This window comes from Helicobacter pylori, assembly GCF_016755635.1.
Taxonomy (GTDB): domain Bacteria; phylum Campylobacterota; class Campylobacteria; order Campylobacterales; family Helicobacteraceae; genus Helicobacter; species Helicobacter pylori_CQ.
In genome coordinates, this window is record NZ_CP051500.1 from 1,095,758 (window position 1) to 1,211,100 (window position 115,343).

Genomic DNA, 115,343 nt, shown 5'->3' on the forward strand with positions numbered 1-115,343 from the left:
AACGCTCTAAAATCGCGCTTTTAGAATCTTCTTTATTAGCGGGATTTTCTACATTTTGTCGTTCTATTTGAGCGCTTTTGCCCCCATGCATGTCAATTGGAGTCTCAGTGGCGAACGAAGAAGTAAAAGGGCTGATTAAAATTAAAGCGAGCAAGAAACTAGCAATTTGTTGGGATTTTAAAAAGCGTGAAAGCTTTAAAAAGCGCCCGTTCTTATCCAAAAGCAACCACAAAGCCCCCAAAATAAGCATCGCATACCCTAAATAAGTGGGGATTTTACCCGGGTCTTTATTGACAGAAAGGATCGTTCCTTTTTCATCCGTGTCATAGGAAGATTGGAAAAAGCGATAGCCTTCATAATCCAAAACATGGTTCATAAAAATCCTATAAGGTTTGATCAAGGTGTTATCCAATTTCAAAACTTCCACTTCTGAAGCGTAAGATGAAGGGCTCATAGAGCCAGCGTAGCGTTCTAATTCAAAACGATTCAGTTTGATTTGAAAGGGCAATTCAATGTAAGCGGATCCAAAACTTAAAGAGAGCTTGTCGTCTTTAAACATTTCGCTTTCTTCTATGCCTTCATTCCTGTTGGTTTTGATGAGGTTGAATTTGCGGCTCACGCCGTTATAAGTCGCTTTTAGCACTAAAATAGCAGCGTCATCTTTTTTAATGGCGTTTTGCTTGTAAATCTCTAAGGGTTCTAAAAATAAAGGCTTGTGATCTAAAGTGGCATGAATGGGATTTAATCGTTTGGAATAATAAAAGCTAAAAGGCGTTTTTAAAGAAAGTTTAGTGGTGTCATTAAGAGTGATGTTAAGGTAAGTGTCCGCGCTTTCAAAAGAGCTTTGTGCGCTATTTTCTCGCACATGCATAAGCCCTTCTGTGCCAAAAAAACGCGTGATAGCTGCCCCTAAAATGATTAAAATCAAGGAGCTATGGAAAAAAAGGCTTGCGTATCTTTTGCGCTCTAAGGCTTTGGAATTGATGAATGTGCCTATTAAAACCACCAATAAATACGCATGCAAGAAATTAAACCAAGGGGTGTTATACACAATCGCCTTACTCGCGCTCGTGCCGTAATCGTTTTCTATAAAAGTGGCTATCGCGCACGCTAAGGCATAGAACGCCATTAAAGGGATAGCGACCCAAAAAGAAGCCAGCAAAAAAGAAAGCAGGCTTTTGAGATTCTTCATTAGACTTTCCTAGTTAGACTTGCTTTTAGAAAGGTTGGTTTTATACTTGATGTAAGCCTTTAATTTTTTGATGAAATCCTCATCGTTTTTTGTGTCTTGATACTTCCCATCGCCGATAAATTCCAACACCGCTAAAAATTGCGTAGAGGGCATATAGCCGGGCAATTCATAGATGGTTTTGCCGGTTTTATCGGATAAAATAATCGTAGGGGTGGTTTGGACGGCATAAATTTGTGCTAATTCTTCTGTGGACATTTTGATTTCTTTTTCATCATTTTTATCCTTATCGCCGACTTTAAAATTATGCTCTTTAGAGTAGCTGATATTGACATAGTAAGCGCTAAAATGATCTTTAACATAGTCGTGCAACTCTTTGACATTTTTGAGATCTTTTTTAAGCCTTTCACAATAGTGGCAACCATTACGGCCAAACACTAAAAGCATGTATTTATCGTTAGGGCTAATGGACTTATTGTCTGAAAAAATATCTTCTAAACCGGCATAACTCTTTTTGTCTATGTTGTCTCGCTCATCATTTAATTCTTTGGAGCTTTGAGAGCCGGAGCTTAAAAGATTTTCATCTAATTTGTCCTTATTGCTAGACTTGCAAGCGCTTAAAAACAGCGAAATCAACAGCAAAACGCTTAAAAATTTCTTGGAAACATAAGAGAGTGAAAACATGTAATAACCTTTATTTTTTAATAGATTTGAAAACTTGGTATTTTACTATAATAGTCGCTTTTTATGCAAATTTCACTCACTTTTAAGGTTATTCACTAATTCAATGATAAATTTTGCAAACTCTATGGAATCGTTTAAGCATGGGCAAACCAAATACTCTTTAACCGCCAAGCGCTCTGCCATCAAGCGGTATTGCATGTCTAGTTCATAGAGCGTTTCAGAATTATCAATCGTGAAAGCCAAAGGATAGATGATAATATGAGATTTGCGGTGCTTTTCTATCAATTCTTCAGTGCTTGGCTCTAGCCATTTCATAGGCCCTAGCTTGGATTGGTAAGAGAGTAAAACTTCTTTAAAAGGGATATTTTTTTGTTGCACCAACTCTTTTAACAAATTCACATGGTGTTCGCATTCTTGCTGGTAAGTATCGCCGGCATCAATAACGCTTTTAGGTAAGCCATGGACAGAAAAGATTAAGACAAAATCCTGGCTTTTGCGGTTGTTTAGGGCGCTTAAAATCGTGTTTAAAATGATTTCATTAAGCTTTTTGCTGGCATAAAAACGCTCTATTACCCGCACCCTAGGGCGGAAAGTTTCTAAAGCTTTTAGGGCATTAAAAGCGTCATTGAAACTAGAAAGGGTGGTGGTGCTAGAATATTGCGGATACATGGAAAAAAACACCAGGCTTTCTATTTCTTTTAAGGCTAAATCTTGCAAGACCATAGACGCATAAGGGGGGGTATAACGCATCGCATAAGTGTAAAAGCGAGAAGGATCCAATTCATTCAAACGCTCTGTAAGGGCGAATGTGATAGGCGTTAAAGGGGATTTGCCTCCCAATTTTTCATAGATTTTTTTGGATTTTTCTATGCGGCTATTGACGATCATTTTACCCACCATTTTACGCATAAAATTATTTTTAATGGTAAGGATAAAGGGGTCATCAAACATGTTTTTTAAAAACACCCCCACTTCATAAAGGCTATTAGGCCCTCCCATATTCAAAAGAATGACCGCTTCTTTAGGGGATTTTGTAGCGTTATTTTCTAAATTATTAAGCTTTTCATTGATTAAATTCATTGGTGCATGCTAAAATAAAACGATTAATAAAAAACAAATCGTTAGAAAGAAGTTAATGTTAGAGATGAGTTTGCAAGCATTAAATACACAAGATTCTTCTGTGATGGCTCAATCCTTGCTTGTCCATGCCTTTTTTGCCGCTTTGCTTGCCCTAGCCTTTATGATCAATCTTTACACCCTTTTTAAAGAAAAGAATTTTATCCAATTGAACAAAAAAATCTATCTTGTCATGCCAGCGATTTACATTCTTTTAAGCATCGCTCTTTTGAGCGGGATTTTTATTTGGGCAATGCAACAATTTGAATTTTCTTTTAGCGCTGTTGCCATGCTTTTAGGGCTGTTGTTGATGCTTATAGCAGAAATCAAACGCCATAAAAGCGTGAAATTCGCTATCACTAAAAAAGAAAGGATGGAAGCGTATATTAAAAAGGCTAAAATCCTGTATTTTTTAGAAACGATTCTTATTGTTGTGTTAATGGGCCTTTGAATGCGTTTTGTCTACCACCCTTTAGCCAAAGAGCCTGTTTTAAAAATAGAAGGCGAGAGTTATACGCATTTATACCGCTCAAGGCGTATCAAAAGCGCGAGTCGTTTGGATTTAAGGAATTTAAAAGACGGCTTTTTATACACCTATGAGCATGCAGAAATCACTAAAAAACATGCCCTTTTAAGGCTGGTGGGCGCGCAAGCGTTAGAGGTTATGGCTAGTAAAAAAACGCATTTGATTTTAAGCGTGATTGAAATCAAAAACATTGAAAAAATTCTACCCTTTTTAAACCAGTTGGGCGTGAGCAAGTTGAGTTTGTTCTATGCGGATTTTAGCCAACGCAATGAAAAAATAGACAGCGCCAAGCTAGAGCGCTTTCAAAAGATTTTGATCCATTCTTGCGAGCAATGCGGCCGCAGCGCTTTAATGGAATTGGAAGCGTTTTCAAATACCAAAGAGGTGTTAAAAGCTTACCCAAAAGCGAGCGTTTTGGATTTTAAGGGTGAAACTTTGCCCGCAAGCGCGAATTTTGAAAAGGGCGTTATCATAGGGCCTGAAGGGGGCTTTAGCGAACCAGAAAGAGGGTATTTTAAAGAGCGTGAAATTTATCGCATCCCGTTAGATATGGTGCTAAAGTCTGAGAGCGCATGCGTGTTTGTAGCGAGTATCGCACAAATTTAGGGGGTATCGCAAAAGTTTTAAAAACAAAATTTTAAAAACTTAACTTTTTGCTCAAAAGCTTCAAGTAAAGCAAAGTTTTAAAATTTAAAAAATCCACCCGTAATTAAAAAACACTTTAAAATGACTGCCCCCTTCATTCAAAACAACAGAGTCCGCATAGATGCCATTATCAGAAGCGATTTTAATATCGCTTTGGATTAAAGGAACGCTAATACCTACAGAATATTTAGAATGCTTGTAGCGGTAATTAAACCCAGTAACTATATCTAAATTACCGCTCCCTTTGACCTGGTTGAAAACATAGTAGCTATTGTATAAGCCCCTTAACCCCCCAAACACCCCAAAAGAGGAAGCAAAAACTTTTTTAGTGGGATTGCCTTGCTTTTTATTGGTATAAGTGGTGATGAAATCAAACAACACATCCATTCCCCCACCATAGCTTAATTGCTGGATTTTTTCATCGTTAGCTTGAGCGTAGTTGTATTTGATGATGCCATAATAAGCTAACCCTATGTAGTCGTTGAAATAATGTTGGTAGCCTATTTTAACATTAACCCCTAAAATAGGGCTTCTAAAAGATTGTTGGGCGCTAGAAGTTAAAAAGCTTTGATTGAACGCATTAAACATGGAGCCAACAAAAGCTCTTGCGTTCAAACTGGCGTCTAAATAGTTGGCTTGGCTGCTCAAATTAGCGAAATTAATGGGAAGAGCGTTTTGATTGATGAGCTGTTGCCAAACAGCGGTGGTAACCCCTATAAGCCCAGCGGGGACTTGAGCGCAATTCGTATAGATGGAATTGGGGTAATTGCTAGGGAAAGCGGGCTGATTTTTGCCGCCAAAACGAGAGCAAACATTATAGTCGTAACCATCATGGTCTCGCACTTCATGCCCGTTGCTAAATTCTAGCTCTTCTTTCCCGTTTTTCTCCACTTCATGCCCGCCTTCACACCGCACTTCTGGCCCGTTTCCTTCTTGGCACAAGCGCACCCTTTGATAAGTCATGTTCCCGTTATGGGTATAACCTAAAGTATGGCCGTATTCATGGATAATATCTCTTAATGCCAAAATAGCAACTTTATTCAAATTTTTGCCAAACAATTTTTCAGGGTTTAAGGCAAAAGGCGCTATCCCTAAAACACCTTGATTGAAGCCATCATTATTAGGATCGTTTGCACTGCCCAGTTGGGATCCTAGCCCTAAAAACCCCTTGGCCGCATTCAAGAGGTTCACCGTAAGCTCATTAGCGACTCTATAACTATTGATAACTTCTTCTGGGGTTAGCACATATTTTTCATCTTTAGGATCAACAAGCCCGTTATTAAAAGGATTCACGCATTTAGGGTAATCAATACCGCACTCTGATGGGCTGTTAGAAAATTGGAAAGGGGCGTTTAAAACGGCTTCTTCCCAAGATTTGGAGTCAAACACCGCAATCATATCTAACATTAAATTGGTCAATTTTTCTGCGGTTTGCGGGGTGAAAGACACCGAAGCGACTTGACAACTCTTTTTATAACCAGGGCATTCATAATGAGGTTTAGGAGAAGCAAGAGGGCCACTAGGATCATTATTGCCGCTAGAAAACGGGTCTGTATTCTCATAAGTCATTTGAAGATTGGTCGTGATCTGACTGAGCTTTTCAAACAAACTCTGCGTGTTAGCGTCAGAAAAGGGGGTGGTAGTGGTTTGGAGTTGTTGGAGGCCATCGGAGTTGAATGGCGAATCGTTTGAAAAATTATTAAACAGGCTTGCCGGCAGAATGATTTGAGAATCTTTAGGGATAGTTTCTATCACGCCTAAATTGACTACCTTGCCTTGAGCGTCTGTATAACTCAATTCAATATTGTTTAAATTGTAGGGCAGAAAGTTTTGTATCACAACCACGCTGTTATTGCCATAGCCTTCAAACTCGGCATTATCCTTATTGTATGCCATCACATACACAGGGTTTTGAGAATAAAAAGTTAAGCCGTTGCCGTTGATATTAGCCGCTGTGAATAACTCAGTCGCTTTTTCTAAAATGGTGCTTTGGAGGATGTAGTATCTCCCATAAACGCTTTGTGGGGTGGCTGTATCGCTTTTGTTTTGTTCTTTAGGTTGTTCGTTAGTTTGTGGGTGGGTTAGGGGGTTTTTTTGGATTTTTTGGGTGTTTTGAGCTGTCGCTTCTTCTTTAGTTTGCGCGCCTTCTAATAACCCGGTTTCAAACCCGGCTTCTATAAAAAAGCCGTCTTTTTGGTGTTTTTGAAAGGCTTCTAAAGGGTTGAATAAGCCGATTAAAGACAAGCAAATCGTTTTACTAACGAATCTTAGCATGGTAATTTCCTAAACGGTTTAGCGTTTTGTTCTCAAAGAGTTTGTGACTCAATCAAACTGAAGTTTCGTATTATAATACATTTTTGAGAAATTGCGGTATTGTTTGTATTAAAAAATAAACAACGCTCAAAGGATAAGCGCTTTTATCTTCCTTCAAATCACTTTAAAATTTTAGGCAAAGTGATGCCCACTTGCCCTTGATACTTACCGCCTCTGTCTTTATAGCTTTGCTCACACACTTCATCGCCTTGTAAAAACACCACTTGTGCGATCCCCTCATTGGCATAGACTTTAGCCGGCAGATTAGTGGTGTTAGAAATTTCAATCGTGATATAGCCTTCAAATTCCGGCTCAAAAGGCGTAACATTCACAATAATCCCACACCTGGCATAAGTGCTTTTGCCTAAACAAATCGCTAAGGTGTCTTTAGGCATTTTAAAATACTCTATCGTATGGGCTAGGGCGAACGCGTTAGCGGGTAAGATAAAAAAGCCCTCTTGACTGGCATCAATTTTAGTCGCGTTGTTAGGGTCAAAGTTTTTAGGGTCAATTAAAGCGTTCTTGTTATCAAAGAGCATGAACTCACTCCCCACCCTAATATCATACCCATAACTGCTCAAACCATAGCTGATCACATTCTTACCGACTTGCTTTTCGCAAAAAGGGCTAATCATGTCATGCTCTAAACTCATTTTTTTAATCCAAGAATCCGCTTTCAATCCCATATACACAAAGCCTTTAAAGTTTGTTAATAATTATGTTATTATAACAATAATTTTTTGCTAAAAACGCTTATGGTTAGTAAGATGATGTGTTTGTGGCATATTTTAAAATAATATAAGGAATAGATCGTTATGAACCTTTCTGAAATTGAAGAGTTGATCAAAGAATTTAAAGCTTCTGATTTAGGGCATTTGAAATTAAAGCATGAGCATTTTGAGTTGGTTTTGGATAAAGAATCCGCTTATGCGAAAAAAAATGCACTAAATCCCGCCCATTCTCCAGCTCCCATTATGGTAGAAGCGAGCATGCCAAGCGTTCAAACCCCTGTGCCTATGGTATGCACCCCTATTGTGGATAAAAAAGAAGATTTCGTGCTTTCGCCTATGGTAGGCACTTTTTATCATGCGCCTTCACCTGGGGCTGAGCCTTATGTCAAAGCGGGCGATACGCTTAAGAAAGGGCAAATCGTGGGCATTGTAGAAGCGATGAAAATCATGAATGAAATTGAAGTGGAATACCCTTGCAAGGTGGTTTCTGTTGAAGTGGGGGACGCCCAGCCGGTAGAATACGGCACGAAACTCATCAAAGTTGAAAAGCTTTAAAATCCATGAACAAAGAAAATAAAAAGGTAGAAAAAAAAGAGCTTTCGCGCATTTTGATCGCTAATAGAGGTGAGATCGCTTTAAGAGCGATCCAAACCATTCAAGAAATGGGCAAAGAATCCATAGCCATTTATTCTATCGCTGACAAGGACGCCCACTACCTCAATACAGCTAACGCAAAAGTGTGTATAGGGGGGGAAAAATCCAGCGAGAGTTACTTGAATATCCCTGCAATCATTAGCGCGGCGGAATTGTTTGAAGCGGATGCGATTTTCCCTGGGTATGGGTTTTTGAGCGAGAATCAGAATTTTGTAGAGATTTGCTCGCACCATTCTTTAGAATTTATTGGCCCGAGCGCGAAAGTCATGGCTTTAATGAGTGACAAATCCAAAGCCAAAAGCGTGATGAAAGAAGCCGGCATGCCTGTGATTGAAGGCAGTGATGGGCTGCTTAAAAGCTATCAAGAAGCTGAAGAAATCGCTGATAAAATCGGCTACCCTGTCATCATCAAAGCGGCCGCTGGTGGGGGCGGGAGAGGCATGCGTGTCGTAGAAGATAAATCCAAGCTCAAAAACCTTTATCTAGCCGCAGAAACGGAAGCTTTGAGCGCGTTTGGCGATGGGAGCGTGTATTTAGAAAAATTCATCAACAAGCCTAAACACATTGAAGTCCAAATTCTAGCCGATAAGCATGGCAATGTCATTCATGTGGGCGAAAGGGATTGTTCGGTGCAAAGACGCCAACAAAAGCTCATTGAAGAAACCCCGGCAGTGGTTTTAGAAGAGGGCGTTCGTAAGCGTTTGCTAGAAACAGCGATCAAGGCCGCTAAATACATCGGCTATGTGGGGGCTGGGACTTTTGAATTTTTGCTCGATTCTAACATGAAAGATTTTTATTTCATGGAGATGAACACTCGTTTGCAAGTGGAACACACCATTAGCGAAATGGTGAGCGGGTTAAACCTCATTGAATGGATGATTAAAATCGCTCAAGGCGAAGAATTGCCCAAGCAAGAAAGCTTTTCCCTCAAAGGGCATGCGATAGAATGCAGGATCACTGCAGAAGATCCTAAAAAATTCTACCCAAGCCCGGGTAAAATCACCGAATGGATCGCCCCTGGTGGGGTGAATGTGCGCCTTGATTCGCATGTGCATGCTAATTATGTCGTGCCCACGCACTATGATTCTATGATTGGCAAGCTCATTGTGTGGGGTGAAAACAGAGAAAGAGCGATCGCTAAGATGAAAAGGGCTTTAAAGGAATTTAAAGTAGAAGGCATTAAAACGACCATTCCTTTCCACCTTGAAATGCTTGAAAATGCGGATTTCAGGCAAGCAAAAATCCACACGAAGTATTTAGAAGAAAATTTTTAAACTTAATTGCAAGGAGATTTTAATGAAGCAAGTGATTAAAAGGGTTCTTAAGGGTTTGTTACCCAATCGGTTTTTAAACGCATATCGTAATATTGAAGACTTGGGAGCGATTAAAGAGCAAATTAACTCTATAGCCAATCAAGTCAATTCCATTCTTTGGCGAGCTGAAAAGGTAATGTCTATCAATGAATTGTTTGTTGAAACCCCTAAAGAGAAAGTAGAGGGGTTCATTAAGAGCTTACACCCCATCAAGACCGAGCATGAGCTGGTGCGTTGGGGAGCCAAGCATGATGGGGGCTATTTGATACCCAATGATTTTGAAGGGATCGAAGCGCTTTTCTCGCCAGGCGTGGGAGGTGAGAGTGCATTTGAAGAAGATTTTTACCGCCATTGCAAGCCTACAAACCCTAACGATATATATATATATATATGGCAGACAAATCGGTCAATGAGCCGATATTGAACATCCCCAAAGAAAACTACTCCTTTATCAAAAAATTCATCGGTTGTTCCAACGACAAAGACTTCATCACTCTAGACACTTGGGTCAATAACTCTCAAGTGGGCGAAGGGGATTTAATGTTACAAATGGACATTGAAGGGGGCGAATACCTCGCTCTCATCAATGCGAGCGATGCGCTATTGGATCGCTTCAGAATCATTGCTCTAGAGATTCATCAGCTGAAATATTTGTGGGATAACAACTATTTTGAAGTGATCCAGAGCGCTATGAATAAGATTTTAAAAACGCATTATTGCGTGCATTTGCACCCCAATAATTGTTGTGCCCCTCACCATCACAATGGGGTGGATATCGTTGAAGTCATAGAATGCACTTTCATCAGAAAGGATCGGGTAAAACACATCTTGGGCTATTGCGATGAGTTCCCACATCCATTAGACACGGACAATGTGGTTGGAAACCCCACGCTTATCCTACCCAGAAATTGGTATGGAGGCTGAAAGTCTTTCCACCTTGAAATGCTTGAAAATGCGGATTTCAGGCAAGCAAAAATCCACACGAAGTATTTGGAAGAAAATTTTTAAGTTTTAAGGATTTTAAACGATCGGAAAAAATCAGCATTAAATTTTATGATTTTATAGTAAAGTTTTTTCATGCAAACCTTGTTCAAAGAAGTTACCCCTAAACGCTATGTCAATGGCAATGAGATGAAAGAAAATTCTAGCAATGTTTTAGATCAGTATTTCACTAAGCCTAGTGTGGCTTTAAAATGCTTTCAAAAAGCTTGTGAAGTTATTAAAAAATACGAAAATCTAGATGACTTTATTTTTTTAGAGCCAAGCGCAGGCGATGGGGTGTTTTATGACTTGTTTCCTAAAAATAGACGCATTGGTATAGACATTGAACCCAAAAGAGATGGATTTATTCAATGCGATTTTTTAAATTATAAACTGCCCACGCATCAAAAAGTGATTTGCTTGGGCAATCCTCCTTTTGGGCATCGTGGGGTTATGGCGTTAGAATTTATCAACCATGCTAGAAATTGTGATTTTGTGTGTTTTATCTTGCCCATGTTTTTTGAAAGTCAAGGAAAAGGTTCTATTAAGTATCGTGTGAAAGGTTTGAATCTGCTTTATAGCGAACGCTTAGAAAAAAATGCGTTTATAGATTTTAAAAATAAAGAAGTGGATGTGCATTGCGTGTTTCAAATTTGGAGCAAAAAGTATCAAAATAAGAAAAGTGAATTTTCTTGGTATAAGAATCGCCATAAAGAACCCTTTAGCGAATATATCAAGGTTTTCACGGTTTCATTGGCTAAAAACAGAGAATGCGGTAAAGAGTGGATTTTTAATCAAAAAGCGTCTTTTTACATTTCATCAACTTTTTATAAAAGCACACAAATTGTAGAGAACTTTGAGGAAGTTAAGTATCAATCTGGTATTGCTGTGGTATTTACTAGCGCCAACAAGGTTTTAAACGCTAAATTAAAAAAACTATTCAAAGAGATTGATTGGACAAAATACGCAAGTTTAGCGACTAATTCTTGCTATCATTTAGGCAAAAGTCATATTTTTCAAGCCCTACATGATCATTTGGATGGTTTAAAGGATAATTGATGGACTTAGAACAAACTTTTTTAAAAATTATTGAAAAAAAACATAAAGAATTGAATTTAGGGCAAGATTACAACGCTATTTTTTCAAAAATTAGAGATTTTGAAGCCAACGCTATAGGGCAGATTGGTGAAGAATTTTTAAAAAGTGTGCTTAACGCTATAGATGGAGTAATTAACGATGGCATTATTCATGATGAATACGATATTATGACAAAAAGCGGTGTGTCCTTTGAAGTTAAAACAGCGCAAAAAGGCAGAACTAACAACACTTTTCAGTTCAATGGCATAAACCCACGATACAACTATGATTTTTTGGTTTGCTTAGGAGTGTGCGAAGACCAATTGCTTTATAGAGTTTTTAAAAAAGATGAAATCCATTACATTCATAAAGAAAGAAAATACTTTATGAAACAAAATGAGTTTAAAAAGCAACTGGTGCCAATGAATCCTGATAATCAAGTCAATTATAAGCTCACTCTCAATATTAAAGAACTGAAAGAAATTACAAACCTCATCAAAGAGTTAGAGAGAATTTTAGAGTTAGATTAATATTTTTAGATAGAATTGAGTGGAACAAAATGTTTTTAGGAATAGAGTTTGCTTATCTTGTCTTTAAGAAATAAAATGAAGTGGAGGATAGGATGTCTAAGATTTCAAACAATTATAACCCGTCTTTGATGGTGAGGGATTACCACAGGGTTAGTCCGCACGCAAGAAAAGAAGAAAATAAGGAAATTCAAAATCTTTCAGAGAATGATGAAAAGATCAAATTAGCCAAACAAGCCAAGCAGGATAACCTAGCCATAGGGGATTTAGAAAGCCGTCTCAAAAGCTTAAAAGGCATGGATAAAGACGCTAAGGAATTGGTGGGGATTTCTAAATCTTACGCTCATAACAATGAAAAAGATCGAAGCGATTTTGAGCGTTTTAAAAGCCGTTTGGATAAAGCGATTGATTCTTTCAACCAAAAATCAGGCAACGATAGCTTGAAACTCCCTGGCAATATTGATATTGACGACACGAAAGCTTTGGAGAAATTTTCAAAATCATTAGAAAGTGAGAAAGAAAACATCCAAAATTCTTTGCACCAGTGGAAAAAACAGCTCGCTGAAACGAATCATTTAAACAAGGAATACAACACCTTAGATAAAACAAGACTGAACGCTCAAAAATTCCAAGATGTCCATGACACAAGCAAGATCACCCCATCTCGCTTGCAAGACTTGCTCGCTTGAAAGAGTTTGCTTATAGCGAGCCTTGTTTAGATGAAGAAGATAAAAAGGCTGTTTTAGAGGTTTTAAATTCCAAACAGCTCACGCAAGGCAAACGCTCTCTTTTGTTTGAAGAAGCTTTGTGCGAGTTTTTAGGCGTTAAGCATGCGTTAGTGTTTAACAGCGCGACTTCAGCCCTTTTAACGCTCTATAGGAATTTTAGCGATTTTAACGCTGATTGCAATGAAATAATCACCACCCCTATAAGCTTTGTAGCGACGGCTAACATGCTTTTAGAAAGCGCTTACAAACCCGTATTTGCTGAAATTAAAAACGATGGCAATATAGATGAATTAGCCCTAGAAAAACTCATTAACGAAAAAACCAAAGCCATAGTGAGCGTGGATTATGCCGGTAAAAGCGTGGAAGTAGGAAGCATTCAAAAGCTTTGCAAAAGGCATTCTTTGAGTTTTCTTTCTGACAGCTCGCATGCTCTAGGGAGCGAGTATCAAAACAAAAAAGTGGGAGGCTTTGCGTTAGCGAGCGTGTTTAGTTTCCATGCCATTAAGCCTATCACTACGGCTGAAGGGGGAGCGGTCGTTACTAACGATAGCGAATTGTATGAAAAAATGAAATTGTTTCGCTCTCATGGCATGATCAAAAAAGATTTTTTTGAAGGCGAAGTCAAAAGCACAGGGCATAATTTCCGCTTGAATGAAATCCAAAGCGCTTTGGGTTTGAGCCAGCTTAAAAAAGCCCCCCTTTTAATGCAAAAAAGAGAAGAAATCGCTCTAGTTTATGATAGGATTTTTAAAGATAACCCCTATTTCACCCCTTTACACCCCTTGTTAAAAGATAAAAGCTCTAACCACCTTTATCCTATTTTAATGCGCCAAAAATTTTTTGCATGCAAAAAACTCATTTTAGAAAATTTGCACAAGCGCGGCATTTTAGCCCAAGTGCATTACAAGCCCATTTACCAATACCAATTGTATCAACAGCTATTCAATACAGCCCCATTAAAAAGCGCAGAGGATTTTTATAACGCTGAAATTTCCTTACCTTGTCATGCGAATTTAGATTTAGAGAGCGTTCAAAACATCGCTCATGGCGTTTTAAAAACTTTTGAAGGTTTTAATAGAATGAGTTTCATTTAGGGCTTCAAATCTTAATCATTAAGAATGGTGCGGAAGAAAGGAATCGAACCTTCATGCCTTGCGGCGCTAGATCCTAAGTCTAGTGCGTCTACCAATTTCGCCACTTCCGCGCACCGCACGCCATCGCATGCACATAAGAGTAGAAAATAAAGAAGCAGTATTTTAGCTTTTTAATCCTTTAAAAATACTGAAAAATTGGAGTTTTTTAAAATTTTTGAGTTTTTTTTGGCTTTTAGGGGGTTTTAAATTCTTTTAAGGTATTCTAACGAGACTATATCATTAGATAGTTTTAAGGAAATTAAGGAACACAATGGAAGTTTCACGCAAAAAAATTTACAACCCCGATTCTACAGAAAGTGTGAATGAAAGAAAGATTTTTGGGGGTAATCCTACAAGCATGTTTGATTTGAATAAAATCAAGTATCAATGGGCGGATCATTTGTGGAAAACGATGCTCGCTAACACTTGGTTTGCTGAAGAAGTGAGCATGAACGATGACAAAAGGGATTATTTGAAATTGAGCGCAGAAGAAAAGATCGGCTATGATAGAGCTTTAGCGCAACTCATTTTTATGGATAGCTTGCAAACCAATAATTTAATTGATAATGTCAATCCCTTTATCACCAGTCCCGAAATCAATTTGTGCTTGGTACGCCAAGCTTATGAAGAAGCCTTACACAGCCATGCGTATGCGGTAATGGTAGAAAGCATTAGCGCAAATACTGAAGAAATTTATGATATGTGGCGTAACGACATGCAATTAAAAAGCAAGAACGACTATATCGCGCAAGTGTATATGGAATTAGCCAAAAACCCTACAGAAGAAAACATTCTCAAAGCGCTTTTTGCGAACCAAATTTTAGAGGGGATTTATTTTTATAGCGGGTTTAGCTATTTTTACACTTTGGCTAGGAGCGGTAAGATGCTAGGCTCAGCGCAAATGATCCGTTTTATCCAAAGAGATGAGGTAACGCATTTGATTTTATTCCAAAACATGATCAACGCTTTAAGGAATGAAAGAGCGGATCTATTCACGCCACAATTGATTAATGAAGTCATAGAGATGTTTAAAAAAGCGGTAGAAATTGAAGCCTCATGGGGGGATTATATCACGCAAGGCAGGATTTTAGGGCTCACTTCAAGTTTGATTGAGCAATACATCCAGTTTTTAGCAGATAGCCGTTTGAGTAAGGTGGGTATCGCTAAAGTTTATGGCGTCCAACACCCCATTAAATGGGTAGAGAGCTTTTCAAGTTTCAATGAGCAACGCTCTAATTTCTTTGAGGCTAGGGTGAGCAATTACGCTAAAGGGAGCGTGAGTTTTGATGATTTTTAAGGGGCTTGTTTGAATAGTATTAAAAACCATTTGATGTGTGAAGAAATCCATAAGCGTTTTCATTTGCACCCCAAAGTGAGAGAGGCTATGGAGAGCATTGAAAGGGAGGTTTTTGTGCCAGCCCCTTTTAAACATTTTGCCTACACTTTAAACGCGCTTTCTATGCAAGCGCAACAATACATTTCTTCGCCCTTAACCGTGGCCAAAATGACGCAATATTTAGAAATCGATCATGTGGATAGCGTGCTAGAAATTGGCTGCGGGAGCGGCTATCAAGCGGCGGTGCTGTCTCAAATTTTCAGGCGCGTTTTTAGCGTTGAAAGGATTGAAAGCCTGTATTTAGAAGCACGTTTGCGCCTTAAAAATCTCGGTTTAGACAACGTTCATGTTAAATTCGCTGATGGGAACAAGGGCTGGGATCAATACGCCCCCTATGATAGGATTTTGTTCTCTGCTTGCGCTAAAAATATCCCTCAAGCGCTTATTGATCAGCTTGAAGAAGGCGGGATATTAGTTGCGCCCATTCAAGAAAACAACGAGCAAGTGATCAAACGCTTTGTGAAACAAAATAACGCCTTGCGCGTCCAAAAAGTGTTAGAAAAATGCTTGTTCGTGCCTGTTGTAGATGGGGTGCAATAAAGATTAAGGCATGATTAAACACTATCTTTTCATGGCGGTTTCGCAGGTCTTTTTCTCCTTCTTTTTAGTGCTGTTTTTTATCTCTTCCATTGTGTTATTAATCAGTATTGCAAGCGTAACGCTCGTGATTAAAGTGAGCTTTTTAGATCTAGTGCAACTCTTTTTGTATTCCTTACCAGGAACCATTTTTTTTATTTTGCCGATCACTTTTTTTGCGGCTTGCGCTTTAGGGCTTTCAAGGCTTAGCTATGACCATGAATTGTTAGTGTTTTTCTCTTTAGGGGTTTCGCCTAAAAAAATGACTAAAGCGTTTGTGCCTTTAAGTTTGTTAGTGAGCGCGATTTTATTAGTGTTTTCCCTCATTTTAATCCCCACTTCTAAGAGCGCTTATTACGGGTTTTTGCGTCAAAAAAAAGACAAGATTGATATTAACATCAGAGCGGGTGAATTCGGGCAAAAATTAGGCGATTGGCTCGTGTATGTGGATAAGACTGAAAACAATTCCTATGATAATTTGGTGCTTTTTTCTAATAAAAGCCTCTCTCAAGAAAGCTTTATTCTGGCTCAAAAAGGCAATATCAACAATCAAAACGGCGTGTTTGAATTGAATTTGTATAACGGGCATGCGTATTTCACTCAAGGCGATAAAATGCGTAAGGTTGATTTTGAAGAATTGCATTTACGCAACAAGCTCAAGTCTTTCAATTCTAATGATGCGGCTTATTTGCAAGGCACGGATTATTTGGGCTATTGGAAAAAAGCCTTTGGCAAAAACGCTAATAAAAATCAAAAACGGCGTTTTTCTCAAGCGATTTTAGTTTCATTATTCCCTTTAGCGAGCGTGTTTTTAATCCCCTTATTTGGCATCGCCAACCCGCGATTCAAAACGAATTGGAGTTATTTCTATGTCCTTGGAGCGGTTGGGATTTATTTTTTAATGGTGCATGTGATTTCTACGGATTTGTTTTTGATGACCTTTTTCTTCCCCTTTATTTGGGCGTTTATTTCTTATTTATTGTTTAGAAAATTCATTTTAAAGCGTTATTAAAATGCGTTGTTTTAAGGCTACTATCGCTTATGATGGGGCGTATTTTCTAGGCTATGCCAAACAGCCTAACAAACTCGGCGTTCAAGATAAAATAGAGGGCGCTTTAAATGCGCTAGGGATTAAAAGCGTTGTGGTTGCGGCTGGGCGCACGGATAAAGGCGTGCATGCGAACAACCAAACGCTGTCTTTTCACGCTCCAAAACACTGGAGCGCTGATAAATTATTTTATTATCTAGCCCCCAAACTCGCCCCGCATATTGTCTTAAAAAAACTAGAAGAAAAAAACTTTCATGCGCGTTTTGACGCTCAAAAAAGAGCGTATCGTTACCTTTTGACGAAGAATTTAAAAACGCCTTTTTTAGCGCCTTATATCGCTTGTGGGGATTATGGCTCACTAGATTTATTAAATACCGCTTTAAAGCAATTCACAGGCAAGCATGATTTTTCCATGTTTAAGAAAGAAAGCGGGGCGACAACCAATCCTAATCGCATCATTTTTAACGCTTTTGCTTATACAGCCTTTATCATGGGGCATGAGTGCGTGGTGTTTAAAATCATTGGCGATGCGTTTTTACGCTCTAGCGTGCGTTTGATCATTCAAGCATGCGTTCAATACTCCTTAGAAAAAATCACGCTCGCTGAAATTCAAGCGCAAATCCACAACCTCAAAGCCACTATAAGAACGCCCATAATGGCTAATGGCTTGTATTTGCACAGGGTGTATTATTGAAATCTTAAAAGGTGTTCTTCCCAATCTAGAGCGCTTTTGATAATGGTGTCTAGGTTGTCATAAAGGGGTTTGAAAGAGGTGTTTTGTAAGATTTTAGAATTATTAGCAATAAGGCTTGCTGGATCGCCCTGTCGTTTGTCTAAAATTTCCACTAAAAAATCGTTGTTTGAGATTTCTTTAACCTTTTCTATCACTTCTTTCACGCTATGGCCTTGATTGTAGCCGACATTATAGATCTCGCTCTTATTTTTTTCTAAAAGGGTTTGATAGCTCGCTAAATGCGCGTTAGCCAAATCATCTACATGGATATAATCCCTAATACAAGTGCCATCTCTTGTGGGGTAGTTAGTGCCAAAAATCCCCATTTTTTTCCTTTTCCCCACCGCGCATTCGCATGCGATTTTGATTAAATGCGTGGCGTTGAGCGTGCGTTGGCCTAGCGTGTAAGGGGTGGTATAATCATTGTGCATGCATGCTCCAGCCACATTGAAATAGCGCAAAATAACGCATTTAAAATCCGCTATTTTAGAAGTGTCTAGCAAAATCCTTTCGCTCATCATTTTAGACGCTCCATAAGGATTAATGGGGTTTAAGGGGCTTTCTTCATTCAAGCTAGAATCAGACTCGCCATAAACCACAGCCGTAGAAGAAAAAATAAAACGCTTGATCGCATGCTTTAAACAAAGTTTGACAAGTTCTAAAGTGTTGAGCGTGTTGTTGGTGTAGTATTCTAAAGGCAAGCGCGTGGATTCTTCTACTGAGATTTTAGCCCCAAAATGCAAGATGGCTTCAATGGGATCTTTTAGCTGCTGTTTATTCAAAAATGCGTCCAATTTTTGCGTTTCATTCAAGTTGGCTTGAACAAACACAACCCTATTAGGGTAATAATGCTCTAACGCTTTGAGATGCTCTAAAAAACCGGTGCTTAAGTCATCTACAATAATGATATTTTCTTTGGTTTTTTCTAAAAACGCCCTTGCGGTATGCGAGCCTATATACCCGCACGCCCCTGTGAATAATAATGCCATAAAAACCCCTTTTGAAATGAAAAAATAACGAGTATTATAACATCTTAATCCCATTTATTATTTAAGGATTTTTTAAGAAAGTTTAACCTATAATTTCATCTTTATTGGCTTTAAAGGGCTTATAGCTCAGGTGGTTAGAGCGCACCCCTGATAAGGGTGAGGTCGGAGGTTCAACTCCTCCTAAGCCCACCATTTTTGCAATCTTTGGGGAATTAGCTCAGCTGGGAGAGCGCCTGCTTTGCACGCAGGAGGTCAGCGGTTCGATCCCGCTATTCTCCACCATTTTTTCTCCTTGAATTTTTTCTTTTTATCAGTCGTGTCTTGGTTGAGAAATCTTAAACGATTGGATCGTCCTTGTTTAACGCCGCAAGTCTTTTAACTCAAAGCTCCTTAATGAAAGATTAAATTAAATTGAGATTTTTTGTTATAAAAATTCTTATTACCGCTCGTTAAGGCTTTATAAAAAATATTAGAAACCATGACAAAACAAGCTAATATATTCTATTCAATTTATTTCAAGGACAAACAAACATGAAAAAATTTCTTTATACCCTACTCGCGCTTCTTTTAATCGGCCTTTTAACAACCTATCTTATCCTTTTCACAGAATGGGGGAATAAGATCATCGCTTCGTATATAGAGAAAAAAATCAACCCGAACGAGCGTTATTTGAGCGTTAAAACCTTTAAATTGAGATTCAACTCTTTAGACTTTGAAGCTCAAGCCAACGATGATTCCACGCTCATTCTTAAGGGGGATTTCTCGCTTTTAAAGCAAAGCGTAAATTTGAATTACCACATAGATATTAAAAATTTACGCTCTTTCAAAGAATGGATACCCTACCCTTTAAGGGGGGCTATTGTTACTTCTGGGAACATTAAAGGGCATAGAAAAGCCCTTATGGTTCAAGGCGTCTCTAATGTCGCTCAATCCCACACTGCCTACAACGCCCTTTTAGATGATTTCAAGCTTTCTCACTTAAGTTTGAACGCAAAAGACGCCAATTTAGAAGATTTGCTTTATTTACTCAACCGCCCCGCTTATGCGAACGCAAAAGTGTCCTTACAAGCGGATTTCAACTCTCTAAAGCCTTTAGAAGGGCATTTGATCCTAACAGCTAATAACGCTTTAATCAATAACGCCCTAATCAATCAAATGTTTCATTTAAACCTTAAAGACACGCTTGTTTTCAGTCTCTCGCACTCAAGCGATTTTAAAGGAAACAAAGCCATCAGCGATACCACCCTAACTAGCCCTTTAATTAATTTTACAGCCCTAAAAAGCGAATACCTTTTCTCTGTTTTAAAACTCAACGCCCCCTACACTTTAGAAATACCCAACCTAGCCAAACTCTATAACATTACCAACCACCCCTTAAAAGGGAGCTTGACTTTAAATGGCAATATAGAGCAAAACCCCAAACTTTTAAAAGTCAGCGGCCATTCAAATTTACTAGACGGCGTGCTGGATTTCACGCTTTTAAATAAAGATTTGAAAGCCCATTTTTCCAATATTTCCACTTTAAAAGCTTTAGATTTATTCCATTACCCTAAGTTTTTCCAATCCATTGCAGACGCTAACTTGGATTATGACCTTAGTGCTAAGCAAGGCGTATTGAAAGCCCGCCTAAAAAACGCAAGATTCCTCAAAAATGCATTCAGCGATTTCCTCTACTCCATTTCTAAATTTGATATTACTAAAGAAATTTATAACGATGCCAATCTGGTAAGCCAAATCAACCAGCAACGCCTGCTCTCCAACCTCAACTTAAAAAGCCCCAAAACCCAATTGAAAATCCATAACGGCTTGTTGGATTTAAACACCAAGCAAATGGACATGCTCATGGATGCAGAAATTTTAAAATTCGTTTTTAAAATGAAACTTCAAGGCAGCATACACCAGCCAAAAATTTCCCTCATTTTAAACGAAAAAGCCATCCAACAAAACCTGCAACAAGGCTTGAAAGAAATCCTAAAAAACGACACCCTTAAAAAAGGTTTAGATCATTTATTTAAAGATGATAAGCTCAAAGAAAAGCTTGAAAAAGGGCTTAAGGGGCTTTTTTAAAATTTTAAAGGACAGAAATGGCGCACATTTTAGTTAGCGGGGCGACTTCAGGGTTTGGGTTAGAAATCGCTAAAGCGTTTTTACAAAAAAACCATGTGGTTTTTGGCACAGGGAGGCGAAAAGGGAATTTGCAAGAATTACAGCTCGCTTACCCCAAGCGTTTCATTCCCCTGTGTTTTGATCTTCAAAACAAGCTTGAAACTAAGCGAGCGCTAGAAACTATTTTCTCCATGACGGATCGCATTGACGCTTTAATCAATAACGCCGGCTTAGCGCTAGGCTTGAACAAGGCTTATGAATGCGAGCTAGACGATTGGGAAATCATGATAGATACGAATATCAAGGGGTTGTTGTATCTCACTCGTTTGATCTTGCCCTCTATGATAGAGCATAACCAAGGGACTATCATCAATCTTGGCTCTATCGCTGGCACTTACCCCTATCCTGGTGGGAATGTCTATGGAGCGAGCAAGGCGTTTGTGAAGCAATTTTCTTTAAATTTGCGAGCGGATTTGGCTGGCACTAACATTAGAGTGAGTAATGTTGAACCCGGTTTGTGCGGCGAAACCGAATTCAGTATGGTGCGTTTTAAAGGCGATAAAATCAAAGCCCAATCCGTCTATGAAAACACCCTTTATCTCAAACCACAAGATATTGCTAACATCGTGCTATGGATTTACGAACAACCCTTGCATGTCAATATCAACCGCATAGAAATCATGCCCACAAGCCAAACTTTCGCTCCCCTACCCACCCATAAAACCCTTAAGGGGTTTTAAGAATAAATTTAAACTTTAACAACCCTTTAATTTATCTTCAAAAAAAAGGGGGGGTTTTGGTTATTTTATTTTAAACTCACTATTTTAATGGGATAGGAAGTGTTTTGAAACAATCCTCCCTAAAATCCCCCTAATCCCCCAAAAGACCGCTTTTTAAAGCTATTTGATCAAGCCTTATTCAAACTAAACTTTGATCTTAAGCTGCTTGAGAAGATCGCACGCCCCTTTAGCGCCTAATTTACAGCCTTTTTTAAAGTTTTCTATGGCTTGTTTTTCATTCCTTGTTACGCCTTCGCCATTGTATTGCATAGCCCCTAAATTGAAACACCCTCCGCCATTTTGCATCTCGCATGCTTTAGAATAACGATCGAGTGCCTCTTTAAAATTCTTCGCCACGCCATCGCCATGATGATACATATTCCCTGCGTTAAAGCACCCCGGGCTGTCTTTTAACCCGCAAGCTTTGTCATACGAAGCGAGCGCTTTTTTCAAATCTTTAGGCGCGCCTCTGCCCGCATCATACAAACTCCCTAATATCGTGCAACCATCGCCATCGTTTAAATCGCAAGCTTTAGTAAAATATTCCACCGCTTTTTTAAAATCCCTAGTTACCACTTTACCATCATGATAAATCCCCCCTAAGCTCGCGCACCCTTCAGCGTATTTCAAATCGCACGCTTTAGAATAGTATTGTAGGGCTTTATTGGTGTTTTTAGACACGCCTTGCCCGCTGTAATATAAATTCCCTAGTAAATGACACCCATTGCTGTAATCTAAATCGCAAGCTTTAGCGTAAAATGAAGCGGCTTTTTTCAAATTCTTTTCCACCCCTTGCCCTTGATAATAAAGCACCCCTAAATTAAAACACCCGCTATTTTCTTTCAAATCGCAAGCTTTTTCAAAATATTTCTTAGCTTGAGTGAAATCTTGCTCTTTGTAGCTCTTTGCCCCCAAACCCACAAACTCTTTAGGGTCTTGCTCTGCCATTAGCCCCCCTAAACACAACGCACCCAGGCACAAAACCCTAAAAAGGGATTTTTTGACATTTTCTAACATGATGTATCTCCTTATTAAAAATTTTATTATAGTATTATTAAGCAAATACAAAATGCCATGATCTTTTTTGCTATCTTAAAGCTAACGATCGCTTACAAATTTCTGTGATTTTATCCCACTCTTTGTTTTGAATCAAATTTTTAGGAGTAAGCCAGCTCCCCCCCACGCACAAAACATTTTCTAAATTTAAATAAGAATGCATGTTGTCTGCACTAATCCCCCCAGTGGGGCAAAATTTCACCCCTTTAAAAGGGCCATTAAAAGCGTTTAAAAGTTTAACGCCCCCGCAATACTCTGCCGGGAAAAATTTTAAAGCGCTATAGCCCAATTCTAAGGCTTGCATGACTTCACTACTGCTAGAAACCCCGGGTATTAGGGGCATGCCTTTTTTCTTTGCGTGTTCTAAAAGCTTTATCGTAAGACCCGGGCTAATCAAAAACTCTGCCCCCCTATTTTGAGCTTGCTCTAATTGGGTGGGATTTAAAATCGTGCCAGCGCCCACGCGCATTTTTGGCACATTCTTAGCGATAAGCTCTATGGCTTCTAAAGCGCAACTGGAACGCAAAGTAACTTCTATGATTGGAATACCCCCCTCTATCAGGCTTTGCACTAAAGGCACAGCGTCGTTTAAATCCTCAATCACCACCACAGGGACAATGGGGCTGATTTGTAAAACTTCTATTATTTTATCTTGCATTTTATCTCCTTTATACCTTTATACCAAAACTCATGCCGCCCTCTTCAGCGGTATTGGCATTCAATCTCAAGCTTGTAAATAATTCCCTACCCAGCCCAAAAGTAGGCTTTTCTAAATTTTCTAAGGTTTCTAAAAACAAGGGGTTGATGCCTCTATTTTCAAAATCCTTTTCAAGCACATTCAGGGCGTTATTAGGAGCGTCTAATTCTATCCAATCGCCATCTTTAATCTTAACAATCGCCCCATTTAACGCTCCCTCAGGGCTTAAATGGATCGCGCTAGGCACTTTCCCGCTCGCCCCGCTCATGCGCCCATCTGTAACGAGCGCAACCTTATAGCCCATATCCTGCAAAGCCCCTAAATTCGTGGTGAGTTTGTGCAATTCTGGCATGCCGTTAGACTTAGGTCCTTGGAAAGGCAAGACCGCCACAAAGTCCCTTTCTAATTCTTTATTTTTAAAGCGTTCTAAAAATTCGCTTTGGGTTTTAAAAACAATCGCTCTAGCCTTAACTTTCCTGTGCTCATCTTTAATGGCTGAGATTTTAATCACGGCCCGCCCTAAATTACCCTTTAAAATTTTAAGCCCCCCATTAGCGGCAAAAGGCTCGCTCACAGGGCGTAAAATATCCGTATTCAAGCTATGATTAACAGCGTCTTTATACACCAATTGGTCGTTTTCTAAAAAGGGGGTTTTAGTGTAATTTTGCATGCCTTTTTGCGTTTCTGTATCCATAATCGTATGAGTGTCTTCAAATAAAAGCCCCTCTTTTAACAATTCTTTGATCACAAACGCTAAGCCCCCACACGCTTCAAAAGCGTTCACATCCGCTGATCCGTTAGGATAGACTTTAGCTAAAAGGGGTATGAGATTAGAGACTGCGTCAAAATCGTCCCAATTGAGGATCACCCCACAAGATCTAGCGATAGCGATCAAATGCAAAGTGTGGTTAGTAGAACCCCCTGTTGCCATTAAGCCTATAAGAGCGTTAAGAATGCTTTTTTCATCAATGAGTTTGGCTAAAGGCAGGACTTTCCCGCTCGCTAATCTTTTGGCGCTCTCTTCTACCAAAACCTTTCGTAAGGGGTTGTTAGGGTTGATAAAGCTAGAATTAGCCACATGCAACCCCATAAACTCCATCATCATTTGATTGGAATTAGCCGTGCCATAAAAAGTGCAAGTGCCAACATCATGATAGCTTTGCATTTCCACTTTTAAAAGCTCTTCTCTGTTGATCTTTCCCATTGCAAAATCTTGGCGCGCTTTGGCTTTTTTATAATTTTCTATCCCGCTCACCATAGGCCCGCTTGGCACAAACACGCTCGCTAAATTCCCAAAACTTAACGCTCCTATAAGCAAGCCTGGCACGATTTTATCGCACACGCCCAAAAAAAACGCCCCGTCAAAAACATTATGGCTTAACCCTACGGCGGTGCTTAAGGCGATCACATCTCTACTGAATAAGCTCAATTCCATGCCATCATAACCCTGCGTGATACCATCACACATCGCTGGCACTCCACTAGCGACGCTCGCATAAGCGTTATGTTCTTGCAACTCTTTTTTAATCCAGTCAGGGTAATTTTTAAAAGGTTGGTGGGCTGAAAGCATGTCATTATAAGCCGTGATAATCGCAAAATGCTTTCTTTTATGCGAACCTAAAGGCATTTTTAAATGCTCTGGCATGCTCGCAGTAACATGCGCAATATTTGCGCAACCCAAGCTCTCAATCTTGGGCTGGTTTTTAGGGTTAAAGATATTTTCTAAATAAAGCTCTCTGGTTTTTTTGCTACGCTCTGTAATTTTTTCTTTGATTTGTTCTAAAGAATGCTTAGGCATGAATACCCCTTCAATTAAGATTTAATATATAATAATAACTTAAAAACACTCCAAAAGGGTTATTAAAAGGGTTATTGATGTTAGATTTTGATTTGGTTCTTTTTGGCGCGACTGGGGATTTGGCCATGCGAAAGCTCTTTGTTTCGCTCTATGAAATTTATAGTCATTATGGTTTTAAAAAAGATTCTAAAATTATCGCATCAGGGCGTAAGGAGCTATCCAATGAAGAGTTTTTAGCGCTCCTTTGTGAAAAAACGCAGTTGCATTCAAGAGAAAAGGGTAGGGAATTTTTAGCCCATATCAGTTATTTGCGCGTTCGTTTGGATAACCCTAAAGACTTTGAAAAATTGAGTAAAATCGCTACAAAAAATAAGCCCTTGATTTTCTACTTTTCTATTTCCCCTAGTTTTTTTGCAACGACCGCCCAAAATTTGGCCCAAAACGCGCTCAATCACACTAACACTCGCTTGATTTTAGAAAAGCCTTTAGGGCATGATTTAAAGACTTGTCAAGAGATTTTCCAAAGCATTAGCGCTTTTTTTAAAGAAGAGCAAATTTTTAGAATCGATCATTATTTAGGGAAAAAGGGCGTTCAAAATATCCTTGAATTGCGCTTGAATAACCCTATCTTAAACATTTTATGGGATCAAATCAGCACGGTTGAAATCTGCGTTTACGAGACTTTGGGGGTGGAAGAAAGGGGCGAATTTTACGATAAAATCGGAGCTTTAAGAGATATGGTTCAAAACCATCTCTTGCAAGTTTTATCCCTTATCGCTACAGATTTACCCAACGATTTAAAAGACTTGAGGAAAGAAAAAATCAAAGTTTTAAAAACCTTACAACCCCCCAAAGATTTCAAAAAACAAGTTATTCGGGCCCAGTATCAAGGCTATAGAGATGAAAATAAGGTTAATAAAGAGAGCCAGACAGAAACTTTTGTCGCTATTAAAGCCTTTTTGGATACGCCTAAATTTAAAGGCGTGCCTTTCTATCTTAAGCACGCTAAAAAAATGCCCCACAACCAAGCGAGCGTGAAAATCCATTTTAATGCCACTAATACGCTAGAATTTTTCCTCTCTCAAGATAAAATCACTCTCACCCTAAAAGACAATCAAAACCCCCTTATTTTAGAAACCCATAACAAACAAGAATTTTTACAGCCCTACGCTAAATTGCTCTATGATGCGATACAAAATAACCACAATAATTTCGCCCACCAGTTGGAATTAGAAGCGTCATGGGTTTTTATTGACACGCTCATAGAGGGCTTTATGAATAACGCCACGCCCTTATATTCCTATGAAAGCCATAATCTCAACGAATCAGAATTTTTAAAACCACTCTATCAATAAAAGGGATTTCATGGGTTATCAATTGTTTGAATTTGAAAGTTTAAAAGATTGCCACAAGGCTTTAATAGAGCGTTTTAAAGAATTTTTTAACACCGCTTTAAAAAAGCATCATCAAGTTTCTATCGCTTTTTCTGGGGGCCGTTCGCCCATTGGTTTGTTGCAAAAATTGAGCGTTTTAGATCTCAAATGGCATGAGTGTTTAATCAGTTTGGTGGATGAACGCATTATAGACACAAGCCACAAGGATAGCAACACTAAATTATTGCACGACTACTTGTTGCAAAATAACGCCTTAAAAGCTTCTTTCACCCCGCTTTTGCCCAAAAAGATTTCTAGCGATACAAACGCGCTTTTTCATTTTGCTAACCAGCATTTCAAACAGCCCCATTTAGCCATTTTGGGCATGGGGACTGATGGGCATACGGCTAGCCTTTTTCCTGAAACGAGCGCTTTTTTAAACGAAGAAAAAGAAAATATCGTTTTGACTAAGCCAATTAACGCTCCTTATGAGCGCTTGAGCATGTCTGTTAACGCCTTAGAAAATTGCGAAAAACTTTTCTTAAGCATTAGTGGGGCAGAAAAAAGGGAGGTTTTAGAAAAAGCTTTAAAAGAAAACGCCCCCTATTCTCTGCCGATTGCTCGGATTTTACATTCTCAAAAAGTTACTACGGAGGTGTTTTATGCCAAAAACTGAAACTTACCCAAGACTCTTAGCCGATATTGGCGGCACGAACGCACGCTTTGGTTTGGAAGTCGCCCCACGACAGATTGAATGCATTGAAGTCTTGCGGTGCGAAGATTTTGAGAGCTTGAGCGATGCGGTGCGATTTTACCTTTCTAAATGCAAAGAAAGCCTTAAACTGCACCCTATTTATGGCTCTTTTGCTGTGGCTACGCCCATTATGGGGGATTTTGTCCAAATGACGAACAACCACTGGACTTTTTCTATTGAAACGACACGGCAATGTTTGACTTTAAAAAAATTGCTTGTCATCAATGATTTTGTCGCGCAAGCCTATGCCATTAGCGCGATGCAAGAAAACGATCTGGCTCAAATAGGCGGGATTAAGTGCGAAATCAACGCTCCTAAAGCGATTTTAGGGCCAGGAACCGGGCTTGGGGTAAGCACTCTTATCCAAAACAGCGATGGCTCTTTAAAAGTCTTGCCCGGTGAAGGAGGGCATGTGAGCTTTGCCCCTTTTGACGATTTAGAAATTTTAGTGTGGCAATACGCCCGCTCTAAATTCAATCATGTGAGCGCGGAAAGGTTTTTAAGCGGTAGCGGCCTAGTGTTGATTTATGAAGCCCTGTCTAAACGCAAAGGTTTAGAAAAAGTGGCGAAGTTAAGCAAGGCTGAATTAACCCCACAAATCATTAGCGAACGCGCTTTGAATGGGGATTACCCTATATGCCGATTGACCTTGGACACTTTTTGCTCCATGCTAGGCACGCTCGCTGCTGATGTGGCCCTCACTTTGGGGGCTAGAGGGGGCGTGTATTTGTGTGGGGGGATTATCCCACGATTCATTGATTATTTTAAAACTTCGCCCTTTAGAGCGCGTTTTGAAACGAAAGGGCGCATGGGGGCGTTTCTCGCTTCCATCCCTGTGCATGTCGTGATGAAAAAAACTCCCGGACTTGATGGGGCGGGCATTGCGTTAGAGAATTATTTACTGCATGATAAGATATAGTAGCGTTAAGATAGAGGTGGCTTATATTAAGGGGTGCGTTTAAACGCGCCAAACAACGCTACCATATAACCAACAGCTATAAAATTAGTTAAACCTATAGAAACATAAATAAACCATAAAAACGATACAATAGCGGTATTTTAATCAAACAAGGAGTTTTAATGAGAGTTCCATCTAAAGGTTTTGCTATTTTTTCTAAAGACGGGCATTTCAAACCCCATGATTTTAGCCGCCATGCTGTAGGCCCTAAAGATGTGTTGATTGACATTCTTTATGCAGGGATTTGCCATAGCGATGTTCATAGCGCTTATAGCGAATGGAGAGAAGGCATTTACCCTATGGTTCCTGGGCATGAAATTGCTGGGGTCATCAAAGAAGTGGGTAAGGAAGTTAAGAAATTTAAGGTTGGCGATGTGGTGGGCGTAGGCTGTTTTGTCAATTCATGCAAGGCGTGTAAGCCCTGCAAAGAACACCAAGAGCAATTTTGCACCAAAGTGGTATTTACTTATGATTGTTTGGATTATTTTCATGACAATGAACCCCACATGGGCGGATACTCTAATAATATTGTCGTGGATGAAAATTATGTGATTAGCGTGGATAAAAACGCTCCTTTAGAAAAAGTAGCCCCATTATTGTGCGCGGGCATCACCACTTATTCGCCCTTAAAATTTTCTAAGGTTACTAAAGGCACAAAAGTGGGCGTCGCTGGGTTTGGCGGGCTAGGAGGCATGGCGGTTAAATACGCTGTGGCTATGGGGGCTGAAGTGAGCGTTTTTGCAAGAAACGAACACAAAAAGCAGGACGCTTTGAGCATGGGGGTCAAACATTTCTACACAGACCCCAAACAATGCAAAGAAGAATTGGATTTTATCATTTCAACCATTCCTACCCATTATGATCTAAAAGACTACCTCAAGCTCTTAACTTATAATGGCGATCTAGCCCTTGTGGGACTCCCCCCTGTAGAAGTCGCTCCAGCGCTTAGCGTTTTTGATTTTATCTATTTAAGCAATCGCAAGGTTTATGGCTCATTGATTGGGGGCATTAAAGAAACCCAAGAAATGATGGATTTTTCTATCAAACACAATATTTACCCTGAAGTAGATTTGATTTTAGGCAAGGATATTGACACCGCTTATCATAACCTAACCCATGGGAAAGCGAAATTCCGTTATGTGATTGACATGAAAAAATCGTTTGATTAAAGGCTTTTTACTCTAGCTCTTTTTTAAGAGCTTGAGTTGGATTAGGATTTTTTTTGCTAATGCATGGAGTTTTAGGATTTTAAGGGTTTTACTAATAAGGCTCTTGATTGGTATTGAAATGCAGTATTTGAATAGTCTTCGCCTTGCGTTTTGGGGAATCTCATGAATGTGTAAAAAATAATGTTTTAAAAACATCTTAAAAGCGTCATGGGCAATCTGTTCTTCTGCTTTCCATAAAGGAAAGTAGTAATGATAAGCGGCAATGCTATGGTAGTGGTGCCATTTTTCTCCACCTATCTCCCCACCCCCTGTAATCAAATAAGACCAATCGCTCATAAATGGGGTTTTAGCCAAAGCGTTCAGCCACAAATCCGCTTTTAAACCAAAAGGATATGTCCAAGGCTTGATTTGAAAATAAGGATGAGAGTCATATTGTATAACGATAGGTTCTCTTAGGGCTTGTTTAATGGTGTTATGATAAATTGCATTGGCCACGCCCTTTAAATGCTCTTCAGAAAGACTATAATAGTGTGGGAAAATGCAATACTCTATTTTTAATGGCGCGATCTTTGAACGACAAAATTCTGTCAATTGCGGTTCTTTATCTATTTTTTGCGTGCGTATGATTTCTAATATTTTTTTACAAAATTGATTTTTTTGCTGGTAAGTTAAGTTGCAATAAAAAAAGCCTTCATACGGGTATATTTTGTCATAAACCCCATAAAAATAATTCTCATCATTTTCCTTAATGTTTAAGAAATCAGCGCTAAATTCATTGCAAAAGATAACGTCCACATCGCTCCACACCATTTTAGAATATTTGGGGAATAAATCCGCTAGAAAATATTTCACTAACACCATTTTAGAAAAACGCTTAGTGAAATCCTCATCAAAAGGGTTAGGGATAGTGTCTAAAAAAGGTTCAATATCTTTCACTTCTAAAGCAGCAAATTCTTTAAAAGGCTCTGTGATTTGGTTAAGCTTTGCTTTATCTTCTTCATTCAAGCCTACCACTAAAGCGTGTAGGGTGTAACGGATTTTTTTATTGGCTTTAGCGATGCTTTCTAGCAAGGAATAAAGACACGCGCCCGCAGGAATGAGATAATTCTTATCAAAAGCAAAAGCGATAGGAATATGAAAATCTTGTTCTTTAAAAGAATGATTTGAAGCTGAAGTCATAAAAAATTAAACACCCTTTTTTAATGGCTATTTTATCCAAAAAAAAAAAAAAAAACCGAACTTGAAAGGGTTCTGTTTTTTGGTTTTTATGTTGTTTTTAAAGCAAATTAATTTAAAGAAAGGTTTTAACCCCTTTACTCTAGCCCTTTCTTAAAAGCTTGAGTTGGATTAAAATTTTTTTAACAATCCCATGAAGCCCTAAAACTCTAAGGATCTTACTAACCACCCTTTTAGCTAACGCTTTAGGCATCAAAAACACAAAATAAATAAGCTTATTGAAAAATTTTTTCACTAAATTACAAGTTAATTCAAAAACTCTTGAATGGATTTTCCTTTCTTTAAACACAACAAACAAATACGATTTGAAAAACAAATACGGAGCTTTAAAAACAATTTCTTTTGAAGACTTTACTGAAGAAAAATAATGCTGCTCAGCCATTTTTGTGGTATAAAAGCTCTCATTGGTGTGCATTTTCTTAGTGTAATCGCTCATAAATGGGGTTTTAGCCAAAGCGTTCAGCCACAAATCCGCTTTTAAACCAAAAGGATAGTCCCAAGGCTTCACCGCCCCCCACCAAGCGTCATAGTGGATAATGGTAGGGTTTTCTCGCGCCTCTAAAATGGTTTTCTTGTAATTCTCGTTTAAATACGCGTTAGAAAAATCTTTAATGGTGTAATAATAAGGGAAAACGCAATATTCAATCCCTAAAGCTTTCATGTTAGGCCAACACCATTTCGTGAAATCCAACTCCCCTTTAGTCTCATTCCCCTTTAAAAGATCATGCATTCTTAAGGTGAAATTTTTCTTGCGTTGGTAATCTAAATTACAAAACAAAAACCCTTCCATCATGTGGTGCTTTTCAACTTCTAAAACCCCATAAAAATAATTCTCATCATTTTCCTTAATGTTTAAGAAATCAGCGCTAAATTCATTGCAAAAGATAACGTCCACATCGCTCCACACCATTTTAGAATATTTGGGGAATAAATCCGCTAGAAAATATTTCACTAACACCATTTTAGAAAAACGCTTAGTGAAATCCTCATCAAAAGGGTTAGGGATAGTGTCTAAAAAAGGTTCAATATCTTTCACTTCTAAAGCAGCAAATTCTTTAAAAGGCTCTGTGATTTGGTTAAGCTTTGCTTTATCTTCTTCATTCAAGCCTACCACTAAAGCGTGTAGGGTGTAACGGATTTTTTTATTGGCTTTAGCGATGCTTTCTAGCAAGGAATAAAGACACGCGCCCGCAGGAATGAGATAATTCTTATCAAAAGCAAAAGCGATAGGAATATGAAAATCTTGTTCTTTAAAAGAATGATTTGAAGCTGAAGTCATAAAAAATTAAACACCCTTTTTTAATGGCTATTTTATCCAAAAAAAAAAAAAAAACCGAACTTGAAAGGGTTCTGTTTTTTGGTTTTTATGTTGTTTTTAAAGCAAATTAATTTAAAATCGTATCTTGTCTTTAAGTGCCGCCATTTTAAATGCTGCAATTTTAAAAGATGATGAAAGGGGCTGAATTCTGATTTGATTTCCTTAAAAAAATCTCTTTGTGCGTTGTTGTTTTCAGGTTTTTTAACACCACCCTTAATGAAAGCGGCTAGTTTTGTCTATGACTTGAAGTTCATGAGCTTTAATTTCAATTTAGTGGCCCCAAATAACAACCCCTATTGGAATAGCCTAACCAAAATGCAAGGTCGTCTCATGCCTCAAATTGGCGTTCAATTGGACAAAAGACAGGCCTTGATGTTTGGAGCGTGGTTCATTCAAAATTTACACACGCATTATAGCTATTTCCCTTATTCGTGGGGGGTTACCATGTATTACCAATACATAGGGAAAAATTTGAGATTTTTTTTAGGCATTGTGCCGCGAAGCTATCAAATAGGGCATTACCCTTTAAGCGCTTTTAAAAAACTTTTTTGGTTTATAGACCCCACTTTTAGGGGAGGAGCGTTTCAATTCAAACCGGCTTATGATCCTAACCGCTGGTGGAATGGGTGGTTTGAGGGCGTTGTGGATTGGTATGGGGGGCGTAATTGGAACAACCAACCCAAAAAGAAAAATTACGATTTTGATCAATTCTTGTATTTTGTTTCTTCAGAATTTCAGTTTCTTAAAGGGTATTTAGGTTTGGGGGGACAGCTTGTCATTTTTCATAACGCCAGCCATCATAGCATGGGAGATAACTACCCTTACGGCGGTAATTCCTACTTAAAACCAGGCGATGCAACCCCACAATGGCCTAATGGCTACCCCTATTTCAGTCAAAAAAATAACCCACAAGGCGGAGAAATAGGGAAATACTCTAACCCTACCATTTTAGACAGGGTTTATTACCATGCTTATTTAAAAGCGGATTTTAAAAATCTCATGCCTTATATGGACAATATTTTCATGACTTTTGGCACGCAGTCGTCTCAAACCCATTATTGCGTGCGTTATGCTAGCGAGTGTAAAAACGCCCGATTTTATAACAGCTTTGGGGGGGAATTTTACGCTCAAGCGCAATACAAAGGCTTTGGGATTTTTAACAGATACTATTTTTCCAACAAACCCCAAATGCATTTTTATGCCACTTATGGCCAATCCCTCTATACCGGATTGCCATGGTATAGAGCCCCTAATTTTGACATGATAGGCCTTTATTATCTTTATAAAAACAAATGGTTAAGCGTGCGAGCGGATGCGTTTTTTAGCTTTGTGGGTGGGGGCGATGGGTATCATTTGTATGGCAAGGGGGGTAAGTGGTTTGTGATGTATCAGCAATTCTTAACCCTAACCATAGACACACGAGAGTTAATTGATTTTGTCAAATCTAAAACCTCTAAATAACCATATCTAAAAATTATAGATATAATTGAAATAAGCGACCGGTAAGCGGTGCCATAAAGTAGTCGCGCTCAAGCCATCAACGATTTCAGTTCTTTTGTTAGGAATGAAAGGGAATTTCAACCCGAAAGTGATTTCATTGTGGAAAAAGCCAAAACGAAAACCCACTTTCACAAGCAATTGAAAAAGCGAATTTTCTTTGCCTAAATTTTGAGCGATAATCCCATGCATAGCCCCTCCTGGCATGTAAGTCGCCCCAGCGATGCCTAAGCCAAACTCTAACCCTAAAAACATCTTTGGCGAATTGAAAGCGTCCCACAAACCGCTAAATTCTAAACCATAGGTAGAAATATAGGATTTGTGAGAAGAAAAAGTCTGATCATAAAACAACCCGTAACGGAAACCCACATGCTCTACAGCTTGCGTTTTAGCCACAAATTTCCCCCCTAACACCACACCAAAGCCATTACCGGTCATAAAATACGATTTATCTACAGACTCGGTGCTAAAAGATGTGTTGATCGCGCTAAGTTGATACCCAACCCCTAAATAAAACGTATTCCTGTCCGCAAATTTAGGTTTTTTTGATTTTTCATCAAGCTCTGTCTCTGCGGCTTGAAGCGATGATAATAACGCCATGCCCATCAATATTTTAACCATTGTTTTATCCATAACCCAATTCCTTTTGTTATCTTGCTCCACACTTGCCCCATACAGACTAAAATCAAATCACACCCTAAATAATAACAAAGTTTAAAATAAATATTAGTGGTTTTGATTAAGAACGCCTATCTTTTTAGAATAAATAGCCATAATTCTTGTAAGTATGCCCCCATTTTCCTATAAAAATTCCTAAAAAGATATTGTTATAAGACACATTAATAGTTTTTCTTGTATAATCTTAGGCTGAATTCAATTTATTTTATACGATATTAAGGAGACATATTACCATGTTTCAAATTAGATGGCATGCGCGAGCGGGTCAAGGCGCTATCACCGGTGCTAAAGGGTTGGCTGATGTGATTTCAAAAACAGGCAAAGAAGTGCAAGCGTTCGCTTCTTATGGTTCAGCTAAAAGGGGGGCTGCTATGATGGCTTATAACCGCGTTGATGATGAGCCTATTTTAAACCATGAACGCTTCATGCAGCCTGATTATGTGCTGGTGATTGACCCTGGTTTGGTTTTCATTGAAAACATTTTCGCTAATGAAAAAGAAGACACGACTTATATCATCACTAGCTATCTCAGTAAAGAAGAATTGTTTGAAAAAAAACCTGAATTAAAAACCCGTAAAGTGTTTTTAGTGGATTGTTTAAAAATCTCTATGGAAACCTTAAAACGCCCCATCCCCAACACGCCCATGCTAGGAGCGTTAATGAAAGTGTCTGGCATGCTTGAAATTGAGGCTTTTAAAGAAGCTTTTAAGAAAGTTTTAGGCAAAAAACTCACGCAAGAAGTCATTGACGCTAACATGCTCGCTATCCAAAGAGCTTATGAAGAAGTTCAATAACATTAAGGATTAAAGATGAAAGATTGGAATGAATTTGAAATGGGAGCGGTACTCTTCCCTTTTGAAAAGAACGCGCAAAGCGAAATGGAAAAACACAATGATGAGCGCCATTACACCGAGCAAAGCTACTTCACCACTTCAGTGGCTCATTGGCGCGTGGCTAAGCCTGTGCATAACAATAATATTTGCATCAATTGCTTTAATTGTTGGGTTTATTGCCCAGACGCTGCTATTCTTTCAAGAGAGGGCAAATTAAAGGGCGTGGATTATTCTCATTGTAAAGGCTGTGGCGTGTGTGTGGATGTCTGCCCCACCAACCCTAAATCGCTATGGATGTTTGAAGAACAAATTGAGCCTGCCACCGCTCTCACCCAATGGCCGCAAAAACAAGAAAAGAAAAAATCATAAGGAAAAAATATGGCAAAAAGTATTGAATTGCAAGAAATAGAAGTGTGGGATGGCAATACCGCTAGCTCTAACGCTTTAAGACAGGCTCAAATTGATGTCATTGCAGCCTATCCTATCACCCCATCAACGCCCATTGTGCAGAATTATGGCTCGTTTAAGGATAATGGCTATATTGATGGCGAATTCGTTTTAGTGGAATCTGAGCATGCCGCCATGAGTGCATGCGTGGGAGCTGCAGCTGCTGGCGGGAGAGTCAGCACTGCGACTAGCTCTCAAGGTTTGGCGTTAATGGTAGAGGTTTTATACCAGGCTTCTGGCATGCGTTTGCCTATTGTTTTGAATTTAGTCAATCGCGCTCTAGCAGCCCCTTTAAATATTCATGGCGATCATTCTGATATGTATTTAAGCAGGGATTCTGGCTGGATAAGTTTATGCACATGCAACCCCCAAGAAGCTTATGATTTCACTTTAATGGCGTTTAAAATCGCAGAGCATCAAAAGGTGCGCGTGCCTACTATTGTCAACCAAGATGGCTTTTTATGCTCGCACACCGTGCAAAATGTCCGCCCTTTGAGCGATGCAGTGGCTTATCAATTCGTAGGCGAATACCAAACCAAGCATTCCCTTTTAGATTTTGATAAACCGGTAAGCTATGGCGCGCAAGCTGAAGAAGAATGGCATTATGAGCATAAAGCCCAACTCCACCATGCGATCATGAGCGCGTCTTCTGTGATTGAAGAAGTGTTCAATGATTTCGCTAAACTCACAGGCAGGCAATACCATTTGACTAAAACTTTCCAGCTAGAAGACGCTGAAATCGCTATCTTTGCGTTAGGCACTACTTATGAATCAGCGATCGTAGCGGCTAAGGAAATGCGTAAAAAAGGCATTAAGGCCGGCGTGGCTACCATCCATTCCTTGCGCCCTTTCCCTTATGAAAGATTAGGGCAGGATTTGAAAAATCTTAAAGCTTTAGCGATTTTAGACAAGAGCTCTCCAGCGGGCGCTATGGGGGCGATGTTTAATGAAGTAACGAGCGCGGTGTATCAAACGCAAGGGACTAAACACCCCGTGGTATCTAACTACATTTATGGTTTAGGCGAAAGGGATATGACGATCGCGCATTTATGCGAAATTTTTGAAGAAATCAATGAAGACGCTCTTAAAGGCACGCTCACGCACCCTACCCAACAATTCGTAGGTTTGCACGGCCCTAAAATGAGCTTTTTTTAAAAAGGAAATATCATGGTAAAAGAAGTCAAAACACTCAAAGGTTTTAGCCAAAGCGCTGAGAAATTTCAAGGCTCGCACTTGCTTTGCCCGGGTTGTGGGCATGGCATTATTGTGCGCGAAGTTTTAAACGCTGTAGATGGGCCTATTGTTTTAGGCAATTCTACCGGTTGTTTAGAGGTATGCTCGGCTGTGTACCCGCACACTTCATGGGATGTGCCTTGGATCCATATTGGTTTTGAAAATGGCTCTACGGCGATTTCAGGGGTGGAAGCGATGTATAAAGCGCTAGTGAATAAGGGCCGCTATCAAGGTCAAAAACCAAAATTTGTGGCGTTTGGGGGCGATGGGGCTAGTTATGATATTGGTTTGCAATTCATCAGCGGTTGCATGGAAAGAGGGCATGACATGACTTACATTTGCCTAGATAATGAAAACTACGCCAATACCGGCGGTCAAAGAAGCGGCTCTACGCCATTAGGGGCTAGCACTTCTACCACGCCATCAGGGTCGGTTAGTTTTGGTAAAAAAGAAAAGAAAAAAGACATTGTCAGTATCATGGCAAGCCATGGAGTCCCTTATGTGGCGCAGCTCTCGCCTAACAAATGGAAAGACATGAACAAAAAGATTAAAACCGCTCTAGACACTGAAGGGCCTTGCTTCATCAACGCTCTTAGCCCATGCACGACTGAATGGAAATTTGAATCCAATAAAACCATTGAATTAGCGGATATGGCTGTGGATAGCTTGATGTTCCCCTTATTTGAAATCTTTAATGGCAGGGAATTGAAAATCACTTACCGCCCAAGAAATATCATTCCTGTAAGGGATTATTTAGGGGCTCAAAAGCGCTTCAAACACCTTTTCAAAAAAGAAAACGAACACATTATTGAAGAATTGCAAAAAGATGTGAATGAGCGTTGGGAATACTTGCAGCGCAGAGAAGAGGCTAAAGTTTAACCCTTCCATTAGATCAAGGCGCTTTTTTGTGCCTTGTGTGATTTTTCCCCTTGATTCTTTAAACCCCTTTAAAGTAACATAAATCCCATTTTGATTTTAAGGATTGTCGGTGTTAGAACGCTATGCGAATGAAGAAATGAAAGCCCTATGGAATGAGCAAACCAAGTTTGAAACCTATTTAGAAGTGGAAAAAGCTGTCGTTAGGGCGTGGAACAAGCTTGGGCAAATCCAAGATAGCGATTGTGAAAAAATCTGCGCAAAAGCGGCATTCAACCTTGATCGCATCAAAGAAATTGAAAAAACCACTAAGCATGATTTAATCGCTTTCACTACTTGCGTGGCTGAAAGCTTGGGCGAAGAATCCCGCTTCTTTCATTATGGGATCACTTCTAGCGATTGCATTGATACGGCTATGGCGTTATTGATGACCAAAAGCTTAAAGCTCATTCAAAAAGGCGTTCAAAACCTTTATGAAACCCTTAAAAATAGGGCTTTAGAGCATCAAGACACGCTAATGGTGGGCAGAAGCCATGGGGTGTTTGGCGAACCCATTACTTTTGGCTTAGTGTTAGCCCTTTTTGCTGATGAAATCAAACGGCATTTAAAGGCTTTAGATTTAACGATGGAATTTATCAGCGTGGGAGCGATCAGTGGGGCTATGGGGAATTTCGCGCACGCCCCTTTAGAATTAGAAGAATTAGCGTGCGAATTTTTAGGCTTAAAAACCGCCAATATCAGCAATCAAGTCATTCAAAGGGATCGCTACGCTAGGCTTGCATGTGATCTGGCTCTTTTAGCGAGCAGTTGTGAAAAAATCGCTGTCAATATCCGCCATTTGCAACGCAGTGAAGTCTATGAAGTGGAAGAAGCTTTTTCAGCAGGGCAAAAGGGAAGCTCTGCGATGCCTCACAAAAGAAACCCCATATTGAGTGAGAATATCACTGGACTTTGTAGGGTGATTCGCTCTTTTACGACCCCTATGCTAGAAAATGTCGCCTTATGGCATGAAAGGGACATGAGCCATAGCTCTGTGGAGCGTTTTGCCTTGCCTGATCTGTTTATCACGAGCGATTTCATGCTCAGCCGCTTAAATAGCGTGATTGAAAATCTGGTGGTTTATCCTAAAAACATGCTTAAAAATTTAGCTTTGAGTGGGGGGCTAGTCTTTTCGCAACGGGTGTTATTGGAATTGCCTAAAAAAGGTTTGAGTAAAGAAGAAAGCTATTCTATCGTGCAAGAAAATGCGATGAAAATATGGGAGGTTTTGCAACAAGGCGCTTTTAAAAACGCTGATGAAAATTTGTTTTTAAACGCCCTACTCAACGATGAACGCTTGAAAAAATATTTGAGCGAGGATGAAATCAAAGCATGTTTTGATTACGGGTATTACACTAAAAATGTGGGGGCGATTTTTAAAAGGGTGTTTGAATAAGGCGCGTTTTTACAAAAACAAAACTATAAAATAAGCGATAAAAAATTGAAGTTTTAAGGGGTTTTTTGAAACGAGCGTTATGTTTAATTTTAGGGCTTTTTTGCGTGCTTAATGCAAAGGGTTTTAAAGATGTTTTGACTAAAGGGGATTACACTTTTTTTAATAAAAAGGTGGTTTCGCCCATCAAACGCTATGCGGATAGATCGGCATTTTATCTGGGGCTTGGGTATCAACTAGGGAGCATCCAACACAACTCTAGCAACTTGAATTTATCCCAGCAATTCAATAAGAGCCAGATTATTTTTAGCGATGGCTTAAGCCCTGTTTTTAAAAATTCGTATGTGTCTAATGGTCTTGGCGTGCAAGTGGGCTATAAATGGGTGGGTAAGCATGAAGAAACGAAGTGGTTTGGATTTAGGTGGGGGCTGTTTTATGATTTGAGCGCTTCTCTTTATGGCCCAAAAGAATCGCAGTCTGTTATCATTTCCACTTATGGCACTTATATGGATTTATTGCTTAACGCTTATAATGGGGATAAGTTTTTTGCCGGGTTCAATCTTGGGATCGCTTTTGCTGGAGTGTATGACAGATTGAGCGATGAATTGTTGTATCAAGCCCTTCTTTTAGACACTTTTGGCGGGAAAGTGGATTCAAATGGCTTCCAATTTTTGGTAAATTTAGGGGTTCGTTTGGGGAATAAGCGCAACCAATTTGGCTTTGGGATTAAAATCCCCACTTATTATTTTAACCATTATTATTCCATGAATAACATTAGCAATAATAGTGAAGACATCCTCAAAGTTTTACGATTTTTAGAATACGGGATCAACAGCTTGTTATACCAAGTTGATTTCAGGCGCAATTACTCGGTTTATTTCAACTACACTTATAGTTTTTAAAGCGTTCTTAATTGAGCGATTTCGTCTCTCAAACGCATCGCTTCTTCAAAATCCAAATTTTTCGCGTATTCTCGCATTTTTTTATCCAATTCTTTAATGATTTTTTCCCTTTCACTTTTAGGCATTTTGTCCTTTTTTAAGGCTTTAGCGATTCTAATCTCATCGTCTCTTAATTTCAATTCCTCTTCTAAAGCGCGAGTAACGGTTTTAGGGGTGATGTTATGGATTTTATTGAACTCTTCTTGTTTGGCACGCCTATAACTCGTAATCTCAAAGGCTTTTTGCATGCTTTGAGTGATCTTTTTAGCGTATAATAAAACCTTGCCATTAGCGTTTCTAGCGGCTCGCCCCATGGTTTGAATGAGGCTTGTTTCGCTCCTTAAAAACCCTTCTTTATCCGCATCCATGATCGCTACTAAAGAGACTTCAGGCAAATCCAACCCCTCTCTTAAAAGATTGATCCCTATTAAAATGTCAAATTCTTTAAGCCTTAAAGAGCGGATGATGTGATTTCTTTCAATCGCATCAATTTCACTATGCATGTAACGCACCTTCAAGCCCCATTCAGCATAATATTTGCACAATTCTTCTGCCATTTTTTTAGTGAGCGTGGTGATGAGCACCCTTTCATCTCTGGCCACCACTAACTTGATTTCATCAAACAAATCCTGGACTTGCTTATCGCTGTCTCGCACTTCAAATTTAGGGTCTAAAAGCCCTGTAGGGCGAATGATTTGCTCAGCGACATTCTTTTTGGAAAGCTCTAATTCTAGCTTATTGGGCGTAGCGGACACAAAAAGGAACTGGCAATTTTTATGGATAAATTCATCAAACTTTAAAGGGCGGTTGTCTAAAGCGCTAGGCAATCTAAAACCATATTCCACTAAAACGCTTTTCCTGCTCATATCCCCTGCATACATCCCCCCAAATTGCGGCAAACTCACATGGCTTTCATCTACAATGACTAAAAATTCCCGATCAAATATCCCTAAATAATCAAACAAGCAAAAAGGCGTTTCGTTAGGGGCTTTACCCGTAAAATGGCGCGCGTAATTTTCAATGCCCTTACACACACCGGTTGCGCTAATCATTTCTAAATCATGCTCGGTGCGTTGTTTGAGGCGGTTGTATTCAAGCATTTTATCCTGCTCTTTAAAAAATTTCAATCTTAAAGCGAGTTCATCTTCAATGCTTTTAATGGCTAAATTCAACCTTTCACTCCCTACGGCAAACTGACTGGCCGCATAAAGCATGACAGAATCCAAGCGCTTGATTTCATTTCTTTCTAAAGCGTCAAAGACCGCAATCCTTTCTATCTCATCGCCAAAAAATTCAATCCTAATAAATTCAGCGTCATTATAAGCGGGGAAAATATCCACGCATTCCCCCGTCGCTCTAAAGCTCCCCCTATCAAACACCACTTCATTACGGCTATAACCCATTTCTACTAGCTTTAATAAAAAGCTCTTGTAAGCGCGCTTCTCACCCACTTTGATTTTTTCCATGACTTTTAGATATTCTTCAGGGTTACCCAAACCATAATTAGCCGAAACGCTCGCTATCACGATCACATCGTCATAACCTAAAAGTGAGGTGGTCGCGCTCAATCTTAAACGCTCTAAGTCATCGTTAATAGAGCTGTCTTTTTCAATGAATAAATCCCTTCTAGGGATATAGCTCTCAGGCTGGTAGTAATCAAAGTGGGAGATAAAATACTCCACCCTATTATGCGGGAAAAACGCCTTAAACTCGCTATAAAGCTGCGCGCATAAGGTCTTATTATGGCTCATGATCAAAGCGGGTTTATTGGTTTGAGCGATGATATTGGCCATCGTGTAAGTCTTACCGCTCCCTGTAACCCCCACTAGAGTTTGATAATGGTTGTTATTTTTCAAGCTTTTCGTTAAAGCTTCTATGGCTTGGGGCTGATCGCCTGCTGGTGGATAAGGGCTTTTTAAATCAAATAAAGGCATCTTTAAACTCGCATTTTTTAGGGGTATTATAGTGGATTTTTAACACGCCTTATTCAATCTCAAAAAAATCAATGTTTTGATAATGATTGGTTTTTGGCTTCGTTAATCTCGCTTGTGGCTTGTTTCTTTTCTTGCGTGATGTTGTTTAAAACTTCTTGCTTATTGGTGTTAATTTGATTTGTAGCACTCTCTTTTGCTTGTGTGATCGCTTCAAGGCTTTGCGTTTTGTTGGTGTTAATTTGATTTGTAGCGCTCTCTTTCGCTTCGTTAATGTTAGCTATCGCTTGGGTTTGGTTGTTGTTTATTTCGTTGTTAGCGTTCGTTTTAGCGTTCGCTATCGCTTCAAGGCTTTGGGTTTTGTTTTCGGTGATCTGGTTATTAGCGCTATCTCGGGCGTTGTTTAAAAAGATTTGATAGCTCGTTAAAAGCCTTGTAGTGGCTTCTATAATTTGATTTTCTAGCTTTTTAATCTCGCTTTTAATGTTTTCGGTGTTGGCGTTTAAGATGCTTGTTACTTCTTGCTCGTTGCTTTTCATGCTCGTATTGAAATCGCTAAAAAAGCCCTCGTATTCTTTCATTTTTAATTTTAAGCTCTCGCCGGCGTTACTCAGCCATTCAATGGAGTTTCTTAAACTGCTATCAATCTCATTCGCATTTTTGAAAAAATCCAAACTCAAAAGCACCTCTAAAATCCTAACGATCCCTTTAAGGCTTAGCTGTATTTGATCGGTAAAAAGACTATTAGAATTTAAAGCGTTTTGTAATTGCTTTAGTAATTCGTTAGTGATTTCTTTCACTTCTGGATGTTCTGTTATTTCAAGCGCGCTATTAGGCAAATTAGGGTAATTGATCATTTTATTCCTTTTTTAATTTTTTTGTGGTAGGATTAGGATCATCAGAGTTTAAAGAATTAAATGCCTTTTCTTTAGTGATTGCTTGCGGAGTAGACCGTAACGCTTGCTTCTCTGTATCATACAATTCATAACTGCTTATCACCCAATGATTTTCTAATTTTTCTTTTTTCCACTCATTATTTAAACCCACTCTCTTATTTCCATAATCTACAAACACACGCCCTAAATCATCCGTGCCTTTAGTGCCTTTCTCTAACACTTCAGGGATAGATTTAACGATATTTAAAGCGTATTCTTTAGCTTCTGTTTCACTTAAGCCTTTCTTCATCTCGTTAGATATTCTACGCTCTAATATATGCGCTAATCCATAACCGTTGCTATCTTTAGTCTTTGGCGTTCCCCAAACTAAATCAATATCCCCTAAGCCTTCTTTATAAAACGCTCCTGTTACAAAACCTTTTTTAGTTTCTAATAGCTTGTTAATCGCTCCTAATCCATCGCCCTTAAATTCGCTATAATTCTCTCCCCATTCGCTAGGTATTTCAAGCTTTTGTTTTTTTATCCCTTTCTCGCTCTCTTTTTGCATATCCTTAACGGCTTCTATTAAGCGCTTTAAGGTAGGGTTATTTTCATTCGGTTCTCTATTGACCATTAAAAGGTAATGCGTGAAATCGTAAATATCAATATCCTTAAACTCTTTACTATCAGGGTTAAACATATCCTTAGTAACATCAGCGATCTTAAATTCTTTCAAGCCTTTTTTAATGTTATCGCTCTTTAACGCTTCAAATAACGCCTTGCTAGGATCATCAAATCGTGCAAACCTGGCGATCGCTCCTCCTAAAATCTCGCTTATATCGCTTGTAGTTTGATCGCTCTTTTCAAACATCTCTAACGAACTCGTTTTATAGAATTTTTCGCTCAAGTCTTTTAAGCTCTCGCTCGTGCTTTGATAATTCTTTAAATTCGCAAAACTGCGATCCAAAATATCGCTTAAATAAGCGTTAAGGCTTACCTTAGGGAAATTCATATCGTGGATTAAATTGTGAAAACTGCCCGCATTATCTACAAACATTTTTTTCACTTTTTCATAGCTTTTAATGTCGTTAGAAAATTCTTTCTGCCAGCGGTTTAATAACTCTATCCCTTGCGTTTTCGTCCTTGGCATGTTAAACATTAAAAGCGCTAAATTACTATCGCCTACATTAGGATGAGTAGCCTTATCAAAATTCAAATTTTTAGCAACAATGTTTTTAAGTGAGTAAATGCTATCAGCGTCTAATTTTTTCTCTAATTCTTTCAATTTCGCTTCATAATGGCTTAAAACCGCTATTGCATGATCGCTCTCGCTGTTAAAGCGTCCTTGATTAGAGAAGGCTGCTAAATTGTTAATCTCGGTGTTATTTAGTCTGCTGTGTGGCACTCTAACTAATAGCTCGTCCGGTTTTAAGTCTATGTTGTAGTATTCCTTGATCGCTTTGTTATAAATGTAACGGCTTTTAGGCGTGAAGTTTAGCATGCCTTGGATGCGGTGGTTGCCTGCGATCACTTGGCCGTCGTGTAGAATAATCGGTAAATCTTCAAACCCTCCGCTCCCGAATATCTTTTTAGGATCAAAATTTTCAGCGATGCTTTTAATCTGCTCTTCGTTCATGTCGGTGCGTTTTTGCGTCCCGCCTGTGGTAAAGCTTGGTTTTAGATCTTTGGCTTTGACTATCGCATAATCTAGATCGTAAATCTCTCGTTCGTTTAGCCTTACTCTACTCTTTGGGATCTGTGCTTGCACTTGTATGGGTATGTCTTCTCCTACTTCTATTTTAGTCTGACTTTCAATGTTGCCTGCATTGCCTCGCTCGTGTTCTAATTTCTTTTTTAACGCTTCCTTGCGTTTGGCTTCTTGCTCTTTAGCTTTTAAAAATTCTTGTTCGCTTTGTAATTGCTCTCTTTGTAATTTCGCTAACTTTTCAGCGTTAGCTTGCTCTAAGGGGCTTAAATTTTTAACTTCTTGTGTGGTTTGGTTATTTAATTCTGTATTTTTTAATAAATCCTCTTGACTATTTAGCGGTTTTGGTGTAGGATTCTCTGTAGCACCACTATAGGAACTCAACCTATGGCACACTTTCGCATCAGCGTCGAGTGAGGTGCTTGAAAATTCTTTATAAACTTCATTATTTTTATAACTCCCGTTACTTTTATACATCGTTTTTAAAGCTAATTCATTTTTCTTATTGATCGCTTGCTCTACCACTACCGCATAGCCATTGATTTGTTTAAACGCGCTTATAACTTCTTTATCCTCGTTGTCTAAAGTCCTAAGAATTGCATCAGCGTTATTAACGATATATCTATAATTCGCTATATCCTCGTAAGTGATAGGGCTTTCTCCATTTTTAACATTAACAGAATTAACGCCATGCCTTTTGAGTATGTGAGCGATAGCTTCATGATCTAAACTCGCTCTTATGTTTTCAGGGTGCTTAAAGTTAGTATCAGCTAAAAGTTCTAATTCTTTGTTAGAGGCTTTTTCTATAATCATTTTCTTGTTGTTTTTGTGTATAAATTCTACAATTTCAGGCGTTAGGTTATTCTTGCCAAAAATAACTGCATCTCTCCCGCTTGTAGGGATTTTTGCGTTATTTAATAGCTCTTTGATTTGCTCGTTAGTGAGTTTTTGATTAGAAAAATCAAACGCTTTTTTTTTGATCTCTTCACTCGCTTGTTTAACGCCGTTATTAAGCTCTTCAATGATTTTAAGCGTGTTGTTGCTAAAGTGTGATTTTTGCGCACTTAATTCTAAATTCTTACTAAATTCGCTTATAGAGTGGCTTCTCTCAAGCGCTCTTTTAATGTGATACTTTAAGGCCGCGCCTGCGGTGGCTTCGTTTAGCGCTTTGGGTAATTTCACGCCTAAAATGCGATCGGGAGCGTTGCGGTATAAAGTCCCTAGCGTGAATTTAGTCCATTGGTATTTTAACGCTCCGCTTAAAGTGGTCGCTAAACCTTGGCTTAAGTTCTTGGTAATAGCGGGTTTTAGGCTTTCTGCGATCTTAGCGTCGTTTTTAAAAAGCTTATGAAAACCGCTCGCTATTGTTTGGAGTTTGTAAATTTAGGGGTTTGTTAAGAGAATATTTAGGCGAGACAAACAGAGCGTTAAGGTATTTGATAGAAGGTTATAGCAAGCAATGTTTTTTAGCTAAAGTTTTTGGTAGGAAGCCACTTAGCCATGAAAAATGCAATATCTTTAATCTATCGCTTCAAATCAATTGTTCAAAAAACACGCCACTTAGCACAAAATAAAAAATCCTTGAATCAAGCCCAAGTTTGAGAGTTATCGGCTTGAAGTGTTCTTTTTCTTACAATTTTTATCAATGTCAAAATCGCATGCTTTTTGCATGTATTCTTCAGCCTTTTGCTTATCTTTTTCCACGCCTAACCCATACCGATAAGACTCTGATAACCCTTCATAAGCTCTAGAAGAGCTCATATCAGCCGCCATTTTATAATAGACAATAGCCTTATCTTTGTCTGGCTCAATACCCAACTGATCATTCCCACTATAATAAATATCCCCTAAAAGGATATAAGCTTCTACATTACCCTTATGCATCGCTTTTCTAAAGCACTCTGTCGCTTTCACATAGTTGCTTGGAACGCCCCTACCCTCCATATACATGATGCCTAAGTTGATATAAGCGTTAGTATAGCCTTTCTCTGTAGCTATTCTAAAATATTCAACCGCTTTCTTTTCATCTTTAGGAACGCCCCTACCCTCTTTATACATCACGCCTAAATTGTTATACCCTCTAGGTATGTCGTTATCAACCGCTTTTTGAAAATATTCAACCGCTTTTTTGTAATCTTTAGGAACGCCCCTACCATTTTCATACATGATCCCTAAAAGAACATAAGCAAGCGGCTCGCCATTTTTAATCGCGCTCTTATAAAAAGAAGCCGCCCGCTCATATTCCTTATTATTATAAGCCTCCTCTCCCTTATAAATATAATTCCTTTTTTGTTCAAGGTGTTCTGCACCAAGAGCGCTAAATAAACATAAACTTGCCAAACAAATCTTTAAAGCTAATTTGCTTGCGTATCCCATTGTTACTCCTCTGCTTTAATAAGATCAAACATAATGTCAATGGCTACCAATCTTAAAAAAGAAACTGCATGCGTTCTAGAACCAGCAAACATTCTCAAACTCCATTCTGCATACACCATTTTAGATTCAATATCATCTCTTGTAATGAGAAATTTTACACTATTTTTATGAATTTTAAAACTAAATTTAAGATTTTCTCGCTAAAAAAGTCCCCCCTCCCAAAAAAAATAAGGCTAAATAGGATTAAAATTCTTTCCTTGGATCCGTTGATCCATAGAAAACGCTCCCCTTAGTTTTAGGCAAAACTTGGATCGCATTCACATCACCCATGACCGGCTTAGTAACGATTTGATAGCCCATTTTAGTGAGGTTATCTTTCACATCAGCGGGCATGCCAAACTTTTCAATCCTTAATTCATCAGGCAACCATTGCATGTGAAATCTAGGGGCTGAGACCGCTTCAGAAATATTCATGTTGTAATCAATGACATTGGAAATCACTTGCAACACCGTAGTGATAATCCTAGACCCTCCAGGGCTTCCCACCACCAAAAAAACCTTATTGTTTTTCAACACAATCGTAGGCGACATGGAGCTTAAAGGGCGCTTATTGGCTTCAATCGCATTCGCATCGCCCCCTACTAAACCATAGAGATTAGGATTCCCAGGCTTTATGGAAAAATCATCCATTTCATTGTTCAATAAAAATCCTGCCCCATCAATACTAGCAGCGCTTCCATAAGAAGCGTTAATGGTGTAAGTAACGCTGACTGCATTCCCCCACCTGTCCGCTACAGAATAATGCGTGGTATTGCTCCCCTCATGCAACTGCCCCATTCCTGGTTTGATTTGAGAGCTTGGCGTAACCGTATCTGGCTGGATAGCGTCAAAAATCTTTTTGGCATACGCCTTATTAATCAATTTATCCACCGGCACTGAAACAAAATCAGCGTCTCCCATATAAACCGATCTGTCCGCATAAGCTTGACGCATCGCTTCTGCAGCGATATGGATATTCTTAGAAGCCCCATACCCAAGGGTGCTTAAATCCGCATTTTCCATGACATTTAAAATCTGGATCAAATGCGTGCCTCCTGAACTTGGCGGCGACATAGAAATGATCTTATACCCACGATAACTCCCCACCACGGGTTTGCGCCATTTCACATTGTAACTGGCTAAATCTTCTTTAGTGATAATCCCTCCATTTTTTTTCATGTCTTTCTCAATCAAATCAGCGACTTGCCCTTGGTAAAAGCCTTTAGCGCCTAGCGTTTTGATTTGATTCAAAGTCTTGGCTAAATCTTTTTGGACAAACAAATCCCCTTCTTGATAATCAAGATGGCCTTTTTTAAAAAAATACTTTTTGCTAGAACTGTATTTTAAAAACCGCTCCCTTGCTTCTTTTAGGGTTTCTGCTTGTCTTTGTGAAATCACATAACCATTTTCAGCCAATTTAATGGCAGGATCAATGAGTTGCGATAGTTTTTTTGTGCCGTATTTTTTCAACATCGCTTCCATGCCCGCCACCGTTCCAGGAACCCCAGCCGCCAAATAGCCATCTTCGCTGAGCTTAGGGACTACATTGCCTTGCTTGTCTAAAAACATGCCCTTAGTGGCTTTTAAGGGGGCTTTTTCTCTAAAATCTAAGGCAACATTTTCACCATTAGCCAAATGGATAACCGCAAAGCCCCCACCACCAATATTGCCTGCTGCAGGATGGACGACCGCTAGAGCAAAACCTATCGCTACAGCCGCATCAATCGCATTACCCCCATCTTCTAAAACCTTTTGCCCAATCTCACTAGCTAGCGGGTGGCTAGAAAGGGCTAAGCCTACTTTAGTGTTTTTAATGGGGGGATAACTCGCTGCACTCAAAGGGCTTAACAAACCCAAAGAGAGCGCTATCACACCCAAGCCAATCGTTTTCAAAAAACTCCGTTTCATCTGTTTTCCTTTCAATCAACAATAATCGTTATTATAGCATAAGCTTTACAAAGCACCCTCTCGCTTATAGTTATATGATGTTATTAGCCATTATCGTTTGAGTGTTGGTTATAAAAAAGGCTCAAAAATGAGTTTTAAAATAAACAGAGTTTAAAAAATAAGTTAAATAAGGCTTATTTGATAAAAACGCTATTGGCAGGAAACTTATTGTTTAATCCCCAATAAAGTGTCTATCATCCGATCAATAGTGCTAATGACTTTAGCGTTAGCCGCATAGCCGCTTTGAAACTTGATTAAATTCAGCATTTCTTCATCCACGCTCACTTGCGAAATGGAGAGTTGCTCTTTTTTAATGGTTTCTAACATGCTTTTTTTAGTGTCCAAAATACGCCCTGATTTTTCAGCGTCCGTATTGATTTTACCGGTTAAAAATTGATAAAACTCGCTGATTTTCATTGGTTTAATGTCAAACTTGTCGTTATAAAAATCCACGCTATCGTATTGCAATTGCTGCATCATGTTCGCCACATCAAAATTCCCGTTAATGGGGGCAAGCCATGGGCGGATAGTGGTAGGCTCTTTTTTGTATTCTTTATTCAAGCTGATATTAGAAGCGTCATCGCCTTGAAAAAAAGGGTTGAGCTTTAACGCTCCCATAAAATTCGTGCCGTTATCTTTCATAGAAACAAACAACCCTTGCGAAGCGTTTTTAGGCTGGATAACAAACTTTTTAGTCTCATTGTTAAAGCTCGCTATGAAATAATCATCAAAATCGTTTTCGGTGTTATTGTCTTGATTGTCATCAGTGTTAGCGTTAATGGCTTGGATAATATCGTTCATGGTTGTAATGGGCGTGATAGCAATGGTTTTTCTGGCGATTTCTTTACCATCGGTGTTGTAAGCGATTAGATCAAACGAGCCGTTTTTGATATTGTAGTTAGTGTCTTTAAAGGCTTCATCGCTATTAAACTCCACCGGCTCGCCCTCAATATGATGACTCGCGCTTTGAGCGTAAATCGCATTAGTGGATTCTATCAAGCCCCTAGCAAAAGAATCCAACAAATCAATGTAATCTTGTAATTTGCCCTTCAAAGTCCCATTAGAGCCGTCATTATACACGTTCAATAACGCCCCCACTTTTCCTTGATTGAGCTTGTCAGTGATATTAGTCACCTTAAAATCATCGCTTTGAAAATAAACCTGGTTCAAACCCCCTTTATTTTCGGATTCTTTAACCACTAAAGGATGGAAAATAGAGCCATCAATGATATTGAATCCATGCCCAATGTTAAGGTTATAGCTCTCATCAAAATCCGCTGAGTCTTTATCTGTGAGCGAATGAGTCTTAATGCTGCTTTTAAAAACATTCCCCCCTAAAAGCTCTCGCAAATGGAATTCTAATTCATCTCGCTTATCCCTTAATTCATTGGCATGCTTTAAACTCTTGTTGTTTTCCACTTCTTTAATGCGTTTGTTGATCTCAGCGATTTGAGAACCCAAGCTATTGACTTCTTTGATCACGCTTTTTAATTCTTCGCTCGCTTTGTGCTGTAAGGTCGTTAATCTTTCTCTGGTGTCTTTAATGTTGTGCGTTAAAGCTTCTGTTTTTTGAGCGAGAGCCTGTTTTTGAGCGGAGTCTTTGGCGTTTTTAGACAATTCTTTCCATGAGTTAAAATAATCTTGCAAATCCGTAAAAAGGCTCGCTTCATCAATGTCCGGAAAATACGCGCTCGCTTCTTTTAAATGCGAAAACTCTGTATCGTAATAAGTGTTTTCGTAATTAGCCTTCGTGTAACGAGCAAAAACAAACTCATCATGCACCCTTTCAATGGCTTCTACATCCACGCCCATATTCACGTTTTTAGTGCCATACATATAGGCCGCTTGGGGCTTTGCAATCACGCGCTGACGGCTATAAAATTCATCGCTAGCGTTAGAAATGTTATTCCCGGTAACATCCACCATGCTCTGATGGGCTTGTAGGCCCGTGTAAGAAGTGTTGAGTGAAGATAAAATTCCGCCCATTTTACGCCTGCACTCTTAAAAAATGGCTCCCCACATGCCTAGAGCCTTTATAGTCGCAAGTATCATGGGGAATGATTTGTTGGATGAGCGAAGAATAAAACTCAGAAACCGCAAACGCCATGCGCGAATAAATCAAATTTTTTTCTTTCAAAACAAGCAAGGACTCTCGCATCTGGTTTAAAAAATCGCTCGTTTTTTCGTCTAACAATTCACTCATTTCTTTATTGGGGAATTGGTTTTTTAAAGACAACATTTGCGCATCTATATTTGCTTTTTCTTTTTCAAAAGCTTGAATCGCTAGCTGTTTTTGATGGTTTCTTTCAAAAATTTCGGCGTGTTTAGCGAGCTTGATGTCTCTTATATCGTGCTCCGTTAAGTCAATCAACGCTTTCAATTGGTTGAGCGCGTTTTCTAAATGGGAATGTAAAACGACCATAACAAATCCTTTAGCTCTTGTTTCAGCCGTATTCAAGCAAATACTATGCCATTTTAGAGTTTTACTATCAGCAAATACTTAGTCCAAAAGTTCTGTAGGGTCAATTTTAAACTGCAACATGTTTGCACTTTCTTTGCCATTATCACCTCCCTTTCTTTGAATAGTAATTCTTCCTATTTTGAGTGAGCCTTTTTTGCTTATTTCTACACTTCCATCATCAAAATAATGTTGCATGACAACATTAATATTTTTTAAAGCCCATTTTATATCAAAATTAATTGCTTGTATGACTAACACCCATTCAGCACTAAACTCACCCCTACCTTTTAAAATATCAGAAACAATCAGCATTTTATTGTCATTTAACCATGCTAATAATTCTTGTTGTTCTTTATGAGAAAATTCATTAATAAGCATTCTTTTATTAGGATATTTTATATCTTGTCTTGTTGGCTTTAACTCTCCTGTAAAATAAGCGAATAATTGATAAATATTAGGGGGAATATTCCACATTTCTTGATAAGATTTGAGCTTTCTTTTATCAATTTGATTAAAACCTTTTTGATTACTCACTAATTTAACTTGTATATTCTCGCTATCTAAGGCTTGTTTTAATTTAATTTGAATGATGACATTTATATCGGCTTTATACCCACTAAGCACATTCGCTTTAACATATTCAATCTTATTTAAATCATAGCCCATAATCATTAACCAAATTTGTGCATCTCTATCATTAGAGTAATCATTGAATTTTTGTGCGACTTTCTTTTCGTTTAAAAAACCATTTTTAGCAATGAGTGAGCCAAAAGAACTTGTATGACTATTCATTAGAAACTGCCTTTAACATTTGCTGTGTGATAGCAGCAATCACATTCACGCTCATCGCATTCCCTGCTTGGGATAGCAAATGGCTTTCTTTAAAGTTAGGATTGTCTTTAATCTTAGCGATCAAATCCCTAGGAAATCCTTGCAAAAGCAAGCTTTCAATAGCGTTTAATTTCTTAATTTTACCTTTTTGAATATAAAATAGGCCATGTCTTCCTGTCCTTAAAGTAGGAAAAACATTAAAATACAACCTTAAATCAGATTGTCTTGTGTCTAAAACAGCGTTTTCTAAAGTTAAGATATTCTCTAAAGAAACCCGGTTATGGTTGTATTTATTATGCAAATATTTCTGAAAAGTAGCGTTATTAATATCCAAATAACACTCATTATCTGCGTCTAAAAAATCTTCAAAATGATAATCATTGGCTAAACCTAAAGGGAAATTAAACAGGTGTTTTAAATCCTTCCTAAACCCTACAATATAAATGCGTTCTCTATTTTGGGCTAATTGGAAATCAGCACTGTTTAAAATTTGATAATAAGTTGTATAGCCTGCTTCTTGCAAGGCTTTTATAATAATATTAAAAGTTGCCTTTTTATTATGATTGATCAAGCCTTTAACATTTTCAAGCAAGAAAAATTTGGGCTGTTTGACTTTTAAAATGCGAATAAGCCCATAAATAATCGTCCCTCTTTCATCTTCAAGCCCTTTCCTTTTGCCATTAATAGAAAAAGCTTGACAAGGAAATCCGCTAATGAGCGCATCAAAATTGGGTAAATCATTAGGGTTGATTCGCATCAAATCCCCAAAATTATGGGTATCTTTAAAAAATAATTCATAAGTTCTAAGGGCTTCATGATTGATTTCGGCATGCCCTACGCATTTTAAATGGCATTGCTCCAAGCCCAAACGGCCTCCACCAATACCAGAACAAAAATCCATAAAAGTTAAAATTCCCAATCAATCATTCCTAGCATACAAAAAAACACGCCCTATTTAAGAAAGCGACAAACTCATTTCAAAACATAAAGAAACTAAAATCTAATGGAAAACAAAATCACAGCAAGAATAAACCCCCTAGAAATGAAGCCCTTAAACCCCCTAGCTTATCCCCAATAAATCCTGTGCCATTTTGTGAGAAGTCTCATGCAAGTTGATTTTATACTGGTTATTTTCAATCGCTTTCTTGATCTCAGCTACCCTATCAAGAGCAACCTCATTGTTTTCAACTTTTTCATTCTTTTCCACACGCTTATAATTCCCCAAAGACTGCACCGGAGCAAGAGAATAAACGGCATTAATCATTGTAAAATCCTTTAATTTGATATTCATTCCATTACAGCAAGTATCGGCAAAAAAGAAAAAAGTTAATGGATTTTTGAAATCTGTTTTTGCAATTCCTTACCAAATTTCTTGGTGGTGGTGATGGGTTTTTTTCCGGTTTCTGCCACAGAGCCAAAAGATTGCGATTGCAAACTTTTAAACATAAAAAACATCAAAAAAATTAAAATATAACAAAACAAAAAAAAGCAAATGGTAGGGAATAGCCAATTTTTGAGATTAGAACTATTCATGACCTTGCCTTTTAAAGACTCCTATACCTTACTACCCATGCGAACATGAACAACCACAACCCCCACCTTTCTTTCCGCCATGACCCCCATGACCGCCACAGCAACCTGTCCCACCGCCATGGTGTGAAGCTAAAATTTCTTCTTCGCTCACTTCCCTAAAACCTAAAACCTTGAAACGAAACGCTAAAGTTTTCCCGGCTAACGGGTGGTTATAATCCACCATCACATGCGTGTTGCTAAAGTCTTTGATAGTGGCTTGAATGGTTTGGTTGTCTTCAGTTTGCCCAAAAACGCTCATGCCTTTTTCTAATTCAATGCCTTCAAATTGATCTCTAGGGACTTCTTGCAAATAGCTGCTTTCATAAACCCCATAAGCTTCTTCTGGGGCGATGACAACCTCTTCCCACTCGCCAATTTGAGCCTTTAATACCGCCTTTTCTAACCCTACTATGATTTGATTAGCGCCTATAATAAACTCTAAAGGCTCTTTAGAAATATTGCTGTCTAGCACTTCGCTAGAGCCTTGCTCCCTCACTTCATATTCAATCAAAGCGGCTTGCTTGATTGACTCTAAATCATGGTTTTGCATGGTGGTGTTCCTCCTTGTTTTCTAAGATTTTTTGCGCCATTTTAGCTTGTTCGCTTGAAGGATACAAGTGCTGCAAAGTGTTTAAAAATTTATAATAGTTTTGATCGTCTTTGATTTTTTTAAACGACCATGCCGTATGCCACAAAAGCACAGGCATGTAAGACGCTTTTTTATTTAAAAGAGCACTCTCTTTGTAATACTTGATCGCTTCTTTATATCTCTTTTCTCCATAAGCCACTTCTCCAAGAACATAACGCACATAATAAAGTCTGTAACTATTGGCTTCTAACCACAACAAACGCTCTTTGGCTTCTGCATAGGATTTGTTTTTAAAAAAAGACAGAGCTTCTTGAAAGATCTCTTTTTGCTTGGACAGATCTTTATCAAACTCAACTTTTGCCTTTTCTTGGGTTTTTTTCTCTTGATTTTTTGGGGCTTCGGCTTTCAAAGAGGGGTTTTTATTGGCCGGAACACTTGATTTGAGCGGCTTTTCAGCTTTTTCCTCTTGTTCTTTTAGGGCTTTTTGGATTAAGGCAATTTGTGAAACCAAATCCTGGCTTAACTTGGTCAATAATTCACTCATCTCTTTATTTTGCTTGTCTAACTGCTGGATAGCTTGCTGGTTAGCGTGAATCTCATTCCTCAAATCCTCTAAAGTTTGCGATTGTTGCTTTAATGTGTTAGCCTGCACTTCTTGCGAAGCTTTTAAGGCTCGCAAGGATTCTTCTTGGGAAAGGATAGCGTTATTGAGATCTTTAATCTTATTAGCCTGCCCCTCATAAACGCTTCTCAAACCCTCTTGAGCTTGAGTGTTAGCCTCTACTTGCGAATGGATTTTGGTCAAAATATTAGAAAAATTCTTACTATTGATTTGCAACTGCTTGAGTTCTTTTTTAGTAGCCCCGCTTTGCAAATCAAACGCTGAAGGTTCCCCATTGAGAAAAAAGGGAGCGATAAAAGGGATAAAAAAAAGCCTTTTCATCCTAGAATTACTTCACTAATTTAACATCCACTCTTCTGTTTTCTTTGTAACATTCTCTAGTTTTTTGGGCGCATTTGGGTTTGGTTTCACCAAAACTGATGGTTTTGATCATATCTTTTTCTACCCCCTTAATGACTAAAGCGTTTTTCACGCTCAAAGTCCTTTTAACGCCAAGCGCTTGGTTGTATTCGCTAGAGCCAAATTCATCCGTATTGCCTTCCAAAAGCACTTGCATGTGGTTTTCTTTAGCTTTTTGCACGATCTCATCTAAAGTCTCTTGATCGGATTCCTTGATTTCATACTTGTCAAAATCAAAATAAATAGAAGCGATGATAGTCCCACTCTCAACAGCCGGTTTTTCTTCAACCACTGGAGCTGGCTCTTGTTTAGGCTCTTCTTTCTCTGGAGCGGGTTCTGTAGTAACGGGTGCAGTCTGAACCGTTTTAGCACTCACATCGCCAGCCACAGTCTTATTATCCATTTTATGACTACAGCCAGCTACCAATAAAAAAGCTACCAAGAAACTAAATACAGAAGATCTCTTCATTATAAATTCTCCAAGAATCAAATTTTAATAAGTGTAAATATTAACTCACATTCGCTTAATTTAACCTTACCAATCAAAGGCTTGTATTTTCACATTCTTTAAAGGGAATAAAAAACTCTGATTATAGTCTAGCAAAATAAGCCCCATGGCGTATTCTTGGGGTGTCTTTTTGATATACATGATATTTCTCCCATCCGTAGAAAAACGAGGCATCTGGTTAGAGCCATTCACGGTAAGTCTGCGGATATATTTGCTGTTTAGAGTGATCAGATTCAAATTAAACACCGTTTTGCCAAATTCATTAAGATTTTCCCGGCTCACATACACAATACTATCTTTATAAGCGTCAATGGATTCATTGCTTCTTCCTTCATAAAGGAGTTGCTCCGCGCTCTCTTTTAAGCCCAATTTCTTCATGTAGATGTTAGGATAACCGGATCTATCTGAAACAAAAGCCATAGACTTGTCATCTTCTAAAAACACGCCTGAAACATCTATCCCAGGATAGCGCGTTATTTTGGTTTTCGTTTTTTTATGCGTGTCATACAAATACACATCCGGTTGGCCATCAGGGGCTAAAGACATTAAAATTTTAGAGCCATCAGAACTCACGCTAGAAACCACAGCCATTCCTTGAGAGCTAGCGATATTCTCATGAGTGGCTTTTTGAATGTTGTATTTTAAAATCATGGGCGTTCTTTCGCCATACTGCGTGTAATAAAACTCCGTTTGCTCAGCGTTCGCCCATTTAGGGAAAATATTGAGCCTGTTGTTTTTGATGATTTCTTTTTGATAACGCATCGTATAATCGGCTAAGGCGATGTTTGTGATTCCTGGTCCAATGTATTTAGAAAAAACAATGAGGCGCTTCATCCAAGCGATAGAAGGGGCTTTTAAATAATCATTCACCACAATGGCCATGTTGTGCGCTGCAAAAGGGTATAAATCTGAACTTAAAATAGGGTAGTCAAAAGTCTTTTTGAGCGTTTCTGTATCCACATCATAAAGTTTTAATCGTGAAATTTTATTGCCGTTTTCTACCGCCACACTCACAAGCGCTACAAGATGGACTTTTTTATCCTTGAGCTCTGCGTAATTGATAGCGCCTTGCTCCTTGTTTTGAGAAACATCAAAATGCTGGCTAGTCTTTAAATCATTCGCTAAGACTTCATGCAATTTTAAAGCGTAATTGGCATCGTTATCTATAGAGTAGCGCACTTCAATCTTAGGAAGTTTTTGAATGGTTTTAATAATATCTAGTGTTTTATCCGTTGCAAAAAGCCCTATAGTATATATTAAAAAAAGCCATAAATACCTCATTGTTCTTCCTTAGTGGTGAAATTAACTTGAATAGAAATCATGTTTCCTCCAGGATATGGGGGAAAATCCACTTTCTTTAAATCATTTAAAAGGGTCATCACACTCTTGTTATAATCCTTAAAATCAGAGTAGCTAAGAATGGTATAATCAAACTCCCCATCTTTAGTGATCATAATCAGAGCGCTCACTGAAGCCTTGTGATAAAAAACCCCTTTCCAACCTTTATATAAAATCTGATAGATTTGAGCATACCACTCTTGATAGGCTTTTTCATCAACCCCATCTTGTTTAGGGATTTGCAAATCTAAAGTCTTATTTTTAACGCTTTCTAGTTTTTGCGCGAATTGATCCAAATTCTGTTGCAAACCTTTCAACATCTCTTGATTTTTTTGGTTTTTTCTCAAGCGTTGCTGCTCTTTTAAACGCCTTTGCTCTTCTTCTTGTTCATTTTTTTGCTCATCTTTTTGAGCGTTTGTGTCTGTTTTTTCTTGAAAATCATTGAGTGAAGAAAAAATATTTTCAAGGCTTTCTTCTTGTTCTTTAGGATCAATAAAATCGCCCTCCTTATCAGTTGCATTTTTTTCAACTACTTTTTCATCTTTTTTTTCTTCTACTTTTTCATCTTTTTTTTCATCTTTTTTTTCTTCTACTTTTTCATCTTTTTTTTCATCGCTTGGCAAATCTTCTAAATTCAAATCAATGATTTGTTCGTTTTTTTTGCCCAAATCCAAAAGAATTTTCTCCGCTTCTTCATTGTGCCTTTCTAATAACAAACCATACAATAACAAAGCATAGAGCAAGAACGCTAAAAAGCCAGAAACAACAAAGATCGCGTTCTTACTCATGCAAATTAGCCCTACTTTTTAAGGACTTGTGATTAAAGAAACTTTTAAAAAACCCGCTTCTTTAATCGTTTTTAACAAATAAATCACTTTGTCATAAGTCAATCGTTTGTCCGCACGGATACTAACCCTAGTATCTTTATCGTATTTCTTGGAAAGCAAATTAAAAGTATCCGGGAAGGAGTTGTATTCATAGGTTTGACTATCTATATAGATTTTTGCGTCTTTATCCATGCGAATCTCTATCATTTTATCTTGAGTGGCTCTAGCAGTTTTTGAGCCAGAAGGCAAAGCAATCTCTTCTTTATAAGTGAGAGTGGGCGTCGTTACCATAAGAATAGCCAACAAAACAAGCATCACATCCACTAAAGGCGTGATATTGAGTTCTGGCTTGTCTTCATCCCAATAGTTATCATAATTCATAAAAACCTTCTAACTCCCTATTTAAGATATTTATAAAATCCCCTTAAAAGCTTTATTTTTTAGAAGACAAAATATCCACTTGCATCTGCACATAAACCGATAAATCATACACCTTGCGCTTTAAAATCAAGTAAAAAGAATAGGCTGGAATGGCCGCTAAAATACCTGCAGCGGTGGCGATAAGAGCCTTAGAAATAATGGGTGCAATCACCCCAAAAGAAGCCTGACCTAACGCGCCCAAATTGTTAAACGCTTCTAAAATTTCAACCACCGTTCCAAACAAACCAATAAAGGGGGCTGTAGAAGAGATAATGCTCAATACCACTAAACCGGTCGTGCTTTGCTTAAGAACTTGATGTTTCCAAGCCTGCAACAATTCATTAGAATACCTTTTGGTCTCATCATTTCTTTTTTTATTAAACATAAAATGCTCTGGAGCGTCTTGCGCCCCATTAAGAATGTTAGACAAAGATTGCATCTCGCGCTTGAGTTCAATCTTTAGCACAATGCTCTTATACAAAAAGACCCATAAAGTCATCACCAAATAGAGCGAAATCCAAACTAAAACAAGCATGGTAACAAACCCGCTCTTATTGAAAAAATAAACGATTGAATCTAACATGATTATCCCCTTAAAGAGACTCAATTTTAGCCAGCACGCTAGAGACCGCTAACCTGTCAGAGCTTGCGTCCTCTAAAAGCTTTTTAGCCCTAGAGATAGCATCATCTCTGTCATCTGATTCTTTTTTAATAAAGACCGCCCCATCGGCTAAAATATCCACCCATTCATTAGTAACTTCTGCATAGCCCCAATTGATCGCAATGTGCTCTTTTTGGTTTTCGGTTTCAATCTCAATCACTCCCGCTTGAAGCAAAGTAATCATGTTGCTATGCCCATAAAGCACCCCAAATTCCCCTTCAACTCCTGGCAACACAACGCTTTTAACCTCTCCTGTATAAACCTCCCCCTCAGGAACTACCACACTAATTTTCAACAAAGCCATCACAAAACCCTTAGGAATTTTTCATGTTTTTAGCTTTTTCTAAAACCTCTTGAATGCTGCCCACCATGTAAAACGCGTTCTCAGGAATATGATCGTATTTACCCTCTAAAATCCCTCCAAAGCCCTCTAAAGTCTCTTGAAGAGTCACGTATTTACCGGGACTTCCCGTAAACACTTCAGCCACAAAAAACGGCTGGGATAAAAACTTCTCAATTTTTCTGGCCCTTTCAACCGTTTTTTTATCCTCTTCGCTCAATTCGTCTAATCCCAAAATCGCAATAATGTCTTGCAAATCCTTGTATTTTTGCAAAACCTGCTGGATACCGGTAGCGACTTCATAGTGCTTCTCGCCGATCATTTGAGGGCTTAAAATCCTTGAAGTGGAATCCAAAGGATCAACTGCAGGATAAATCCCTTTTTCAGCGATCTTTCTATTCAACACCGTGGTCGCATCCAAATGTGCAAACACCGAAGCAGGAGCTGGGTCAGTTAAGTCATCGGCCGGCACATACACCGCTTGAACGGAAGTGATAGAGCCATTTTTAGTGGAAGCGATACGCTCTTGAAGTTTCCCCATTTCCCCGGCTAGCGTGGGCTGATACCCCACGGCTGAAGGGATACGGCCTAATAACGCACTCATTTCCGCACCGCTTTGAGCGTATCTAAAGATGTTATCAATGAACATCAACACATCTAAGCCCTTTTCATCACGAAAATACTCCGCCATTGTCAAGCCGGTGAATGCGATGCGATTCCTTGCGCCTGGTGGCTCATTCATTTGCCCATAGCACAGCGCGACTTTGTCTAAAACGCCCCCTTCTTTCATCTCAAAATACAGATCGTTCCCTTCTCTGGTGCGCTCCCCCACACCTGCAAACACCGAATACCCGTTATGCTTATAAGCCACATTATGGATAAGCTCCATAATGATCACCGTTTTCCCTACGCCAGCCCCGCCAAACAAGCCTACTTTACCGCCCTTAGAATAAGGCGCGAGCAAGTCAATGACTTTAATACCGGTTTCAAACATTTCTGTTTTAGTGCTTTGTTGCTCAAAACTAGGGGCTTTTCTGTGAATGGGCCAAGTTAAAGACGGCTTAAGCGGCTCTAAATTGTCAATGCTCTCGCCCACAACATTAAAAATACGCCCCAACACTTCTTCACCCACAGGCACTTCAATCATTTTGCCACGAGCTTTGACGATCTGGTTACGCACCAAGCCTTCTGTCATATCCATAGCAATCGCTCGCACCCGATTACCGCCCAAATGGGCCGCCACCTCTAAAACTAAAGCTTTTTGAGTGCCATTGACTTCAAAATTAATGTCTAACGCTTCAAAAATCGCCGGTAGATAGGATTCAAACTCCACATCTACCACCGGGCCTAAAACCTGAATGATTCTACCTTCCATCGCTTTCATCGCTCCTTATTTTAATGTAATTTTTATTTTAGGGCTTCTACGCCAGCATTGATTTCTACTAGCTCGGTCGTAATCGCCTCTTGTCTGGCTTTATTATAAGAAATGGTTAAAGTTTTAACCAAATCTTTAGCGTTATTCGTCGCTGTATCCATAGCCTGCATTCTAGCGCTATGCTCTGCGGCTAAAGAATCAATCAAAGCATAGTATAAACTATACTCCACATATTTTTCTGCCAAAGAGTCTAAAATTTCATATTCACTCCCACTTGGCTCGCTGGTAATAGTCTCTTGCGTCTCACTAGGCTGGGGGTTTTGGTGGATGATTTTATACCCAATAGGCAAAATTGTTTTGACTCTTATTTCTTGAGTGATCATGTTTTTAAAGCCATTATGAATGATAATCACCTTATCGGTTTTCCCACTCAAATAATCCTCTACCACTTTTTTCATGAATTCCTGCGCGCGTTCATAATTAGGCATAGAACTCAAATTATTGATCTTGTCTAAAACCTCTATCCCATTAAAGCTAAAATACTCATTGCCCTTTTTACCAATACCGCGCAAACGCACTTTAATGTCTTTTTCTTTGTATTCATTCGTGCATGCTAAAACTTTTTTAATGGTATTGGTGTTAAAACCCCCACAAAGCCCCTTATCGGCTGTGATAAAAATAATATCCACTTTTTTGATTTCAAGTCTTTCTAGTTCCCTAAAATACTTGCTTTGAATGTCTTCAATCCCTTGATTTTTCATCTTGGATAGCACATCATCAAACACGGCGTCTAGTTTCAGTGCATACGCTCTAGAATTTCTTGCAACTTCTTCGGCTTTTCTTAGCTTGGAAGTGGAAACGAGCTTCATCGCATGCGTGATTTTTTGCGTGTTTTTAACGCTTCCAATTTTCTTTCTAATGTCTCTTAAATTCGCCATATTCTAGCCGTCTCCTACTCGCTATAAGTGAGCTTAAATTCCTCTAAGACTTTTCTTAGCATGGCTTCTAAATCCTTATCCAGCGCTTTTTTAGTGTGGATTTCTTCTAAAACTTGGGGGTATTTTGCTTCCAAGAAAGGGTGCAGTTGCTCTTCAAAATCCACGACTTTTTTCACGCTCACGCTGTCTAAAAAGCCCTTAGCCCCAGCGTAAATAATGACCACTTGCTTTTCAATGGGCAAGGGCGAATAAGGGGCTTGTTTCAGCACTTCCACCATGCGTTGCCCCCTTTCTAATTGCTTTTTACTCGCTTCATCTAAATCAGAAGCGAATTGCGTGAAGGCTTGCAACTCTCTGTATTGCGCTAAATCCAGGCGCAAAGTCCCTGAAACCTGCTTGGTCGCTTTGATTTGAGCGGCCCCTCCAACCCTTGAAACCGACAAGCCCACATTAATAGCCGGGCGGATCCCTGAATAAAACAAATCCGTTTCTAAGAAAATTTGCCCGTCTGTAATAGAAATGATATTCGTAGGGATATAAGCTGAAACATCGCCCGCTTGAGTTTCCACAATAGGGAGTGCGGTCAAAGAGCCGGCACCCTTTTCATCGCAAAGTTTAGCCGCTCTTTCTAAAAGCCGTGAGTGGATATAAAACACATCTCCAGGAAAAGCCTCCCTACCTGGGGGTCTTCTCAAAATCAAAGAAATTTCTCTGTAAGCGACAGCATGCTTACTCAAATCATCATAAATGATTAGGGCATGGCGGGCATGATCTCTAAAGTATTCCCCCATAGCCACACCTGAATAAGGGGCTAAATATTGCATCGCAGCTGAATCGGAAGCCGAAGCGTTGATCACGACGCTGTATTCCATCGCTCCGTATTCTTCTAATTTGCGGACCACTTGCGCGACAGTGGATTCTTTTTGCCCAATAGCCACATAGATACAGATCACATTTTGCCCTTTTTGGTTAATGATTGCATCGATCGCTACGGTGGTTTTACCGGTTTGTTTATCCCCAATGATCAATTCCCTTTGCCCGCGCCCAATAGGCACCAACGCATCAATGGCTTTAATGCCAGTTTGTAAAGGCTCATGCACCGATTTTCTGTCCATAATGCCTGGGGCTTTTTGCTCTATTAGGCTAAACTCATTCGTTTCTATCTCACCCTTGCCATCAATAGGCTCACCCAAAGCGTTTAGCACACGCCCTACAACCGCATCGCCAACAGGAACTTTCATCAAATTCTTCGTGCGTTTAACGCCAGTCCCCTCTTTAATATTGTTGCCAAAACCAAACACAATCACGCCAACGCTATCTTCTTCTAAGTTAGCTGCAACGCCTTTATCCCCTGTTTCAAACTCCAGCACTTCATACGACATCACACCATTTAAGCCATAAACCTTAGCCACACCATCAGCGTATGAAACGACCTTGCCGACTTCAGCCATATCGCAATCAAGTTCAAAATTCTTGATCTTTTCTTCAATAACCGAGCTGATTTCTTCCAATTTTAGTTGGGACATTATCTTTATCTCCTTAGATTGATTAAATAGATTGAATAACCTGTTTTTCTATTTTCTTTAAAATATCTTCTTTAGAAAAGCCTATTTCTAAATCCAGGCTTGAAACGCTCAAAGAAACCCCTTTTTTAGACCAAGTGTCTTGAGCGATTTCTACAGGAGCGTTAAAACGTGCTTGCAATTTTTGCTGCACGGCTTCCAGCTCATTATTTTCAAGCTTTTGTGGGACTAAAAGCGTGGCTTCTAAAGTCTTTTTAGAATCAAAAGACAGCTCTTGAATGATCAATTCCAGCATCTCAAGCCTGTTATTTTTTAACACCACTTCCATTACAGGCTTTAACACTGAACATGCTTTTGTGGAAGTTATTTTTTCTAAGATTTCAAACACAACCTCTTTTTTCACTTTTAAAGAAACATGGGCTAACACCTGGTTGAGTTTGTGCAATTTTATGGCTTCTATTGCATTTTTAAGCCCCACAACAATTTCTTCCAATAACGCTAAATCGCTTTTAGTGTGGTTTTTCAACGCCTTAGCATAATGCTTAGAGATCACTTTTAAATCTTGCATTTAAAGCCTTTGTTTCAAAATATTCACGCAATCTTGTGCATTGAAAGAGACTTTTTTGCTCTCTCTTAGATCTTTAAAAACGCTTTCAACCAGCTCTCTTTTGATCTTTTTAACTTCTAAATCCATCAACGCCTTAGAATTTTTGATCAAATTTTCCACATCCATTTTGGTTTGCAATTCGTATTTTTGCGTGATCGTGTAAGCTTCTTTATTCGCATCAGAAATAATTAATTCAGCTTTTTCTTTGGCTTGCTCTAATTCCTTAAGGAGTTTTTTCTTATTTTCTTTACTCACTTTAAGTTGGGCTTGAATCTCTTCTAATCGTTTGGAGATTTCAAGGCTTTTGGAGTGCAAAAACGCTCGCAGTTTTTTAGCCAAAAAATACCACAAAATCCCCGCAAATAAGAGGAAATTTAAAGATCGCTCTATAATATCTGTTTGTGAAATATCCAATCCAGTAGCACACAAAGGGCTTAAAAGGATTAAAAACCCTAACACCATTTTAACTAACACCATCCATCAACTCCCTAAACCCATAGCCACACGCTTGTTTAATTCGTCTTCAAATACCGGCATTTGCACTTGCAACTGCTCTTTTAAGACTTGCTTTTCATTTTGTAATTGCTTCGCAAACGCTTCAAACTCTTGATTGAGTTCGTTCTCTTTTTGCTTGATCACAGCGTCATAGGACTCTGTAGCTTTTTGAATCGCTTCTGCTATCATTTCCCTACGCTTTTCAGCCGCTTCTTTAAGAAGAGTCTCAATTTGATGACCAATCTCCACACTTTGGGCATTATCCGTTTTGATTTTAGCCAAGCTATCCTTTATCTCTGCCTGTCTGTTATCCATAAAAGCCAACAAAGGTCTATACACCCAAACATTCATCGCCCACAACAATAACACAAACACTATAAAAACGACCGCCATTAAATAGGGGTTAACCGATATATTCATAACCTATTTCTTTCCTAAAATCCTACAAAATATTTGAAACTCGCATTTGTTATAAAAACATTAACTCTATCTTAACAAAAAATCGCTTAAAAATTGAGAATATCTAAGCATTAAGACATCATTTTTTTCATAAAAGCCTCTAAAAGAGAATTTTCATAACATCGTAAAATGATTTTATTCCCTTTCAAAGCCGCTTTAAGCTTGTAATGATCCCACAAACTTTGATTAAAGCGTTCTAATTCATCTTCAGCGATGAGCGTTTGGGTTTGCTTGAAACCATGTTTTTTATTTTCAAAATTTGCGTTTATTTTAAAATCACGCACTAAATCTTCCGTCTGGCGCACGCTGAGTTTCTGCCCTATGATGGAATTTAAAATCAATTCTTGTTTTTCTCCATCTAAACCCACCAAAACTTTTGCATGCCCTGAAGTGATTTTTTCTTCTAAAAGAGCGTTTTGAACCTTAGAAGAGAGCGTCAATAAACGCATGATATTAGCCACATGGGCTCTGGATTTTTTAACGATTTTAGACAGCTCTTCTTGGGTCATTTGATAGCTTTCAAGCAATTCTTTATAAGATCTAGCCAACTCCAAAGGGTTTAAATCTTCTCGCTGGATATTTTCAATCAAAGCGACTTCACGCATTTTTTCTTGCTCAATATCCACAACAATCGCTTTAATCGTAGGCATTTTAGCCAATTTGCTCGCTCTTAAACGCCTTTCACCAGCGATCAAATGGTAACGCCCGTTCTCACTCACCACCAAAACCGGTTGCAACAAACCATGTTCTTTAATGGATTGCGCTAATTCTTCTAAAGAATCTTCGCTAAAGACCTTCCTGGGCTGGTAAGGATTAGGCATCACCTCATCAATACCAAGCTCCACAACCCGATTCGCTCTTTCATACAGCCCTTGCTCATACACTTCATTGATTTCAGGGAAAATATCCGCTAAACCCCTACCCAACACTTTATTTTTTGCCATATGCTACCCTTGAAGAATGCTTTGAGCTAATTTTTGATAAGCGATACTGCCATTAGATTTAATATCATAGAGCAAGATGGGCTTACCAAAACTAGGCGATTCTGCTAGTTTCACGCTTTTAGGGATCATAATATACTCTCCTGTAACTGAATCTCTAAAAAACTCTGAGTCAAAATACTTAAACAATTCCGCTAAAACCCCTTTTGTCAAATTGAGCTGAGGGACATGCATTGTGGGTAAAAACCCTCTGATTTTGAGCTTAGGGTTCGTGCTTTTTTGCAACATTCTAATGGTGTTAAGCAATAATTTAGTGCCTTCAAGGGCGAAAAATTCGCATTGGATAGGAATGATCACCGAATGGGCTGCTGAAAGCGAATTGATCGTGAGAGGCCCTAGAGCTGGCGGGGAATCAATAATAATATAATCATAAAGCCCCACCACACTCTCTAAAGCGTTTTTGAGCATGAGCTCGCCTCGTTTGTTCTCATCTTGGCTGTCATAAAAGGTTTTTTCAAACCCGGCCAAACCCAAATTAGAAGGCACTAAATCCAAAAAAGGCATTTGGGTTTTTAAGATCACTTGAGAAATTTGCTTACGGCCAATCAGCACATGATAAATATCATAATCAATTTTATCGCGCCTAAAACCCAAGCTTGAAGTGGCGTTGGCTTGAGGGTCAAAATCAATCAACAAGATTTTTTTTTCATGCACCGCTAAAGAAGCCGATAAATTAACCGCTGTTGTCGTTTTGCCCACACCCCCTTTTTGATTAGCCACTGCAATGATTTCATTCACCATACTCACATCCTACTATATATCTTATCTTTAATCAAAATGCGACCGTCTTCTAACAATTCCGCATCTTTCAAACTCACCGCTTCATTGCAATCATTATGGAAGCTAAAAGAGTGGTTTTTATGGAATTCTAACGCATACTTACTTAAAACTTCCCCCCAAAACAGATTTTCTTCTATTTTTTTTAAAAAGCCCTCTATAATCAAATCGTCGCTCGCGCCAATATCTAAACATGCCCATTTCTTTGAAACCCTATTCACGCCAATGCCGCACACCCGCATGTCTTTATAAACATTAACCAGCACGCCCCCTATTTTTTGACCCCCCAAATACAAGTCGTTAGGCCATTTAAGCCATGTTTGAGAGCCTAGCTCTTTTAAAACTTCCTTGAATAAAAACCCTAAATACAAAGCGTTCGCTTGCATGGGTAAATCGTTAGGCAAATCGCTTGCGTTTAAAGCGAGCGAAAAAGTCAAAGCGCTTTTTGCACTCTCCCAAATATTCCCCCTACTGCCTATCCCAGCGCTTTGGTTTTTAGCCACAATCAAAACAGGGGCTTTGAGTCCATCGTTTTTAAGTTTTTCTAAAAGATAAGTTTGCGTGGAAGGCAAACTCTCAAAAACCCTTTTTTCGCATTTTCTCATGCCAAAATACCGCCTATTTTCAAACGCTTGCCATTCAAATAATCCTTCGCTTTCAAAGGCTTTTTACCCACCGCTTGCAACCTTGCTATACGCACGCTACCCTTCAAGCAACCCACAAGAACGCCTTTTTCATCAATTTCTAAAATCTCGCCTTCCTTGTGGCTCTTTTCATTCTCCACCAATTCTACATCTAAAAGTTTAAGGCTATTTTCTAAAAAGATTTCTGGCCAAGATTTAAACGCAAGCGATTTTAAAAACAAGCTTTTAGCGTCTTTAAAACCCACTAAACCATCGGCTTTGGTGATTTTTTTACAAAAACTAGCCTGCATATGATCTTGAGGTTTTCTTGTGATGGAAGAGAAATTTTTGAGCGTTGAAAGAAGTAAATCCGCTCCCATATGCGCTAATTTTAAACTTAAAGCGTCTAAATCCAAATAATCTTCTCTTAAAAAAGAAGCGCTTTCTAAAATATCCCCGCTATCCAATTCCAAATCCATAAGCATGGTGCTTATACCATAAATCCTATCGTCATTGAGTATCATCTCATGAATGGGCGAAGCCCCCCTGTATTTGGGCAATAACGACGCATGCACATTAATGCAAGGAGCGATGGCTAAAACCTCTTTAGGCAAAATCTTACCATAAGCCACCACCACGATAAAATCAGGCTTCAAACCTTTTAAAATTTGAACTTCAGGCTCTTTCAAACTTTGCGGTTGGAAAATGGGGATATTTAAATGATTTTCTAAAATGTATGTTTTAGTCTCTGGGGCTTTCAATTCTTTTTTGCGCCCAAAAGGTTTGTCCCTTTGAGTGAATAGCCCCACCACTTCTATGTCTTTATCTCCAACTAACGCCCTTAAGATCACTTCAGCAAACCCCGGCGTTCCCATAAATACGATGCACATGCTATTCCTTGTTTTTAGTTTTTTCACCATCGCTTAAAATCATCTTAGCCTCACTATTTTCTAAAGCATCAGAATTTAAAACAATTCTATAGTCTTTATTCAAAGAATATTTAGGCAAATTTAAAACTTTAAGATAGTTATTAATGATTTCAATATCAGGGCGTTTTTGATCATTTAACTCTTTGAGTTTATTGTCAATTTTTTCTAAAAGGCAATTTAATCTCTCATACCCACGATTTAAAACTGATAGTTTTATCTCGGCCTCTTTTTTGATCTTTTGCCAATCGTAGCTATCATGTTTAGCCTTTTTAATCCTTGCTTCTTTCAGATCGGTTTTTAATTTTTCTAATTTCTCTTTTTGTTCTTTCTTTTGGTTTAAAATTTTTCTAGTCTCATTAACATGCTTTTGGATATTTTCTTGAATTTCCAACAATTTTTTATCTATCTTTTGAAATTCTTCCTTATTTTTAGCTCCCTCTTTTTTATCCACTTCTTTTTGAAGTTTTTCTAATAAAACTTTTATTTGCTCTAACGCATTTTCTAAACTTTCCTTATTTTTTGAAAAGTCTTTCTTCATGAAAGGTTCAAATTTTTCAAATGATTGCAATATTTCCTTTATATTCCATTGGTCTAAAATATTTTTTAAAGTCCCACTCACTTCTAAAGAGCATTGATTAAATTTTTCAACGCTCTCATTAAAGTAACTTGTATAAGCTTGAATAATCTCATGGGGAATTTTTTGAGTGCAAAAAGGGCATGCATTATCAGGCATTTCTTTTTGTAATTTTATTCCTTTCTCAATAAACTCTCTTCCAACCTTTCTAATATGCTCTTTAATTTTCTTTGAAACTTCCCCTGCCTCTTTATCTATATCAAAGGAAAATAAAAATTCTAACTTATCTTTTATTGTTTGATAATCTTTAGGCAATTCCATTTCTTTTAAACCATCAAATTTTTTCATGGCTTCATCCAATTCGTTAAAATCTTTTTCCAGTTTCATTAATACATCTTCTTGATATTTAAATTTATCCTTTGACACTTTACAGGAATTATTTATTTCAATCTCATTTAGTGTTATTTGAATAGTCCTTGAAATCACTTTTTTTCGTATTTTTTCTATTTCTTCCTTATATTTTTCAATTTCACTTTTTTGTTTAGCGGTCAAAGTTTCAGCGCTGTTCTCATCTTTAATTTTTTTTTGTCTTTTTTCTACTTTCCCCCTATAATCTTTTAATTGATTGATTTCTTTCGTTTCTTCGCCTAAAACCGAGCCTTCTAAAATGATAGTGCCATCATCTAGCTTTTTAAGTCCAAACTCACTATTGAAAGGCGTGTTATTGTGCAAAAAATCGCTATTATAGATTTCAACCTTAAAAGATGGTGCTCCAATATTGCTATTTGGCTCTATTGTATAGCTTCCATCTTTGCATTCAAATTCAATGCTTGGGGATTTATCAGCAGAAATGGTGCGATACTTTTCAATGTGCTTATTTTTTGAAATCAGTAGCTCAAAAGCCCTTGTCAAGCTTGTTTTTCCACGCCCATTATTTCCAAAAATGATATTATAGCGTCCAAACTCATCCATTTCAATCATGTCTAAACCACAAAACGCCTTAAAAGATTTTATCTTTTTGATATTGATCGCCATGTTTTTTCTCGCTTTTTTCTTTAATTTTTCTTATACAACTCAATTAGATACAAAATTATATCACTCTAAATCTTCCCCATCATACCCAAGCTCTAGCGCCTTCACTTGCCCAATAGCATTACCCGCAATGCCCTTAATAGAGCCATACATGTTAATCGTACCCTCAAACACTTTGTCAATTTGTTTTTCCCTGCTTTTCCAGATCCTATTCATCGCGCGTTTTTCGCTTTCTAAATCCGCTCTCAATTGCTCAAACCCCTCTATAATCGCATTCACTTGCATAGAAAATTCAGAGCTTGTCAAATAATGATAGAGCAGATTCACTTTATCGCCCTTATTTTCCTGACTTTTTTTAGCCAAACCTACTTGAATAACCCCCTCTCTTAACACCGCGCTCAACCCCTTAAACTCTTCAAACGAACACACCCACACCCCTTCAAATAACCCCATCCTCTCCATCTCTTTAGGCAACGCTTCACTCACAATGACCCCTACATCAGCCCCAATCTCTCGCATGTCGCTTTTAAGCTTTTCCACCCAAGCTTTTTGGAATTCTTTAGTGCGTTTGCTCTCATAATAAATTTTCCCGCAATTTTGAAATTCCCTAGTATGCACCACTTGAATGCAATCGCCCCCTCTTTGCCCTTTTTTGATTTCTTCAACACTATCTAGGGGGAATTTTTGCCTCAAAAACTCTTCAATCGCCAATTCTTGCACCTCGCCTTGGAATTGCTGTGAGCTTAATTCTGCCTTTCTTTGAGCGTTTTTCAACTCGTTTCTTAACATTTCTAATTGCTCTTCTTGCTGCTTGAATTTCAATTCATTTTTTTCATGCAAAGCTTTTTCTATTTTTTCCCTTTCCGTTTCCAATTTTTCATTCAATTTTTTTTCATTTTCCGCTTTCAATCGGCTCTCTGCTTCGTTATTTTCTCTTTTTAGCCTTTCAATTTCCGCTTCTTTTTGGTGCAATTCCTGAACTTGTTTGGACTTCTCATCCAATTCTTTTTGCAACAATTCCAAGCCTTTTTGCTGCTCTAAAAAAGCGTTTTTTCTGGCTTCTTCAATGATTTTAGCCCTTTCATCTTGCAAAGCTAAAGCGCTCGCTTGTTTGACCGCCTCATCAAATTTGGCCTGTTGCTCTTTTGCTCGCTCTTTTAGGGCCTCTTCTTTTTGCTCTAAATTTTTGAAATCGCTTAGATACTGTGCTCTTTTTTCATTCACCTCTTTTTCAAACTCTTTTTGTTGGGCTAAAAACTTATTTTGATTTTCTAACTCAATCTGTTTGTATAGCGCTTCTCTCACATCAATGAGCGTTTGACACTTGGGGCATGTGATTTGATTTTCTTGCATGATTTTCCTTTAAGATTTGGTTTTTTATATTTTATAATAGAATGAGATCAGTTTAATTTAAGATAGAGTGCCACTCATCAATCATTTTTTAGAATAAGTTATTTTACAAAGCCAATCTGATGAAAACAAAAGTATAAAACCAATTGCTTTTGGAAGTCTTATCAAACTCAACCCACATAATGAAAATCCCCTATTCGCATTTATTGCGCTTTCTTGCACTCAATTCCATTATTCTGGCATGTGCCTAGTTGCCCCCTATGAAAACGATTCTATTATTTTTGAGTTATTGCATTGCATTGATTTTCAAGCACGCAATTTTGAATACCAACAACTTGTTCAATTAGATCCGAAAGAAATTAAAACCCAAATCCTTGAGCGTTTAAAACACCAAAAGCAAAAATCAAACATTAAGAAATAAAAATTAAAACGCAATAAGTAAGAAATAACAAACAACAAGTAAACTAAACACATTAAACATTAAATATAAAGACACCAACAACTAAAAATATAAGCATTAAGAAATAACAAACAATAAGCAAACAAGAATTAAACAAAATCAAGAAGTAAAAAAGAAAGAAAAGCTCAATCTTTCAAAACTAAGCAACAAGAAGTTCTTTTGTCAGGTAATACTCTTTGGCTTTTAACAAGCGAATGTTAAAAGCTTTTCTCTAGAAAGGAGGTGATCCAACCGCAGGTTCACCTACGGTTACCTTGTTACGACTTCACCCCAGTCGCTGTGTGTGCCGTGGGCAGTAGCCAATTTAGCATCCTGACTTAAGGCAAACACAACTCCCATGGTGTGACGGGCGGTGAGTACAAGACCCGGGAACGTATTCACCGCAACATGGCTGATTTGCGATTACTAGCGATTCCAGCTTCATGCAGGCGAGTTGCAGCCTACAATCCGAACTGAGAGGCGTTTTGAAGATTGGCTCCACTTCGCAGTATTGCTTCTCTTTGTGCACCCCATTGTAGCACGTGTGTAGCCCTAGGCGTAAGGGCCATGATGACTTGACGTCGTCCCCACCTTCCTCCTCCTTACGGAGGCAGTATCCTTAGAGTTCTCAGCATGACCTGTTAGCAACTAAGAAAGGGGGTTGCGCTCGTTGCGGGACTTAACCCAACATCTCACGACACGAGCTGACGACAGCCGTGCAGCACCTGTTTTCAAGGTCTAGCAAGCCAGACACTCCACTATTTCTAGCAGATTCTCTCAATGTCAAGCCTAGGTAAGGTTCTTCGTGTATCTTCGAATTAAACCACATGCTCCACCGCTTGTGCGGGTCCCCGTCTATTCCTTTGAGTTTTAATCTTGCGACCGTACTCCCCAGGCGGGATGCTTAATGCGTTAGCTGCATTACTGGAGAGACTAAGCCCTCCAACAACTAGCATCCATCGTTTAGGGCGTGGACTACCAGGGTATCTAATCCTGTTTGCTCCCCACGCTTTCGCGCAATCAGCGTCAGTAATGTTCCAGCAGGTCGCCTTCGCAATGAGTATTCCTCTTGATCTCTACGGATTTTACCCCTACACCAAGAATTCCACCTACCTCTCCCACACTCTAGAATAGTAGTTTCAAATGCAGTTCTATGGTTAAGCCATAGGATTTCACACCTGACTGACTATCCCGCCTACGCGCTCTTTACGCCCAGTGATTCCGAGTAACGCTTGCACCCTCCGTATTACCGCGGCTGCTGGCACGGAGTTAGCCGGTGCTTATTCGTTAGATACCGTCATTATCTTCTCTAACAAAAGGAGTTTACAATCCTAAAACCTTCATCCTCCACGCGGCGTTGCTGCTTCAGGGTTTCCCCCATTGAGCAATATTCCCTACTGCTGCCTCCCGTAGGAGTCTGGACCGTGTCTCAGTTCCAGTGTGTCCGTTCACCCTCTCAGGCCGGATACCCGTCATAGCCTTGGTAAGCCATTACCTTACCAACAAGCTGATAGGACATAGGCTGATCTCTTAGCGATAAATCTTTCCCCCGTAGGGAGTATCTGGTATTAATCATCGTTTCCAATGGCTATCCCAAACTAAGAGGCACATGACCTATGCGTTACTCACCCGTGCGCCACTAATCAGCACTCTAGCAAGCTAGAAGCTTCATCGTTCGACTTGCATGTATTAGGCACGCCGCCAGCGTTCACTCTGAGCCAGGATCAAACTCTCCATAAAAGTGTTTGTCCTAAAGCTCTTTTGTTTTTTGATAGGCTATCATTATTTCTAATAATAGCTTTAGCGTATCACAAGAACTCGTTTTATACTTTATTGAATAAAACGGGTTGTGTTCTTAAGTATTACAACAACAAAACAGAAAGAAACTTTTCAAAAAGGTTTAGCCAAACGCTAACCTTAAAATACTCTCATGCCATTCAGTCATCAATCATAATGATATAAATGATATAATCATCATAATCAATGAAATTGATTGGCACTGGTTGGATAAGAATTTCTTATAAAAGAATGAAAGTTATTGAAACCCTCACTCTTTTTATAATAAGTCATCCTTAAATCATTTAGAATATCCCTTTAAAAAAAACTTCTATCAATTTGCTTAGTTTTCAAAGATCGTTTGCTTTTAATCAGCTATCCTTGTAAGTTATCAAGCGGCTTTTTAAAAGCCCTTGCTGAAACAAGGAAATGAAAGTATAGTCATAGAAAGCTTAAGGTTTGCTTAAACTATAAAAATTTTTGACAGAGTAAGTTAAAATTTTAAAACGATTGGGTTTTGAGAAATCTAAATACCGCCAAAAACACGCACACATTCCCCATAAAACCACTACTATAAGTGCTAATTTATCTCCGTTTTCAAAAATAACTCCATAATAGAGAGCAAAAAATGAAATCATGGATTAGAAAAATCCGCTTAAGCTAACCCTTTTAAAATGGGTGCTTTTTTGTCCCCTTGGTGGGGGATCGTGTTAGTTCTTCTTAAAGAGTTGGTCTTTAAATGGGTTGTTAAAAGACTCGTTGGTGGAAGAGTTCTTTTTCTTGGGGGTGTGCTGAGGCAAATTATCTACAATGTCAGCGACACTGCGTTCTCTCACATTGCAAGACTTCTTCAAGTCTGAAGGAACAGAATTGGGGCTTTCTTGAATGTTGGCGATGAAGACTTCAAAGCCTTTCTCCCAAGCGGCTTCTAACACAAGCACAAAATCGGTATCCCTGCTGAACAGCAAAATACACCCTCCTTGTTTGGTGCAATATAGCTTGGTAATATCGTGCGCCAACAGCGCATCAACTTGTTTTTGACGCAACTTTAAGTAAGGTATGAAAATCTTGGCTTCTAGACCATTATAGACTTCTTTGTCTTCGAACTTATATACGAATTTGAACTTTACCCGCCCGACTCGTAATTTCACTTGATTTTGTTGGGCGATCACATGGTTGAAAGATTGGATAATCCCTGATTTATTCACTCTTTCCTCATAATCTTTAGGATTCTTCTCTTTATACTCCTCAAGTTCTTCGTTTTTATTGCCCTTGATTCTAGGTTCAACTTCTGTGAAAGGCTCAGATACATAAAAATAGATCCGCTTCAATTCCTCTTCAGGCTCCAAAAACGAACGGATTAGCGCTAAGAGTTGATCGGGATTGTTGAAATTAAAATTAGGCTCTTTTAAACGCTCATCCGTTTCTTGGATTGCTTTCAAATCGGCGAGAAGATTTTCCCAATCCACAAAAATCGTGGTTTCAGTTTTTTCCATGCTTTCTCCCAAAATATGAATTTTGCCATAAGGGTTGAGTATAGCATGGGGATTTAAACATGCCTTGTTTTTTAAAATAAAGGTTCTGTTCTCATCAAACAGACACTCAAAGCCTTAATTAATTTCTTTCATTTTTTAAAAACTTTATAGTAAAACTTTCTTGAGAATATGAGGGGATATTTCGCGCTTTAATGTTCTTTCAAACCCTTTAAATCCCCCTTAACCTGATCGCTTTTTTTAAGGAGTTATCGTTTAACTTGCATCAGGCTTTTTGTATTTTGATGGTAAAAAACGCTTTTTAACCTTTTTTAAAATTTGACAACCAACGCCCCATTAAAAAACAGAGCCAAAAATTCAGTTTAACAAACAGCAAGCTAGAAAAGAAGCGATTAAAGCTTTGCCTTGAAAAAAAACGAACACCAACGCTAAAAAGAGTTTAGAGTTTTAAAAAAGTTGGTGGTAAAACTAAAAAGGGATTAAAAAACTCTTTTTCAAGCCAATCCAATCCATTTAAAAAGTTTTACGCTAATTTTAAGAGGAGCGGTTAAAAAACGGATTTCAACCCCTAAAGAGCGTTCTACCCATCAGCATGATGGATAAAAGAATCTTAACAGAAATTAATGGCGGACTTCTTTAATCCTTGCTGCCTTACCTCTCCTATCGCGCAAGTAGTAGAGCTTCGCGCGGCGTACCCTGCCCACACGCAACACCTCAACGCTCGCCAAACTTTCGCTATAAAAAGGGAAAATTTTCTCCACGCCGATATTGTTAGCCCCTATTTTACGCACGCAAAAAGCCTTATCCACGCCATTGCCTCTAATCGCAATGCACACGCCTTCAAAATACTGAGTTCGTGTTTTTTCGCCTTCTTTAATGGTGATACCCAATCTCAAAGTATCGCCAGCTTTAAACGCTGGCATGGTCTTGTCTTTTAATTGAGTGTCTTCAAACTGCTGAATGTAGCGGTTTTTCATGTGTTTTCCTTAATGTCAATTTCATGATTTGTGCTGTTTGAATAAATCAAGGCGGTAAAATTTTGTCCTTAATTTTGACAAATCAAGTTTTAGTTGCTTGATTTTAGCATGATTTCCTTTAGAATATTCTAAAGGAGCAGGGATTTTATTGATTTCTTTGGATTTAAAAACAGCGTTAGCGAAATTAGGGGCCTCCAAATAATTATTTTCAAAACTCTCATTTTCTAAAGATTGGGCGTTACCCAAAACCCCTTGAATGTGGCGAGCGATACTATCTATCAAGCACAACGCCCCAAGCTCGCCCCCTGTTAAAATAAAATCGCCTATACAAAAAACCTCATCAGCGCTCAATTCAATAGAGCGTTCATCAAAGCCCTCATAACGCCCGCACACCAAAACGACATGCTTTTTTTGAGCCAAACGCATCGCGTCTATTTGCTTGAAAGGCTTGCCCACCGCGCTTAAAAAAATCGTGTGTTTAGGGTTTTTAACAAAATGGAGCGCGTTTTCTACCATCTCAGGGTCTAAAATTTGCCCTGCACCCCCACCAATGAGCGTGTGATCCGCTTTTTGAAATTTATTAGCGCTAAAATCTCTAAGGTTTAACACTTCTAATTCAAAAAGATTTTTTTCTAACGCTCTTTTTAAAATAGAATCTTCAAAATAAGGCAAGATGAGTTGCGGGAAAAGGGTTAAAACGCTGAATTTCACTCAACTATTCTCTAAAAGCGTTTTAGCGTTATGGGTGGTTATTTTTTTGTCTTGCAAAAGGATTTCTTGGATATAAAAATCCCTATAAGGGATTAAAAAAATCTTAGCCAAACCTTTTTCAACCAAGTTCAGCGTGGTTTCAACCATGAAATAATCTGTTTGAGAAATCCTTTGGATTTCTATGACTTTTCCTAGAATCTCGTTTTCTTCCACCACGCTAAGCCCTATTAAATCGCAATAAAAAAACTCGCCCTCTTTTAAAACACAGAGTTTTTTACTCTCTGCTTCGCTCATAAAAAGCCCTAAATTAGTCAGCTCTTTAGCCTTTTCGGGCGTGTGGATAGTTTCTAAAAACAACAAATTTTTGGCATGTTCATAAGAATGGATTGTATATTCTTTAAAAGAAGAAGCGCGAGAGAAAGCGTTCAAGGGAGCGACACTCACCTTAACGCCTTTTTTTAAGCACTCCGGAAAATCGCTCTCTAAATGAAGCTTTAACCCCCCATTAAGCCCCACGCTTTTACCAATTCTGCCCACTAAAAGCATAGAAACCATTCAAGGCGTTTGATCGCTATTTTTACTGGCAAAAACAACGATTTTATAAGAAAACCCGTCTTTGGCTTTCACACCAGAAACAAACGCCTTAATCGCACTCACCATTTTGCCCTCTTTACCAATCACATGCCCCATGTCTGATGGGTGGGTATAAATAGTGATTTGTTTGACTTTATCTTCTAAAAGCGTGTGCTCTACGCTCAAAGCTTGCGGAAAAGAAACAACCTTTTTTAAATATTTTTCTAAAAAAGTTGCCACACAATACGAATAGTCCTTACAATCAGCTTGAGAAAAAGGCGTGTTCAAAGGATCTAATTCGCGCATTTAACCTCACAAAACCTTAGGCTTTTTGAGAAAGCTTTTCCACCCTCTCGCTCATTTTAGCCCCCACGCCTTTCCAATAATCCAAGCGCTCCTTATCAATCTTAATATCTTTAGGCTCGCTTAAAGGGTTGTAATACCCAATGGATTCAATCCAGCCTCCATCCCTTCTTTTCCTAGAATCGGTTACCACCACTCTGTAAAAAGGCTTTTTCTTTCTCCCGATGCGCGTGAGTCTAATGACTGTCATTACAAAAATCTCCTAAAATATTCATATTAAATTTGAGATTATACAACAAAAGCGCCTAAAACATGCTTAAAAGTTAGTGCATTTTAGGGGGCGTTTGATTTTTAGCCTGACTCATGAGATTCATCAAATCGCTAATACCCTTTTTATTGGTTAAGCGTTTCGCCATTTTGCTCGCTTGATCAAAGCGTTTGATGATGCGGTTGATTTCAGACACTTCTAAGCCGCTCCCTAAAGCGATCCTTTTTCTTCGGCTGCCGTTTAAAATTTCAGGGTTTTCTTGCTCTTTTTTGGTCATGGAATTGACCATAGCCTTGATTTTTTTCACCTCTAAAGAGCTTTCTAAATCCGTGTCTTTCAGCGCGCTTGCCATATTCCCTAAACCTGGAATCATAGAGATTAGAGAACTCATAGAGCCTAATTTTTTCACTTTTTCAATCTGGTTTAAAAAATCGTTGAAAGTGAATTGCCCTTTTTTGAGTTTTTTGCTCAAATCTTTGGCTTCATTAGGGTTTAAAACGCTAGCGGTTTTTTCAGCGAGCGAGATAATATCTCCAGCCCCCATCAAACGCCCCACAATCCTTTCAGGTACAAACACATCTAAATCAGGGATTTTTTCCCCGCTCCCAATAAAACGCAAGGGTAAGCCTAATTGATAAGTGATGCCTAAAGCGATACCCCCTTTAGAATCGCTATCAAATTTGCTTAACACCACCCCGCTCACGCCTATTTCTTCGTTAAAGGTGTTCGCGCTTTTGACCCCATCTTGCCCGCTCAACGCGTCTGCGACATACAGCACTTCATGGGGGTTTAAGATTTCTTTAACTTCTTTTAATTCTTGCATAAGCTCTTTATCAATGGCTAAACGCCCCGCGCTATCCACGAGTAAAACATCAAATTGCGCTTCTTTAGCCCTTTTTAAAGCGTTGTTGGCGATTTCTTTCACGCTTTTATTTTCTTCATAAAACACTTCCACGCCCACCTGTTCGCCCAAAACCTTTAATTGCTCCACCGCCGCTAAGCGTTGCAAATCGCATGCGCATAAAAGCACTTTTTTATTTTTGGTTTTTAAATAATGAGCGAGTTTAGCGGTAGTGGTTGTCTTACCGCTCCCTTGCAAACCGGCCATTAAAACCACGGTGGGGGGCGTTTGAGCGAAAGTGAAACCACTGCTCCCTTTAGCGCTTAAAATTTCCAACAAACTCTTTTCTAAAGCGTCTAAAAATTGCTGCTTGCCAATGCCATTAAGTTTAGTCTGGCTTTCCACTTTTTTGAGCAATTCTCTAGCCACTTTATGATGCACATCGTTTTTTAAAAGCGTTTTTTTCAATTCGTCTAACGCCCGATCTAGCGCTTTTTCATCGTCTTGAAAGCGGATTTTATTGAGCGCGTTTTTAAACCCATCGCTTAATGCTTGAAACATTTTCTATCCTTTTATTATGGTTGTTCTAACAAATCCAATTCTTGCTTAATTTTACTTTCTTTTTCTAAAAGCGTTTTTAAACTCTCTTTGGCTTTTTCCAGCACGCTTTTAGGCGCGTTTTTGACAAAATTTTCATTGTGCAAATTGAGTTTTAGTTTTTCTTTTTCCAGTTTTTCTAGCTGCTTTTTTAAACGAGCAACCAGCGGGCTTAAATCAAGATTTTCTAAATTCGCATAAGTTTGGCAAAATTCCCCCACATCGCTCACGCTTTTTAAAGGCTTAGAACTAATCACGCTGACTTTTTCTAATCTCGCTAATTTTTGGGCGTAAGTTTGCAAACGCTCGGTGTTTTCTATGGCTTCCCTTAACCCCACGCTCGCTTCTTTTAAAACAATCGGTGGGGTTTCTAGCATGATTTTTAAACGCCTTAAAGACACAATGCAATCTTTGATCACTTCAAATTCATGCTCTAATTTTTCATCTTGCACTAAATCTTTAGGGTAAGGCATGACCATGATAGATTCAGTGTTTTCTAGTTCCGTATTGCTGAGCTTGTGGTATAAAGACTCGCTGATAAAGGGCATGAAAGGGTGCAAGAGTTTTAAAGCCTCTTTTAACACGCTCCCTAATTCGTCTATCGCTTCATTTTCCACTTTAGAAAATTCAATGAACCAATCGCAAAATTCCCCCCACAAAAAGCGGTATAACAAAGTCGTCGCATCATTAAAGCGGTAGTTATCTAAAGCGTTACGAGTCTCTTTAGTCACAAAATTTAAGCGCGATTTCGCATAACGCCCCAAAGGCGTTTGGTATTCACTCAAACGCTCCCTGTCTTTAAAAGCTTCTTGTTTGAGTTTCAAATAACTCACCGCATTGAAAATCTTGTTGGCGAAATTCTTGTTATTTTCTAAATGCACAATAGAAAGCTTAATGTCCCTGCCCGTAGCGCACAAATTGGCTAAAGTGAAACGCAAGCTATCCGCGCCGTATTTTTCTATCATTTCTAAAGGATCGATCACATTACCTTTAGATTTGCTCATTTTTTCACCCTTTTCATCCCTGACTAAGGCGTGCAAGTAAATATCTTTAAAGGGCAATTCGCCTAAAAGCGATTCGCTGCAAAAAAGCATCCTAGCCACCCAAAAAAAGAGGATGTCAAACCCGGTAATGAGCGTTGTGTTAGGGTAGAAATCCTTCAAATCGTTTTCATTAAACAAATCGCTTTTTTCTTGCCCCCACCCCAAAGTAGAAAACGCCCATAGCCCTGAACTGAACCAAGTGTCTAGCACATCTTTATCTTGCTCTAGTTTTCCACTCTTACAAGTAGGGCAACTTAAGGGGGTGTCTAGGCTTACAAACTGGTGGTTATTTTCACAAGTAAATACCGGTATTTGATGCCCCCAAAACAATTGCCTGCTGATACACCAAGGGCGTAATTCCCTCATCCAAGCGTTATAATTATTGATCCAATTAGAAGGGTAGAATCGCGCTAAACCCTGTTGGATTTTTTCAATAGAACTTTGAGCGATCTCAGGCTTGACAAACCACTGCTTAGACACATAAGGCTCTACCACATTATGACAACGATAGCAATGCCCCACTTGATGCATATGCTCTTCTATCTTTTCTAATAAGGCGTTTTCTTTTAATTTTTCTACGACCTTATCTCTGGCCTCTAATCGCTCTAAATTTTCAAACTCCCCGCAATGCGCGTTTAAAATCCCCTTTTCATCAAAGATTTTAATCATCTCCAAATGGTGGCGTTTGCCCACTTCGTAATCGTTAAAATCATGCCCAGGGGTAACCTTCACACACCCTGTGCCAAACTCCATTTCCACATGTGCATCAGCGATAATAGGGATTGTGCGATTGATTAAAGGCAGGATCGCTTTTTGCCCCACTAAATGCTTGTATCTCTCATCGTTAGGATTGACCATAAGCGCGCTATCGCCAAACAAAGTTTCAGGGCGTGTGGTAGCCACCACTAAATAATCTTTTTGATTTTCTAAATAATATCTAATATAATACAACGCCCCCTTACGCTCTTCATACTCCACTTCAATATCGCTCAATGCCCCATCTTTAGTGCACCAATTCACCATGTAGTTATCTTGAACGATGAGACCTTGTTCATACCATTTCAAAAACGCCAATTTAACCGCTCTTTGCAAGCCCTTATCCATCGTGAAACGAGTCCTAGAAAAAGCCGCGCTCACGCCTAAACGCTTCATTTGCTCTAAAATCGCTCCCCCGCTCTTTTCTTTCCATTCCCACACTTTTTTAATGAACTCTTCACGCCCTAAATCTTCTTTTTTAATCCCTTGACTTAAAAGCTGCTTTTCCACAACATTTTGCGTCGCAATGCCGGCGTGATCAAGCCCGGGCTGATACAAAGTCTTATACCCGTCCATGCGTTTGTAGCGCGCTAAAATATCTTGCAAGCTTAAAGTTAAAGCATGCCCTATGTGTAAAATACCGGTCACATTAGGAGGGGGCATCATCAAGCAAAATCGTTTGCCTTTTTCTTGGATTTTTTCATTGCCATCAATTTCAAAATACCCCCTATGAGAGCAAATTTCATAAATCTTTTTTTCTATTTCTTGGGGCTGGTAAGTGGTGGATTCTTGTTTCATTATTATTATTATCCTAAAATAGAGCGTTCTTTCAAAAATGGTTGGTTTTTGGAACGCCTTTTGCTTTTACGCTTTCAATTGTTGCGTATTTTTTTAAAATTATACAACAAAGCATTTAAATTAAAAAGGATAGTCCAGTGAATTACTTTTTAAAAGCCCCTATTTTAGGGTTTGAGCATATCAATGAGGTGCGTTTGGAAAAAATTGATTCCTTATTCAGCCGATTGGTTAGTCAAACGAACTCGCCCATGGCGTTGGATATGGTCTTAGTGAATCCCTATTGTTTGAGGGAATACAGCTTTGTGATACCCAAATACATAGAATTACTGCTAGAATTAGATTCTCACTCCAAAGTTGAGGTGTATTGCGTGGTCGTGTTGCAAAAAAATTTAGAAGATTCTATGGTTAATTTCTTAGCCCCCTTAGTGTTTAATTCCAAAAATGGCTTTGGCGCTCAAGTCGCACTTTCTATGATGGATTATCCGGATTTTGGCTTTAGGGATCCTTTAAAAAGCTTTGTGATTCAAGAAAGAGAACGAGCTTAAGGGTTTTAGCATGAAATTCGCTCTTACAGGGGGAGGCACAGGGGGGCATCTCTCTATCGCTAAAGCCTTAGCCATAGAATTAGAAAAGCAAGGCATAGAGGCTATTTATTTAGGCTCCACTTATGGGCAAGATAGAGAATGGTTTGAAAATAGCCCCTTATTTAGCGAACGCTATTTTTTCAACACTCAAGGCGTGGTCAATAAAAGCTTTTTTAAAAAAATAAATTCTTTATTTTTGCAAGTTAAAGCCGCTTTTAAGGCTAAAGAAATTTTAAAAAAACACCAGATCACGCACACCATTAGCGTGGGAGGTTTTAGCGCAGGGCCGGCGAGTTTTGCAAGCTTACTCAATCACATACCCCTTTATATCCATGAGCAAAATGCGATTAAAGGCTCTCTTAACCGCTACCTTTCCCCAAAAGCTAAGGCGGTGTTTTCAAGCTATGCGTTTAAAGATAAGGGAAATCATGTTTTAACCTCCTATCCCGTGCAAAACGCTTTTTTTGATTTTGCTAGGACTCGCACTGAAATCAAGCATATTTTATTTTTAGGCGGTTCGCAAGGGGCAAAAGCGATCAATGAATTTGCGTTATTAAACGCTCCCAAACTCACCAAACAAGGGATTAAAATCACGCACATTTGCGGCCCCAATTCTTATGAACAAGTGCGTTTTTTTTACCAGGAATTAGGGCTGTTGGACAAGGTAGAATTGTTCGCTTTCCACAATAACATCATAGAAGTCATGCATAGAGCGGATTTGTGTGTGAGCCGAGCGGGTGCTAGCAGCGTGTGGGAATTGTGTGCCAATGGCTTACCCACGATTTTTATCCCCTACCCTTTTGCGAGCAATAACCACCAGTATTACAATGTCTTAGAATTTGAAAAAGAAAACTTATGCTATGTCGTGCCTCAAAATGAATTATTGCCTAAAAAACTCTTTGAAGTCATCAGAAAGCTCAACCAAAAAGACGATCAAGGCAATAAAAACCTCACCACTATCAGCAACCAATTGCAACAAAAAATCGCTAAAGACGGTGCAAAAACCATCATTGAAACGATTTTGAGCGCCTAAAATAGCCCATTTTAATCAACAATTAAGCGACTAACCATTAAACTTAAGCGATAAATAAGATAAAATTTAGGATAGCTCAAATCTTTTAAAAAGAAAAGGATAACCCCTTGCAAAACTTTGTTTTTAATAAAAAATGGCTCATCTGTTCTAGCCTACTCCCCTTGTTTTTTCTTAACCCTTTAGCGGCAGAAGATGATGGGTTTTTTATGGGGGTGAGTTATCAAACTTCTCTAGCCGTTCAAAGGGTGGATAACTCAGGGCTTAACGCCAGTCAAGACGCATCCACCTACATCCGCCAAAACGCTATCGCTCTAGAATCTGCAGCGGTGCCTTTAGCCTATTATTTAGAAGCGATGGGCCAACAAACCAGGGTTTTAATGCAAATGCTCTGCCCTGATCCTTCTAAAAGATGTTTGCTCTATGCGGGGGGCTATCAACAAAACGCCCAAAATGGCGATACAGGCAACAACCCCCCAAGAGGCAATGTCAATGCCACCTTTGATATGCAATCTCTAGTCAGTAATTTAGACAAGCTCACCCAACTCATCGGCGAGACTTTAATCCGTAACCCTGAAAATCTTTCTAACGCTAAACTCTTTGAAGTCAAATTCGGCAATCAAAGCACTGTTATTGCCTTGCCTAGTGGTCTAACCAATGCTATGAACGCTTTAAACAATGATATTACCAACGCTTTAACCACGCTCTGGTATAACCAAACCTTAACGAATAAATCTTTTAGCACCCCTGATGGCAGTCCTGTGAGTTTTAGCCCTGAAGTCTTGCAACACCTTTTACAAGACGGCTTAGCCACAGCAAGTAATAGTCAAACCATTTGCAGCACTCAAAACCAATGCACCGCTACCAATGAAGCTAAATCTATCGCTCAAAACGCCCAAAACATCTTCCAAGCTTTAATGCAAGCAGGGATTTTAGGGGGTTTAGCGAATGAAAAGCAATTTGGCTTCACTTACAACAAAGCCCCTAATGGCAGCGATTCCCAACAAGGCTATCAAAGCTTTAGCGGCCCGGGTTATTACACTAAAAACGGCGCTAATGGCGCTACCCAAGCGCCCTTAAAAGACTTGCCCGCTGGAGCGACAATAGGATCAGGCAATGGCCAATACACCTACCACCCTAGCTCGGCGGTCTATTATTTAGCCGATAGCATCATCGCTAATGGTATCACCGCTTCTATGATCTTTTCAGGCATGCAAGTTTTTGCTAACAAGGCCGCTAAACTGACAGGCACTTCAAGCTATAGCCAGATGCAAGAAGCGATCAACTATGGGGAAAGCTTGCTTAGTAACACCGTAGCGTATGGGGATTTCATCACCAATTGGGTCGCCCCCTATTTGGATTTAAACAATAAAGGTTTGAATTTCTTGCCTAGCTATGGAGGAAAAGCTAATACCAATAATATAACCCCTAATTTAACCCCGCAACAAGCCCAACAAGAGCAAAAAGTCATCATAAACCAACTAGAGCAAGCCACAAACGCCCCCACCCCCGCGCAAATAGACAAGATCTTAGCCAACCCCTATTCCCCCACGGCAAAAACTTTAATGGCTTATGGGCTTTATCGCTCTAAAGAAGTGATTGGCGGGGTGATTGATGAAATGCAAACTAAAGTGAATCAAGTCTATCAAATGGGCTTTGCTAGGAATTTTTTGGAGCATAACTCTAATTCTAATAACATGAACGGCTTTGGCGTGAAAATGGGCTATAAGCAATTCTTTGGCAAAAAGCGCATGTTTGGGCTTAGGTATTATGGTTTTTATGATTTTGGTTATGTTCAATTTGGCGCAGGATCTTCTTTAGTGAAAGCCACTCTCTCTAGCTATGGGGCAGGCACAGACTTTCTTTATAATGTTTTTACCCGAAAAAGAGGGACTGAAGCGATAGATATAGGTTTTTTTGCCGGCATCCAACTTGCAGGGCAAACCTGGAAAACGAATTTTTTAGATCAAGTGGATGGCAACCATCTTAAGCCCAAGGACACTTCTTTCCAATTCCTTTTTGATTTAGGCATAAGGACTAATTTTTCCAAAATCGCCAAGCAAAGAAGATCCCGTTTTTCTCAAGGGGTAGAATTTGGCCTTAAAATACCGGTGCTTTATCACACCTATTACCAATCAGAAGGCGTTACAGCGAAGTATAGAAGAGCCTTTAGTTTTTATGTGGGCTACAACATAGGCTTTTGATTAAACAAAATAAGGGAAAAATATGATAAAAAAAGCTAGAAAATTCATACCACTCTTTTTAATTGGCTCCCTCTTAGCTGAAGACAATGGCTGGTATATGTCTGTAGGCTATCAAATCGGTGGCACGCAACAATTCATCAATAACAAACAACTTTTAGAAAATCAAAACATCATCAACAGCGTAACCCAAAGCGCGATCAATATTGCAGGGCCTACTACCGGCCTTATCACTTTAAGCTCTCAAAGCGTCATTGACGCTTTAGGCTATGGCGTGAGTAACACTGTTGGCAACCAATTAGAGGGCATTTCTAATATCCTAAATCAAATTGGTAAAAGAAAAGACTTTTATTCTAGCCGTCAAATCTCTAGCATTTCCCAGCAAATCATAGGGCTTAAAGGAAGCTCTGATCCTTTGAAAGCCCATTCTTCACAGATCACAGCCAAACTCCTTTCCAACACTCAAAGCGCGTTTGATGAAGGCATCGCTCTAAGCACTAGCATCATTAGCTCTATCAATAGCCTTAATCCCAGCAACAACACCCAAGAAGTCAAAGCCCAGCTCCAAAACACCGCGCAATCCATGACAGAATTATTGCAACAAATTGAACACAGCATCACTAAAACCACTAGCACCACTTACGCGCAATCCTTACTCTCCAATCTGACCGATGCGGTGAATGCCTCTAACAATAATACCACTTATGTGAGCGCTTTAAAAAACGCTTTAACCACTCTTGGGGTGGGGTATTTCCCTACGACAACCACAACGCATGTGGTGTTAAACCCACCGGGACAAATCGTATTCTATCCAGCTAATTCCATTTTAGGCTCTACTTCTTCAAACAGCAACAACCAACAACAATACAACAACACCCTTTTAATGAACACCTTACAAGGGGAATTAAGCGCTAATACTCAAAATAACCCCAATGGTTGTGCCAATCAAATCCAATGCTTAGAGCAATTCATCCAAAATTTAGCCCCTTTAGCCGCAACCCCCACTTCAAATAACCAAGCCAACCAGCAAGTCCAAGCCATCGCTCAAAAGCTTCAAAGCGTTGCTATCAACACTTTAGACAACAATGCGATCAACAACACCACCTATAATTTAAACAACTTGCACAACGCTTTGAATTTCCAAGCCTATGAAAGCACGATAGAACAATACAATAACGCTTTAAAACAAATTTCGTGGATTAGTTTTACTGAGCCTAAAAACTTGCTCAAAAACACTTCTAATAACTACCAAATCGGCACGGTTACCAACGCTCAAGGGCAAAATATCAGCGCCTATGATTGCGCAAGCGCTACCGGAAGCCTTTCTAGCAATGCTTCTAGCGGGATTTCATGCTCAGCGACAAGCTCCACAAGCTCTACAAGCTCCACAAATGGCTCTACAAACAGCTTTGACAATTCTTTAGTCGCTACCTCCAAAGTCCAAACCATAGGGGGCAAAGAGCAGATCGGCGTGAATTCTTTCAATCTTGTTTCTCAAGTGTGGAGCGTTTATAACTCTTTAAAAACTTCAGAAGCCAATTTGCAAAACAACGCCAAGATATTATGCGCTAATGGATCGCCATCTGGGACAAGCTCATGCGGCAACTCTGGGGGTTTGAGTATCAGCGGGAACTCCCAATTGCAAAATATTTTAAGCTCTACTAGTGGGACTACCACTACCGCTCAAGCTAAAAGCAACGCTCCCAAACTGAAAGCGATGGTGGTTGTGAACAATGAAGAAGAAGCTAAAACGACTAATTTAGCCCAAAATAGTGGGCCAACCACACAATCTCCTAACAGCACGGTGATGGGAGCTTTAAACACCGTATTGCAAAATGTCAGCAATTTCCAACAAAGCATTCAAAGCGCTTTTCAAAACCAAGAAAGTAATATCCAAGCTTGGGCGAATGCGATTTATAACACTAATGGGAGTCAGTCGCAAGAGATTACACCTAACAATAACCAAAATTTACGCATCCAATTGAGAGCGAATTTCTACCAGCTCATCAATACGATTAACCAGCAAGTGCCTACAGACATGAATGCTTTAATTAATCAAAGCCAACAAACCCAACAAACAAGCGGAGCAACGAGCAATAATAACGCATGCGGTAATGGCACAACAAGTTGGTGCTATCAGCAGTGGTCCGATTCTAAAGCTTATTACAGCGGGTTGCAAAGCGCTTTAGGGTATCAAACGCAAGCGACAACTCAAAATGGGAGCAGTGGTGGGAACACTATCACCTACAATGTCCAACAAATCACGCTCACTAGCGGTGGTTTGCTCAATCAAATCATCACAAATCTTAAGGGCGTTAATGGGGGAAGCAGTGGAAATGGCACTAGTCAAATCAACACAGCCTACCAGATGCTCACAGACGCTAGCGATGGGAAATTAGGGACTTATAGTAGTAGTAGTAGTAGTGGCAGTAATAACGGCTATACGCCATGCAATAGCGGGAGCAATGGAACGAGTGGGAGCAATTGTTATGAACCCAACAAACAACAAAACGCCACCACCGCCACTACCGCAAACACAGCCACCACAACCGACAGCAATTTACAAAAAGTCTATAATGACGCCCAGAAGATAGCCGACATTATCGCCAGCTCTGGGAATAATAAAGGCGTTGAAAACGGCTTAAAACAATTCTTTGAAGTGCTAAAAAGTAATAGTAGCAGTCTTAGTAATTTATGTGGTAATAGTAGTGGTAGTAGCTCTACTTGCTCCGGTGGGCTTATCAACCTTTTAGGGGCAATCCCCACAAACGGGGTGAGCGATACGAATAATTTAATTAATTTGCTCACTGAATTTATTAAAACCGCCGGCTTTATCCAAAATAATGATAATAACGCTAGTAATGAGAGTCTCAAAAGCGCTTTTCAAGCCATTACGAGCGCTATTTCTCAAGGGTTTCAAGCCTTGCAAAACGACATTAGCCCTAACGCGATTTTAACCTTGCTCCAAGAAATCACTTCTAACACCACCACCATTCAGTCATTCTCGCAAACCTTACGGCAGCTTTTAGGGGATAAAACATTCTTTATGGTGCAACAAAAACTCATTGATGCGATGATTAACGCTAGAAATCAGGTTCAAAACGCGCAAAATCAAGCCAATAACTACGGCTCTCAACCCATTTTAAGCCAGTATGCGGCCGCTAAAAGCACCCAACACGGCATGAGCAATGGATTAGGGGTTGGTTTGGGCTATAAATACTTCTTTGGTAAAGCGAGAAAATTGGGCCTTAGGCATTATTTTTTCTTTGATTACGGCTTTAGTGAAATAGGCCTAGCCAATCAAAGCGTGAAAGCGAATATCTTTGCTTATGGGGTAGGCACGGATTTTTTATGGAATCTATTCAGGAGGACTTACAACACTAAAGCGTTGAATTTTGGTCTATTTGCTGGGGTCCAATTAGGCGGCGCAACTTGGCTTAGCTCTTTAAGGCAACAAATCATTGACAACTGGGGGAACGCTAATGACATTCATTCAACGAATTTTCAAGTGGCGCTGAATTTTGGGGTGCGCACCAACTTTGCGGAGTTTAAGCGTTTTGCCAAGAAATTCCACAATCAAGGGGTTATAAGCCAAAAGAGCGTGGAATTTGGGATCAAAGTGCCTCTCATCAATCAAGCGTATTTGAGAAGCGCTGGGGCTGATGTGAGCTACAGGAGGCTTTATACTTTCTATATCAATTACATCATGGGGTTTTAAAAAAGGGTGTGTCATGGAAATCTTACAATTCATCGGCTATGGGAATATGGCTCAAGCGATCTTAGAAGGCTCTCATGAAATTTTATCCAAGCGTTTTATTTTAGAAATTACCGGGCGAAACCCTGAAAAAATCGCCCCCTTTTTACAAGAAAAAAACATTCAAGCCCAAATCGTGCCTTACAAAGAAGCTATTGATATACACCAAAAATTCGTGTTTTTATTGTTTAAGCCTTACAACCTTAAGGATTTTAATTATCAAGGGCAAGCTAAAAGCGTTTTGAGCGCACTAGCTGGCGTGGGTTTTGAAGCTTTAAGTGATGCGATAGATTCTTTACATTACTTAAAATGCATGCCCAATATCGCAAGCAAGTTCGCCCTTTCTTCTACGGCAGTGTGTGAAAAATCGGTTGCACCTTCAATAAGCCAAAAGGCTTTGAGTGTTATTGAGAGTTTTGGGAATTGCGTGCGAGTGGGCAATGAAGAGCAGGTTGATTCTAGCGTGGCGACAAATGGGAGCGCGCTCGCGTTTTTAAGCTTGGTAGCGAGCAGTTTGAAAGATGCCGGTATTAGAGAGGGCTTGAACGCTAGAGATTCTTTAGAATTGGTGAAGATGAGTTTCAAAGGCTTTGCCAAGCTGTTAGAAAAAGAACGCCCTGAAATGATTATAGAGCAAATTTGCACCCCTAAAGGCGCAACAATTGAAGGCTTGAGCGTTTTAGAAAAAAAGGGGGTTAGGGGAGCGTTTATACAAGCATGTCATGAGAGCGTGAAAAAAATGCGCCTCTAAAAATTACACTCTTAAAAAATCAGCACGATGCATTTAGACAGGCAGAGTTTAGAAAAAGCCAAGCATTTGATCCAAAGCGGTCTGATTGACACCATAGAAGTAGGCACGATCAAGGGCTTGCAAGAAATCCATCGGTTTTTGTTTGAAGGGTTGTATGAATTTGCCGGGAAAATCAGGGATAAAAATATTTCTAAAGGGAATTTCAGGTTCGCTAATTGCTTGTATTTGGATTTGATTTTACCCAGAATTGAGAGCATGCCACAAAGCAATTTCAATCAAATCATAGAAAAATATGTGGAAATGAATATCGCTCACCCTTTTTTGGAGGGTAATGGCAGAGCGACTAGAATATGGCTTGATTTGTTGCTTAAAAAGGAATTGAAAAAAATCGTGCTTTGGGATAGGATTGATAAAGCCGCTTATTTGAGCGCTATGGAAAGGAGTCCTGTGAATGATTTGGAAATCAAAACGCTTTTAAAAAAATATTTGAGTTCTAATACCAACGATCCCTTAACTCTCATTAAAGGCATCACGCAGTCGTATTATTATGAAGGGCTTTGAAAAAATACTAAAATCATTTTTTATAATCCAATACGAAAGAGTTTGACGCTAGTCAAGAGATAGTTTTTTATAATGCGATCTTAGGGGATTAGTGGGATTTAGTTGGGGGTTGTAGGAGGAAATGTTTTACCTCCTCCCCCCTTTACTATAAAATAAAATTTAAAATATAAGACAAAATAATTAAAGCCCCATTTTAAAAGAAATTAAAAGCTTTATTTGTCAGCATTAGTAGAGCATCTAAACCTAATCCTGTGTGCGTTCAATCAAACTCAAAGGCAAGTTAAAAATTTTAATGAGTTCGCTCTCTTTTTGGCGTTGTTCGCCTTGATCTTTTTCATGGTCATAGCCTAACAAGTGCAACACCCCATGAATGAATAAAAGAGCGATCTCCTCTTCTAATCTATGCCCTAATTTCAGGGCGTTTTCTTGAGCTAATGGCGCATTAATCACCACGCTCCCTAAAGGGGTGTGAGGGATCGCTTCTAAAGGGAAGCTCAAAACATCGGTAGCGTAATCGCAACCCCTTAAATCCCTGTTGATTTCTCGCATGGTTTCATCGCTCACCAAAACAAGCTCAATGATTTGAGTGGGGGCTAAAACATTTGCGATTTTTTCTAATAATAAAAAGTCTGATTCTAGTGGGGTTCGGTTGTCTATTTCTAGCATCAACAAGATATAAAAAGAAGTTTAAAAAAGCCCTAAAATTTAGGGCTTATAAAGATTAAGCGAAAGAACCTTTAACTTGTTCTACCCATTTTGAAATCCTCTCATCAGTGAGATCGTCTTGATTGTCTTCATCAATCACAAGACCCACAAATTTACCTCCTTCTACCGCTTTAGAAGCTTCAAAATGATAACCATCAGTGGGAGTTTGCCCTACCACTTTGCCGGCTTTAGCTTTTTCATAAATGTGGAAAATACCTTCCGCAAAAGTTTCGCTGTAAGTGTCTTGATCGCCTAAGCCTACAAGTCCAATGGTTTTATTCGCAAAGTCGCTCGCTTCTAGTGTGCCTAAAAAGTCTTCCCAATCTGTTTGCAAATCGCCCGCACCAGCTGTTGGAGCGACTAGAATAACCTTTGCAAAGCCATTAAATTGCTCTTTAGAAGCCTTAGCCACATCAATCACTTCCGCATTACCAATAGCCTTGCTGATTTTTTCAGCGATAGCTTCAGCGTTCCCGCTGTCTGTCCCAAAAAAGATACCAATTTTTCCCATGTTCTCAATCCTTGTATTTAAAGATATTAACGCACCCGCTTCATGCGAATGCTTGTGGGCGTAGTCTAGCGCATTTAATTAAACATCTTGCTTAAAAACCCATTTTGCGCGAATATCGTTTCAATAAAAACCATATTAAAAGCGCTATAAGAACAAAACTTATGATAAAAAACGAAGTGTAATGAGAAAGCCTTTCGTACAGCGTTTTCACCCAATCGCTCGCTTTAAAAGAAACGCTCCCCACGATTAACGCCCACAAAAAACTGGAAAAAACATTAAGCCATAAAAATCTTTTTAAAGGGTATTTGCTAAAACCAATTGCCAAAGGCACAACGCTTTTAATCCCATAGAGATATTTATTGACAAAAATCATTAAAAAAGCGTAGCGTTTCACCCACAAACTCGCTAAAGCAAGCTTTCTTCTATGCTTTTGGAAATACTTTAAAAACTCTCTTTTTTGATAGCGGGCAAAGATTACAAGAGCCCCACTCCCTACCATGTTTCCTAAAAAAGCGACTAAAATCGTTATTTTTATATCCAAAGCGTGCGTGGTAGCGCTCAAAATAGAGGCGATGACAATCCCCACATACCCACCCCCTAAAGAATATAAAAACAAAATAAGATAACCCCACTCTTTAAAGCCCTCTTGAAAACGCAACAACGCTTCTTGCATAAAAACCCTCTTTTGATTCGTTTTTATTTTCATGTTATCCAAACTTATTCAACCTATTGGTGATTTAAACGCTATCTTTTAGTATAATAATCAGTTCATGCAATCCTAATCATAAAGATTAAAGAGATGAATACAGAAATTTTAACCATCATGTTAGTTGTCTCAGTGCTTATGGGATTGGTAGGCTTAATAGCGTTTTTATGGGGGGTTAAAAGCGGTCAGTTTGACGATGAAAAACGCATGCTTGAAAGCGTGTTGTATGACAGCGCGAGCGATTTGAACGAAGCGATTTTACAAGAAAAACGCCAAAAGAATTAAAAAGAATTAAAATAAAAGGATAGGAATGAACCAAGAAATTTTAGACGTGTTGATAGTGGGTGCAGGGCCTGGGGGCATTGCCACGGCCGTAGAATGCGAAATAGCCGGCGTTAAAAAAGTGCTTTTATGCGAAAAAACCGAAAGCCATTCAGGCATGCTGGAAAAGTTTTATAAAGCCGGTAAAAGGATTGATAAAGATTATAAAAAGCAAGTCGTAGAGCTTAGAGGGCATATCCCCTTTAAAGACAGCTTTAAAGAAGAGACTTTAGAGAATTTCACTAACCTTTTAAAAGAGCACCGCATCACGCCAAGCTATAAAACCGATATTGAGAGCGTGAAAAAAGAAGGCGAATACTTTAAAATCACCACCACTTCTAACACAACCTATCATGCTAAATTTGTGGTGGTTGCGATCGGGAAAATGGGCCAGCCAAACCGCCCTACTTATAAAATCCCTGTTGCACTCTCTAAACAAGTGGTTTTTAGCATCAATGATTGTAAGGAAAATGAAAAAACCCTTGTGATCGGCGGAGGCAATTCAGCGGTGGAATACGCCATTGCTTTGTGCAAAACCACCCCTACCACCCTCAATTACCGCAAAAAAGAATTCAGCCGCATCAATGAAGACAACGCTAAAAACTTGCAAGAAGTCCTAGACAATAACACGCTTAAAAGCAAGCTTGGAGTGGATATTGAAAGCCTAGAAGAAGATAACACTCAAATTAAGGTGAATTTCACCGATAACACGAGCGAGAGTTTTGATCGCTTGCTGTATGCGATCGGTGGCTCTACCCCTTTAGAGTTTTTTAAACGCTGTTCTTTAGAATTAGATCCTAGCACCAATATCCCTGTAGTGAAAGAAAATTTAGAGAGCAACAATATCCCTAATTTGTTCATCGTGGGCGATATTTTATTCAAATCAGGGGCGAGCATCGCTACCGCACTCAATCATGGCTATGATGTCGCTTTAGAAATCGCTAAAAGGTTGCACTCTTAAAGCCGCTCACTCATCAAACGGCTTAGCCTTATACAAAAAGAAAAAGAGCATGAGAAGCGTTAGGGCAAAATGCATGGTGATGATAGTTAGGGGCGAGAAGTAACGCAGTTCCAAACTGCTGAGCGATAAAACTAATACAGAGACCACACGCACACAGCTTGATAAAAGCGATGAGAGCGATGAAATGTTGTTTTTAGAAACGAATTTGGAGAATTGATACCCCAAGCAATAACTCATGTAAGCAAAAAACGCCACCATGAGTGCATACACCCCTATGAAACAATAAGGGATATTGCTAAGCAATAAGGGGCTAACGCCTAGCAACACCAAAAGCGAACTCAGGGCGATTTTTTGGCTGTAATTTTTGGCTTTTAAAAAATGAATGAGGATAGAAATCACTTGAAAAGCGATATAAAACACAAAAAGGTATTGCTCTTTAACGCCTTGTTTTAAAAAATACGCTTGCCACATTTGAAAATGGCTCATAAAAAAGACGGGCGTAATCAAATGCCCCACTAATAAAATTTTAAGCTTGGGGTTATCTTTAAGCTCTTTAAGGCTGCCTTTGACTTGCTCTTTTAGGAGTTTCAGGCTTTTTTGGCTTTTAAAATCCCCTTCTTTCTCTTTAAAATAAATGATGATCGTTAGTGCACAGAGCATGATTAAAAAAATCCCCACGATATACAGCATCGCATGGATTTTGAGATACAAAAACGATCCCAAAGAGCTCCCTATAATCATGCCTAAATAAGCGATTTGATTGTTTTTGGCTAAAAACTTGGATAAATCTTTTTTATTTTCTTTAATGTCTGTGATGAGTGAAGCTTCAATCGTGCCGCTAGAGCATGCGCTATACAAACCATACAACCCCCACGCTAAAAGCATGAGGATAAAACTATCAAAAAACAGCACAAACGAAAAACTAGCGATTAAAAAGGCATTAGAAACCAGGAATAGGTTTTTCCGGCTCATCAAATCCGCTAAAACACCGCTTGGGTATTCAGCCACCAGCACGCAAAAGCTAAAAAAGGTTTGCACGAGCAAGATTTCACTCAAACTAAGCCCTTTAGAAAGCAACAAGGGGGTTAAAATCGCATGGGGCAAGCTTTGAGCGATGATTAAGAGAAAATTCGCCCCATAGTAAGCTAAAATGTTTTTTCTTAACATTTGAAAATTGTAACTAAAACTAGCTTATAATAGAGCGTTATATCTTTTCATTAAGGGGTATTGATGCTAACCCAATTAAAAACTTATCCAAAATTACTCAAACATTATGAAGAAATTAAAGAAATGCACATGCGCGACTGGTTTTCTAAAGACAAAGAGCGAGCGAGCCGTTATTTCGTGCAATTGGAAAGCTTGAGCTTGGATTATTCCAAAAACCGCCTGAACGATACCACTTTAAAGCTTCTTTTTGAATTAGCGAATGACTGCTCTTTAAAAGAAAAGATTGAGGCGATGTTTAAGGGCGAAAAAATCAACACCACCGAAAAAAGGGCCGTTTTACACACCGCTTTAAGAAGCTTGAATGACACTGAAATTTTACTAGACAACATGGAAGTGTTAAAAAGTGTTAGGAGCGTTTTAAAACGCATGCGAGCCTTTAGCGATAGCGTGAGGAGCGGTAAAAGATTAGGCTATACCAATCAAGTGATCACCGATATTGTCAATATCGGCATTGGGGGGTCAGATTTGGGCGCTTTAATGGTTTGCACCGCCTTAAAACGCTACGGCCACCCGAGATTAAAAATGCATTTTGTGTCTAATGTGGATGGCACACAGATTTTAGACGTTTTGGAAAAAATCAATCCGGCTAGCACGCTTTTTATCGTGGCTTCCAAGACTTTTTCCACTCAAGAAACCTTAACCAACGCCCTAACCGCTAGAAAATGGTTTGTAGAAAGAAGCGGCGATGAAAAGCATATCGCTAAACACTTTGTAGCGGTATCCACCAATAAAGAAGCCGTCCAACAATTTGGCATTGACGAGCATAACATGTTTGAATTTTGGGATTTTGTAGGGGGGCGCTATAGCTTGTGGTCGGCTATTGGCTTATCCATTATGATCTATTTAGGGAAGAAAAATTTTAACGCTCTTTTGAAAGGAGCGTATTTGATGGATGAGCATTTTAGAAACGCCCCTTTTGAAAGCAATTTACCCGTTTTAATGGGGCTAATTGGCGTGTGGTATATCAATTTTTTCCAATCCAAAAGCCATTTAATCGCTCCTTACGATCAGTATTTAAGGCATTTCCCTAAATTCATTCAGCAATTAGATATGGAAAGTAATGGCAAACGCATCAGCAAAAAAGGCGAAATCATCCCCTATGACACCTGCCCTGTTGTTTGGGGCGATATGGGCATTAACGCTCAGCATGCCTTTTTCCAGCTCTTGCATCAAGGCACGCATTTAATCCCCATTGATTTTATCGCTTCCTTAGATAAAAAGCCTAACGCTAAAGGCCACCATGAGATTTTATTCAGCAATGTTTTAGCGCAAGCGCAAGCCTTCATGAAAGGCAAAAGCTATGAAGAAGCGCTTGGGGAATTGCTTTCTAAAGGCTTAGACAAAGATGAAGCCAAAGATTTAGCCCACCACAGGGTGTTTTTTGGCAACCGCCCCTCTAATATCCTTTTATTAGAAAAGATTTCACCAAGCAATATTGGGGCGTTAGTGGCTCTTTATGAGCATAAAGTCTTTGTGCAAGGGGTTATTTGGGATATTAACAGCTTTGATCAATGGGGCGTGGAGCTTGGGAAAGAGTTAGCCGTGCCGATTTTACAAGAATTAGAAGGGCATAAAAGCAACGCTTATTTTGACAGCTCCACTAAGCATTTAATAGAATTGTATAAGAATTACAACCAATAGGCTTTGTTTTATAACCAGATAAAACCTAAAAAACGATAAAACAAGGCTTAACCCCCATTCTCAAGCGCTCCATTCAAAATAATCCGTTAATCATAACGGATTTTATCGCCATATATTAGCCATTTGAATTTAAAGAGAGTAAATTTTCCACAAATTAATCGTTTTTAGCTTTTAAAAGCTTGACTTTCTCATCATACGCATTATTTTACATATTATAATTATTTCAAAGCTAAGAATAATAAAAACTAAAGAATAGATTTATCTTTAAAAGCATTTGCATTTATCAATCTCATTTCAGGAGGCATGCATGAAAAAGGCAAGTCAGGTTTTATTCTTTGGGGCATTTTTAAGCTCTTCTTTACAAGGTTTTGAAGCTAAGCTCAACGGCTTTGTGGATCAATCCAGCACGATCGGTTTTAACCAGCATAAAATCAATAAAGAAAGAGGCATCTACCCTATGCAGCAATTCGCAACGATTGCAGGCTATTTAGGGCTTGGTTTTAGCCTGTTACCCAAAAAGGTTTCAGATCATGTTCTAAAAGGCAAAATAGGGGGCATGGTCGGATCTATTTTCTATGACGGCACGAAGAAGTTTGAAGACGGCTCTGTGGCTTACAACCTCTTTGGTTATTACGATGGGTTCATGGGGGGTTATACAAACATCTTACAAAGCGATGATTTAGCGACAGAAAACATGAAATACAACCAGAATGTCCGCAATTATGTCTTTAGCGATGCGTATTTGGAATACGCTTATAAGAATTATTTTGAAATAAAAGCCGGACGCTATCTCTCCACTATGCCTTATAAAAGCGGTCAAACGCAAGGCTTTCAAGTCTCTGGGCAATACAAGCATGCGCGCTTGACTTGGTTTAGCTCTTTTGGGAGGGCGTTCGCTTACGGTTCGTTTTTGATGGATTGGTTTGCCGCACGGACCACTTATAGCGGAGGCTTTACCAAAAACGATAAGGGAGGTTATGATAGCCATGGGCGAAAGGTGCTTTATGGCACGCATGCGGTGCAACTCACCTATAAACCCCAGCGTTTTTTGGTGGAAGCTTTTTATTACTTTTCGCCTCAAATCTTTAACGCTCCGGGCGTTAAGATCGGTTGGGACTCTAACCCCAATTTTAGCGGCACAGGTTTTCGCTCAGATACGAGCATCACAGGGTTTTTCCCCATTTACTACCCTTGGATGATTGTTAAAGCGGATGGGAGTCCGGTCTATAAATACGACACGCCAGCCACTCAAAACGGGCAAAATCTCATGATTCGCCAACGCTTTGATATAAACAATTACAATGTTTCCATCGCTTTTTATAAAGTCTTTCAAAACGCTAATGGTTGGATAGGCAACATGGGGAATCCAAGCGGTGTGATCATGGGGAGTAACAGCGTCTATGCGGGTTTTACAGGCACAGCCCTTAAAAGAGATGCTGCTACCATTTTCCTTTCTTGTGGCGGCACTCATTTTGCCAAAAAATTCACATGGAAATTCGCCACACAATACTCCAATTCAGTAGTCTCTTGGGAAGCGAGAGCGATGATCTCTTTAGGTTATAAATTCACTGAATACTTGAGCGGTAGCGTGGATCTTGCATATTATGGCGTGTATACTAACAAAGGCTTTAAACCGGGTGAAAACGGGCCTGTGCCTAAAGACTTCCCCGCCCTTTATTCTGACAGGAGCGCGTTATACACGGCTCTAGTAGCATCTTTTTGATGCTACCCTATGATTATGGTAGGCATCATTTTGATGCTACGATCACAAAACATGATAGGCGTCATTTTGACGCTATGATCACAAAATATAGTAGGCGTCATTTTGACGCTATGATCACAAAATATAGTAGGCGTCATTTTGACGCTATGATCACAAAAGATAGTAGGCGTTTTTTTGACGCTGTTTCTCTAGTCTTATATATAAAATTTCTTTTCAAGCAAAAGCCCTTTTTTAAATCATACCCATCTAAGCAAAATATCCATTATCTTCATCATCTTTAAAATTGAGCTTTTTAAAAAGCAAGCGATAGCTTTTTAAAAACTAGAGCAGAAACCCCAAACGCCTTTAGCGTTTGCACACTTCACAAACAGGGTCAAACTTTTTTCAATGGATTTAAAGGGGGGTTAAAACCCCCTTTTTATTCAAGCGGCTTTAATATAGGGCGTTTCAGCCAGCGGTGGGTAAATTTGATTTTTAAAATAAGCGTTTGAGCAAATCCTAACGCTCACTATTAAAACCAGTAGCGCTACAAGCATGAAAAACACGCACAAAATCGCATCAATCGCATGGTTAAAAAAGGATTTTTGGAGCGTTTTTAGCGCTTTTTCATCGGTAGTGGTAGCCATTTTTTCTTTGATGATTTGCATTTGCGCCACATGCGAAACGTTATTAAGCACGCTATCATCACTCTTTGGCATTACTTTTAAAATACCGCTATAAAAAGTGATAAATAAAATCAAAACTGCCGGCAAGGTGCTTACCATTGCCCCCTTAAAACGCCCCATTTTAAACAACACCACCGTAACCAACAACAACGCCATGCCCGCTAACATCTGATTACTCACGCCAAATAAAGGCCATAGCGTATAAATCCCCCCTTTAGGATCGATCGTGCCTTGATACAAGAAATACCCCCACCCTGCCACACACAAAAGAGTGGCAAAAATCCCAGCCTTATAAGAGCTAAGATCGCCCAAAGGCTTATAAACATTACCGAGCAGATCCTGAATCATGAAACGAGCGGTTCGTGTGCCAGCATCCACAGCGGTTAAAATGAACAAAGCTTCAAACAAAATCGCAAAATGGTACCAAAACGCCATCACGCTTGGATCCCCTAAAATGTGATACACGATCATCGCTAAACCGATCGCAAAAGTGGGCGCCCCACCGGTGCGGCTCAAAATGGAGCTTTCACCGATGTTTTTGGTCATCTCACGGATTTCTTCGGCGCTGATGCTAAACCCCCATGAGCTAATCACTGAAGCCGCATCAGCTATATCTTTACCGATGCTCACTTCTGGGGAATTGATAGCGAAATAAAGCCCTGGGTGTAAAATCCCTGCACACACCAACGCCATAAGAGCCACAACGCTCTCCATCACCATAGAGCCATAGCCCACTAGCCTGGCGTCGCTTTCTTTAGCGAGCATTTTAGGGGTCGTTCCTGAAGAAATTAAAGCATGAAAGCCGCTAATCGTCCCGCAAGCCACCGTGATAAACAAGAAAGGGAACACGCTTCCTGCAAACACAGGCCCACTGCCATCTACAAAGGGCGTGATTTTAGGGATTTGTAAAGGCGGAGCGACAAAAACAATAGCCACAACCAACACCCCTATAACGCCAATTTTTAAAAAAGTGCTTAAATAATCTCGTGGAGCGAGTAAAAACCATACCGGTAAAATAGAAGCCACAAACCCATAGCCCATGATCATCCACGCTAAAGAACTAGCCTCAAAAGTGAATATTGACGCTAATTTAGGATCTAAAGAAACGTATTTACCCGCATAAATCGCTATAATCAATAGGATAAATCCAATAACAGAAACTTCCAAAATCTTATGCGGCCTGAAAAACCGCATGTAAAGCCCCATAAGAATCGCAATGGGAATGGTCATAGCGATCGTAAAAAAGCCCCAAGGCGAATGCGCCAAAGCCTTCACCACCACCATCGCTAAAATCGCAATGATGATGAGCATGATCCCTAAAATCCCAAGACTTGCGATCATGCCTACAAATTGACCCATTTCAAGCTTGATCATTTCGCCTAAAGACTTGCCATCGCGCCTAATAGAAGCAAAAAGCACCACAAAATCATGCACGCAACCCCCTAAAACCGAGCCTATCAAAATCCATAAGATAGAAGGCAAGTAACCCATTTGAGCGGCTAGTATCGGGCCTACTAAAGGGCCAGCCCCAGCAATAGCGGCGAAATGATGCCCAAAGGTGATGGCTTTATCGGTTGGCACAAAATCCTTGCCGTCATTCCTTACGCATGCGGGCGTGGCTCTGTTATCGTCTAGCTTTAACACCTTATAAGCGATAAAATGGCTATAAAAACGATAGCCTATGCTATAAATACAAGCGCTCGCTACTACAAGCCATAGCGTGTTAATGCTCTCGCCCTTGTGTAAGGCTAACACCCCTAAACAGATCGCCCCTAAAATAGCGACAAAGACCCAAGCCAAAGAAACTAAACTTTTTTGCATGTCCTCTCCATTTAATGATTGTTTAATCATTGTTGTTAATTTCAGCCAGTTTTTTTATTATAATCCAAATTTTCTTTGAATAGTGGCAAAATAGCTCATAAACTTCCCGCTTAAAGGCTTGGGTTTTCCAAACTTCTAACAATTAGGGTGAATAAGAGCTGTTTTTAAACATGATGCTTTAAAGCGTCATTAATTTAAGGTATAGCGTTATGGCATTAGATTGGGATTTTATGTTTCACTCCATCCCTATGTTTCTTAAGGGGTTAGAACTCACGCTTTATATTTCTTTTTTTGGGATTTTACTCTCTCTTTTGGTGGGGTTTTTGTGCGCGATCGTTTTGTATTTTAAAACGCATTTCATCTCTCCTATCGTCTATATCTATGGCGAAATCGCTAGGAACACGCCCCTACTCATCCAGCTTTTCTTTTTGTATTACGGGTTGAATGAAATCGGTTTGAGCGCTTTAGAATGCGCGATTTTAGCGTTAGGGTTTTTGGGTGGGGGGTATATGAGTCAAAGTTTTTTGCTTGGGTTTAAGAGCTTGGCTTCCATTCAAAGAGAAAGCGCTTTGAGTTTAGGGTTTAGCCCTTTGAAAATGATGTATTATATTATTCTGCCTCAAAGTTTAAGCGTTTCTATGCCTTCTATAGGGGCGAATGTGATTTTTTTACTCAAAGAAACTTCGGTAGTGGGCGCGATAGCCCTAACCGATATCATGTTTGTGGCGAAAGATTTTATTGGCATTTATTATAAAACGACTGAAAGCCTTTTGATGTTAAGCCTCACTTATTTGATCGCTTTGCTCCCTTTAAGCGTTTTGTTTGTGATCTTAGAGCGTTCTTTTAAAAAGAAAGTGGCTTAAAATGGGAGTTTTGTTAGAGTTAGACAACCTTAAGCGTTTGTTAGAAGGGTTTGAAACCACGCTTTTAATCGCTCTTAGCTCTGCAATGATTTCAATCATTATTGGAATGCTTTTAGGGAGTTTGATGGCGTTTGGCTCTAAAATAATGGTTTTAGCGTGTCGTGTGTATTTAGAAAGCATTCGCATTATCCCGCTTTTAGCATGGCTTTTTATTGTGTATTTCGGGTTAGCGAGCTGGTTTGATTTGCATATTAGCGCGGTTTTGGCAAGCATCATTGTTTTTAGCTTGTGGGGTGGCGCTGAAATGATGGATTTAACTAGAGGGGTTTTAACTTCCGTGAGCAAACACCAAATAGAAAGCGCTCTAGCCTTAGGCTTAGATTCAAAAAAGGTGATTTTTAATATTATTTTCCCTCAAAGCTTTTTGTCTTTATTGCCCTCAAGCCTTAATTTATTCACACGCATGATTAAAACCACAGCCTTAGTCTCTCTCATTGGAGCGATTGATTTGTTAAAAGTGGGCCAGCAAATCATAGAGCTTAACCTCTTACGCATGCCCAATGCGAGCTTTGTGGTTTATGGCGTTATCTTAATGTTTTATTTTAGTTTATGCTATAGTTTGAGCCTGTATAGTTCCTATTTAGAAAAAAAATTCCAATACATTAGAGGGTAAAATGAGCGCGATTTTAGAAACCAAAGGGTTAAAAAAAACCTATCAAAGCCATTTGGTTTTAGACGGCATTAATTTCACTTTAAATAAGGGTGAAGTGGCAGTGATTTTAGGGCCTAGCGGGTGCGGGAAAAGCACTTTTTTAAAGTGTTTGAACGGGCTTGAAAAGATTGATGAAGGTGAAATCCTTTTTGAAAACGCTAACCTTAATACGCCAGCCACTAACTGGAATCAAATGCGCCAAAAAATAGGCATGGTGTTTCAAAATTATGAATTGTTCCCGCATTTAAATGTGTTAGATAATATCTTACTCGCTCCTTTAAAAGTGCAAAAACGATCCAAAGATGAGATCATTTCTCAAGCCGTAGAGCTTTTAAAGCGAGTGGGTTTGGAGCATAAACAACAAGCTTACCCTAAAGAATTGAGCGGCGGGCAAAAACAACGAGTAGCGATCGTGCGTTCTTTGTGCATGCGGCCAAAAATCATGCTTTTTGATGAAGTAACCGCCTCATTAGACCCTGAAATGGTTAAAGAAGTTTTAGAAGTGATTTTAGAGTTAGCCACAACGGGCATGAGCATGGTGATTGTAACGCATGAAATGAAATTCGCACAAAAAATCGCTCATAAAATCGTGTTTTTTGATAGCGGTAAAATCGCTGAAGAAAACAGCGCTAAAGAATTTTTTAACCACCCGAAATCTCAAAGAGCACAAAAATTTTTAGAAACTTTCCATTTTTTAGGGAGCTGTTAAATAAAGTTTGCTAAAAAGATGATTTTAATTTCAAAAAAAAGGTGTTTTTATGAAAACGAACGGGCTTTTTAAAATGTGGGGGCTATTTTTAGTTTTAATCGCTTTAGTCTTTAATGCATGTTCTGATAGCCATAAAGAAAAAAAGGACGCTTTAGAAGTCATTAAACAAAGAGGGGTTTTAAAAGTGGGGGTTTTTAGCGATAAGCCTCCTTTTGGATCTGTGGATTCTAAAGGGAAATATCAAGGCTATGATGTAGTCATTGCTAAACGCATGGCCCTTGATTTATTGGGCGATGAAAATAAGATTGAGTTTATTCCTGTAGAAGCTTCAGCTAGGGTGGAATTTTTAAAAGCCAATAAAGTGGATATTATCATGGCTAATTTCACGCGCACCAAAGAAAGAGAAAAAGTCGTGGATTTCGCTAAGCCGTATATGAAAGTCGCTTTAGGGGTGATTTCTAAAGATGGGGTCATTAAAAACATAGAAGAATTGAAAGATAAAGAGTTGATTGTGAATAAAGGCACGACAGCGGATTTTTATTTCACTAAAAATTACCCCAATATCAAACTTTTGAAATTTGAGCAAAACACAGAGACTTTTTTAGCCCTTTTAAACAATAAGGCTACCGCTCTAGCCCATGACAACACTTTGTTGCTCGCTTGGGCGAAACAACACCCTGAGTTTAAATTAGGCATTACAAGCCTTGGCGATAAAGATGTGATCGCTCCAGCGATTAAAAAAGGCAACCCTAAGCTTTTAGAATGGTTGAATAACGAGATTGATTCCCTCATTTCTAGCGACTTTTTAAAAGAAGCTTACAAGGAAACTTTAGAGCCTGTTTATGGCGATGAAATCAAACCGGAAGAAATTATTTTTGAATGATTTCTTTAGGCTTTGATTTCTTGACAGAGTGCGTTTTTGTTGCTAAATTAGCAATTTTGTGATCTTTTTGTTTTTAATTTTGAGATATATTTGTTTGATTTTACATTGAAAGGATTTGTTGATGAGTTGTTTTTATAAGCGTTGTTTGAAATTTTCATTAATTGGGTTGCTAGGGTTTTTGAGCGTTCAGCTTGACGCTAGGAGTTTTGTTGATGGGGATTTAGACATTCAAAAATTCAGCTATGAAGATTCTCTGCTTAAAAAGGGAGATCCTAATGGCACACATAAGGTTCAGGTGCGAGATTATAAGGGCAAAATGCAAGAAGCTGAGATCCACTCAGAAATACGCATTGCGCTTAAACCGGGGGTTAAAAAAGAAGTTAAAAAAGGCAAGATTTATAGCGCTCAAATCAATGATGGCATGTGCTATGCTTTTAGAATGCTCCAAACCGGCGATAATACCACAGGTCTTGATTCTAAAGAGTTCCCCAAGCAAAGCCGTGAAAAAAAGGGGCGAGTGATCACTTTAATCGGTAAAGATGAAGTGCCTTATCTTATTTTAGAAACCGATTGCCAAGTGGGTGATATTGCAAAGATCTCTTTGGTGGGTAATTTTGATGGCACTGGGTTTCTTACGGAATATAAATTTAAAGACGCTAAACCCATTTACTAGTCTTTATTCTTCGCTTCATTCTTAAAATCTCTTAATCTTTTGTGGTTAGGAGATTTTTCTTATCATTAGTGGTGTTTATGATCGCATCTTAAAAATTTTAAAAACCCTGTTTGTGTTTTTGCCTCAAGTTGTTAAAAAAGCTCTGTCCTCATCAAATACTGACAACTAAACCCCTTATAGAGCGCTTGCTTGATTAAAGTCAAGCTCTTTAATTATTGGTTATAAAAAATATTTTTTGGCATTTTTAAATTTTTAAAACAAGCTAAAAGAAAGAAAATAAAAGAGAAACCCCCCCCTTTTTTTTAGGAGTTTTCTTCTTGCTTATACCCTTTAAGCGCAAAGAAGAGGATATAAAAATAGCACAATAACGGCACACCATAAGCGTAGAGCAAATTTGATTCGGTCGCTGTTAGCATGTCTGTAACCGCACCTTGAATGGGGGGGATTAACGCCCCTCCCACAATCGCCATGCTAATCACTCCAGAAGCCTTAGAAGTGAGATGCCCCAAATTGAGCGTAGCCAAAGAAAAGATGGTAGGGAACATGATAGAGTTGAAAAAGCCCACAAAAGTCAGAGCGAATAAAGCGATCTTGCCTCCAACGATAATGGCTAAAGCGATAAGCACGATAGAACTTAAGGCGTTGAAAGCCAGGTATTTATTAGGGGCAATTTTATTCATCAAAACACTGCCTAAGAAACGGCCCACCATCGCGCCTCCCCAATAATACACCAAGTAATGCGCGCTTGATTGAGGGTCTAAATTCAAAAGCTTTTCAAAGCTTAGCACCAAGAATGAGCCAATCGCCACTTCTCCGCCCACATAAAAAAAGATCCCTAAAGCCCCAAAAACAAAGTGTTTGTGCGAAAACAGGCTTTTTTGCGTCGTTTCTTTGGGCATTTCTTTTTCCACATCAGGCAATTTCAAAAGATACATGATGAGCGCTAAAAGAAGCGAAAACACCGCCAAGCCCAAATAAGGCATTTGAACGCTTTTAGCGTCCGCTAATTTGTCTATCAAACTTGCATTATCGCCCATTTTAGTCGTGCTAAAAATCAACAAGCTCCCAAAAATAGGCCCTAAAGTTGTGCCAAGCGAATTGAACGCCTGGACTAAAACCAGGTTTCTGGCTTCTTTACCTTTAGAAAGCAAGGTTACAAAGGGATTACCAGCGGTTTGCAAGCACACAATCCCGCTCGCTAAAATAAACAACGCTCCTAAAAAAAACCCGTAAGAGCCAAAATGCGCCGCTGGGTAAAACAACGCGCACCCAGTCGCTGTGATCACAAAACCAAGCACCACGCCAAAAGGGTAGCCGATTTTACTGATCACATTCCCAAAAACGCCTCCCATGATGAAATACGCCCCAAAAAAGCAAAATTGAATGAGCGAAGCTTCAAAATAGGTCAAGTCAAAAATGGGCTTTAAGTGTGGGATTAAAATGTCGTTTAAAACCGTGATAAAACCCATTAGAAAGAATAGCGCTGTCAAACTCCCCAGCGCCAAAGTGTTAGAAGTTTTTTGCATACCTTCTCCTTTTTTATTGAGTTGATATAATAATAATGATATTACAATTATTTTAAGATAATAATCTGTCTAAATAAAGAAAAAGAGGCATGAAATGGGTAAAAAATGCAAAGCCCCTTAAAAAGAGCTTAACGAAAGATAAATACAGAAACAGAAATGATGCAGAGAATGATGATGCCTGAATTGAGCGCTTTGAAGTCTTTTTGAACCAATTTGATGATACCATAAGACAAAAAGCCAAAGGCTAAGCCATCGGCAATGGAGAAAGTTAAAGGCATCATCACCACGGTTAAAAAAGTGGAGACGCTAATGGCCATGTCTTTAAAATTCACCCCCTCTAACACGCTAAACATCAAAACCCCTACTACCACTAGTACCGGATAAATCGCATTGCCAGGAATGGCTTTTAAAAGAGGCAAGCAAAAGAGCGTTAAAACAAAAAATAGCCCGGTAAAAACCGCTGTAAGCCCTGTGCGTCCCCCCTCTTCAACCCCACTCGCGCTTTCTATAAAAGCGGTCGTGGTAGAAACGCCCACCACCGCGCTCCCTAAAGAAGCCACCGCATCCGCTTCCAAAGTCTTTTCCAATTCCTTATTTTTTTCTTCATCATTGAAAAAATCAGTCTTGTGGCCAATCCCTGCAAGCGTGCCTAAAGAATCAAACAAATCGGTTACAAAAAAAGTGATGATGACTGGCACTAACGCTAAAGTGAAAGCCCCACTCGCATCAAAAAAAATGCCCTTAAAGTCTAATTGAAAGGCGATAGGGCCAATGCTAGCGGGCATGGAAAAAAATTCGCTAGGGTAAGGGGCTAGCTTTAAAACCCATGCGAGAATGGAAGTGATTAAGACTGCTATAATGAAAGAACCCCTGATTTTGAGCGTGTAGAGCGCGAAAGTTAGAATGATCCCCACAACCCCCAATAACACATGCGGATCGCCAAAATCGCCTAAGGTTACAAGCGTAGCCTTATGGGTAACGACAATATGCATTTCTTTAAGGCCAATGAATGCGATAAAAGCCCCTATCCCCGCGCTCACCGCACGCCTTAAATCGCTAGGAATGCTTCGCATGACCCAACTTCTAAATTTAGTGAAAGACAAAATCACAAAAATCGCTCCAGAGAGCGCTACGATGCCTAAAGCGCTCTGCCAAGGGAGTTTTAGCCCTTGAACCAACCCGAAGCTAAAATAAGCTGACAACCCTAAGCCCACGCTCATAGCGATGGGGGTGTTTGCCCATAACCCGTTAAACACGCTCGATAAGATAGTGATAATGGCAGTCGCACTTAAAAGGGCTTCATAAGGCATGTTGGCGTGAGAAAGGATAAGAGCGTTTAAGGGCACGATGTAAATCATGGTGATAAAGGTCGTTAAACCCGCTCTAAACTCGGTGGCAATGTTCGTGTTGTGTTCTTTAAGCTTGAAAAACCCCATGTTAGATAACTCCTTACTATTTGGTATAGATTAATTTAATAAGGGGCTTTGGGGTCATGCTAGCGCTATTTTATTTTAAATTGCCTTAAGATGCTTGATTGTGTTGTTTCAATCAAAAGAAGTGAGTAAAAAACCCTTTTTTTTTAAAACATCCGCTAAAAAATAATCGTTTTAACGAAAATTGCAAAAAAGCTCATCTTGTAAGGTAATTTCACTCTTTAGTGGTTTTTGAGAGCGTTTTTTAAATTTGATTGGTATTGGTTTTAAGAGAGATTGTTATAAAACAAAGACCCCCATAAGTCGGATTTATGGGGATAAATTCTAAAAAGGAGTTTGCCATGGAAAACTAAAAACGAAAAATAAAAATGGCGGAAACATTATACCTTAAAATTTCATTTTTGGGTTTAATGACTGTTTTTTGAAAATTTTTAGCTTTAGAGGTTTTTTAGAAGTTTAACCCCCCCCCTTTTTTAAAAAGAGGGTTTTTAATAAGCAAACACATAATTGAGATACACGCTATAAAGCCTTCTATATTCTAGTTTAGTGTCTAGAAAAGAATAGTAATTCGTGTTAATGGTAGGGATTTTCACGCCCAATTCCATGCCATGTTGTGCGGAATGATCGCTGTCTTTTTTCTTAGGCCTAGCGAGATTGATTCTTAAACCCAAATTGAATAAGAATTGGAAGTTAGCCGTATTCACTTTAGCGCTATAGACATTGCTGATGGTTTTTAAATTCACGAATTGAGAATTAAGCCACGAAGTCCCTGCTAAGGCGATACCTCCAAAAAGCCCAAAAGAAATCTGGTTATTCTTGCCTAAGAAGTTGGTGTTTTTATCATTGATGAAATTAAACAATAAATCACTACCCACCCCATAAGTCCACACATCAGAAGCCGAATTAAAGAAGCTTGATTTGATGTAGGCGTGGTTGTAATCAAAGAAACCATAATACCTTAACCCCCATCTTTTCTTTTCTCCAAAAAATTGTTTATAACCCACCTGCACCCCAAGGCCATTCATCGCCCCGTTATTGGTTTGAGAGCTAATGATGCCCACTCGTTTGAAGGGGTTATGACCGAGTTCTTGAACAATAGTGTTAGCTAGGGTTTGCGCTTGATTGATTTGTGGCGTTTGGCTAGAAAAAGAAGCGTTGCTACTTTCTAGCGAAGTTAGAGTTTGTTTCACGCCCGTGCAACCTTTCCCCCAAGTGTTATTAGAAACGCTCTCACTTGAAGCATTCGCGCTGCATTCTTCTATATAGTTTTTAAGAACTCCTGTAGAAATTCTATTAAAATCGCTCCCCACTTGATTGGCCAGTTTTAAAACCGCTGCTTGAGATTGAGCGTTTTTGAGCATGCTTTGAGCCAAAGCAACACTATTAGGGGAGTTAAGGTTAAAGTTATTGGGTTGTGCGATGCTTTTTAGTGGGGTAGCATTAAGCTGTTGGGTTTCTTGAACGATGTTTTGAGCGTTACTGATCATGTCTGAAATAGCGCTAAATTCCGTGCCAAAAACGCTGCACGAATTTTGGTTAGCGCTTGTTTGCCATGAAGGGGTGTTTGCACCATTAGTTCCACCATTGCTACTAGACTTCCCTTTCAATTGCGGGCAATTGTCTTGGAGGGTGTTGATGATGGTTTGCGCTTGGGTTAAAAGATTTTGCGCATCGTTAATATAAGTATTCTTTGTTTCAATTGTAGCATCAGCAGCATTATTGTTGTTATTATTGACATTAATGTTTTGAGCGTTGGTTGCTGTTTTAATGGTTACTTCCACCGTTTTTTTTGTATCGCTTAAAGCAGGGAGACCTTGTTTCAAAGCGGCTTGGATAATTTGATACGCTTTGTTGAGCGTTGCAAATTGTTCAATGGACAGATGAGAATTTTTGCCCGCTGGAAGAGTCCCTAAACCATTACTACCGCAAGTGATCGAATTTGAATTTTGTCCTGGTTGGTTGTAAAAAGTTTCTGTGGTGTTGTGATTGGGTTTATCCGTATAGCCTCCGCATATGACGGCATAAGCTATGCTATTCCATAACCCCACCGTGGATTTTAGCGCTAAAAGCGTGGCTTGATAGGCAGGGGAATTGTCTGTTTTATCAATTAAATTTTGTGCGCTTTTGTTTAAATTACCAATCGCTTGATTGATCGCTGTGGCGCTGTTTGCGTTAATCGCTTCTGGATTGGAATGGCTGTGATTAGCCAAAAGCTTGTTCAAGTTTTCATAAGCGTCTGAAAGTTTTTGTACCTTGTCGGCGTTTTTCACTTTTTGAACCGCTTCACCGATTTGATAACCCACGCTTAAAAAAACGCCGTTGTCTTCAGCATGGAGCAATGATGACGCAAGAGTTAGAGAAAGCAGAATCGTTTTTTTCGTTTTTTTCATAAGATGTTCCTTAAAGTAATGTTTTATTGCAAAATGTATAAAAATGAGAATTTATTTACAATGCGTTTAATTTTACCACAAATTTATTGGATTTCAAAAAAAGTTTTAGGGTGTTTTGACGCGCTCAATCAAGCTTTTAAGAGTGTTTTTAATTAATTGGGATTTGGTTTTAGAAAGATTGTTGTAAAATAAACGCCCCCATAAGTGCAATTATGGGGATAATTTTTAATGGGAGTTTGCCATGAAAACAGAAAATGGTAAAAACTCTTGGAAAACATTATACCTTGAAATTTCGTTTTTGGGGTGTAAAGTTGTTGTTTTATTGAAGCGGTAGTTTTGTCAAACGAAGTTTCTGTAAAACGATAGTTTTTGTTTTTCAAAAGTTCCCTTAAGGCTTTTAGCTTTAAGGGTTTTCCTTAAAAGTTTATCCTTAACTTATGGGGGCAACAAAAAAGGCTAACTCATCATCTCTAAAGCCAGAATTATCATGTTATCAAAGCTCTCTATTCTTTCTTTAGGGCTTAAGGCTTCTTTAGTGATTAAGTGATCTGAAACTGAGCATAAGCATAAAGCCTTAGCGTTCAATTCCATCGCCGTGGCGTATAACCCTGCCGCTTCCATTTCAATAGCCAAGTGGTTGTATTGGGCCATTAAATCAAAGGCGTGCGTTTCAAAAGAATAGAAAAAATCGCTTGAAAAAACATTGCCCACTTTCAAATCAATGCCCAAACGCTTTGCTGTTTGATACGCTCTTAAACTCAATTCAAAATCAGGCGTTGCGCTCAAATCGTGGTTTAAAAAACGCACCCGATTGGTTTTAGAATCCGTTGAAGCTCCCGTTGCCATGATAATGTCTTTCAGACCAACTTTTGGGCTAATCGCCCCGCAAGTGCCAATCCTTAAAAGCTCTTTAACCTGATAGGTTTTAATGAGTTCGGTAACATAAATCGTGCATGACGCAATGCCCATGCCATGCCCCATTAAAGAAATCCCCTTACCCTTATACTTCCCGCTAAAGCCTAGCATGTTACGCACATTCGTGATCTCTTTGGCGTCTTGTAAAAATTTTTTCGCAATGTAGCTCACCCTTAAGGGATCGCCGCACAAAAGGCATTGAGGATAAAAGTCGCCGATTTTGGCATTGATGTGAGGGGTCATGGTTGTCCTTTAAATTTTAGTAAGTTTTTGCCATAATCTAGGGGGCTTAATCCCAAAAAGTGAGCGATACTCTGCCCAATATCCGCAAACGACTCGCTCTTGCCTAAAAAGGCTGGTTGTAAATCCTTGTGATAGAACAAAACAGGAATGTATTCTCGTGTGTGATCGGTGCCTTTAAAGCTGGGATCACACCCATGATCGGCGCAAAGAATGAGCAAATCGTTTTCCCTTAAATTTTCTAAAACCTCTTTTAAGCGCAAATCAAAATACTCTAAAGCGTTAGCATACCCGCTAATATCGCGCCTATGCCCATAATCGCTATCAAAATGCACAAAATTCGTGAAAATCAAGCTGTTGTTTTTAGCGTTTTTGACTCGCTCTAAAGTCACATCGCATAATTCCATCAAACTACCGGCTTTGAACTTTTGAGTGATCCCCACATGAGCGTAAATATCAGCGATTTTTCCAATGCTAATGACTTCGCCTCGCTTTTCTTCAATGAATGTTTCAAAAAGCAATTTTTTATGGGGCTTTATCGCATAGTCTTTGCGATTGGCGGTGCGTTTGAAACTCTCTCTATTGGTGCCAATAAAGGGGCGTGCGATCACTCTGGCAATCTTTAAGGGCTCTAGAATTTGAAACACTTCTTCACAAAGGGCGTATAAATTATCCAGCCCAAACCTTTCTTCATGCGCAGCGATTTGAAACACCGAATCCGCTGAAGTGTAAAAAATGGGGTATAAAGTTTCTAAATGCTTTTCGCCTAAATCTTTAATGATTTCTGTCCCTGATGCGTGGCAATTCCCTAAATAGCCCTTAATCTTAGTTTTGTGCATGATTTCATCTAAAATCTCTTTAGGAAACGAATGGGTTTTGTCTTTAAAATACCCCCATTCAAAAAGAACGGGCACGCCCATCATCTCCCAATGTCCAGAAATCGTATCCTTAGCGCTAGAAAGTTCTTGCGCATAAGTGTAAGCCCCTATTAAATTGGGTTTCAATTCAAAGCCTAAGGGCAATTCATTTGCGGCTTTTAAAGCACTCAAACCTAAACCCAAACTCTCTAAATAAGGCAGTTTCAAAGCCCCATTGCGATCGTTAGAATTAGCCAAGTTATTAAAACAAGCCTTAGCGATATTGCCTAAAGTGTTCGCCCCCAAATCGCCAAAATCTTTAGCGTCTTCGCTAGCCCCTATACCAAAAGAATCCAATAATAAGATTACCACTCTTTTTTGCATGTTTTGTCCTTTTAATGAGCGTTTAGTCCTATGAATAACCCGGCGATAGTCGCGCTCATGAAATTAGAAAGCGTGCCTACAAGCACCGCTTTTAAAGCAAGCCTTATAATGAGATCCTTCTTTTTAGGCACTAAACTGCCAAGCCCTCCAATGAGCATAGCGACTGAGCTTAAGTTAGCGAACCCGCACAACGCAAAAGTGATGATCGCTTTAGTTTTCTCGCTCAAGATTAAAGGAGGGTTATCGCCCAAATAAGGCAAAAATTGCATATAGCCCACAAATTCATTGAGCGCGATTTTAATGCCTATGATTTCTCCAGCAATCCCAGCCTGACTCCACGGAATGCCTAACATAAAGGCTAAGGGTTTTAAGAGCGTGCCTAAAATCAACCCTAAAGACAAATGTTCCATGCCCAAAAACCCCCCTACAACCCCTAAAAGCCCGTTAATGAGCGCGAGCATTCCCACAAAGGCTAAAAGCATCGCTCCCACATGCAAGGCTAAATTTAGCCCTGTGCTTGCCCCATTAGCGATAGCTTCTATGGCGTTGACATGCTTTTCTGCAGAAGCATCTGCATGGCTAGAAATGGCTTCGTTTTGCGGGTAAATGATTTTAGCGAACAACAAACCCCCAGGAGCGGACATAAACGAAGCGGCGATTAAATAAGGCAAAGGAATGCCCATGCTCGCATACCCGGCTAACACAGGCCCCGCAACGCTAGCCATGCCCACGCACATGACCGCAAAAATCTCTGAATCGCTCATGCTTTTCAAATAAGGTTTAATGACTAAGGGCGCTTCGGTGTGCGCTACAAAAATATTAGCCGCTGCGCTCATGCTTTCTGCTTTAGAAGTGCCTAAGCATTTTTGCAACGCCCCGCCGATGAGATTGATCACTAAAGGCATGATTTTTAAATAATATAGAAGTGAAATCAAGCTAGCAAAAAAGATAATGATCGCTAAAACGTTGATCGCAAAGATAAAGCCTCCTATCCCTTGATCGCCCTTAGCGTTTGGAGCGAGATTGCCAAACAAGAAACGCACCCCCTCATAGCCGTAAGAAATCACGCTTTGTATGCCACTAGCTAAGCCTTGCAACATTTCTCTACCCAAAGGCACATATAAAGCCAACGCCCCTAAAGCCACTTGAATCACAAAGGCGCTGACAATCGTGCGATAATTTATAGCCCTTTTATTGCTAGAAAACACCCAAGCAATAAGAAAAAGCACCGCCATCCCTACAACACTAAAAAGAGAGCTAAAAATCATCGTCAAATCCCTAAAGAAATTAAAAGATGCAACGCTATTGTAGTTTAGGTTTGCTAAAAAAAAGATTAAATGAATATTAAATGAAGATTAAATCAAATCATGGTGTCAAGAGGGGGACTTGAACCCCCGACCTCCGGCTTATGAGACCAGCGCTCTAAACCAGCTGAGCTACCTTGACACAAGCAATTTTATAAAAAATAAAGAATGAGATTATACAAAAAATTTTCTTAAAAATCCATTAAAATTTTATTATCAATCCTACTTTCCTAAATTAATGATAGAAATTAGAGATTTTCTTGTAAAATACTACGCATGTTTAAGAAAATTTTTCCATTGGCGTTAGTGTCGTCGTTGCGGTTTTTAGGGCTTTTTATTGTTTTGCCTGTCATTAGTTTGTATGCGGATAGTTTCCATTCAAGCAGCCCCTTACTCGTGGGGTTGGCTGTGGGCGGAGCGTATCTCACGCAAATTATTTTTCAAACCCCCATGGGCATTCTTAGCGATAAAATCGGCCGTAAAGTGGTGGTTATGGTGTGCTTGTTGTTGTTTTTAGCTGGATCGTTAGTGTGCTTTATAGCGAATGATATTGTTTGGCTCGTTATAGGGCGCTTCATTCAAGGCATGGGGGCTTTAGGGGGGGTTGTTAGCGCGATGGTGGCGGATGAGGTGAAAGAAGAAGAGCGCACCAAAGCGATGGCGATCATGGGGGCGTTTATTTTCATTAGCTTCACCATAAGCATGGCGATAGGCCCTGGGGTTGTGGCGTTTTTTGGGGGGGCAAAATGGCTCTTCTTGCTCACGGCGATCTTAACTTTATTGAGTTTGTTGATGCTTTTAAAAGTTAAAGACGCTCCTAAAATTTCTTACCAAATCAAAAACATAAAAGCTTACCAACCCAACTCTAAAGCCTTGTATCTTTTATACATAAGTTCTTTTTTTGAAAAAGCGTTCATGACACTTATTTTTGTGCTGATCCCTTTAGCCTTAGTGAATGAATTTCATAAAGATGAAAGTTTTTTAATCTTAGTGTATGTGCCTGGAGCCTTATTAGGGGTTTTAAGCATGGGGATAGCGAGCGTTATGGCTGAAAAATACAATAAGCCTAAAGGGGTGATGCTTTCTGGCGTATTATTGTTTATTGTGAGTTATTTGTGCTTGTTTTTAGCCGACTCTAGCTTTTTAGGGAAATATTTATGGCTCTTTATTCTTGGGGTGGCGTTTTTCTTTATTGGCTTTGCCACCTTAGAGCCTATCATGCAATCTTTAGCGTCTAAATTCGCTAAAGCAAACGAAAAAGGCAAGGTTTTAGGGCAATTCACTACTTTTGGCTATTTAGGGAGCTTTGTTGGGGGCGTGAGCGGGGGGTTGAGCTACCATCATTTAGGCGTTTCTAACACAAGCTTAATCGTTGTAGCTTTAGGGCTTATTTGGGGGCTATCGCTCTTTTTACTCAACAACCCTTCCAAGCAAAAAAATGTCTATTTCCCCTTAGACGCTTATAATGAGGAACAATTTGAAACTTTAAGGGACAAAATCATTGAATGGTATGTTAATATTAGCGAAGAAATCATTATTGTGAAATATAATTCCGATCACATTAGCGAAGAAGAAATCATTCGCTTAGCGCGAAACTTTAGAAAATAAAACAATTAAGGATCAAAAATGGCCTATGAAATTTCCAAAAAAGTCTTACACATTGTAGGCAAGACCAACGCCGCTTACAAACTCATAGAAGAAGGCGATAAAATCTTGTTAGGATTGAGCGGGGGTAAGGATTCTATCATGCTCGCTTGCATCTTAGCCAGGATGCAAAAACATGCCCCTTTCAAATTTGATTTTAAAGCGGTTACCGTGCATTATGGTTTGGGCGAAGATTTAAAATGGTTGAGCGATTTGTGCCAAGAGCAAGGCATTGAGCATGAGATCATTTACACCCAAATCGCTGCCACCATCAACGAAAAACGCCGTGAAAAAAGCTCGTTTTGTTCGTTTTGTTCTCGTTTGAGGCGAGGGACTTTGTATTCTAAGGCTTTAGAAGAAGGCTATAATAAAGTCGCTATCGCGCACCATTTAGATGACGCCGTAGAGA

At 39.2% G+C, this 115,343-nt stretch carries 108 protein-coding genes, 4 tRNA genes, 1 rRNA gene and 1 pseudogene (2 of these 114 running past the window's edge); 47 read left to right on the top strand and 67 right to left on the bottom strand.

Features of this window, described 5'->3' with window-relative positions; translation table 11 throughout:
- From HG567_RS05060 to hemH, 3 genes are all read right to left on the bottom strand, one after another.
- A protein-coding gene (locus tag HG567_RS05060; RefSeq protein WP_202139407.1) for a cytochrome c biogenesis protein crosses the window boundary here: on the bottom strand, positions 1-1,192 show its start. Its footprint begins 1,619 nt before the window's first position; only the first 1,192 of its 2,811 coding nucleotides appear in the window; the start codon lies at positions 1,190-1,192; its stop codon lies beyond the left edge, outside the window.
- A gap of 9 nt (positions 1,193-1,201) precedes the next feature.
- The gene (locus tag HG567_RS05065) at positions 1,202-1,873 is read right to left on the bottom strand and encodes a SoxW family protein (protein WP_202163710.1); all 672 of its coding nucleotides are present in this window, start codon (positions 1,871-1,873) and stop codon (positions 1,202-1,204) included.
- 72 nt (positions 1,874-1,945) lie between these two features.
- Positions 1,946-2,953 carry a ferrochelatase gene (gene hemH, locus HG567_RS05070; protein WP_202163711.1) on the bottom strand — a complete coding sequence of 336 codons (1,008 nt, stop codon included), beginning with the start codon at positions 2,951-2,953 and terminating at the stop codon, positions 1,946-1,948.
- Between the two features lie 55 nt (positions 2,954-3,008).
- On the opposite strand from hemH, the gene HG567_RS05075 reads away from it, so the two are divergent.
- The gene (locus HG567_RS05075) at positions 3,009-3,440 is read left to right on the top strand and encodes a hypothetical protein (RefSeq protein WP_000892134.1); all 432 of its coding nucleotides are present in this window, start codon (positions 3,009-3,011) and stop codon (positions 3,438-3,440) included.
- Complete coding sequence (locus HG567_RS05080) at positions 3,441-4,121, top strand: 16S rRNA (uracil(1498)-N(3))-methyltransferase (protein ID WP_202139410.1); 681 nt, start codon at positions 3,441-3,443, stop codon at positions 4,119-4,121. It abuts the gene before it with no gap.
- 84 nt (positions 4,122-4,205) lie between these two features.
- Here HG567_RS05080 and HG567_RS05085 read toward each other — a convergent pair whose 3' ends face one another.
- Both HG567_RS05085 and dcd read right to left on the bottom strand, forming a co-directional pair.
- Positions 4,206-6,434, bottom strand: a complete 2,229-nt coding sequence (locus tag HG567_RS05085; RefSeq protein WP_202163712.1) for a porin family protein — start codon at positions 6,432-6,434, stop codon at positions 4,206-4,208.
- A gap of 158 nt (positions 6,435-6,592) precedes the next feature.
- Positions 6,593-7,159 carry a dCTP deaminase gene (gene dcd, locus HG567_RS05090; protein ID WP_202163713.1) on the bottom strand — a complete coding sequence of 189 codons (567 nt, stop codon included), beginning with the start codon at positions 7,157-7,159 and terminating at the stop codon, positions 6,593-6,595.
- A 129-nt stretch (positions 7,160-7,288) separates the two neighbouring features.
- Between dcd and accB the strand changes: the two genes are divergently transcribed.
- The 8 genes from accB to pseC all read left to right on the top strand — a co-directional run bounded on the left by accB (position 7,289) and on the right by pseC (position 13,578).
- Entirely contained in the window at positions 7,289-7,759 is a 471-nt protein-coding gene (gene accB / locus HG567_RS05095; protein WP_001053755.1) for an acetyl-CoA carboxylase biotin carboxyl carrier protein, read from the top strand.
- A gap of 5 nt (positions 7,760-7,764) precedes the next feature.
- Positions 7,765-9,132 (top strand): acetyl-CoA carboxylase biotin carboxylase subunit, encoded by a 1,368-nt coding sequence (locus tag HG567_RS05100; protein ID WP_202139412.1) that lies wholly within the window; start codon positions 7,765-7,767, stop codon positions 9,130-9,132.
- 22 nt (positions 9,133-9,154) lie between these two features.
- The gene (locus HG567_RS05105; RefSeq protein ID WP_202163714.1) at positions 9,155-9,595 is read left to right on the top strand and encodes a hypothetical protein; all 441 of its coding nucleotides are present in this window, start codon (positions 9,155-9,157) and stop codon (positions 9,593-9,595) included.
- Positions 9,562-10,095: an FkbM family methyltransferase gene (locus HG567_RS05110; RefSeq protein WP_202139414.1), complete on the top strand. Its 534-nt coding sequence runs from the start codon at positions 9,562-9,564 to the stop codon at positions 10,093-10,095. Before HG567_RS05105 ends, HG567_RS05110 begins: the two co-directional genes overlap by 34 nt.
- Positions 10,096-10,248: 153 nt before the next feature.
- The gene (locus HG567_RS05115; protein ID WP_202139415.1) at positions 10,249-11,211 is read left to right on the top strand and encodes an SAM-dependent methyltransferase; all 963 of its coding nucleotides are present in this window, start codon (positions 10,249-10,251) and stop codon (positions 11,209-11,211) included.
- On the top strand, positions 11,211-11,759 hold the full coding sequence (locus HG567_RS05120; RefSeq protein WP_202139416.1) for a restriction endonuclease: 549 nt from the start codon (positions 11,211-11,213) through the stop codon (positions 11,757-11,759). The genes HG567_RS05115 and HG567_RS05120 overlap by 1 nt, the downstream gene beginning before the upstream one ends.
- Before the next feature lie 92 nt (positions 11,760-11,851).
- A complete protein-coding gene (locus tag HG567_RS05125) occupies positions 11,852-12,445 on the top strand; it encodes a Laminin subunit alpha-2 precursor (RefSeq protein ID WP_128054198.1) in 594 nt (197 codons plus the stop codon).
- Positions 12,442-13,578 (top strand): UDP-4-amino-4,6-dideoxy-N-acetyl-beta-L-altrosamine transaminase, encoded by a 1,137-nt coding sequence (gene pseC, locus HG567_RS05130; protein WP_202139417.1) that lies wholly within the window; start codon positions 12,442-12,444, stop codon positions 13,576-13,578. Before HG567_RS05125 ends, pseC begins: the two co-directional genes overlap by 4 nt.
- Before the next feature lie 25 nt (positions 13,579-13,603).
- Here pseC and HG567_RS05135 read toward each other — a convergent pair.
- A tRNA-Leu gene (locus HG567_RS05135) sits at positions 13,604-13,688 on the bottom strand.
- Positions 13,689-13,888: 200 nt separating this feature from the next.
- Between HG567_RS05135 and HG567_RS05140 the strand changes: the two genes are divergently transcribed.
- Genes HG567_RS05140 through truA form a run of 4 tightly spaced genes read left to right on the top strand, consistent with a single transcriptional unit; the run spans position 13,889 to position 17,331 of the window.
- Positions 13,889-14,914, top strand: coding sequence for a ribonucleotide-diphosphate reductase subunit beta (locus HG567_RS05140; RefSeq protein ID WP_202139418.1), 1,026 nt, complete (start codon positions 13,889-13,891; stop codon positions 14,912-14,914).
- 9 nt (positions 14,915-14,923) lie between these two features.
- Complete coding sequence (gene pcm, locus HG567_RS05145) at positions 14,924-15,553, top strand: protein-L-isoaspartate O-methyltransferase (RefSeq protein WP_079335648.1); 630 nt, start codon at positions 14,924-14,926, stop codon at positions 15,551-15,553.
- 10 nt (positions 15,554-15,563) lie between these two features.
- Positions 15,564-16,601 (top strand): LptF/LptG family permease, encoded by a 1,038-nt coding sequence (locus HG567_RS05150; protein WP_202139419.1) that lies wholly within the window; start codon positions 15,564-15,566, stop codon positions 16,599-16,601.
- 1 nt (position 16,602) lies between these two features.
- Positions 16,603-17,331 (top strand): tRNA pseudouridine(38-40) synthase TruA, encoded by a 729-nt coding sequence (truA, locus tag HG567_RS05155; RefSeq protein WP_202139420.1) that lies wholly within the window; start codon positions 16,603-16,605, stop codon positions 17,329-17,331.
- Here truA and galE read toward each other — a convergent pair.
- Positions 17,325-18,359, bottom strand: coding sequence for a UDP-glucose 4-epimerase GalE (gene galE / locus HG567_RS05160; protein ID WP_202139421.1), 1,035 nt, complete (start codon positions 18,357-18,359; stop codon positions 17,325-17,327). The genes truA and galE overlap by 7 nt on opposite strands.
- A 115-nt stretch (positions 18,360-18,474) precedes the next feature.
- Between galE and HG567_RS05165 the strand changes: the two genes are divergently transcribed.
- The 4 genes from HG567_RS05165 to HG567_RS05180 all read left to right on the top strand — a co-directional run bounded on the left by HG567_RS05165 (position 18,475) and on the right by HG567_RS05180 (position 21,205).
- Positions 18,475-18,551: transfer RNA gene (locus tag HG567_RS05165), tRNA-Ile, on the top strand.
- Between the two features lie 14 nt (positions 18,552-18,565).
- A tRNA-Ala gene (locus HG567_RS05170) sits at positions 18,566-18,641 on the top strand.
- A gap of 249 nt (positions 18,642-18,890) precedes the next feature.
- Positions 18,891-20,426, top strand: a complete 1,536-nt coding sequence (locus HG567_RS05175) for a hypothetical protein (protein WP_202139422.1) — start codon at positions 18,891-18,893, stop codon at positions 20,424-20,426.
- Between the two features lie 17 nt (positions 20,427-20,443).
- Entirely contained in the window at positions 20,444-21,205 is a 762-nt protein-coding gene (locus tag HG567_RS05180) for an SDR family oxidoreductase (protein WP_202139423.1), read from the top strand.
- A 183-nt stretch (positions 21,206-21,388) separates the two neighbouring features.
- Here HG567_RS05180 and hcpC read toward each other — a convergent pair whose 3' ends face one another.
- The 3 genes from hcpC to edd all read right to left on the bottom strand — a co-directional run bounded on the left by hcpC (position 21,389) and on the right by edd (position 24,795).
- Positions 21,389-22,261, bottom strand: a complete 873-nt coding sequence (gene hcpC / locus HG567_RS05185; RefSeq protein ID WP_202139424.1) for a Sel1-like repeat protein HcpC — start codon at positions 22,259-22,261, stop codon at positions 21,389-21,391.
- 70 nt (positions 22,262-22,331) lie between these two features.
- Positions 22,332-22,958: a bifunctional 4-hydroxy-2-oxoglutarate aldolase/2-dehydro-3-deoxy-phosphogluconate aldolase gene (locus HG567_RS05190; RefSeq protein ID WP_202163715.1), complete on the bottom strand. Its 627-nt coding sequence runs from the start codon at positions 22,956-22,958 to the stop codon at positions 22,332-22,334.
- Positions 22,959-22,968: 10 nt separating this feature from the next.
- Entirely contained in the window at positions 22,969-24,795 is a 1,827-nt protein-coding gene (gene edd / locus HG567_RS05195; RefSeq protein WP_202139426.1) for a phosphogluconate dehydratase, read from the bottom strand.
- Between the two features lie 77 nt (positions 24,796-24,872).
- On the opposite strand from edd, the gene HG567_RS05200 reads away from it, so the two are divergent.
- The 4 genes from HG567_RS05200 to HG567_RS05215 all read left to right on the top strand — a co-directional run bounded on the left by HG567_RS05200 (position 24,873) and on the right by HG567_RS05215 (position 29,049).
- Positions 24,873-26,150, top strand: a complete 1,278-nt coding sequence (locus tag HG567_RS05200; protein ID WP_202139427.1) for a glucose-6-phosphate dehydrogenase — start codon at positions 24,873-24,875, stop codon at positions 26,148-26,150.
- A 10-nt stretch (positions 26,151-26,160) separates the two neighbouring features.
- Positions 26,161-26,844: a 6-phosphogluconolactonase gene (gene pgl / locus HG567_RS05205; RefSeq protein ID WP_202139428.1), complete on the top strand. Its 684-nt coding sequence runs from the start codon at positions 26,161-26,163 to the stop codon at positions 26,842-26,844.
- On the top strand, positions 26,831-27,841 hold the full coding sequence (locus HG567_RS05210; protein ID WP_001126889.1) for a glucokinase: 1,011 nt from the start codon (positions 26,831-26,833) through the stop codon (positions 27,839-27,841). The genes pgl and HG567_RS05210 overlap by 14 nt, the downstream gene beginning before the upstream one ends.
- A gap of 161 nt (positions 27,842-28,002) precedes the next feature.
- Positions 28,003-29,049, top strand: coding sequence for an NAD(P)-dependent alcohol dehydrogenase (locus HG567_RS05215; RefSeq protein ID WP_202139429.1), 1,047 nt, complete (start codon positions 28,003-28,005; stop codon positions 29,047-29,049).
- Positions 29,050-29,061: 12 nt separating this feature from the next.
- On the opposite strand, the gene HG567_RS05220 is transcribed toward HG567_RS05215, so the two are convergent.
- Both HG567_RS05220 and HG567_RS05225 read right to left on the bottom strand, forming a co-directional pair.
- Positions 29,062-30,228, bottom strand: coding sequence for a glycosyltransferase (locus HG567_RS05220; protein ID WP_202139430.1), 1,167 nt, complete (start codon positions 30,226-30,228; stop codon positions 29,062-29,064).
- 139 nt (positions 30,229-30,367) lie between these two features.
- On the bottom strand, positions 30,368-31,564 hold the full coding sequence (locus HG567_RS05225; protein ID WP_202139431.1) for a glycosyltransferase family 8 protein: 1,197 nt from the start codon (positions 31,562-31,564) through the stop codon (positions 30,368-30,370).
- Positions 31,565-31,756: 192 nt separating this feature from the next.
- On the opposite strand from HG567_RS05225, the gene HG567_RS05230 reads away from it, so the two are divergent.
- A complete protein-coding gene (locus HG567_RS05230) occupies positions 31,757-33,064 on the top strand; it encodes a hypothetical protein (protein WP_202163716.1) in 1,308 nt (435 codons plus the stop codon).
- A 6-nt stretch (positions 33,065-33,070) separates the two neighbouring features.
- Here the strand turns inward: HG567_RS05230 and HG567_RS05235 are convergent, their stop codons facing one another.
- On the bottom strand, positions 33,071-33,733 hold the full coding sequence (locus HG567_RS05235; protein ID WP_120855260.1) for an outer membrane protein: 663 nt from the start codon (positions 33,731-33,733) through the stop codon (positions 33,071-33,073).
- 278 nt (positions 33,734-34,011) lie between these two features.
- Between HG567_RS05235 and HG567_RS05240 the strand changes: the two genes are divergently transcribed.
- The 6 genes from HG567_RS05240 (at position 34,012) to HG567_RS05265 (ending at position 39,501) form a co-directional block, all read left to right on the top strand.
- Complete coding sequence (locus HG567_RS05240) at positions 34,012-34,572, top strand: pyruvate flavodoxin oxidoreductase subunit gamma (RefSeq protein WP_000486469.1); 561 nt, start codon at positions 34,012-34,014, stop codon at positions 34,570-34,572.
- A 15-nt stretch (positions 34,573-34,587) separates the two neighbouring features.
- Positions 34,588-34,980, top strand: coding sequence for a 4Fe-4S dicluster-binding protein (locus HG567_RS05245; RefSeq protein ID WP_000656174.1), 393 nt, complete (start codon positions 34,588-34,590; stop codon positions 34,978-34,980).
- 9 nt (positions 34,981-34,989) lie between these two features.
- Positions 34,990-36,213 (top strand): 2-oxoacid:ferredoxin oxidoreductase subunit alpha, encoded by a 1,224-nt coding sequence (locus HG567_RS05250; RefSeq protein WP_001129843.1) that lies wholly within the window; start codon positions 34,990-34,992, stop codon positions 36,211-36,213.
- 12 nt (positions 36,214-36,225) lie between these two features.
- Positions 36,226-37,170 carry a thiamine pyrophosphate-dependent enzyme gene (locus HG567_RS05255; RefSeq protein WP_202139433.1) on the top strand — a complete coding sequence of 315 codons (945 nt, stop codon included), beginning with the start codon at positions 36,226-36,228 and terminating at the stop codon, positions 37,168-37,170.
- Between the two features lie 109 nt (positions 37,171-37,279).
- A complete protein-coding gene (gene purB, locus HG567_RS05260) occupies positions 37,280-38,602 on the top strand; it encodes an adenylosuccinate lyase (protein ID WP_202139434.1) in 1,323 nt (440 codons plus the stop codon).
- A 65-nt stretch (positions 38,603-38,667) separates the two neighbouring features.
- The gene (locus HG567_RS05265; protein WP_202139435.1) at positions 38,668-39,501 is read left to right on the top strand and encodes an outer membrane protein; all 834 of its coding nucleotides are present in this window, start codon (positions 38,668-38,670) and stop codon (positions 39,499-39,501) included.
- Here the strand turns inward: HG567_RS05265 and uvrB are convergent.
- The 3 genes from uvrB to HG567_RS05280 all read right to left on the bottom strand — a co-directional run bounded on the left by uvrB (position 39,498) and on the right by HG567_RS05280 (position 45,233).
- Positions 39,498-41,474 (bottom strand): excinuclease ABC subunit UvrB, encoded by a 1,977-nt coding sequence (uvrB, locus tag HG567_RS05270; RefSeq protein ID WP_202139436.1) that lies wholly within the window; start codon positions 41,472-41,474, stop codon positions 39,498-39,500. The two genes, HG567_RS05265 and uvrB, sit on opposite strands and share 4 nt — an antisense overlap.
- 68 nt (positions 41,475-41,542) lie before the next feature.
- Positions 41,543-42,328 carry a hypothetical protein gene (locus HG567_RS05275; protein ID WP_202139437.1) on the bottom strand — a complete coding sequence of 262 codons (786 nt, stop codon included), beginning with the start codon at positions 42,326-42,328 and terminating at the stop codon, positions 41,543-41,545.
- Position 42,329: 1 nt separating this feature from the next.
- A complete protein-coding gene (locus tag HG567_RS05280; protein ID WP_237392951.1) occupies positions 42,330-45,233 on the bottom strand; it encodes a DUF3519 domain-containing protein in 2,904 nt (967 codons plus the stop codon).
- Between HG567_RS05280 and HG567_RS05285 the strand changes: the two genes are divergently transcribed.
- The gene (locus tag HG567_RS05285; RefSeq protein ID WP_202137749.1) at positions 45,202-45,402 is read left to right on the top strand and encodes a hypothetical protein; all 201 of its coding nucleotides are present in this window, start codon (positions 45,202-45,204) and stop codon (positions 45,400-45,402) included. The genes HG567_RS05280 and HG567_RS05285 overlap by 32 nt on opposite strands.
- Before the next feature lie 254 nt (positions 45,403-45,656).
- On the opposite strand, the gene HG567_RS05290 is transcribed toward HG567_RS05285, so the two are convergent.
- The 38 genes and pseudogenes from HG567_RS05290 to valS form a co-directional block, all read right to left on the bottom strand.
- A complete protein-coding gene (locus tag HG567_RS05290; protein WP_202163717.1) occupies positions 45,657-46,427 on the bottom strand; it encodes an HP1117 family Sel1-like repeat protein in 771 nt (256 codons plus the stop codon).
- A 243-nt stretch (positions 46,428-46,670) separates the two neighbouring features.
- Entirely contained in the window at positions 46,671-48,374 is a 1,704-nt protein-coding gene (gene ggt / locus HG567_RS05295; protein ID WP_202163718.1) for a gamma-glutamyltransferase, read from the bottom strand.
- A 204-nt stretch (positions 48,375-48,578) separates the two neighbouring features.
- The gene (gene flgK, locus HG567_RS05300) at positions 48,579-50,399 is read right to left on the bottom strand and encodes a flagellar hook-associated protein FlgK (protein WP_202139441.1); all 1,821 of its coding nucleotides are present in this window, start codon (positions 50,397-50,399) and stop codon (positions 48,579-48,581) included.
- A gap of 1 nt (position 50,400) precedes the next feature.
- On the bottom strand, positions 50,401-50,835 hold the full coding sequence (locus tag HG567_RS05305; protein WP_033586947.1) for a hypothetical protein: 435 nt from the start codon (positions 50,833-50,835) through the stop codon (positions 50,401-50,403).
- A gap of 78 nt (positions 50,836-50,913) precedes the next feature.
- Positions 50,914-51,666 (bottom strand): PDDEXK family nuclease, encoded by a 753-nt coding sequence (locus HG567_RS05310; RefSeq protein ID WP_202163719.1) that lies wholly within the window; start codon positions 51,664-51,666, stop codon positions 50,914-50,916.
- Positions 51,659-52,624, bottom strand: coding sequence for a DNA cytosine methyltransferase (locus HG567_RS05315; protein ID WP_187865922.1), 966 nt, complete (start codon positions 52,622-52,624; stop codon positions 51,659-51,661). Before HG567_RS05315 ends, HG567_RS05310 begins: the two co-directional genes overlap by 8 nt.
- Before the next feature lie 141 nt (positions 52,625-52,765).
- Entirely contained in the window at positions 52,766-52,969 is a 204-nt protein-coding gene (locus HG567_RS05320; RefSeq protein WP_197295658.1) for a flagellar biosynthesis anti-sigma factor FlgM, read from the bottom strand.
- A gap of 62 nt (positions 52,970-53,031) precedes the next feature.
- Positions 53,032-53,238: a hypothetical protein gene (locus HG567_RS05325; RefSeq protein ID WP_001088955.1), complete on the bottom strand. Its 207-nt coding sequence runs from the start codon at positions 53,236-53,238 to the stop codon at positions 53,032-53,034.
- Between the two features lie 31 nt (positions 53,239-53,269).
- Complete coding sequence (locus HG567_RS05330; RefSeq protein ID WP_120828670.1) at positions 53,270-53,827, bottom strand: FKBP-type peptidyl-prolyl cis-trans isomerase; 558 nt, start codon at positions 53,825-53,827, stop codon at positions 53,270-53,272.
- Complete coding sequence (locus HG567_RS05335) at positions 53,814-54,809, bottom strand: hypothetical protein (RefSeq protein ID WP_202163720.1); 996 nt, start codon at positions 54,807-54,809, stop codon at positions 53,814-53,816. Before HG567_RS05335 ends, HG567_RS05330 begins: the two co-directional genes overlap by 14 nt.
- Before the next feature lie 7 nt (positions 54,810-54,816).
- Positions 54,817-55,356 (bottom strand): outer membrane protein Omp18, encoded by a 540-nt coding sequence (locus HG567_RS05340; protein WP_000831157.1) that lies wholly within the window; start codon positions 55,354-55,356, stop codon positions 54,817-54,819.
- 66 nt (positions 55,357-55,422) lie between these two features.
- Positions 55,423-56,676 carry a Tol-Pal system protein TolB gene (gene tolB / locus HG567_RS05345; RefSeq protein WP_202163721.1) on the bottom strand — a complete coding sequence of 418 codons (1,254 nt, stop codon included), beginning with the start codon at positions 56,674-56,676 and terminating at the stop codon, positions 55,423-55,425.
- Positions 56,673-57,521, bottom strand: a complete 849-nt coding sequence (locus tag HG567_RS05350; RefSeq protein WP_202139443.1) for an energy transducer TonB — start codon at positions 57,519-57,521, stop codon at positions 56,673-56,675. Before HG567_RS05350 ends, tolB begins: the two co-directional genes overlap by 4 nt.
- 18 nt (positions 57,522-57,539) lie before the next feature.
- On the bottom strand, positions 57,540-57,941 hold the full coding sequence (locus tag HG567_RS05355; protein WP_001105106.1) for an ExbD/TolR family protein: 402 nt from the start codon (positions 57,939-57,941) through the stop codon (positions 57,540-57,542).
- A gap of 52 nt (positions 57,942-57,993) precedes the next feature.
- Positions 57,994-58,563 carry a MotA/TolQ/ExbB proton channel family protein gene (locus HG567_RS05360; RefSeq protein WP_097719770.1) on the bottom strand — a complete coding sequence of 190 codons (570 nt, stop codon included), beginning with the start codon at positions 58,561-58,563 and terminating at the stop codon, positions 57,994-57,996.
- 10 nt (positions 58,564-58,573) lie between these two features.
- Positions 58,574-58,945 (bottom strand): ATP synthase F1 subunit epsilon, encoded by a 372-nt coding sequence (gene atpC / locus HG567_RS05365; protein ID WP_126130876.1) that lies wholly within the window; start codon positions 58,943-58,945, stop codon positions 58,574-58,576.
- Between the two features lie 10 nt (positions 58,946-58,955).
- Positions 58,956-60,356, bottom strand: coding sequence for a F0F1 ATP synthase subunit beta (gene atpD / locus HG567_RS05370; RefSeq protein ID WP_202140244.1), 1,401 nt, complete (start codon positions 60,354-60,356; stop codon positions 58,956-58,958).
- Between the two features lie 32 nt (positions 60,357-60,388).
- Positions 60,389-61,294, bottom strand: a complete 906-nt coding sequence (gene atpG / locus HG567_RS05375; RefSeq protein ID WP_139519236.1) for an ATP synthase F1 subunit gamma — start codon at positions 61,292-61,294, stop codon at positions 60,389-60,391.
- 14 nt (positions 61,295-61,308) lie between these two features.
- Positions 61,309-62,820 carry a F0F1 ATP synthase subunit alpha gene (gene atpA / locus HG567_RS05380; protein WP_000080476.1) on the bottom strand — a complete coding sequence of 504 codons (1,512 nt, stop codon included), beginning with the start codon at positions 62,818-62,820 and terminating at the stop codon, positions 61,309-61,311.
- Positions 62,821-62,842: 22 nt separating this feature from the next.
- A complete protein-coding gene (locus HG567_RS05385; protein ID WP_202139444.1) occupies positions 62,843-63,385 on the bottom strand; it encodes a F0F1 ATP synthase subunit delta in 543 nt (180 codons plus the stop codon).
- On the bottom strand, positions 63,386-63,901 hold the full coding sequence (locus tag HG567_RS05390) for a F0F1 ATP synthase subunit B (protein ID WP_000244688.1): 516 nt from the start codon (positions 63,899-63,901) through the stop codon (positions 63,386-63,388).
- 3 nt (positions 63,902-63,904) lie between these two features.
- Entirely contained in the window at positions 63,905-64,339 is a 435-nt protein-coding gene (locus tag HG567_RS05395; protein ID WP_128069776.1) for a FoF1 ATP synthase subunit B', read from the bottom strand.
- Positions 64,340-64,449: 110 nt separating this feature from the next.
- The gene (locus HG567_RS05400) at positions 64,450-65,322 is read right to left on the bottom strand and encodes a ParB/RepB/Spo0J family partition protein (protein WP_202139445.1); all 873 of its coding nucleotides are present in this window, start codon (positions 65,320-65,322) and stop codon (positions 64,450-64,452) included.
- Positions 65,323-65,325: 3 nt separating this feature from the next.
- Positions 65,326-66,117: a chromosome partitioning ATPase Soj gene (gene soj, locus HG567_RS05405; protein WP_202140245.1), complete on the bottom strand. Its 792-nt coding sequence runs from the start codon at positions 66,115-66,117 to the stop codon at positions 65,326-65,328.
- A 5-nt stretch (positions 66,118-66,122) separates the two neighbouring features.
- The gene (locus HG567_RS05410) at positions 66,123-66,761 is read right to left on the bottom strand and encodes a biotin--[acetyl-CoA-carboxylase] ligase (protein ID WP_202139446.1); all 639 of its coding nucleotides are present in this window, start codon (positions 66,759-66,761) and stop codon (positions 66,123-66,125) included.
- Positions 66,758-67,669, bottom strand: a complete 912-nt coding sequence (gene fmt / locus HG567_RS05415) for a methionyl-tRNA formyltransferase (RefSeq protein WP_421812929.1) — start codon at positions 67,667-67,669, stop codon at positions 66,758-66,760. The genes HG567_RS05410 and fmt overlap by 4 nt, the downstream gene beginning before the upstream one ends.
- Positions 67,670-67,685: 16 nt before the next feature.
- Positions 67,686-69,317 (bottom strand): annotated as a pseudogene (locus tag HG567_RS05420) (AAA family ATPase); the annotation flags it as partial.
- 60 nt (positions 69,318-69,377) lie between these two features.
- On the bottom strand, positions 69,378-70,667 hold the full coding sequence (locus tag HG567_RS05425; RefSeq protein ID WP_202139448.1) for a DUF2130 domain-containing protein: 1,290 nt from the start codon (positions 70,665-70,667) through the stop codon (positions 69,378-69,380).
- A 672-nt stretch (positions 70,668-71,339) separates the two neighbouring features.
- A 16S ribosomal RNA gene (locus HG567_RS05430) occupies positions 71,340-72,843 on the bottom strand.
- A gap of 488 nt (positions 72,844-73,331) precedes the next feature.
- Positions 73,332-73,517, bottom strand: coding sequence for a hypothetical protein (locus HG567_RS07960; RefSeq protein ID WP_183004680.1), 186 nt, complete (start codon positions 73,515-73,517; stop codon positions 73,332-73,334).
- A 72-nt stretch (positions 73,518-73,589) separates the two neighbouring features.
- On the bottom strand, positions 73,590-74,375 hold the full coding sequence (locus HG567_RS05445) for an NYN domain-containing protein (RefSeq protein ID WP_202139449.1): 786 nt from the start codon (positions 74,373-74,375) through the stop codon (positions 73,590-73,592).
- A 617-nt stretch (positions 74,376-74,992) separates the two neighbouring features.
- Positions 74,993-75,349, bottom strand: a complete 357-nt coding sequence (gene rplS, locus HG567_RS05450) for a 50S ribosomal protein L19 (protein ID WP_202139450.1) — start codon at positions 75,347-75,349, stop codon at positions 74,993-74,995.
- 21 nt (positions 75,350-75,370) lie between these two features.
- Positions 75,371-76,060 (bottom strand): tRNA (guanosine(37)-N1)-methyltransferase TrmD, encoded by a 690-nt coding sequence (gene trmD / locus HG567_RS05455; RefSeq protein ID WP_202139451.1) that lies wholly within the window; start codon positions 76,058-76,060, stop codon positions 75,371-75,373.
- Positions 76,061-76,615: a ribosome maturation factor RimM gene (rimM, locus tag HG567_RS05460; RefSeq protein ID WP_202139452.1), complete on the bottom strand. Its 555-nt coding sequence runs from the start codon at positions 76,613-76,615 to the stop codon at positions 76,061-76,063.
- On the bottom strand, positions 76,616-76,939 hold the full coding sequence (locus HG567_RS05465; RefSeq protein ID WP_001208515.1) for a KH domain-containing protein: 324 nt from the start codon (positions 76,937-76,939) through the stop codon (positions 76,616-76,618). It abuts the gene before it with no gap.
- 16 nt (positions 76,940-76,955) lie between these two features.
- A complete protein-coding gene (gene rpsP / locus HG567_RS05470; RefSeq protein WP_000216122.1) occupies positions 76,956-77,186 on the bottom strand; it encodes a 30S ribosomal protein S16 in 231 nt (76 codons plus the stop codon).
- A 73-nt stretch (positions 77,187-77,259) separates the two neighbouring features.
- The gene (ffh, locus tag HG567_RS05475) at positions 77,260-78,606 is read right to left on the bottom strand and encodes a signal recognition particle protein (RefSeq protein ID WP_202139453.1); all 1,347 of its coding nucleotides are present in this window, start codon (positions 78,604-78,606) and stop codon (positions 77,260-77,262) included.
- 14 nt (positions 78,607-78,620) lie between these two features.
- On the bottom strand, positions 78,621-81,239 hold the full coding sequence (gene valS / locus HG567_RS05480) for a valine--tRNA ligase (RefSeq protein WP_202163722.1): 2,619 nt from the start codon (positions 81,237-81,239) through the stop codon (positions 78,621-78,623).
- A gap of 137 nt (positions 81,240-81,376) precedes the next feature.
- Here valS and fliW point away from each other — a divergent pair, with 137 nt between their 5' ends.
- The 6 genes from fliW (at position 81,377) to fic (ending at position 90,120) form a co-directional block, all read left to right on the top strand.
- Positions 81,377-81,784 (top strand): flagellar assembly protein FliW, encoded by a 408-nt coding sequence (gene fliW, locus HG567_RS05485; RefSeq protein WP_001105858.1) that lies wholly within the window; start codon positions 81,377-81,379, stop codon positions 81,782-81,784.
- 10 nt (positions 81,785-81,794) lie between these two features.
- The gene (gene murG / locus HG567_RS05490) at positions 81,795-82,856 is read left to right on the top strand and encodes an undecaprenyldiphospho-muramoylpentapeptide beta-N-acetylglucosaminyltransferase (RefSeq protein WP_202163723.1); all 1,062 of its coding nucleotides are present in this window, start codon (positions 81,795-81,797) and stop codon (positions 82,854-82,856) included.
- 107 nt (positions 82,857-82,963) lie between these two features.
- Positions 82,964-85,057, top strand: coding sequence for a Hop family outer membrane protein HopI (gene hopI / locus HG567_RS05495; protein ID WP_202163724.1), 2,094 nt, complete (start codon positions 82,964-82,966; stop codon positions 85,055-85,057).
- Positions 85,058-85,079: 22 nt separating this feature from the next.
- Positions 85,080-88,772 carry a Hop family outer membrane protein HopL gene (gene hopL, locus HG567_RS05500; RefSeq protein ID WP_202163725.1) on the top strand — a complete coding sequence of 1,231 codons (3,693 nt, stop codon included), beginning with the start codon at positions 85,080-85,082 and terminating at the stop codon, positions 88,770-88,772.
- A gap of 13 nt (positions 88,773-88,785) precedes the next feature.
- Positions 88,786-89,559, top strand: a complete 774-nt coding sequence (gene proC, locus HG567_RS05505; protein WP_202139458.1) for a pyrroline-5-carboxylate reductase — start codon at positions 88,786-88,788, stop codon at positions 89,557-89,559.
- A gap of 27 nt (positions 89,560-89,586) precedes the next feature.
- Positions 89,587-90,120, top strand: coding sequence for a protein adenylyltransferase Fic (fic, locus tag HG567_RS05510; RefSeq protein WP_202139459.1), 534 nt, complete (start codon positions 89,587-89,589; stop codon positions 90,118-90,120).
- 243 nt (positions 90,121-90,363) lie between these two features.
- On the opposite strand, the gene ybeY is transcribed toward fic, so the two are convergent.
- The 3 genes from ybeY to HG567_RS05525 all read right to left on the bottom strand — a co-directional run bounded on the left by ybeY (position 90,364) and on the right by HG567_RS05525 (position 92,009).
- Positions 90,364-90,786, bottom strand: a complete 423-nt coding sequence (gene ybeY, locus HG567_RS05515) for an rRNA maturation RNase YbeY (protein ID WP_202139460.1) — start codon at positions 90,784-90,786, stop codon at positions 90,364-90,366.
- A gap of 55 nt (positions 90,787-90,841) precedes the next feature.
- Positions 90,842-91,336, bottom strand: a complete 495-nt coding sequence (locus tag HG567_RS05520) for a flavodoxin (protein WP_079341935.1) — start codon at positions 91,334-91,336, stop codon at positions 90,842-90,844.
- Between the two features lie 91 nt (positions 91,337-91,427).
- On the bottom strand, positions 91,428-92,009 hold the full coding sequence (locus HG567_RS05525) for a DedA family protein (protein ID WP_202139461.1): 582 nt from the start codon (positions 92,007-92,009) through the stop codon (positions 91,428-91,430).
- Positions 92,010-92,135: 126 nt separating this feature from the next.
- On the opposite strand from HG567_RS05525, the gene ccoS reads away from it, so the two are divergent.
- Both ccoS and HG567_RS05535 read left to right on the top strand, forming a co-directional pair.
- The gene (gene ccoS, locus HG567_RS05530; protein WP_001090949.1) at positions 92,136-92,327 is read left to right on the top strand and encodes a cbb3-type cytochrome oxidase assembly protein CcoS; all 192 of its coding nucleotides are present in this window, start codon (positions 92,136-92,138) and stop codon (positions 92,325-92,327) included.
- Positions 92,328-92,352: 25 nt separating this feature from the next.
- On the top strand, positions 92,353-93,324 hold the full coding sequence (locus tag HG567_RS05535) for an NAD(P)-binding domain-containing protein (RefSeq protein ID WP_202139462.1): 972 nt from the start codon (positions 92,353-92,355) through the stop codon (positions 93,322-93,324).
- 6 nt (positions 93,325-93,330) lie between these two features.
- On the opposite strand, the gene HG567_RS05540 is transcribed toward HG567_RS05535, so the two are convergent.
- Entirely contained in the window at positions 93,331-94,491 is a 1,161-nt protein-coding gene (locus tag HG567_RS05540) for an HP1165 family MFS efflux transporter (protein ID WP_202139463.1), read from the bottom strand.
- Between the two features lie 63 nt (positions 94,492-94,554).
- On the opposite strand from HG567_RS05540, the gene pgi reads away from it, so the two are divergent.
- Both pgi and hofH read left to right on the top strand, forming a co-directional pair.
- A complete protein-coding gene (pgi, locus tag HG567_RS05545) occupies positions 94,555-96,192 on the top strand; it encodes a glucose-6-phosphate isomerase (RefSeq protein WP_078303502.1) in 1,638 nt (545 codons plus the stop codon).
- Positions 96,193-96,499: 307 nt separating this feature from the next.
- Entirely contained in the window at positions 96,500-97,915 is a 1,416-nt protein-coding gene (gene hofH / locus HG567_RS05550) for an outer membrane beta-barrel protein HofH (protein ID WP_202163726.1), read from the top strand.
- Positions 97,916-98,337: 422 nt separating this feature from the next.
- Here the strand turns inward: hofH and HG567_RS05555 are convergent, their stop codons facing one another.
- The gene (locus HG567_RS05555; RefSeq protein WP_202163727.1) at positions 98,338-100,431 is read right to left on the bottom strand and encodes a carbon starvation CstA family protein; all 2,094 of its coding nucleotides are present in this window, start codon (positions 100,429-100,431) and stop codon (positions 98,338-98,340) included.
- A gap of 179 nt (positions 100,432-100,610) precedes the next feature.
- On the opposite strand from HG567_RS05555, the gene HG567_RS05560 reads away from it, so the two are divergent.
- The 5 genes from HG567_RS05560 to HG567_RS05580 all read left to right on the top strand — a co-directional run bounded on the left by HG567_RS05560 (position 100,611) and on the right by HG567_RS05580 (position 104,241).
- Positions 100,611-101,264 (top strand): amino acid ABC transporter permease, encoded by a 654-nt coding sequence (locus HG567_RS05560; protein WP_202139465.1) that lies wholly within the window; start codon positions 100,611-100,613, stop codon positions 101,262-101,264.
- A 1-nt stretch (position 101,265) separates the two neighbouring features.
- Positions 101,266-101,937, top strand: a complete 672-nt coding sequence (locus tag HG567_RS05565; RefSeq protein WP_202139466.1) for an amino acid ABC transporter permease — start codon at positions 101,266-101,268, stop codon at positions 101,935-101,937.
- A 1-nt stretch (position 101,938) separates the two neighbouring features.
- Positions 101,939-102,685, top strand: coding sequence for an amino acid ABC transporter ATP-binding protein (locus HG567_RS05570; RefSeq protein ID WP_202139467.1), 747 nt, complete (start codon positions 101,939-101,941; stop codon positions 102,683-102,685).
- Positions 102,686-102,734: 49 nt separating this feature from the next.
- Positions 102,735-103,568, top strand: a complete 834-nt coding sequence (locus HG567_RS05575; RefSeq protein WP_022577039.1) for a transporter substrate-binding domain-containing protein — start codon at positions 102,735-102,737, stop codon at positions 103,566-103,568.
- Positions 103,569-103,689: 121 nt separating this feature from the next.
- A complete protein-coding gene (locus tag HG567_RS05580; RefSeq protein WP_202163728.1) occupies positions 103,690-104,241 on the top strand; it encodes a hypothetical protein in 552 nt (183 codons plus the stop codon).
- Between the two features lie 302 nt (positions 104,242-104,543).
- Here HG567_RS05580 and HG567_RS05585 read toward each other — a convergent pair whose 3' ends face one another.
- From HG567_RS05585 to HG567_RS05615, 8 genes are all read right to left on the bottom strand, one after another.
- Positions 104,544-105,767: a sugar MFS transporter gene (locus tag HG567_RS05585; RefSeq protein WP_079369466.1), complete on the bottom strand. Its 1,224-nt coding sequence runs from the start codon at positions 105,765-105,767 to the stop codon at positions 104,544-104,546.
- Between the two features lie 128 nt (positions 105,768-105,895).
- Positions 105,896-107,203: an NCS2 family permease gene (locus HG567_RS05590; RefSeq protein ID WP_079362070.1), complete on the bottom strand. Its 1,308-nt coding sequence runs from the start codon at positions 107,201-107,203 to the stop codon at positions 105,896-105,898.
- A gap of 485 nt (positions 107,204-107,688) precedes the next feature.
- Positions 107,689-109,590, bottom strand: a complete 1,902-nt coding sequence (locus tag HG567_RS05595; RefSeq protein ID WP_202163729.1) for an outer membrane protein — start codon at positions 109,588-109,590, stop codon at positions 107,689-107,691.
- Positions 109,591-109,742: 152 nt separating this feature from the next.
- A complete protein-coding gene (locus HG567_RS07785) occupies positions 109,743-109,970 on the bottom strand; it encodes a hypothetical protein (RefSeq protein WP_237392952.1) in 228 nt (75 codons plus the stop codon).
- Between the two features lie 76 nt (positions 109,971-110,046).
- Complete coding sequence (gene deoD / locus HG567_RS05600; RefSeq protein WP_000187699.1) at positions 110,047-110,748, bottom strand: purine-nucleoside phosphorylase; 702 nt, start codon at positions 110,746-110,748, stop codon at positions 110,047-110,049.
- Positions 110,745-111,986, bottom strand: a complete 1,242-nt coding sequence (locus HG567_RS05605) for a phosphopentomutase (RefSeq protein WP_202139471.1) — start codon at positions 111,984-111,986, stop codon at positions 110,745-110,747. The genes deoD and HG567_RS05605 overlap by 4 nt, the downstream gene beginning before the upstream one ends.
- 11 nt (positions 111,987-111,997) lie before the next feature.
- Positions 111,998-113,254 carry a NupC/NupG family nucleoside CNT transporter gene (locus tag HG567_RS05610; protein ID WP_202139472.1) on the bottom strand — a complete coding sequence of 419 codons (1,257 nt, stop codon included), beginning with the start codon at positions 113,252-113,254 and terminating at the stop codon, positions 111,998-112,000.
- 100 nt (positions 113,255-113,354) lie between these two features.
- Positions 113,355-113,432 (bottom strand) — tRNA-Met (locus HG567_RS05615).
- A 173-nt stretch (positions 113,433-113,605) separates the two neighbouring features.
- Here HG567_RS05615 and HG567_RS05620 point away from each other — a divergent pair.
- Together HG567_RS05620 and HG567_RS05625 are read left to right on the top strand one after the other, a co-directional pair.
- The gene (locus HG567_RS05620) at positions 113,606-114,898 is read left to right on the top strand and encodes an MFS transporter (protein WP_338153970.1); all 1,293 of its coding nucleotides are present in this window, start codon (positions 113,606-113,608) and stop codon (positions 114,896-114,898) included.
- An 18-nt stretch (positions 114,899-114,916) separates the two neighbouring features.
- On the top strand, positions 114,917-115,343 hold the 5' portion of the coding sequence (locus tag HG567_RS05625) for a tRNA 2-thiocytidine(32) synthetase TtcA (protein ID WP_000312843.1). 335 nt of this gene lie beyond the right edge of the window; only the first 427 of its 762 coding nucleotides appear in the window; its start codon is at positions 114,917-114,919; the stop codon falls past the right edge of the window.

Coding starts and splice junctions, on each gene's coding strand:
- HG567_RS05355 (WP_001105106.1), bottom strand. CDS start 57,941: ATGAATTATGATAACTATTGGGATGAAGACAAGCCAGAACTCAATATC.
- atpC (WP_126130876.1), bottom strand. CDS start 58,945: ATGGCTTTGTTGAAAATTAGTGTGGTAGTTCCTGAGGGGGAGGTTTAT.
- HG567_RS05275 (WP_202139437.1), bottom strand. CDS start 42,328: ATGATCAATTACCCTAATTTGCCTAATAGCGCGCTTGAAATAACAGAA.
- murG (WP_202163723.1), top strand. CDS start 81,795: ATGAAATTCGCTCTTACAGGGGGAGGCACAGGGGGGCATCTCTCTATC.
- HG567_RS05385 (WP_202139444.1), bottom strand. CDS start 63,385: ATGCAAGATTTAAAAGTGATCTCTAAGCATTATGCTAAGGCGTTGAAA.
- HG567_RS05325 (WP_001088955.1), bottom strand. CDS start 53,238: ATGAATAGTTCTAATCTCAAAAATTGGCTATTCCCTACCATTTGCTTT.
- HG567_RS05590 (WP_079362070.1), bottom strand. CDS start 107,203: ATGGGGTTTTTCAAGCTTAAAGAACACAACACGAACATTGCCACCGAG.
- rplS (WP_202139450.1), bottom strand. CDS start 75,349: ATGAAAAACCGCTACATTCAGCAGTTTGAAGACACTCAATTAAAAGAC.
- valS (WP_202163722.1), bottom strand. CDS start 81,239: ATGAAACAAGAATCCACCACTTACCAGCCCCAAGAAATAGAAAAAAAG.
- HG567_RS05570 (WP_202139467.1), top strand. CDS start 101,939: ATGAGCGCGATTTTAGAAACCAAAGGGTTAAAAAAAACCTATCAAAGC.
- pgi (WP_078303502.1), top strand. CDS start 94,555: ATGCTAACCCAATTAAAAACTTATCCAAAATTACTCAAACATTATGAA.
- HG567_RS05080 (WP_202139410.1), top strand. CDS start 3,441: ATGCGTTTTGTCTACCACCCTTTAGCCAAAGAGCCTGTTTTAAAAATA.
- pgl (WP_202139428.1), top strand. CDS start 26,161: ATGGGTTATCAATTGTTTGAATTTGAAAGTTTAAAAGATTGCCACAAG.
- HG567_RS05290 (WP_202163717.1), bottom strand. CDS start 46,427: ATGGGATACGCAAGCAAATTAGCTTTAAAGATTTGTTTGGCAAGTTTA.
- HG567_RS05150 (WP_202139419.1), top strand. CDS start 15,564: ATGATTAAACACTATCTTTTCATGGCGGTTTCGCAGGTCTTTTTCTCC.
- ybeY (WP_202139460.1), bottom strand. CDS start 90,786: ATGCTAGAAATAGACAACCGAACCCCACTAGAATCAGACTTTTTATTA.
- HG567_RS05305 (WP_033586947.1), bottom strand. CDS start 50,835: ATGGTCGTTTTACATTCCCATTTAGAAAACGCGCTCAACCAATTGAAA.
- HG567_RS05140 (WP_202139418.1), top strand. CDS start 13,889: ATGGAAGTTTCACGCAAAAAAATTTACAACCCCGATTCTACAGAAAGT.
- rpsP (WP_000216122.1), bottom strand. CDS start 77,186: ATGACAGTCATTAGACTCACGCGCATCGGGAGAAAGAAAAAGCCTTTT.
- HG567_RS05180 (WP_202139423.1), top strand. CDS start 20,444: ATGGCGCACATTTTAGTTAGCGGGGCGACTTCAGGGTTTGGGTTAGAA.
- HG567_RS05610 (WP_202139472.1), bottom strand. CDS start 113,254: ATGATTTTTAGCTCTCTTTTTAGTGTTGTAGGGATGGCGGTGCTTTTT.
- HG567_RS05535 (WP_202139462.1), top strand. CDS start 92,353: ATGAACCAAGAAATTTTAGACGTGTTGATAGTGGGTGCAGGGCCTGGG.
- ccoS (WP_001090949.1), top strand. CDS start 92,136: ATGAATACAGAAATTTTAACCATCATGTTAGTTGTCTCAGTGCTTATG.
- HG567_RS05580 (WP_202163728.1), top strand. CDS start 103,690: ATGAGTTGTTTTTATAAGCGTTGTTTGAAATTTTCATTAATTGGGTTG.
- hemH (WP_202163711.1), bottom strand. CDS start 2,953: ATGAATTTAATCAATGAAAAGCTTAATAATTTAGAAAATAACGCTACA.
- atpG (WP_139519236.1), bottom strand. CDS start 61,294: ATGGCGAATTTAAGAGACATTAGAAAGAAAATTGGAAGCGTTAAAAAC.
- flgK (WP_202139441.1), bottom strand. CDS start 50,399: ATGGGCGGAATTTTATCTTCACTCAACACTTCTTACACGGGCCTACAA.
- HG567_RS05255 (WP_202139433.1), top strand. CDS start 36,226: ATGGTAAAAGAAGTCAAAACACTCAAAGGTTTTAGCCAAAGCGCTGAG.
- HG567_RS05125 (WP_128054198.1), top strand. CDS start 11,852: ATGTCTAAGATTTCAAACAATTATAACCCGTCTTTGATGGTGAGGGAT.
- HG567_RS05595 (WP_202163729.1), bottom strand. CDS start 109,590: ATGAAAAAAACGAAAAAAACGATTCTGCTTTCTCTAACTCTTGCGTCA.
- HG567_RS05225 (WP_202139431.1), bottom strand. CDS start 31,564: ATGACTTCAGCTTCAAATCATTCTTTTAAAGAACAAGATTTTCATATT.
- ggt (WP_202163718.1), bottom strand. CDS start 48,374: ATGAAACGGAGTTTTTTGAAAACGATTGGCTTGGGTGTGATAGCGCTC.
- HG567_RS05350 (WP_202139443.1), bottom strand. CDS start 57,521: ATGAGTAAGAACGCGATCTTTGTTGTTTCTGGCTTTTTAGCGTTCTTG.
- rimM (WP_202139452.1), bottom strand. CDS start 76,615: ATGGTTTCTATGCTTTTAGTGGGCAGAATTGGTAAAAGCGTGGGGCTT.
- HG567_RS05425 (WP_202139448.1), bottom strand. CDS start 70,667: ATGCAAGAAAATCAAATCACATGCCCCAAGTGTCAAACGCTCATTGAT.
- HG567_RS05200 (WP_202139427.1), top strand. CDS start 24,873: ATGTTAGATTTTGATTTGGTTCTTTTTGGCGCGACTGGGGATTTGGCC.
- edd (WP_202139426.1), bottom strand. CDS start 24,795: ATGCCTAAGCATTCTTTAGAACAAATCAAAGAAAAAATTACAGAGCGT.
- HG567_RS05320 (WP_197295658.1), bottom strand. CDS start 52,969: ATGATTAATGCCGTTTATTCTCTTGCTCCGGTGCAGTCTTTGGGGAAT.
- HG567_RS05065 (WP_202163710.1), bottom strand. CDS start 1,873: ATGTTTTCACTCTCTTATGTTTCCAAGAAATTTTTAAGCGTTTTGCTG.
- uvrB (WP_202139436.1), bottom strand. CDS start 41,474: ATGCCTTTATTTGATTTAAAAAGCCCTTATCCACCAGCAGGCGATCAG.
- fic (WP_202139459.1), top strand. CDS start 89,587: ATGCATTTAGACAGGCAGAGTTTAGAAAAAGCCAAGCATTTGATCCAA.
- HG567_RS05310 (WP_202163719.1), bottom strand. CDS start 51,666: ATGAATAGTCATACAAGTTCTTTTGGCTCACTCATTGCTAAAAATGGT.
- HG567_RS05075 (WP_000892134.1), top strand. CDS start 3,009: ATGTTAGAGATGAGTTTGCAAGCATTAAATACACAAGATTCTTCTGTG.
- hofH (WP_202163726.1), top strand. CDS start 96,500: ATGAAAAAGGCAAGTCAGGTTTTATTCTTTGGGGCATTTTTAAGCTCT.
- HG567_RS05340 (WP_000831157.1), bottom strand. CDS start 55,356: ATGAAGAGATCTTCTGTATTTAGTTTCTTGGTAGCTTTTTTATTGGTA.
- HG567_RS05330 (WP_120828670.1), bottom strand. CDS start 53,827: ATGCAAAACCATGATTTAGAGTCAATCAAGCAAGCCGCTTTGATTGAA.
- HG567_RS05110 (WP_202139414.1), top strand. CDS start 9,562: ATGGCAGACAAATCGGTCAATGAGCCGATATTGAACATCCCCAAAGAA.
- HG567_RS05190 (WP_202163715.1), bottom strand. CDS start 22,958: ATGCAAGATAAAATAATAGAAGTTTTACAAATCAGCCCCATTGTCCCT.
- HG567_RS05520 (WP_079341935.1), bottom strand. CDS start 91,336: ATGGGAAAAATTGGTATCTTTTTTGGGACAGACAGCGGGAACGCTGAA.
- truA (WP_202139420.1), top strand. CDS start 16,603: ATGCGTTGTTTTAAGGCTACTATCGCTTATGATGGGGCGTATTTTCTA.
- accB (WP_001053755.1), top strand. CDS start 7,289: ATGAACCTTTCTGAAATTGAAGAGTTGATCAAAGAATTTAAAGCTTCT.
- HG567_RS05390 (WP_000244688.1), bottom strand. CDS start 63,901: ATGGTGTTAGTTAAAATGGTGTTAGGGTTTTTAATCCTTTTAAGCCCT.
- HG567_RS05085 (WP_202163712.1), bottom strand. CDS start 6,434: ATGCTAAGATTCGTTAGTAAAACGATTTGCTTGTCTTTAATCGGCTTA.
- HG567_RS05220 (WP_202139430.1), bottom strand. CDS start 30,228: ATGACTTCAGCTTCAAATCATTCTTTTAAAGAACAAGATTTTCATATT.
- tolB (WP_202163721.1), bottom strand. CDS start 56,676: ATGAGGTATTTATGGCTTTTTTTAATATATACTATAGGGCTTTTTGCA.
- hcpC (WP_202139424.1), bottom strand. CDS start 22,261: ATGTTAGAAAATGTCAAAAAATCCCTTTTTAGGGTTTTGTGCCTGGGT.
- HG567_RS05445 (WP_202139449.1), bottom strand. CDS start 74,375: ATGGAAAAAACTGAAACCACGATTTTTGTGGATTGGGAAAATCTTCTC.
- proC (WP_202139458.1), top strand. CDS start 88,786: ATGGAAATCTTACAATTCATCGGCTATGGGAATATGGCTCAAGCGATC.
- HG567_RS05565 (WP_202139466.1), top strand. CDS start 101,266: ATGGGAGTTTTGTTAGAGTTAGACAACCTTAAGCGTTTGTTAGAAGGG.
- HG567_RS05175 (WP_202139422.1), top strand. CDS start 18,891: ATGAAAAAATTTCTTTATACCCTACTCGCGCTTCTTTTAATCGGCCTT.
- HG567_RS05560 (WP_202139465.1), top strand. CDS start 100,611: ATGGCATTAGATTGGGATTTTATGTTTCACTCCATCCCTATGTTTCTT.
- HG567_RS05605 (WP_202139471.1), bottom strand. CDS start 111,986: ATGCAAAAAAGAGTGGTAATCTTATTATTGGATTCTTTTGGTATAGGG.
- HG567_RS05250 (WP_001129843.1), top strand. CDS start 34,990: ATGGCAAAAAGTATTGAATTGCAAGAAATAGAAGTGTGGGATGGCAAT.
- HG567_RS05575 (WP_022577039.1), top strand. CDS start 102,735: ATGAAAACGAACGGGCTTTTTAAAATGTGGGGGCTATTTTTAGTTTTA.
- ffh (WP_202139453.1), bottom strand. CDS start 78,606: ATGTTTCAAGCATTAAGCGATGGGTTTAAAAACGCGCTCAATAAAATC.
- HG567_RS05400 (WP_202139445.1), bottom strand. CDS start 65,322: ATGGCAAAAAATAAAGTGTTGGGTAGGGGTTTAGCGGATATTTTCCCT.
- HG567_RS05245 (WP_000656174.1), top strand. CDS start 34,588: ATGAAAGATTGGAATGAATTTGAAATGGGAGCGGTACTCTTCCCTTTT.
- fmt (WP_421812929.1), bottom strand. CDS start 67,669: ATGTGCATCGTATTTATGGGAACGCCGGGGTTTGCTGAAGTGATCTTA.
- HG567_RS05335 (WP_202163720.1), bottom strand. CDS start 54,809: ATGAAAAGGCTTTTTTTTATCCCTTTTATCGCTCCCTTTTTTCTCAAT.
- hopL (WP_202163725.1), top strand. CDS start 85,080: ATGATAAAAAAAGCTAGAAAATTCATACCACTCTTTTTAATTGGCTCC.
- HG567_RS05105 (WP_202163714.1), top strand. CDS start 9,155: ATGAAGCAAGTGATTAAAAGGGTTCTTAAGGGTTTGTTACCCAATCGG.
- deoD (WP_000187699.1), bottom strand. CDS start 110,748: ATGACCCCTCACATCAATGCCAAAATCGGCGACTTTTATCCTCAATGC.
- HG567_RS05115 (WP_202139415.1), top strand. CDS start 10,249: ATGCAAACCTTGTTCAAAGAAGTTACCCCTAAACGCTATGTCAATGGC.
- dcd (WP_202163713.1), bottom strand. CDS start 7,159: ATGGGATTGAAAGCGGATTCTTGGATTAAAAAAATGAGTTTAGAGCAT.
- HG567_RS05465 (WP_001208515.1), bottom strand. CDS start 76,939: ATGCGCGAATTAGATCCTTTGAACACGCCTTTTTCTCAAGCTGATTGT.
- HG567_RS05215 (WP_202139429.1), top strand. CDS start 28,003: ATGAGAGTTCCATCTAAAGGTTTTGCTATTTTTTCTAAAGACGGGCAT.
- atpA (WP_000080476.1), bottom strand. CDS start 62,820: ATGTCCCAACTAAAATTGGAAGAAATCAGCTCGGTTATTGAAGAAAAG.
- galE (WP_202139421.1), bottom strand. CDS start 18,359: ATGGCATTATTATTCACAGGGGCGTGCGGGTATATAGGCTCGCATACC.
- HG567_RS05525 (WP_202139461.1), bottom strand. CDS start 92,009: ATGCAAGAAGCGTTGTTGCGTTTTCAAGAGGGCTTTAAAGAGTGGGGT.
- HG567_RS05585 (WP_079369466.1), bottom strand. CDS start 105,767: ATGCAAAAAACTTCTAACACTTTGGCGCTGGGGAGTTTGACAGCGCTA.
- HG567_RS05540 (WP_202139463.1), bottom strand. CDS start 94,491: ATGTTAAGAAAAAACATTTTAGCTTACTATGGGGCGAATTTTCTCTTA.
- HG567_RS05210 (WP_001126889.1), top strand. CDS start 26,831: ATGCCAAAAACTGAAACTTACCCAAGACTCTTAGCCGATATTGGCGGC.
- HG567_RS05410 (WP_202139446.1), bottom strand. CDS start 66,761: ATGAGAAAATGCGAAAAAAGGGTTTTTGAGAGTTTGCCTTCCACGCAA.
- HG567_RS05120 (WP_202139416.1), top strand. CDS start 11,211: ATGGACTTAGAACAAACTTTTTTAAAAATTATTGAAAAAAAACATAAA.
- HG567_RS05360 (WP_097719770.1), bottom strand. CDS start 58,563: ATGTTAGATTCAATCGTTTATTTTTTCAATAAGAGCGGGTTTGTTACC.
- HG567_RS05240 (WP_000486469.1), top strand. CDS start 34,012: ATGTTTCAAATTAGATGGCATGCGCGAGCGGGTCAAGGCGCTATCACC.
- atpD (WP_202140244.1), bottom strand. CDS start 60,356: ATGGAAGGTAGAATCATTCAGGTTTTAGGCCCGGTGGTAGATGTGGAG.
- HG567_RS05395 (WP_128069776.1), bottom strand. CDS start 64,339: ATGAATATATCGGTTAACCCCTATTTAATGGCGGTCGTTTTTATAGTG.
- HG567_RS05555 (WP_202163727.1), bottom strand. CDS start 100,431: ATGATTAAACAATCATTAAATGGAGAGGACATGCAAAAAAGTTTAGTT.
- HG567_RS07960 (WP_183004680.1), bottom strand. CDS start 73,517: ATGATTTCATTTTTTGCTCTCTATTATGGAGTTATTTTTGAAAACGGA.
- HG567_RS05235 (WP_120855260.1), bottom strand. CDS start 33,733: ATGGATAAAACAATGGTTAAAATATTGATGGGCATGGCGTTATTATCA.
- HG567_RS05100 (WP_202139412.1), top strand. CDS start 7,765: ATGAACAAAGAAAATAAAAAGGTAGAAAAAAAAGAGCTTTCGCGCATT.